Source organism: Dyadobacter jejuensis (assembly GCF_003149085.1).
Lineage (GTDB): Bacteria > Bacteroidota > Bacteroidia > Cytophagales > Spirosomataceae > Dyadobacter > Dyadobacter jejuensis.
The window spans coordinates 1-115,343 of sequence record NZ_QGDT01000002.1; the positions used below are offsets into that span (position 1 = coordinate 1).

A 115,343-nucleotide genomic window follows, 5' to 3' on the forward strand; every position below is an offset into this window, starting at 1 on the left:
TGAACTGAATTTTCTCCTTTTTGCTCTCATAGTTCCACTAATTTAAGATTAAAAATTAAATTTTAACAGTGGCCCTAATTCTGGGGAGTATTATATATTACGGCAGCTAACGGGAAAGAAAACATAGCTTTAGTAGAGATTAACCATGGTCCTTATTTGGTAAAACCCATTAATGAGGCATTTGATGATGGTCAAAGGCCAATTAACATCCATGCTTCTAATGTAGTTTGGTTAGACTACAAAAATACAAGTTGGGTTAGTTCGAAAAGTAAAGCTGAAATAAGTTTTCTGCTAAATGATCACGAATACAAAAGTCTCTTCGTTAAACTTCCTAAGGGATATATCGGAACATTCGAAACCAATGGTTCTATTTTGCATTCGGTTGTAATACAAGGCCAACTGAGTTATGATATGCCACAGGGCCAGGAAACCAAAGTTCTAGATGCTGGAAGTTATTTTGGCTCGACAGAAAATGCTACTCATAAGGTCAAAAACATTTCTAATGGAGCAACTATGCTATATATCAGAACGAACGGTGCCGTATATGTAAAATAAAGGGGGCTGCGATCTACCCGCACCATCATTGAGAGTCGGTTTTCCATCCGAGCAACAGTAGGAATTTACCTAAATTGCTAGTTCTCTCAGGCCCACCCGCACCCCATTTCCAGCATATAGAAAAGCCACCCATTCCGGTGGCTTTTCTATAATTAATATCCAATGAAAATCACTACTCGTCCCCAGCCTCCTGGTTCACGTAGGTTTCGGCGAGTTCGGTGAGCAGGTGGTCGGTCTCGCCTTCTTCGTCGAGGGTGAGCTGCAACTGCTTGGCGGCATCCTCATAGCCCAGTGTACGGGCTATATTCCGTAAGGTACCGTAAGAGGCCATTTCGTAATGCTCCACTTTTTGAGCCGCCATGATAAGCCCACAATCGCGCACCATGCTACCATCTTCAGTGTCCGAAATTATCTCGTTGGCCTCTTCAATAAGGCCTTCCATGGCCGGGCATTTTTTGGTCTTGGCCTTCTCTCCTACCATCTGAAATACCGACTCCAACCGGTCGATATGGCCTTCCGTTTGTTTTTGATGTGTTTCGAAAGCCTCCTTCAATTCATCGGATGTGGTGTTTTTGGTCATTTTGGTCAGGGCTTTCGAGAGGTTTTTCTCTGCCCAATAGATATCCTGAAGGCCATCTACAAATAAGGACTTCAACTTTTCGCTGTCTGTAGCGGTGATCTGATTCTTGGCTTTTTTCTTTGAAGTTTTCATAATAAAGTGTGATATTTTGATTTATAATAATCAACTGATTTGATTATAATCTATAAAATACTATGCCAGGTATTCGTAATCAATATTAAATTAAAATAATAATTTGGTATAGTTCGTCTTTAGGCCACCACCAAATAGGCTTGTCTGATTTGCAAATCGAAGGACCTCAACTCTTTCTTGATGCTGGCATCTAACTTTAATAACTGAACATAATGATCCTGGCATATCCTATGAGAGTCCTCATTAAGTATATTTTCTTCAATGTATTCGTTATAATACCTCAGCAACTCCTGCTGGGTACCATAAATCTGTTGAAGGCCATACTTAATGTCTGAATACTTTAATGCATTGGTTTCCTGCACATAAATACTCCTCAAATCGCCATCGTCGAAACAATTTCTTGCAGAGTCATAAAGAAACTCGATCTCTTTTTGGCATAGAACCGAACTTATATGCCCACATGCGCACAACTTACGTAAGGCGGGCGCTACCTCCAGGCGCATCATGGCCAGGAAACGGAGCTCCTGCTTCTTATGCATCCTCCAAATCTTTGCGACTTCTAATACAAATTTTTCTTGCTGCCCCATGCCTTTTCAAATTACAGAACTAAAGATGCTGTCCTATTTAAAAAAGCATACCCAAAATGAGTCTCCCATCAAAAAGGGCCATACCAATCCAAATTCCATGAATTAGGGAAGTCGAGGCGAGACTTCCCCATAGCATGTTACCCCCGGTTATACAATTTTGTCCACACCCTCAGTCTATTTTCCTCTACAACACCTAGCTGGCCTGGCAACAGTCTCCAAGTCCAATTGTCCTGAGTAGAACCTGGGCGATTCATCATGGCTTCGGCACCCAAGGCAAGTACATCCTGAAGGGGGAGAATGGCCGTCTGAGCGACGGAAGCATATACCAGCCGAACGAAGAGGTCTACAATATTTTCGGAGGTTACGTCCTGTCCTATATAGGCACCGATACGTTTCCGAGTCGCCTCATCGATATCCTCTTCAAACCAGCCTTTGGTGGTATTATTGTCGTGGGTGCCCGAATAAGCGATAAAATTGTTGGAATACTGATGCGGGATATGTGGATTTTGGGCAAAATTAGCATCAAAAGCAAATTGCAGCACTTTCATCCCCGGCAAGCCAAAAAGGTCCCTAACCCGGTCTACCTCCGGATTGCTCGCACCCAAATCTTCCGCCACGAAAGGCAGATCGTTGAGGTCGGCCTTCACCCTTTCGAAAAATGCGGCCCCAGGTCCTTGGCTCCAGGTGCCTGCCTGGGCGGTCGAACTTCCCCCGGGCACCTCCCAAAAATCGATAAAGGCTCTAAAATGATCGATGCGCAGGGTGTCGAAATATTCCTTATTCTTTCTCAATCGTTGTATCCACCACTCGTATTGATTCTCCTGCATTTTTTCCCAATCAAAAACAGGCATCCCCCAGAGTTGTCCCTGATTCGAAAAGGCATCTGGCGGCACCCCAGCTATGCTGGCTATTTGTCCATCGGCATCTAGCTTAAACAAAGAGGTATGTGCCCATACATCCACCGAGTTATAGCTCACATAAAACGGGATATCCCCTAAGAGCTGCACTTGCTTGCCATGAGCATACCGTTGAAGGGCTTTCCATTGTCTGTCGAAGATATATTGCACCCATTTTTGATATTGCAATGCGTCTTCCTGCTCTATATGTATGTCCTTCCACCCACCTAGGTTATAGTTTTTATATTTATCGCTCCATTCGTACCACGGCCGTTCCGACTCCAACTGGCGAATCACCATAAACACGGCGTAGTCATTGAGCCAACCCTCATTTTTGGAGCAGAAGTCCTTAAAATCCTGCCAACGGGAAGCCGATGCTTTCTTCAGAAAAGAGGCATAGGCCTGCCTTAACAATTCCCCTTTCACGGCTTCTACCGCGGCAAAATCGACCTTTCCCAATTGAGGCAGATAAAATTCCTTAAGATTCACATATTCCAGCAAGCCCTCTCTATACAACAGGGCTGGACTTATCAATAAGGGGTTACCTGCCTGGCTAGAGAGGGTACTATAAGGGGAATGATGCTCCAAAGCCGCTGTGGGGTTTAGGGGTAACATCTGCCAAACAGCCTGGTTACCTTTTGACAAAAAATCGATAAAGCCGTAGGCCTCTGGTCCCATATCCCCTATTCCGAAAGGCGCAGCTAGGGAGGTTAGGTGCAGCAATATGCCTGCATTCCGTCTCTTTTCCTGTTTTTCACCCTTTAAAATGGCCAAAGGAAACCCTTGAAATATATCTCGAACATAAAACCCTGCATCCAGCTGACATTCGGAACCCTGTAGTAAGTGCTGCCATTGTACCATGGCCGTGTCGGGCCAGCGGACGTAGGTGTCCTTCCAGTCGAAACCTGCCGGCAAGCAAGCTAAGGAATCGGGCTGTTGCGCCAGGTGAAGCGGTACCACCACTACGATATATCTGTTTTTGAACTCCCGGGCATAGGCCAAAATATGCTGTGCATACGGACCTTCTACCGCTAAGGGTACATAGGTACCTTCCTCAAAGATCCGGTGATAGTCCTTGCGAACTTGCAGCAACTGTTGCATCAACCAGAGTTTTATCTCTCCGGAGTGTCGACGGTTCCAGAGCGACTCGATTCGGATATTGGACTGTGAATGAGCTTCTAGCATCTGATTCCTCAATTCGTAGTCCACAGGACGACGATTGTCTGGGTCTACTAGTGACAGATCCCATAACTCCGTTCCCTGATAAATATCCGGTACGCCAGGACAGGTAAATTTCAGGGTAAGCTGTACCAATGAATTTAATATTCCAAAGTCCTCAATCTTCTCTTTAAAAGGTATTAAAAGTTTATAGTAGGGTCCCTCCTTATCGAGCAATAGCGACACGAAGTCGTCCACTCCCTGCTCGTATTCAGCATTGGGCTTCTCCCAATGTGTGAAGCGCTTAGCCTCCCTAAATGCCTTCTTAAAGTAGGCTTTTAGCCGCTCCGGATAGTCGTCTGCCTCTTCCCTACCCATTGGATAGGAGCCGACAAGGGTTTGGTAAATAAAGTATTCGTCATTGGCATCGGGACCTATGCCGGGCTCACGGCCTTCGACGATGCTGCGATGAAGGCGCTCTACGAGGCCAAACCACTCGGCAGGAACGTCGCTGAGAACGTTAAGCCTAGCCCGCACGTCCTCCCCTCTTTTGGTGTCGTGGGTGGCTGTGGCCGACATACTTCCGGGATAATATGCTTGCCGATCCATCATTTTCTGGTGAAAGGCATCGATACTAAGTCCAAAATTGCATACGGAATCGCCAACTTCATTATGAGCGATATAGCGGTTGTAGGTGTACATCAAGGTATCCTCCACTCCCTTGGCCATAAGAGGCCCTGCCAGTTGCATACAGCGCGAATAGAAGTCGGCCACGCGACGCCTATAGGCAGCATCGGCATCTAAGGGACTCACTAACAGGACCATTTCAAGGACTTGTACCGCCTCAGTAAGTGCAGGGTTACTCCCCCTTACGGCATCGAGGAGTTCATGAACCTTACACGACTCCTGCTGAGATAGGGGAAATTGTCGGCCATAGTACCGATAAACCGGGCAACGCACCAAAAACTCGGCTAAAGCCTCCTTCACAGACTCGGCCATTCCTTTGTGGGTAGTTAGGTCGGTTAGATCGGCCAGCCTATTGAACAAATTCTGCCACTCCCCACCCATATGTTCCTTAAGAATCAACCTTTTCTTTTGTAAAAGCAATACTTCTGGCTTTTCGCCACTCCCTACGAATCGTTCATAAAATGAAGTAAAGCTATCGGCCTGCTGAGGATCCGTTAAAAGATTGTTAACCGTCGCCAGAAAATCATATCCCGTTGTTCCCTGTACGGGCCAATTCTCAGGCAGTCCTTCATCCGATTCCAATATTTTTTCGACCACCAGATATTTCTCCTCGCCCATAAGCTCCCTGAGCCTATGGAGGTAGGCGGTAGGGTCTAGCAATCCATCTATATGGTCGATCCTCAAGCCTATTACCTGCTCCTCTTGGAGAAGCTCTGCAATTTTTTGATGGTATTTTGTAAACACCTCAGGGTCCTGCATATTGAGGCAGATAAGGTCATTTACTGTAAAAAAACGACGGTAATTGATCTGGCTGTTCGTTTTCCACCAAGGCACAAGGGTATAAGCTTGCACCTCCATCAATTGCGGTTCAAAGCCCCCCTCTTTCATCGCCTTTAGCCTATCGGCGATGAGTTGTTGCTCCCATTCCTGCTGGCTAAGCGCATAGATTTGCATCCTTATTTCATCCCATTGCAAAGCATATCGCTTAAGATCTTCTACCCTTTCGAGGTCATCTAATTGTTGAGATATTGACCTAAAGGCCTGGTTGCTGGCGAATATGGGATCCTTAAAAAACAATTGGTAGCCAGAAGGCCCCAGGGGAAATAAATTTCCCGAATAATCGAAAAACAAGCGTTGGTGTTCATACAGCACCTGAACTTCGTTTTGCTGATAAATTTCCTCCAACGGACGGTCCAAGATGGGCCATAGGAGTTTACCACCACAGTGGGGATGTTCCCAATCAATATCAAAAACGGGAGCATATTCCGATCGCCGACCTTTTTCCAGAACATCCAATAGCCATGGATTTTGAATACTAAATGCTTGATGATTGGGTACGATATCCTGCAACCATTTCAGATTATGCGCTTTCAACCGTTCTAGCAAGGATGCTAGCTGATCCGGCGTACCAACCTCGGGATCCAGCTCATCGGGGTTGACCCCGTCATAGCCATGGGCACTGCCTTCCCGGGACTTCAAGATGGGAGAGGCATAAATGGTACAAATACCCAAATCGGTTAGATATGGAATGATCTCGTTCAGTTGAGTAAAATCAAACTCCTTTCTTAACTGAATTCTATAGGTGATCTTAGGACTGTTCATAATAGTTGGTGTAAAGTGAGAAAGATTCTGCTGGAACCGTCCATTCCAGACGATTGCTTAGGACTTCAGGACCTTCGTCCGTCCCCCCCCAAGCGTTGTCGCAGGAGGCGATCAGCTTGTGCCAATTCCCCGAATGATGCGGAAGTGAAATGGGAACCAATTGGTTCGAGAAATTTAAGATCCCTATAACCACCTGGTTTTGATACCGCCTTATCACCACCAATACTGGAGCATGCAGCTCCACGCTGCAGGACGGCCCGTCGAGGTGTCGTAAGGCCTCGTGGTGCTTCCTAAGCCTTATCAATTGCTGATAATAAGCCAACATCTTTTTGTGTTTGGGCCTAGATAGCAGCTCCCATTCCAATTTGGAATTCATAAAGGTTTCTACGGCAAAAGGGTCCGGTGGTCGTTCTCCATAAAAATCTTTGAATTCCCTAGCCCTTCCTTCCCGCACTGCCTTTACCAGCTCCACATCCCCATGGTCGATAAAATACTGAAAAGGATTAGGCTCGGCATACTCTTCCCCCATAAACAACAAGGGGATAAATGGCGCCAACAGGACCGCTCCTGCCAGGACCCTTTGCATTCCTGGGCTCAACAGTTTGCTGGTTCGCTCCCCCAGCATTCGATTGCCTACCTGATCATGATTTTGTGAAAATACGACGAATCGCTCTCCTTTGGCTGTAGAGACCTTCCGTCCAAAATTCTTTTTCCGGTGTTCCGAATACGCTCCATCGTATACGTAAGCGTCTCGGTAAGCTTTTGCTAGGTGTTCCAATCCATTAAAGTCGGAATAATACCCCATTTTCTCCTGGCCACTTGCCACGCGCAATGCATGATGAAACTCATCGACCCATTGGGTGTCCAACCCATAGCCTCCATCTGCCAGCGTATCGGTATAGCGGGGATCATTGAGGTCCAGCTCGGCAATCAGATAATGACACCGACCCGTTGCTTCCATGAGTGCATCGGTTTGTTGCAGCAGCTCCCTCATGATATGGTTAGGGCTAAAGTCGACGATAGCATGTACGGCATCGAGGCGCAAAGCGTCGAAATGAAAATGCTCGAACCACATACGTGCATTCTCAAGGAAATATCGACGAACCCCATCGCAATAGGCATCGTCATAGTTGACCGCCTTCCCCCATGGGGTTCGATATTTATCTGTAAAATAAGGAGCATATTGAGGAAGATAATTACCCTCAGGCCCCAAGTGGTTATAGACCACATCGAGGATTACGGCCAGGCCTTTGCAATGGCAGGCGTTCACCAGAGCTTGCAAACGCTGGGCGCCACCATAGGAGTTTTGAACTGCAAAGGGAAACACGCCGTCGTAGCCCCAATTGCGCCTACCGGGAAACTGCGCTACGGGCATCAGCTCAATGGCTGTAATACCCAGCGCCTTGAGGTAGTCTAAGCGCTCCAATAGGCCATCGAAGTTACCCTGGGAAGAGAAAGCACCTACATGTACCTCGTAAATAATGTACTCAGAAAGTGGCTTATTGGTCCATTTCATGTCGGTCCACGGGAAATCATCAAGGCGCAGGGCCTGGCTAGGACCATGTACCCCATCGGGCTGGCTCCTGGAGGCGGGGTCGGGCAACAAGGGTGCTCCATCCAAGCGGAACCAATATCGATCTCCCGGCTTCAATGTTGGCGTTTTCAAATACCAGTACTCCCTATCTACTTGGACTAGGGCCAGAGGGGCCTCATGGCCTTGTATCGTTAATTCCACAGAAAGAGCCAGCGGAGCCCATAATAGGATTTGGGCATTACCCTGTTGGTCAAAAGTTACCCCAAGACTACCTGTATTTTCATTTATTTTCATAGCCTGTATGTTCAACTACATCCGATTAACACTAGCGAAACTATTTTAAAGGGTCCCGTTAATAATATTGTACCAAGGAGATGGCACTCAGTCGAAAAAGGGAAATTTTATAGAGAGAAATGGATTTACAAGCAAGATAAAAGTAGAAATATACTTAAAATTTCAACAAATATTTACAAATTGCACATCCATCCTTTTCATTTGCCCTCATGAAACAGCATCCTTATTCAGGTGATGAAAGCCTATGGCTCGACTTCCAGTCGGGCAGTGAGCTGGCCTTGACCCAATTAATGGATCAATATATTGAACCCATGACCTATTATGGAAGGAAGCTTTCGCGCAACGACGATTTGATTCAGGATTGTATCCAGGAAACGTTTATTGAGATTTGGCAGTACCGCCAAAGCCTAAAGGCCCTTCAAGAAATAAGACCATACCTGCTTACCTGCCTGAGAAGGAAGATAGGCAAGGCGATAAAAAAGGATAACCACATATCCCTGGAAGAGAATCCTCCCACGTTGACCTTTGAGTTGGACTTCTCCATAGAGGATCGTCTCGTCAAAAACGAGGAAGAAACGCAACGCTTACAAGAACTCAACCGTCATATCAATAGCTTATCGAAGCGGCGAAAAGAAATAATCTACCTTAAGTTCTATCAAAATCTAAGCAACGAGGAAATTGCCCAGATCATGGGAGTTCGCTACCAAACCGCCACTAATTTACTTCATGAGGCCATCAGCTCCCTTCGCGAACTAATCCCCTCCAAATCAATCCTTTCGCTCCTATACACCTGGGGCTATTTATTCGCACATTAATATTTTCTAAAAAAATATTATAAAAAACAGTATAAAGTCAACATAGCGTTCCTACTGGGTATGAATAGCTCAATTGACTTTGATGAAAAATTATATCGATTACCAACTAGAGGACTTTCTGGAAGACCAAAGCTTCAGGGAATGGGTCAGGGCTGGGGGAAAAGACCAGCCAGCTACCCAGTGGCACCTATGGCTTTCGCAGCATGCAGAACAGGCCGCAATAGCGGCCACTGCGCAGGAGATCCTGTTGGCTACCGGGGTAAAGGAGCAAGCCCTCCCCGCTCAATATAAGGAACGTATTATAGAGAATACCCTTCAAAGCGTACAGGAATTGGCGCCGCATCGTAATGTATTTGGCCGTAACTGGCATTTCCCCCTTTCTATTGCGGCATCCATCGTATTGCTTATTATGGCGCTGTGGCAGTTTAATATTGGCCCATTTGGGAAGCAAGATCCTACACCATGGACCATCATAGCCAACAAAGGGGAGGGTGCCACTATAAAACCCATAGCACTGTCGGACGGGAGCACGGTATTGCTTTATCCTGGAAGTAGCCTTCACTTACCCCCCACCTTTGCCAGCAAGCAACGGGTGGTACATTTGGAGGGTAAGGCCTTTTTTGAAATTCAGAAAGACGCCAGCCGCCCATTTTACGTGCACAGCCAGGAAATGGTGACCAAGGTACTAGGTACTAGCTTTCTTATAGAAGCCTTCGAAACCGACCCTCGCTTCGAGGTCGTGGTAAAAAGTGGTAAAGTGACCGTGAGCACGGTAGAAAAGGACAGCAAAAAACAACAGGAAATAGAATTGTCGCCCAATCACCAACTGGTACTAGAGCGGGATAGACATACGATGGTAAAGAAGGTCATTACCACCGAGGAGGTACAGCGAGTAAGCCCTAATAATATTCAGAAGTTGATCTTCGAAGACAGCTCAGTGGCCTCGATTCTTCAAGTCTTAGAAAAGCGTTATGATGTAAAAATCGTTCTAAAAGGCGCTTCACTAGCGGACTGCGCATTAACGACCACTTTCAACGACGAACCTCTTTTTGAAAAACTAAAAATCATTTGTCAGGCCATCGGACCGTCGACAGATTTCAAAGTACTCGAAAATCAAATTTTAATTACCACTAAAGGATGTAATAACTAAACCCCCAGTGCCTATGCCCTAAACACCATAGAAAAAGTCAGCCATGTTCGCACCATGACTGACCCAATGATCCCCTACTGAAAACCAACAGGATGCATCCTTACAGATGCATAGGGGGACGTTTTTGCCTTATTAATTTCAAAAACATTTAAAAGTATGAAAAAAAAACTATTCAACGCTCATACCTGGAGCCAGATCATGAAAATTTCCAGCATACAGATACTGATGGCTCTCGTGCTGACCTCCGCCACCTGGGCGAATACATCGGCTCAGGAGATGCTAAAGGTTCGGGTTAATATTAGCCATAAGGAATCGAGCCTGCGTACCATCCTCAGTGAACTAAGCCAAATGACTGGGGTAAGAATCACCTATAACTCCAAGGTGGTGACACGTACGGCAAAAGCCTCTATACAGGCTACCAACAAGCCTCTTTCAGCCGTCTTAGAACAATTACTGACACCCAAAAGTATCACCTATCTAGTTTTTGACGACCAAATTGTTCTCAGAAATATGGAAAAAGCTCCGTCACCACCTAAGACGGAACAACCTATTCCTCAGGTCAAACAAATCATTTCGGGCTCGGTAACCGATGAGTCTGGAACGGCCTTGCCGGGTGTAAGCATACTGGTAAAAGGCACCCAACAGGGTACTACCAGCGATGTTGACGGGAAGTATGAGCTAAGCTTGGACAAAACGCCCGTTACGTTAGTCTTTTCCTTCGTAGGATATCTAAAAGAGGAGCTCGTGATCAACAACCAGACCCAGCAAAATGTAATCCTCCGCCCGGACACCAAGGCTTTGGACGAAATAATAGTAGTGGGTTACGGTACCCAACGTAAAATTGAAACGACCGGATCCATAGCATCTGTAAAGGCCGAGGATCTTAATCAGCTCCCCGTCACCAATGTTGCTCAGGGGCTACAAGCCAGAGTATCGGGGGTACAGATCAACCAAAACTCAGGAGCGCCAGGTGGTAACATTAGTGTCCGCATCCGTGGAACGAATTCTATTAATGGAAACTCCGAGCCACTTTATATCATCGATGGAATTCAGATATCTAATAGTGGGGGAATCAACGATGTGAGCCCATTATCTTCTATTAATCCCAACGACATAGAGTCGGTAGAGGTACTAAAAGACGCTTCCGCTTCGGCTATTTATGGTTCCAGAGCGGCCAACGGAGTAGTCCTAATCACCACGAAAAGAGGGAAAGCAGGGGCTACTAAAGTATCCTTTGAGAGCTATTATGGCGTGCAAGAAGTATCCAAAAAAATGGATGTATTAAATGCCTCCCAATTTGCACAACTAGAGAATGAGGTCTTCAAAAACAATTATTATACCGACCCTGCTTCGTTGGGTGAGGGTGTTAACTGGCAGGATCTTATCTTTAGAAAAGCTGCCATACAGAACCATCAGCTAACTATTTCTGGAGGAAGCCCTAAGACACAAATGTCCCTGTCTTTAAACTATTTCAATCAAGATGGAATCATCATCAATTCCGGTTTCAAAAGATTCTCTTACCGATTAAACCTCGACCATCAGGTCAACGATAAGCTAAAGGTGGGTACGAGCCTGATGGGTAGTTTTTCGGACAATAACGGTATCAACGCGGGAAGCACCAATATAGGGGATGCCTCCGTGGTGACTAGCAGTGTGTTGGGCGCGGCCATAGGAGCCCCTCCAACCTTACAACCCTATCGGGAAGATGGCAGTATTTTCCCCTTTGCCGAGCAGGGTAATGGACAATACCGAGAGGTAATTAACCCTTTGAATTATACCTCTATCCTTCAAAACAGAAATAGCAAAAGAGCGCTGATTAATGTTTATGGAGACTATGCCATAGCTCCTGGCCTCAACTATAGGGCTTCTTTTAATGCAGATGTTACCACTGGCCTCAATGATAGCTACTCCCCTATTTCGATCATTGCCGTCAACGACCGTAATGATAATTCGGGCTCGGCCTCTAAGTACAATTCCAATTCTTTGAATTTATTACACGAGAGTATCTTAACCTATGCCAAAACTTTCGCAGGGCAGCATAGTCTGAAATTTACGGGTCTTTATGCTTTCCAATCCCAAAAATTCAATTCAAACACCCTGAATGCCAGCGGTTTCCCCAATGATGCCACCCAAAACGAAGCCATGGAACTGGCCTTGAACCGAACCGTAAGCAGTTACCGTAGCTTAGAAAGGCTCGACTCTTATATGGGACGGGTCAACTATGGCTTCAAGGAACGTTATTTCCTGGATCTTACTGCCAGAATGGATGGATCCAGCAAATTCGGCGCCAATCATAAATATGGTTTCTTTCCGGCCATTTCGGCTGCATGGCGAATCATCGAGGAGCCATTTTTACAGGACGTCAGCTGGCTGACCGACCTTAAGCTCCGTGCTAGCTATGGTATTACTGGAAATGCAGGAGGTATCTCTCCTTATAACTCTCTGGCTACTGTATCATCGGGAGGTGGTTATAATTTCAATAACGCCTATCAAACGGCCATACGCCCTTCAGGGATCGCCAATCCAGATTTAAGATGGGAGAAGTCGGCACAAAGTAACTTTGGGTTGGATATTAGCTTACTAAAAAACAGGGTCTCTGTAATCATAGACCTTTATCATAAGCGGACCAACGACCTGTTATATATCAAAACCCTACCATTATCGTCGGGCTACGCCAGTATCACGGGCAATTACGGATCCCTAGAAAATAAAGGATTCGAATTTGCCACCAATGCGGTCTTGATCGATGGGCCCCTAAAATGGACCGTCAATGGTAACTTTACCGTTAACCGAAACAAAGTTTTGGACCTGGACGGTGGAACTACCGACGAACGCTTTATTACCAACTACACCATCCTAAAAGTGGGTCAGCCGTTGGGTATGTTCAAAACCTATGTATTTGATGGAATCAATCAAACTGGAGAAGCGATCCTCCCTGGCTATGACGGTCGCCTAGGTGGCCACAAGGTCAAGGACCTCAATGACGATGGGGTGATTAATTCTAGCGATCAAACCATTACCGGTAATCCTAACCCCAAATTTATCTACGGATTTTCGACCAACTTAGCCTACAAGAACTTCGACTTTGCCGCATTCTTCGCTGGGAGCTATGGAAACGACATCTTAAATGCCAGCAGGCTTTCCTTCGAAAACCCATTGGGACAACGGAATTTATATGCGGGCGTCGTGGATCGGTGGACTCCCGACAACCCCAGCAACCAATACGTAAGCCCACTCGTTGCCGGCCGACTGCCGATCTCCAACTACCCTGTTGAAGATGGATCTTATCTGCGTTGTAAGAACCTAATGTTGGGATATACCATCCCTAACCTAAAGAGCATCAGTAGGCTGCGCGTATACGTAAGTGCCAACAATCTCTTTACGTTCACCAAGTATACTGGCTTCGACCCGGGTGTCAATACCCATGCGGGATCTAACACCACTATTGGGATCGACAACTTGGTATACCCTCAGGCCAAATCGATATTGGGTGGTCTTCAGCTTACTTTTTAGCAGTCAAAACTTGAAATATCATGAAAAAATCATATAAAAAAATCTATACGGCTCTTGCCTCCTGCTGCATCGTACTAGGAATGGGAGCTTGCCAATTAGAAGAGGAGGTATACTCTTCCATATTTACGGAAACGTTCTATAAAACATCCTCCGACGCCGAAAAGGGGCTTATTGCCGTTTACGATTCCTTTGGACAGCTATATGCAGCCCCGGCAGCTATTATGGTGCCCGAGTACAGTGGGGACCAAATCTACCCACGCGGGGTGGTAGGTAGAAACTCCCTCACTTTGTTTTCAGTGGAACCTACTTACACCGTCCAAAAGAGTGCAGGAAGGACATTTGAATCCCCTCAGCATCTATGGTCGAGCTCCTATAGCGGAATCGAAAAAGCCAACTGGATTATCGCCAAAGTGCCCGATGCCACCATGGACGAAACCCGTAAAAAACAAATCATCGGGGAAGCGTACTTTTTGAGAGCCTTTTTTCACTGGACCTTAACCAAGAACTTCGGAGAAGTGGTGATTAAAACTGCTCCAAGTTATTCGGAAGAGGAGGCGTTTGTAGAAAAAAGCACAATCCCGGAGGTTTATAAGCAAATTTATAGCGATCTGGATCAAGCCGCTCAATCGGGCCTACCCTCCTACCCTGCGGTAGAAAAAGGAAGGCCCTCCAATGAAGCAGTGTCGGCCCTTTATGCCAAGGTGGCCCTTTATAATAAAGACTGGGCTACGGCCTTGTCTAAGGCAAAGGCGGTGATCGCTTCGGGCAAGTATCAACTGATGGCCAGCGTACCAGACCTTTACAGCTACCTCAAAGAGGATGATGCCCGAAAGGAAAACATATGGGCCTATGAGGCCGACCCGATTAGCCCTGGTAACTCGCACCAGCTGATTGGCCTATGTGGACCATCGGGTAGTGCAGGAGTGGAATATGCCAGAACCTCCTATGGCTCCATGTTTGCCTATATGTCCTTTTATAATTCCTTTGACCCTGCCGATAAGCGCCGACAGATGCTCGACACCACTTACCTAAACAAATCGGGGCAATGGGTGGCTCAAAAGGACATCACACCAATTACGACGGATGGGGTATTGATCAAAAAATACCAAGACCCTGTCTCTACTACGGGCACCATTCCCAATATCCCTGTTCTGCGTTTGGCAGATATGTATTTGATAGCTGCCGAAGCGGAAGCGGAATTGAACGGTGCTAGTTCGGAAGCATATTCACTGATACAGGTGATTCGGGATAGGGCCGGACTCGACGCTCTACCTACGGGCATGACCAAGGACCAGTTTATCAAGGCGGTCATTCAGGAAAGGGCTTGGGAATTCTTCGGCGAAGGCGATCGCTGGTACGACCTCTCCCGCACCGACCAGTACCAAGAGGTGGTTTCTAAGGCGGTTAACTCGGTTTATCCCGAACGCCCCATTCAGAAAAAAAACAAGTACTTCCCCATCCCACAGGATGAAATCAATGCCAATCCCAAATTGACTCAAAATACCGACTGGCTTTAATCCACGATGTATAAACTCCCTCCCATGGGCCCTCTCCAAGCAGAGGGTTCAGCTGGGAAGGAGTCCAACTTAAATCCAAATCAGGCTATGAAAAGATATTGGGGCTTTCCATCTGGGCTGTTCGTTTTTATGATGATGTTATGGGGCCAACCGGCGTATTCCTCCACGCCGTCGGGTCCCCTTGACAAAGGCATACCGACTATTCGCGAATTCCAAATCACAGAAAACGACACCCTGAGCTATACCCTCAAACTGGCTTTTGATGAGTCGGGGAGGCCACAATATTTCTACCGGAATATTTTCACACCGGTTTGCTATACCAACGAATGCAAGCCGGTGTATATCAACTTCTATTGGGACCTGTTGGGAAACTACCAACGCTTTGACCTACCAAAAGGAAAAATCCTTACCAAGGTTGACCATGATCCCTTTATGGAGGAAGATTACCAGAAGCTGCAGGAAATTCTTAGCAAGGAGAACTCCATATTTATCGATCTTGAAATGAATGATTTGATCGTGGAAGGCACCGACGATCTCAGCGATTCGGTAGACACCAAGTCGGGAGCTACACTTAAAACCATTAAGAATGAGATTATCGATGGGGCAGTTTACACTTGCTTTACTTTATGGAAAATTGCCCATGGCAAGATAGCAGAGGTGATTCCAGGCCTCATTCACGAATATGAGGATGATATGCTGATTCACGAATTTTTAAGGAGTTCGAATCATCATTACCAAAACTGGGCCTTAGACCGCCTCTTCGATTCCCAGGGAAAAGTCAGAGATACCTTTTCAGAGGACCTCATGGGGGTGATGTCGGGAAAAAATATATTCACCGCCAAACAGGCATGGACGCGCGTGAACCCCTCCTTTTTTGAAAATCCTAACCGCCAGCAATGGCTAGTAAGATCATTTGACAGCGTTCCCTATTCTACCCAGTTGGTAATCCTCGACAAGCTGCCAAAGATTAGGTTTCAAGATGGGGTGCTAGCCCGCTGGATCGACCGGCTGCCAAGCTCGAACCGAGAACAAAGAGAAGGCCTGGTAGAAATGCTTAAAGCACAGGATCTATCTAGTCGCTCACAACAACAGTTACTGGCCTTTTTGGACCGTAACGATGCCGCCTTGACACAGAGCTGCCTGGCCGTTCTGGAACAAGTGGAGCACCCCGACCCAAGAATAATACAAAAGCTAAAAGAATACTAACCTATTCCTAAACCCTAGCTTTTTTTAGCTAAATAATTCCTTTACATCAAAACATTTATCGTTATGTTCAAATTCTTAGGTTACCTCTTCCTAATGGGGTACATTCTGATACCGGCTTCTATGGCCCAAAATCATGTTTTTGTAGAAGCCGAATCCTTCGACAACAAAGGGGGTTGGGTAATCGACCAGCAATCTTTCGCCGTTATGCAATCCTCCTACCTGATGGCCCATGGCATGGGCGAGCCTGTGAGCGATGCCAGTACCACCGTACAATTCCCCAAGGCGGGCACCTACCAAATGTGGGTACGGACCAAAGACTGGGCCCCCTATCCAAAAGGCCCCGGACAATTCCAGATGTCGATCGATGGCAAGCCCCTCCCCACCGTGTATGGTGCCAGTGGTAATGACGAATGGAAATGGTACAAAGGGGAACGTATTACTGTAAAGCAATTGCAGGTAAAGCTCGCCATCCAAGACCTTACGGGTTTTAATGGACGTTGTGACGCCATCCTGTTTACCGAATCTACAGACTTTACCCCGCCCAACACCCTGGACGAACTCACCGCATTTCGTAAAAAGCAGCTAAAGCTTTCCGATCAGCCTATGGAAGCCGGTCATTTCGACCTCGTAGTGGTGGGTGGCGGAATAGCGGGTACTACGGCGGCCATCTCTGGCTCCCGGCTAGGCCTCAAAGTGGCCCTCATACAGAACCGTCCCGTATTAGGCGGCAATAATAGCTCGGAAGTACGCGTCCATTTAATGGGTGATATTGATAAAAATCATTATCCCAAATTGGGGAGAATCGTCAGAGAGCTCGATAATGGTGACCCTGGCAATGGTAACCCGAATGCCAAAGAATATGGAGATGCACGGAAAATCGCCATCGTTAAGGCCGAGAAAAACATCAGTTTATTCCTAAACACCCACGTATACCGTCTTGAAAAACAACAAGATATCATCACCGCTGTGATAGGAAGGGACATAGCCACCAACCAGGAGATACGTTTTACGGGTTCATTTTTCTCTGACTGTACCGGCGATGGTACCCTGGGTTATTTGGCCGGTGCCGATTTCAGGATGGGGCGGGAAAGCCAAGCCGAAACCGGCGAATCGCTAGCCAGTACCAAGGCCGACGATTTCACTTTAGGAACCTCAAACCTTTGGGCGTCCACCCCCCGCGACTCTGTATCCACCTTCCCCCGTTTGCCTTGGGCGCTTCAATTTTCGGACGAATACCATATCGACGAGCCCCAGTCCGACTGGCAGTGGGAAACAGGATTTGGGAATTATAATACCATTACCCAAGCCGAACAAATCCGGGATCATAACTTACGCGCCATTTACGGAAACTGGTCGTACCTCAAAAACAACAAGGCAGAGAAGTATGCCAAACATAAACTGGCCTGGGTAGCCTATATCGGTGGAAAACGAGAATCGCGCCGAATTTTAGGAGATCATATTCTTAACCAAATGGACGTTCAAGAAGGAAAATTCTATAAGGATGGCACCGTAACCGCCACTTGGACCATTGACCTGCACTTCCCGGACAAGAAAAACAGCCAGTATTTCGAAGGTCAAGAGTTTTTTGCTGGCACCAAGCATATTAGGGTAGCTCCTTATACCATTCCTTACCGTTGCCTCTACTCTCGGAATATCCAGAATCTTTTTATGGCCGGTAGAAATATCAGTACCACCCACGTCGCCTTTGGAAGTACCCGCGTTATGCGAACCTGCGGTATGATGGGCGAAGTGGTAGGAATGGCCGCTTACGTAGCCAAAAAACATAATACCACTCCCAGGGGTGTATATCAGGATTATTTAAGCGACCTGCTGGTGCTCGTAAAAGACGAACCCACTCCACAACCCTAATCCAAAAATTATAGATGCTAAGACCCAATGCTATGGATTCGGTTGGTATATTCGAACTATGAATATCGTCCATACTATTTTCATTAAATGCCTTATCTTGCCATTCATGCTGCTTTCCCCTATGCTGGGGAGGGCAGCAGCTGGCGATATACCCTTGGTTACCCTAGAAGGGGAAACCCAAGGGACGACTTACCATCTTAAATATTACGACCAAGAAGCCCGAAACTATAAAGGCGCTATCGACTCCATCCTGTTGGCATTTGACCGCTGCCTATCCCTCTATCGGCCCGATTCGGAAATTTCGCGCTTCAACCGCTCCGACCAGCATACTTTCGAATCCCCCTTTTTTTACCCGATACTGCTCAAATCGCGTGAGGTATACGAGCAAACCCAAGGGGCTTTTGACCCTACCATTTTCCCCTTAGTAGAAGCTTATGGTTTCGGGCCCAATCGAAAACACCAGGTATCGGAAGTGATCCTTCAGGAAATACTTCCCCTAGTGAATTTCGATCGCATACACTTCGATTCCATTTCGGTACGAAAAGAACACCCAGGTATTCGCCTAGATTTCAATGGAATAGCCCAAGGCTACTCCGTGGACCTTTTGGCGATGTTCCTAGAGAAACAAGGTATTCATCGTTATATGGTCGAAATAGGCGGGGAGATACGTTGCCAGGGGAAAAAAGAGAATGGCAAGCCATGGATGGCCGGGATAGAGGACCCCACCCGCCCCAGCAGGCTCATCGCCACCCTTCCCCTCTTAGACCGCTCCTTGACCACCTCAGGAAACTACCGCAACCATTTCGTGCACAACGGGCGTCTCTATAACCATATCATTAACCCTAAGACGGGAGATATGGAGTCCAGCAATATATTGAGTGTAACGGTACTCGCCAATGATGCCATTACGGCCGATGGGTACGACACACCGCTATTCCTAATGGGGGTAGCGCAAAGTATAAGGTTTATTCGCGAAAGGAAGGATCTAGAAGTTTATCTCGTTTATACCGACGACCAAGGGCAGCTGCAGACCTATGTGAGCCCTGGCCTAAAGGAGATCATCCAAGAAAAAAGGTAATCTCATCTTCATTTTTCTTGGATAAATAGGCGGGTCTGTAAAAAAACATATAACCAATTCATACGTAACTCCTGCAAGGATTGGCTCTAAAGACCTATCACACTCCAAAATAGCGCGAAGAATAACCATATTCCGATCAAGGGTAGATGGACAAGCAACAAATTTCCGCCAGCAGATTCCTTTGAATAATAATAATTACCCTTTATCTTTGCCGCAAGCCTAATACCTAGCAAATGAACAGTTTGCTATTTTTATTAAGCTATTACTCTATAAGATTACTATACTAAATAGACTTGAAGGCAGCAACCGATCTATCCCCAACCGAAGACAAGGGTGAACTTCACGAATTTGAAACGATACCCGTAGTAGTTATTGCTACAGGAAATATCGAGGAAGACCGTCGCCTAGCCGCTATAGCCAGGGGCAACGGCCAAAAGGTGCTTCTTACCAACCTGCCTCAGGAATCGGACCTAATCGTCAACAGTCCGCGACCGACCCCCGAAAGCCGACAAACTACTAGCCCCCTCAGTGGTAAGCCATTCAGTTGGGACTTGGTACAGAAAAAAATATGGGCAGCGACCTTCCGGCCCCGCACTGGGACCGAAACAGCCATGAATATCTTTGCGGCCATAGCCCTGATGATCATCGGCCACGTGCTATTTACCTATGTTACTTTCGACCGGCTCACGTTGGTATGGAACGAACTGTCGGTAAGTGAAGAGTTCTTCTATTTTTTAATGGCGGGCTTTATCGCCCAAATGATCGACGGGGCTTTGGGAATGGCCTATGGGGTTACGGCCTCCACCTTTTTGCTGACCATTGGCGTCCCGCCTGCGGCGGTCAGTGCAAGTGTACATACTTCCGAAATTTTCACCAGTGGGGTTTCGGGTTATATGCACCTAAAATTTGGAAACGTTAACAGCAAACTATTTAAGAAAATCCTTATCCCCGGTGTAATTGGGGCTATTACGGGGGCTTACCTAGTGTCGTCCTTGGAACAATATATTTATATCATCAAGCCTTTGGTCGCGCTTTATACCCTTATATTGGGAATTCTTATCATACAGAAAGCGTTAAAAAAACGGGTTGAAAAGCGACCCATAAAGAAAATAGGATGGCTGGCATGGGCTGGCGGAACACTCGACTCCATCGGCGGAGGCGGCTGGGGGCCTATCGTCACCTCGACGCTTATTGCCAGAGGCCGTCACCCAAAGTATACCATTGGCTCGGTGAACCTAGCCGAATTTTTCGTTTCCTTGGCCAGTTCCGTTACCTTTATTACTTTAATTGGGTTTTCGCATTGGCAGGTGGTATTAGGACTTATATTGGGTGGGATGACCGCCGCTCCTATCGCAGTCAGCCTGTCGCGACGACTACCCATCAAAACCATGATGATCCTGGTAGGTACTATCGTGATCATAGTTAGTTTGAGAATTATTTACATGGTCTGGTTTGGGCATTAACAGCACCAAAACAAACCGATTACAACAATACCTTTGCCATACGCCTTAGGCCCCATTGAATGAAAAAGCAAACCAAAGCGGTGAGGACGCAAACCACCAAGACACAGTACCGGGAGCACTCTACTCCCCTATTCCTTACCAGCAGCTTCACTTTCGAAACTGCCGAACAGGGGAAAGCCTTATTCGACGAAACCGAACAAGGAAACCTTTACTCCAGATTTTCGAACCCCTCAGTTCAGGAATTTGTAGATAAGGTGTGTATGATGGAAGAGTGTGAGGAGGGCGTAGCCACGGCTACCGGCATGGCGGCCGTATTTGCGAGCATGGCCGCATTACTGCAAAGTGGAGACCATATTTTAGCAAGTCGTGCCCTTTTCGGTTCGGCTCACCAGATCATAACTCAAATCCTGAGCAAATGGAATATTAGCTATACCTACCTGGAATCGACGGCTACAGAACAAGAATGGGAAGCGGCCATATTGCCCAATACCAAAATGGTATACCTAGAAACTCCCTCTAACCCTGGCCTCGACCTAGTGGACCTAGAGATGATCGGTAAGCTCTGTAAAAAGCATGGACTTATTTTTAACGTCGACAATTGTTTCGCTACCCCATGTCTGCAAATCCCAGCACAATATGGTGCCGACCTGGTCGTACATTCGGCTACCAAGTTTATGGACGGACAGGGGCGAGTACTTGGGGGAATCGTAGTTGGTAAAAAAGAATACATCAAGGACATTCGTTTTTTCTGTCGCCAAACGGGTCCCTCCATGTCTCCTTTCAATGCATGGGTGTTAAGCAAAAGTTTGGAGACCTTAGAGCTACGCATGGAAAAACACTGTGCTAATGCACTTGAACTGGCCCAGGCTTTGGATGCTCATGAGTCGGTAAAAAGGGTCAATTATCCCTTCCTTCCCTCCCATCCGCAACATACCCTGGCCCAACAACAGATGACAGCAGGCGGTGCGGTCATCACCATAGAACTGGAGGGTGGCTTTAGCAGGATTTCGGCCTTTATGAAGGCACTGAAAATCGCAACGCTGTCGTCGAACCTAGGAGATACCCGTACCATCGTGACCAACCCTTATACCACCACCCACGCCAAGCTTAAAGAGGAAGACAAACTATCCTTGGGCATTACTCCAGGGTTGTTACGTATTTCGGTTGGACTAGAACATATAGAAGACCTGATTGAAGACTTTACCCAAGCAGCAGCAATATCGGCCCAATAAGCCATTTTGGAAAGATTACATATGATGAATACAACAATAGAAGACTTACAAGCGGCACTGGCAGGAAAAAATGAAACCGAATCTTTGGCCCTGCTGGCCGACCTATTTCCTGGCCAAATCGTATTTTCCTCTAGCCTAGGCTATGAGGACCAGGTGATTACCGATTTTATATTAAAGAATAAAATCGATATCGAAATTTTCAGCCTCGATACAGGACGGCTATTTAATGAAACTTATATGACCTTGCAAAAGACCAACAACCGGTACGATGCCAAGATCAAAATATATTACCCACAGACCGCCGCAGCAGAAAATTTGGTGAGCACCAAAGGCCCATTGAGTTTTTATGAATCGGTAGAAAACCGTAAGGAATGTTGCTTTATCCGTAAAGTGGAACCCTTGAATCGCGCCTTGAAAGGTGCCAAAATATGGGTGACTGGTATTCGGGCTGAGCAGTCGGGCAACCGCCACGACATGCCCCAGCTAGAATGGGATGAGGCCCACCAACTTTTTAAGTTCCACCCTATACTGCATTGGAGCTTCGAGGAGGTAAAAGAGTACGTCAAGTCCAATGGGATCCCTTACAACCCCTTGCACGACAAAGGCTTCGTAAGCATAGGTTGCGCGCCATGTACCCGGGCCATACAGGAAGGTGAAGACTTCCGTGCAGGCCGATGGTGGTGGGAAGATGAATCTAAAAAAGAATGTGGCTTACACGCTAAATAATTGCGGGTCACCCAAAGGATCCATCCCTTGTGGAGGTCCGAATAATTAATGAAAGTGTAAATAACAAATTGAGATTATGAATTTTGATTATCTGGATCAGTTAGAGGCGGAGGCCATCTATATCATGCGTGAAGTCGCAGGCCAGTTCGAACGCCCGGCATTGCTATTTTCGGGTGGGAAGGACTCCATTACCCTGGTACGTCTGGCTCAAAAGGCCTTTGCTCCTGGCAAAATACCCTTCCCCCTGGTACACGTAGACACGGGGCATAACTTTGTGGAGGCCACAGATTATCGCGACATGTTAGCGGAAAAAACGGGCTCCAAATTGATCGTAAGATATGTAGAGGACACCATCAAAGCCAAGGGCTTGGAAGAACCTACCGGTAAAAATGCCAGCCGTAACTGGCTGCAAACATTTACCTTGTTGGACACCATCGAGGAATTTGAATTTGACGCCTGTATTGGTGGTGCCCGCCGCGACGAGGAAAAGGCCCGTGCCAAAGAACGTATCTTCTCGTTTAGAGACGAGTTTGGTCAGTGGGATCCAAAACGCCAACGCCCGGAGCTATGGAACCTTTTCAATGGAAGGATTCATAAAGGGGAGAACGTACGGGTATTCCCTATTTCGAACTGGACAGAACTTGACGTTTGGGCTTATTTAAAAAGAGAGGGAATAGAACTACCCTCTATCTATTTTGCACACCAAAGAGAGCTCATCCTTCGCGACGGACGGTTGTTGAACAACACCCCCGTCATAGAAAGTGACCCCGAAGATCAAATTGTGACACGCCAAGTGAGGTTCCGTACCGTAGGCGATATGACCTGTACCGCTGCAGTGGAGTCGTCGGCCGCAACCATCGAAGAGGTGATCGCCGAGATTACCGTTTCCCGTATCAGCGAACGTGGGGAAACGCGAATTGACGATCAACAAACAGAAGCCGCCATGGAAGACCGCAAAAAAGGTGGATACTTCTGATACAATTCGAAAAGGCCCTCTCTGAGCCATAGTTGCAAACATTAAAATTACTTCAAAGTGGATTTACTAAGATTTATAACGGCAGGTTCCGTCGATGACGGTAAAAGTACCCTCATCGGACGTCTGCTTTTCGATACCAAAAATATATTGGCCGACCAAATGGAGGCCATTGAAAAAGCCAGTAAAACGCGTAATGCAGGTGAAATTGACCTGGCCTTATTGACCGACGGCTTGCGTTCGGAACGCGAACAGGGCATTACCATCGATGTGGCCTACAAGTATTTTCAAACTCCCAATCGGAAGTTTATCAGTATAGATGCTCCAGGTCATATCCAATATACCCGTAACATGGTGACGGGTGCCTCTAACGCCGACCTAGCCATTATCCTGATCGATGCCCGTCATGGAGTGTCCGAACAGACCCGCCGTCACTCCCTTATCGCCTCAATGTTGGGAATCCCGCATGTGGCAGTAGCCATCAACAAAATGGACCTAGTAGGGAATTCCGAAGACGTTTTCCTTAAAATAGCCTCTGATTATAAGGAACTGGCTAAGAAACTAAACATCAAGGACCTTACCATCATTCCAGTTAGTGCCCTTATAGGAGATAATATCGTGGAGCGGTCGACCAATATGCCCTGGTACACCGGTGAAACCCTGCTCTCGGTGCTCGAAAACGTAAATGTCCTAAAAGACTATAACAGCGAAGACGGTCGTTTTTCGGTACAATATGTGGTGCGTCCTCAAACCGAAGCCCTTCACGATTACCGCGGCTACGCAGGAAGAGTGCAGAGCGGAACCTTTAAAAAGGGCGATTCTATCAAAGTGCTCCCTTCTGAATTCGAAAGTAAAATTGCAAAAATTGAGTTTGGAGGAAACGAAGTAGACCAAGCTACTGTTTTAGAGTCTGTGACCATATTACTTGAAGACGATATTGACATCAGCCGTGGAGACACCATCGTGTCGGCCAACAGCGCACCCATCGTAAGTCAAGATATCGACGCCTTGATCTGCTGGATGGACGACAAAAAACAGCTGAAACCCGGCAATAAATATGTGCTTCAGCATGGCACCGCCAGAACACGCTGCTCAGTACGCGGAATCGACTACCAAATTGATATCAGCACTTATGAGCAGCAAGACGAGGTGGACAGCCTAAAACTTAACGATGTAGCCAAAGTGGTTCTGCGTACGGCACAACCTATTGCCTACGACCCTTATCAAAGCAACCGGGCTACAGGCGCAGCCATATTGATCGACGAGACTTCCAATATTACCGTGGGAGCTTGCATGATCGAGTAACCCTCACCCCGACGACAATCGGTTCATACCGGTTGTTGTCAGGGGAATATAATTATAACCGTATATTTATACTATACTAATCCGATAGACAAAAGGAAAATTACTATGAGCGAATTAATCATTTCTGATAAAGTTTCCCCCGCTGCTAAAAGGGATATCCTTGACCTTAATAATAGAATACAGGGCTTTTATAGCGGAGAAACTCCTGAGGAGGCTTTCCGTAAGTTTCGCCTTACCCGTGGAGTATACGGCCAACGCCAACCCGGGGTGCAGATGATCCGTATCAAATTGCCTTTTGGCCGTATCACGGCAGAGCAGCTGGTAAAAATTGCCGATACATCCGATAAATATGCTACTGGAAATTTGCATGCCACTACGCGGCAAGACATTCAGCTTCACTTCGTAAAACTCGCCGACTCACCACAGCTGTGGGCCGACCTGGAAGAGGCGGGCATCACTTTGAAAGAGGCCTGTGGGAACACCATCAGAAATGTAACGGGTTCGGCAGAGGCTGGAATCGACCCCAATGAGCCTTTCGACGTGTCGCCGATGGCTTATAATATTTTCTCTTATTTTCTACGGAACCCTATCTGCCAAGATATGGGGCGTAAGTTTAAGATATCCCTTTCCTCTTCTGCCAAAGATTCGGCGTTCTCTTTCATCCACGATGTGGGACTAATCGCCCAAAATGGCACCAACGACCAGGGAGAAACGGTAAGAGGGTATACGGTATATGTAGGTGGCGGCTTAGGAGCCCAGCCATTCTCGGCTCAGAAAGCCTTCGATTTCCTTCCCGAAGAGGATGTGATTCCATTTATTGAGTCAGTGCTAAGGGTGTTTGACCGCTATGGCGAACGAGTACGTCGCCACAAGGCCCGTATGAAATTCCTGCTCAACGATATAGGCCTAGAGTCCCTATTAGAAAGGGCTCGTGAGGAACATAAAGCCCTTAAAAACAAGAAATTTCAGATCTCCCAAACGATACCTTTCGATATCAGCGAAGCGTACACCGACAGGGCTTCCCTTACAGAAACAGAAATACTGACCCTGGCTCAGCAGCAGGTGCAAGCTGACGAGCTTGTTGACTTCGAAAAATGGTTAAAAACCAACGTATTCGAACAGAAGCAAAAAGGGTGGTATGGCGTGAATCTTCGGGTGCTACTCGGCGATATGAACTCCGATACCGCTCGTTCTTTGGCGGCCATCGTGAAAGACCTAGCCGGCAACGACATTCGGGTAACGGTAAACCAGGGCTATTTGCTTCGTTTCGTAAAAGGCGAAGATCTACCCACTCTTTATCTTAAATTAAAGGCCTTAGGCCTAGCCAATCCTGGCTTCGACAGCACGGCCGACATCACCACTTGCCCAGGAACCGACACTTGTAACCTGGCTATTTCGAGCAGCTATGGTATTACCCGTGCCTTGGAAGATGTGATGCATAAGGAGTTTCCGGAGATGATCTATAACCAAGATATCAAAATAAAGATCAGTGGATGTATGAACGGTTGTGGGCAGCATAACGCCTCCAATATCGGCTTCCATGGTAGCTCTATAAAAAAAGGCAAACTAGTTTTACCCGCCTTGCAGGTACTACTAGGAGGTGGATTTACGGGTGACGGCATAGGGCTTATTGGCGACAAGGTCATTAAGGTACCTACCAAACGTGGCCCCGAAGCCCTACGTGTCCTCTTTAACGATTTCGAAGCCAACGCTTTTGAAGGTGAATATTTCAACCAGTACTACCAGCGCCAAACCAAAAACTATTTCTATCAACTGCTGAAGCCCTTGGCCGACTTGACGGAAGTTCAGGACGACGAATTCCGGGACTGGGATCACGATGAGCTATTTAAGACCGAAGTAGGTGTTGGGGAGTGTGCGAGTGTATTGGTGGATTTGGTAGGAACTACCCTGATAGAAGCTAAGGAAAAACTGTCGCTGGCCGAAGAAAACTTTGAATCCAAGGTATGGGCCGATGCGATTTACCATGCCTATAACGTACTCATTACAGGCGCCAAAGCCTTGTTGATGACCACCGACGTGTCGACCAACACGCAATATGGGATTGTCAACGACTTTGAGACCCATTTTGGAAAGGCCTTCCAATATGAAGTCCCAGCAGCCTTCGCCTTGCCCGAAGCCACGGAGACTCCTTTCAAATCGCTGGTGTTCAGCCTCAACAAGTTTGAACCTACGGAGGCTTTTGCTAGCTATTATATCGCTACTGCCAGTAAATTCCTTACGTTTGTAAACGACACCCGTGAGGCTCAGCTTCAAGAAACCGGAGAACCCACATTGAAAGAGCTGACTTTCGGCCAGGATAGCTAATAATGGCTATAGGCCAGTCATGGGCCTTTCTAATATTATCGCCAAAATAAATGAATGGACAACGGGAAGTTTTCCCGTTGTCCCACTTGCTAAGATGAAACTTACCTTGATAGGCGCCGGTCCCGGCGACCCCGAACTCATCACCCTAAAAGGGGTGAAGGCCTTGCAAAAAGCCAAAGTAGTCCTTTATGACTCCCTGGCTCACCCCGACTTGCTGGAGTATTGCCCTCAGGATTGCGTAAAAATATTGGTGGGAAAGCGTTTTGGTAAGACCAGTTGTGGACAAGACGAGATAAATGCCCTTATTGCCGAATATGCCCAGTTATATGGAGAGGTTGTCCGACTTAAAGGCGGAGATTCATTTGTATTTGGACGGGGTTATGAGGAGCTCGCCTTTGCCGCCCAACAAGGTATTAGTACGGTGATTATCCCTGGAATATCTAGCAGCTATGCCGCACCGGCTCTGGCAGGCATACCAGTCACCAGCCGTGGGCTCAGCGAAAGCTTCTGGGTGGTGACGGGCACTACCAAAAACCACTCTTTGTCCAAAGATGTCCATTTGGCGGCACAGTCTACCGCTACCGTGGTGATCCTGATGGGGCTCCATAAACTGGAAGAGATCGTGGAGATTTATGCCTCTTTAGGTAAATTGGACGAAGCTATATCCATCATTCAAAATGGTACCTTGCCACACCAAAAAGTGGTTACCGGAAAAATAAGCAATATCGTGGCCTTGTCCAATATCGCCGAAATGGCCTCTCCTGCCATCATCGTCATTGGCAAAGTAGCAGCCCTCCCCGACCAGTCGGCCGACCAAATAGCGGCTATGATAATAGCCTCAGAAACGAAGCATTAATGCACCCTTCTGAACCTGCCTACACCATCCTATTGGCATAACTTTTGAAGTACAGACTGTATTCATTAAAACTTACAGCCATGACCAAATACTCAAAAAAAGCCAGTGAAAAGGTAGCTGAAAACCTTCATGAACTTAAGGAAGGAAAGCTAAAATCGGGAAGCGGCAAAAAAGTCACCTCCCGCAAACAAGCCATAGCCATTGGGCTTTCAGAAGCCCGTAAAGAAGGCGCTAAAGTTCCAAAGAAAAAGGAGGATTAGCGGTGGTACTTAGTCCCATTTTAACCAAAATGAGCTAAAAATATTGACCCGGTTGGAAACCCGGTTGGAAACCCGGTTGGAATTATTAAAAGGTAAAGCCCGACTTTTGTCGTGGACCAACTCCTTAAAAAACAAAAAAGGCTACTGATCGTAAAATCGGAAGCCTTTTTTGCTTAAAATAGTTTTAAGGCTTTTAATTCCTTATTAAATTATTCGGATTATGATGACTTTGATGTCAGAAGTGGAACTTATGATAATAGAAAGTTAGTCATATTTACAATAATAAAAATACTTTACAATTCCTTTTAAGAAAAGGCTCAAGCTGCTATTTTACTCGAAACACTTTAAGCCAATATATTATTAGCTGGCCTCCATAATATGCTAATCAATTATGTAATCCATTGGCTGGAAAAAGCATTTTTTATACCAAAAGTTACTTCTAGAAGCGGTAATTCCCTTGGGAAGGAAATGAATTGAAGGAAACTCAAGAATCGGGTTAGAGGAATGACCAAGGTGTCGATTATAAATATAACGGTTTACTGCGGAACAGCATTGGCCCAAATCCTGGTTTGAAAAGATTTGGGCCAATAAATTCAAGATAAAGAATCAGTAAGTATACTTATCGACCAAAGACTGGATCTTGGCTCGATCCAACCCCAATTCCCTTTCTAGCATGGCTGCAACTGAACCATATTTTTCCTTAATTGCATGAAGGCTAGCTTGGATATATTGGGGTTTAACTCCCGCCAATGCTTCGGCTATCTCCGGTTTTATTCCTTTCATCATCGGATTTTTCATAAAGGCATCCACAGTATACCGATTGGAAAGGGTATATTCATCGATAATCGTCTGCTCAGGAACATTCAGGGCCGACAGGATCAAGGCCGAAGCAAGCCCGGTTCGGTCCTTGCCGGCGGTGCAATGAAATAAAAGGGCTTCCCCGTAACCATTTTCGAGTAACTCGTCGAATAGAGGTTGGTAGTCCTTAGCACCTAAAGCCATCGCCTCGTAAAAACCCGCAAAAATATTTTCTACCGATGATGCTGTGGCCGAAGGATCCATAACTACTTGCATAAATTTGGCCATGTCCTTTCCGTCGGACGTGCCAATTGGAGTATGTATACGATTCATGGCGTATTCCTTCGGATAGCGATCGGGACTCTTTTCAATTTCGGAGTCATTTCTAAAATCTACCACGTCTTTGATGTTTAATCTTCCTATAATTTGAAGATCTTGGCCTGAAAGCTGCCCCATGTCACCGCATCGGAACAGAGTATTCCAACGAACCGTCCTTCCATCCATTGTTCTCAATCCACCGAGATCCCTAAAGTTGGGTGTACCAGCCATAGGAATTCTTCTTTCCGAAAAGACAATGGTGTCTTTTTGGTGCACAGCTGCATAAAAAATCCGATTCTGTGGATCAGCTGATTGCACAATGGGTTCCCCTTTCCAGGTAGCTATTTTACTTTTCCAATTAATGGAATTGATGGAGGTCCCACTAAATAGTTTCCATTCTACCGACTCCGTTGAGTTTATGGTATAGTTACCAAGGCTGTCACGCACTGCCCAAATTCTCTCGGAAGGCAAGTTGCTCTGTTGCGCAAAGGCAAAAACTGGGGTAACAAGAAAAACACTCAAAATGAACTTTAACATAATATAATAAGGTTTGAAAAACTTAATATGGATGATTGGGTTGGATTGTATACGAGCGCGTAGTCCATGCGCACCGACCTTAAAATAAATTCCATCGAAGGCCTGCCTGTCCTCTAATCGAGTACCATTCCTTGGAAGTTAACCTCCGTGAGTCATTGCCAAGGTACATTACCAAGGGTTGATTGGTAAGGTTGTTAATTTCAACAAAAAATCGGAGTTTGGGCGTTATGGCATAGGCGCCAGAAAAATCTACTGTGAAATTTTTACCCGAATGCGTATAAAAATCAGGACCCAGTTGCTGGTTAATGGCTTCTACTGAAGTACCTCTAAAATTACCAGCCACACGCATCATGAGCCCATTACGTTCATAGAACAATATGGCGTTGAACATATCCTTCGACTGGTTGGGCAATCTGGTCTTATCCATAGTCGTTGTCGATTCATCCACACTGCGAGGCACTTCGACCTGTGAATCGATACGGGTATAATTAAACTCAACTCCTAAGCCACTTAGTATCCCAGGCAAATTCCTAAAACGTCTGGTAATCCCCGCCTCAAAGCCCACCAGTCGGGCTTTCCGAAGATTTTTGGGTTGTGTTACTATAAAATTATTGCCATTGATCGATTCATTTGAAACATCGCTAAAGATCACATCGCTGATATCTTTGTAAAACACCCCTCCCGAAATCAGACCAATGGTACTAAAGAAGTATTCACCCATCAGATCGAAATTATTAGAGAAAGTAGGCTTTAGATTCGCATTTCCTCTGGTAATGACCCCTGGTGTTTTTGTAACGTCGACCGACTCTCCCGGATTAAGATCTGGGAAATTGGGCCTAATAAAAGTCCTAGTGTATGCCGCCCTAATATTGGATTTATCATTTATGGCATATTTAAAATGAAGCATAGGCAACAAGGCATTATAGTTATTCTCGGCCTTGAGAGCTACAATTTTTTTCTCCTGTGCCAGGTACTGTGAGCCATTCATCGTTAGCTTGGTAAATTCATTTCTTAGACCTCCTATGACCTTTAGCTTATCCGTAAGGTCGTAAATACCCATAATATATCCTGCCAGAACATTCTCTGAACCATCATAAATAGTTGTAGGGTTAGAGGCAGAAGAAAAATTATGGAATCCATTTTCATCAAGAAATTCAGGCGAAAAGGTATCGAACAACTGATTTTTCGTGATTGGGTTCACAATCAAATTATTAAAAGGAGCGCCTATTTCGTTGAAGAAGTTACCAGATACAGGAAAATCCGTCGTCTGCATACTACTCATGGGGACCAAGGATGGTGAATTTGGAATTCCAACGGCAGCCCCAGGAAGCCATACCTGTACCGTCTGGTTGTGACTCTCTCTAATTTTTGAACGGTATTTCCCTCCGACTTTAAGGATTAATCGGGAGTTGGCATTCCAGGTCAAATTCATTTGCCCCGTTTTATCATGCTCCTTGGTATCGAGTTGTATCACCACGAGTTGCTGCAGGGAGAGTTTCGACGGGTCCAAAAGATCTTCTGGATTCGTAAGATAGGGTTTTATCGACTCGGCCTCATCGCCGACTCCATCGGGTGCATCGAAGTGCAAGTATTTTCTTCCGTCTGAAGAAAGTTTACCGAATCCTCCCGCTAGTTTTTGCCGAAAAGTGGCAATCGGCAGACCTCTTAGGCTTTTATCTAATGTAGGAGGAGTATCGATAAAGAATTTAGAAACATAATTAGATGCCAACCAATCCACCTTAAGTTTATCCGAAAGTTGATGCTCCCCACCCAATTCTATACCATTTAAAGGGGACTGGTATTCGGAAAAACGGTAATTGACCTGATACCGGCTATTATTAAAATCGTAATACGATTCGTAAACCGGACGTACGTCGTCGAATTTATCGATTAATAGCCTGGTATAAAGACGGTGAGCCGCATTGAACCTATATTCCAGCCCAGCATTAATCCCATAGGTCTTTCTTTTCCCCATATAACGCTTAGCCAACATGGTATTCACCGAATATTTTTGAACTGGGTCCGGCAGGGAGGTATTATAGGTTAATGCCAGTTCGTCTGTAGCCCAATTCCTGTCCCATATGGAAGCGGCCACCATAACACCCAGTTTGTCCTTAAAGAACCTATCCCCGTATACGATAGAGGCATTATAGGTTCCGTCCTTCGACCTCTGGTTATAACCACCAGCCGCACTAATGTTGAGCACACGATGTTCTGGTGCTGTCCGCATCACAAAGTTGATTGACCCGCCTATGGCGTCACCTTCCATATCGGGTGTGATGGCCTTAGCCAACTGTACATATTGAATCATTTCGGATGGAACTGCATCCAATATTGAATTCCTACTTCCGTAGACATTGGCACTAGGCATTCGCGTACCATTAAAAAGGGTGGATGTCCAGGCAAAGGGCGTCCCCCTCACTGTAGCCTGGTCTGCCTCCCCATGGTAACGGGCTACCGCCACACCTTGCATGCGCTGAACAGCCTCTGCTGCGTTTCGATCAGGCAACTTTCCAATGGCATCGGCCGCCATAACTTCCATAATGGCGTAAGAATTTTTTTTGATACTCATGGCCTTAATTTGCGACGGGGCCATTGTACTTTTCACGACCACTTCCCGTAAATTATTATTAATATCAGTCAAGGAAATCACCCCAAGATCGTTGATCCCTTCTTTCACTTCCCAATCCACTACACGATCTTCGTACCCCATAAAAGTAATCACAACCTTTTGTTTGCCTGCAGGTACCCCGCCTAACTGGAAGCCCCCATTCAGGTCAGTGGCTGTGCCTTGGTTACTACCCATCAACACAACATTAGCTCCCGGCAAATAGCCTGTCGGATCGGATATATACCCAGTCAGCATACCCGTTTTTTGAGCCGTACTCCAATATGCCGATAGCATACATAGTACGATTAGTAAAGACTTTTTCATTTTAGGTTTTGTAAGTTTTAAATACAGTCACAAAACTGAATATTAAACCCTTCACCATGCGACCGTGTCAATTAAGACGTACGCCACCTGAAGAAAACAAAACCTTAAACGCTGTATATCAATTTATTACAAATATTAAGGAATAGTTAACAAATGAATACCATTTTAGTTAAGTGGTATCTTTGACGTCCTTTCATGATACTCGGAGGGACTTAATCCAGTCAATTCTTTGAAATACTTATTAAAGGTCGACTTAGATTTGAACCCACTAGCAAATCCTATTTGAATCAGGCTTTCGCTCCCACTCATGTTTTCAATTAACGTTCTACACTCATCTACCCGATACTGATTAATAAATTTATAAAAGTTCACATGAAGGGAGGAATTCAATGCTTCGGTAACATGATGCTTCGGTATCGATAAGGCGTCCGCAAAATACTCTAGAGAAAGGTCAGCATCCAAGTAGGGTTTTTTATCCTTCATGATTCTGAGAAGTTGGTGGGTAATTTCTTCGAGCCTAGAGTTGGAAAGCGAGGAGCTATGATACTTACGTCCATCAGTGCTTTTCTTTTCTTGATGGTCTTTTACAATGTTCGATATTTTGAATCGATAATTCAGAACTATAGCGAGCATAAGTACTATTGCACTGTACCATCCGAAACGATTCAGGTATTCGGGGATGCCAAAAAACATCCAAAATATAAAAATGACAGAAGGTAAAAATAAAATCCCTAATATGGTTTGAACAATTTTTAGCTGATAACCAAATATAATATCGTCAGTTGTCCTGAAGGTCAGTCTTTCACGTAAAATATAAAGTGAATAACCCAAAGACGAAGCTAGAACAATATAGAGGGTAATTCTATGAAACAACTCAATATGCGTCCTATTACCTAAAATAAAAACATCGAAGAGGATAAAAATATTAAGAAAAAACGTGGCTACAAAAGGCAGAAAATGAACTGGAAGGGAATGTCGACTCAGGGGTTTGCCTATCACTTTACGCCAATAAAAAAGTAGGTAAGGTCCATATAATAATGAAAAGCAGCCATGTATCTTATCAAATACAGAATAGTCGTCAGATAAAACTAATAAAGTGTACTTAAATGCCGTATGAGCCAGAAATAATCCCATAATCACCACCAAATAGAAATCCTCACTATTTCTTCTTCGGTTCGACCATAGGAGGAATACATTGATTCCAGCTTGTATCAGTATCGTATTGATTAATGATAACATTTTTTGGTTTCAATCTAATACTAATAAGCTACTCATACACCTTTTAGGATGTTATCATTTAGTTATATTTCATTTGGCACGCCGACAGCGGAGAGCGAGCAACATGAATCGAATCATGCTAAAAGCAAGGCTTTAGGCTAAGGACAAATTAATTAGCTTTCCGAAATTAGCTGGGAAGGATATTCTACAAGAAAGGTCAATTCAACCTTCTAAGCGTGCTTCTAAGGCGCTAAAGAGCGATGGCACAGGATTGGTAGGTAACTAAGGCAAACGAAATGTAGAACTTAAAACTTTGTCAATTATGTTAAGATGGACCATCATATTTTTAGTCGTAGCGATTATAGCGGGAATTTTAGGCTTCGGAGGCATTGCTGCTGGAGCGGCTGGTATCGCCAAAATACTCTTCTTCGTATTTTTAGTACTTTTCGTACTCAGCCTAATCAGCAAAGGCTTCGGACGATCCTAAAGCCCATTCATATATCCCATAAAAAAAGAAGACGGCGAAACCGTCTTCTTTTTTTATGCTTCTTATTCCCATTCGATGGTAGCCGGTGGCTTAGACGAAATATCGTACACCACTCTATTGACTCCCTTTACTCGATTGATAATATCGTTGGAGACCTCGGCCAGGAAGTCGTAGGGTAAATGGGCCCAGTCGGCCGTCATACCGTCTACGGAGGTAACTGCGCGTAAGGCTACTACATTTTCATAAGTCCTTTCATCGCCCATCACCCCTACACTTTGTACCGGTAGGAGCATTACACCTGCCTGCCAAACCTCTTTGTATAAATCCCACTTTTTCAATCCATTGATAAAAATGGCATCTACCTGCTGTAGGATATGAACCTTTTCGGCGGTGACATCACCCAATATACGGATGGCCAAGCCTGGTCCTGGGAAGGGGTGTCTTCCCAAAATATTCTCAGAAATACCCAAAGTGCGGCCCACAGCCCTCACCTCGTCTTTGAAAAGGGTTTTCAAAGGTTCAACAACCTTCAACTTCATAAAGTCGGGGAGCCCCCCTACATTATGGTGCGACTTGATGGTAGCCGATGGCCCCTTCACCGACACCGACTCTATGACATCGGGGTAGATGGTACCCTGTCCGAGCCATTTCACATCTTCTATCAGATGCGCCTCTTGGTCAAATATATCAATAAAGGCCTTACCAATCGCCTTTCTCTTGGCTTCTGGGTCGGTCAGGCCGGCTAATTCACTATAAAATAAATCTTTAGCATCCACCCCTTTAATGTTCAGCCCCATGTCCTCATAGGAATGAAGCACCTGCTCGTATTCATCTTTACGTAGCAAGCCATTATCTACAAAAATACAGAAGAGGTTCTTGCCTATGGCGTGGTGCACCAAGGTAGCCGCTACGGAGGAGTCCACCCCACCCGACAAGGCCATCACCACCCTATCGTTTCCGAGCTCTACTTTAAGTTCGGCGATGGTCTGTTCTGCGAAGGACTCTGAGGTCCAATCCTGCTTGCACTCACAGATCCCCACTACGAAGTTATGCATCAACTGCTTACCCTCGGTAGAATGGGTAACTTCTGGGTGAAACTGGATACCATACGTAAGCTCATCGGCAAGCTTGTAAGCCGCCACTCGTACCGATTCGGTAGAGGCAATCACGTGAAAGGAATCGGGAATACTTACGATGGTATCGCCGTGCGACATCCATACATGAGAGCTGGATGAAAGACCAGCCAACAAGGAAGAATCATGATCGGCAATATTTAATTTAGCCCTTCCGTATTCGCGAGTTTGAGAGGCCTGCACCTCTCCACCCAACATTTGGGCCATCACCTGCGCTCCATAGCAAATGCCTAATATAGGTACTTGGCCTCTGATCTGTGATAAATCGACTCTTGGGGAGCCTTCATCCCTTACCGAGCAAGGGCTTCCCGACAGGATCACCCCTTTTATATTGGGGGTAAGTTCAGGAAAATTATTATATGGATGAATCTCACAATAAACATCTAGTTCGCGTACCCTACGCGCTATCAACTGAGTGTACTGCGATCCAAAATCGAGGATTAAAATCTGTTCTGTCATGTATATGCTATCTAAAACGCAAAGGTAGCCAGATTGGACCAAAGGAAAAAATACTTTCCAGCCAATCAGCCCACATTATTGACCACCGCAGGTCAGCCGCTCAGAGAAAGCTGTACTAGAAAAATAAAAATTCTTTGCAATTAGTTACAATTACTCGTATATTTGGTCAAATTTATAATTTAAAAGTTAATATGAATCAAGGAACAGTAAAATTCTTCAATGACTCTAAGGGATACGGGTTCATTAAAGACACAGAATCAGGTCAAGATTATTTCGTACACATCTCAGGCTTGGTTGACGAGGTTCGCGAAAACGACGAGGTTACTTTTGACCTTCAGGAAGGCCGTAAAGGCATGAACGCCGTGAATGTTAAGCTTGCATAATCGTAACTTAATATAAATGTATTACATAAAAGGCCTCACTGAGTGAGGCCTTTTATTTTTGCCGATGCTACCACTCAGGGCATCTCACTCAGTTTCATACTGAAGTCGCACGGTAATATTCGCCGTTTTGCGCTTGGAAGCCGTATTGAAGGAGCCACCCCAAGAAAACTCTTCTGAAGAGTTTTGGGCTACAATCTGAAACACGCCCATATCCGCTTTTTTAAGATCCCCTATTTTACTTTCTGAATTCTCCGCTATTTTCTTAGCACGCATATTGGCATCCTTGGTCGCTTCTGCGATCATCTCAATTTTGAGTTCCTTCAATTTGGTATAATAATACTCGGGGCTATTGGAATAGAACTCTACTCCTTTATTAATTAATTCGCTCACACGCCTAGAGATACCCTCTACCTTGTCTACCTCTTTCGATTCTATCTGTACGTTCTGGCTTAAACTGTAGCCTGTAAAAGTAGAGCGAATCTTCATCCCATTATCACCATACACATTATCAAATTCTTTTGAAATGTTAACGGCCGAGAAAATTATTTGGTCATCTTGAATACCCTTCGAGATGAGGTACTGACGAATACTCTCCCTGTCTTTATCCAAATTGGCATAAGCACTCTTCAGATCCAGATCCTTTTTACTAAAGGATCCGCTCCAAACGATCAGGTCCGACACAAAATCCTTCGTACCAAGACCTGTGACGCTGATGGTGTTCTGGGCCTTGTTCCGATTTTGAAAGGCGTTGGACAATATTAGGGACGTGACAATAATAGACAAGGCCAGGATCAGGGCATTAAAGGGAGTCGTCTTCATTTCTTAGCTATTTTTTACAATGCAACGACAAACCACCACTTCTATTGCCAAGTAGCGTGGCCAAAATTATTGAAGCAATTCTTCATTATCGGAACCGGGTACTAAAACAAATGCCTATAGACCCCTCCCCTTCCGAGGCTGACCTATAGGCATTGTATTCATGCAATTTTGGTATCTTTTAGATGGCCTCCAAAATACGTTCCATAGCTACTTCATAGCCAATTTTGGCCTTCAGATCGGCTATAGCCACACGCTCCTGTTCCATGGTATCCCGATGACGAATGGTCACGGTTTCATCTTCCATGGTCTGGTAATCCACCACGATACAGTAGGGCGTTCCGATAAGGTCCTGCCGGGTATAGCGTTTCCCTATGGCCGCTCCATCGTCGTAGGTAGTCCTAAAGGTAGACTTCAACGAGGCAGCTACCTCTTGGGCCTTTTCGGCCAATCCATCCTTTTTGACGAGTGGAAGTACCGCAGCCTTGAAAGGAGCCAATGCGGGGTGCAGCTTAAGATAAGTCCTCTGCTTCGCACTATCTCCCTCACCCACCGACTCTACGGTATAGGCATTGCAGAATACCGCTAGGAACATACGATCGGCCCCAACGGAAGTCTCTACTACGTAGGGGATATAATTCCCATAAGGCTTTCCATCTTCGTTTAGCTCGGCATCGAAATATTGCTGCTTCTTTTTGGAGAGGTCCTGGTGGTTGCGCAGGTCGAAATCGGTACGGGAATGGATCCCTTCCATCTCGCGGAAACCAAAAGGAAACTTATATTCGATATCCACGGCGGCATTGGCATAATGTGCCAACTTATCGTGATCATGAAACTGAAGGCTGTCGGCAGGGAGGCCCAAGGCCACATGGAATTTCATACGTGCCTCTTTCCAGGCATTGTACCAGGTCATTTCGGTGCCAGGCCGTACGAAAAATTGCATCTCCATCTGTTCAAACTCCCTCATACGGAAGGTAAACTGGCGGGCTACGATTTCGTTCCGAAAGGCTTTCCCTATCTGAGCGATACCGAATGGCACTTTCATGCGCCCGCTTTTCTGTACATTAAGGAAATTAACAAAAATTCCTTGCGCAGTTTCTGGACGTAAATAAATGGTAGACGAGTCTTCGGCAACGGAACCTACCTGTGTACTAAACATCAGGTTAAACTGTCGCACTTCCGTCCAATTGGTAGTCCCCGACACGGCACATTTGATATCCTGAGCGATTATCAGCTCCCTTACTCCCGTCAGATCTTCAGCAGAGAGCAAGCGTCCCATCTCGGCCAACAGGGCCTGGGCCTTTTCGGGTTCTCCGGCTGCAGCGAGCTCTTCCGCCTTGGCTTCCAGGAGCTGATCGGCACGGTAGCGTTTTTTCGAATCCTTATTATCGATCATTGGATCGCTGAACCCATCGATATGCCCAGAGGCCTTCCAAGTGAGGGGGTGCATAAAGATGGCCGCATCGATGCCCACGATATTGTCATGAAGTTGTGTCATGGCCTTCCACCATGCCGTTTTCAAGTTATTTTTAAGCTCTACACCGTTCTGACCGTAGTCATACACGGCTTGCAAGCCATCATAAATTTCCGATGAAGGAAAAACAAAACCATATTCTTTTGCATGTCCTACAATATCTTGCAGGGATGTAGCCGGTGCTTGATCCATTATAATCGTTTATGTCAATTTAAAAAACTAGGTCATTTCTAAGCCTACCATCGGCAGGTAGCGGGCAAAATTAGGAAATTTGATCGCAATGATGGAGTATGTCAGGGAATTTTGTAAATTAATATTGGCATTCCTCTGTCGACCTAGTAGTTCTCCCTCCTTCGTTTAAAAATGTTTCTCATTTTTAACGTTTCCATTCACATGCTCAGACGGATATACCATCGACTCCAGGATTTCTTCGGAATAACCCCTAAACAGGCTAGAGCCACCCTGGCACTCATATTCTTGATGATCGTACTGTCGGGTTTCCCTTATATTTTTAATCGGTATCTACTACCCTACTTGCCTATTGCCGACGACCCCGTAGATACCCGACGATTGGACAGCATTGCGCAAATACTAGAGGCCGACGCCAAGGCAGCAGAAAAATACCCCTCCCAGGAATCTAGGCACGCCTCATCAGCTTCCATAAAAGGGCCCATCCAGCATAGTCCATTTAATCCCAATACGATCGGTGTTCCGGAGATGGAATCACAAGGAATCCCACTCTTTTTGGCACGAAGAATCGCCAACTATAGGGCTAAAGGCGGGCAGTTTAAGAAAAAAGAGGACCTTTTGCGTATATACGATTTCCCGTCGGACTTGTTCCACCAGCTGGCTCCCTATATCAGAATACCAGAGTCGACAGCCCCCTTACCAACGACTTTTCGTGAATCCAAGGACTCGTCTAGCTCCAGGTTCCGATCGGCCCGCTCTCCCGCCGACAGACCCTTCGTTCCCAAAAAAACGCTGGCCCCATTCGATATCAATCGGGCGGATACGACCGAACTAAAAAGCCTTAAAGGCATAGGCAGCAAACTAGCCCTTCGAATCGTCAAATATCGGGATTTACTAGGAGGCTTTCACTCCAAAAGTCAATATGCGGAAGTGTATGGATTGGACTCTTTGGTGCTACTGGAACTGGACCAATACGCCCAGCCCAATAGTCCGGTCCATCTCCTTGCCATTAATAAGCTTTCGGCCCAAGAACTTAGTACCCATCCCTATTTGCGCAATAAAAAACTGGCGCAAGTGATTGTCAATTATCGACTGCAACACGGAAACTATACCAATGCCGACGACCTAAAGAAGATTAGTATCATGGATGAAGCTACTCTAGCCCGACTAAGTCCATACCTCTCCTTCGAGTGAACCGGGAAGTATTAAGCCAAGGAACGGAGTAGCTTTCGGGCTTCCTCCAATTGTTTTTTACTACCCATCAGAAGCATTCTTTCGGCCTGGGCGGTGTAGTAGTCGGGACTGGGATTACGTAGGTACTGGCCATTCAACTGTTTAATCCCCAAGATAGTACATCCCGTCTCTAACCATAAATTCAGACTCCCTAAATGCGCTTTTCCATGCACCTCTAGTTCGGCGATCTGAAAATGATCGTTATGTTGCGTACTCATGAGGGTAACAAATTCTTGGACGTCCGGGGTAAGTACCAGGGAGGCCATATAGGCTCCGCTTATTTTGTCGGGCATAATTACATTATTGGCACCCGCAATTTTGAGCTTGCCCACACTCTGGTCGTAAGAGGCCCGACTGATGATGAGAATATCAGGACTCAGCTGCCTGGCCGTAAGGACCACGAAAAGGTTGGCAGCATCCTCTGGTAAGGCTATAATAATGGCCTTGGCCTTTAAAATCCCCGCTTCCAGCAGCACTTCATCCCTGGTAGCATCGGCATGTAGCACAATATCGCCAGGATGTGCTTCTATTTTTGAGGCCTTTTCTATCACTACAAAAGGGACTTGATTGTCACGCAGTATGGCGCAGGCCTCTCCTCCGTTACGGCCATAACCACATACAATGACATGATTCTCCATTTTTTTCAAATTTTTATATTGCTTAAACCGCTTGTATTCTTTCGACCATTCTCCATCGGCTATTAGCCGGGTAACAAAAGTGAGGTAATAGGCCACAAAACCGATGCTGGTAATGATAAGCACAATGGTAAAGATACGACCTTGGTACGTGAGCTGGTTGACCTCCCCATACCCTACCGTACTCACCGTAATGACCGTCATATACAAGGAATCGACCCATGAGAACCCATCGATGATCCTATACCCTACCGTCCCAAAAAGTGTAAGGACTCCAAGATATAGCAAAGGGACAATAAATTTCTTGATCAAAAACCAGCGATTCATATGACAATATAGGCGAATTTCCTCAAAAAAAGGAAGGCCTGAGGCCGGGATAGTAGCAGTAGACCGTCGTAGGGAGCTGTTGATGCCACAACCCTACTCCCCTACCAAACACAAGAAGCTGCCATTATGCAAATCCTCTTTGTTGTAAAGGAAATCCTCACCTTGTGGCCCAGTAAGCGTACCGCCACTATATTTCAAAATGGCATGCCCGGCAGCCGTGTCCCATTCCATGGTAGGGCCATGACGATAATACACCTGAGCCAAGCCTTCGGCTAGCAGGCCAAATTTCAATGAGCTACCGATGGCAATGCTTTTGGCTATCGGGAATTTCGATAATTTCTTCAGCTCGTATTCTGAAGCATGCGACCTACTGCCCACCGACACCCAGGAGTCTGCTTTAGGACGTACCTTTAGGGAGTTTTGAAGGCCTTGAGGGTCCACCTTAAAGGCCCCATCACGGGCACTACCAGCATACACGACCCCGGTAACTGGAACATAAATCACCCCTAAAACGGGCTTATTCTCCTCTATTAAGGCAATATTCACTGTAAATTCCCCATTCCTATTTATAAATTCGCGGGTACCATCCAATGGATCCACACACCAATACCGTTGCCACGTTTTTCTTTGCGAATAGGGCGCCAGATTACCTTCTTCCGAAAGCAAGGGAATAGCCGGATACTGGGCCAATAGCGCCCGTTGAATGACCCCATGCGCAGCCTGATCGGCCAGGGTAAGCGGGGAGTGATCGGCTTTCCACGCTACTTGTCCTTTCAATTGATCGTCTTCATAAATAGCCATTATAGCCTCTCCCGCCTCCTTGGCGATGGCTATAATGGCCGCAATGTCTATTTGATGCATAAATGAATGACTGCTAAAAGTTGGGGCACGTTGCTCTTCTTAAAAATTGGGCTTAAGTAGATACTTCGAATAAAAATCATCGATTACCTTCACTACCTCATCGGCGCTGTCTACGACGTTGATAAGCTTTAGATCCTCGGGACTGATGTTTTTCTCGGTGAGCATCACATTTTTAATCCAGTCCAATAGGCCCGACCAAAAAGAGCTACCCACTAAAACGATAGGAAAACGCCCTATTTTCTTAGTCTGGATCAGTGTCATCGCCTCAAATAGCTCATCCAAAGTACCGAAGCCCCCGGGCATCACAATAAAGCCCTGAGAGTACTTAACAAACATAACCTTTCGAACGAAGAAGAAGTCGAAGTTAATATTCTTGTCGACGTCGATATAGATATTACTTTGTTGCTCAAATGGCAATTTTATATTAAGACCTACTGACTTCCCCCCTTGCTCGAAGGCCCCCTTATTACCGGCCTCCATAATACCGGGTCCTCCCCCAGTAATGACTCCATAGCCATGGCGTACCAGCTTGGCCGCTATTTCTTCGGCCAATTGATAATGAGGATTATCGGGCAAGGTTCTGGCCGATCCAAATATAGAGACACAGGGACCTATCTTAGCCAGATGGTCAAACCCGGTAACGAATTCGGACATCACTTTAAAAATAACCCATGAATCAGAACTCTTGATTTCACTCCAGTTTCTATCTTCAAAAGCCTCCTTAATGCGTATTTCGTCCTCTTTAACCGCAGGATTCATCAATGATAAATCCGTAGCATTTTCTTCTATATGGTTTAATTCTTTACTCATAAGCTTTGTTTTTCAGTTTGTTTCCGATTTGATAGTACCTTTGTACTATCGTCAATCCTTTCAAATTACTCACCAGACCGCCAGTGTAAAACGGCAAGGTGGATACAATTAACAAAAAAGAAATGAGAAAAATTGCAATTGGGTCGGACCACGCAGGATTTCCCTACAAGGAGCCAATCGTCACCTGGCTTACTACTAATGGCTATGAAGTGAAGGATTTCGGCACCTATAGTGCCGATTCGGCCGACTATGCCGACTTCGCCCATCCGGTGGCCAGCGCCGTAGAATCGGAAGGTTTTGAAAAAGGCATTCTACTTTGCGGAAGCGGCCAGGGGGTGTGTATCACAGCCAATAAGCACCAGGGAATTCGGGCATCCTTAGCTTGGGAAAAAGAAATTGCCGCGCTATCACGTCAGCATAACGACGCCAATATCATCTGCTTTCCGGTACGCTTTATTGGCCTAAAGGAGGCTCTAGAATCGCTAGAGGCTTTTTTGAATACCGAATTTGAAGGAGGCCGGCACCAGCGAAGGGTCGAAAAAATCTCTTGCTAAGCCTGCCATTTATTCTGGTGAGGCCTGTCGCTTATAAATCCCCTTACTGGCACTCAAAACAAACTGCTTTTTGAGTGCCGGAACCCTTTCCAGCAGTTTTGGCATGATATCAGACTTATCAATTACGTAGTCGGGAGGGTCTTTTTGGAAGTTGTCGTAAACCTGCACCACGTTTTCGAAGTTATCCAAATCCTTCAGATAGGGACTAGCCAGATCCCAGTTCAGATATGGAGTCGCCGAATAATTGCGCAAATATTCCCCCTGATGATATCCTAAAACCAATATTTTTCTATTTACAATTTCGGCAGGTAAGGCAGAGGCCTTTGCCTGTAGATTCTCTAACCTACCTACCGATAGCCCAGGAATGATACCTCGCATTCCTTGATACTGAAGAGTGAGAATCGCCCCAGTCATAGCCAAAAACTGTAGTTCGTCTAAATAATTCTTTTTCTTAAAGCTCTGGAAATAATAACTCGCAAAAAAGGCCAATGGGGGGATAAAAATCACAAACTGCATCGGAGCCAAAAACTGCATGAGTGGAATGGTAGCTATGGCAGCCAGGAACCACAAGGCCAGTACCTGTTGCACCCGGGTCTGAAAATTGACGAAACGAATCGAAGTGGATATTCTAAGGAAACCCAACACACCTATAAAAAGGGGCAGAAAAATTGAAATCAGTAAAGAAAAGAAATCGTTCAAATCGTATTGTTTCACCTGAAATACCGAAGTGAGCAAATTACGGTTGAGCGCCTCCAGGCTGCCGCTCATATAGAAGATCAATACCACCATCAATAAGGGGAAAGCGGCACCAAAAAACCCCAGTAGATGATGACGAAACGTGGCGCCCGTATAGAATAGTAAGGCAAAAAAGCCCCATAACATAAACAAACACGCCGGCAAATAGAATAAGGTGGCGATGCCAATATACAGTCCTATCTCGAATACCTGTACCGACACTTCGCGCCGTAGCAGCACCTGCACCATCGTACCAAAAGCAAATAGCAGGAAGGTAGTGGCCATCAGCATCGGCGATAAGGTACCCAAATCGAAGGATATACTTAAAAAAATGGCATAAACAGCCCCTGGTATGAAGGAACGAACGGAAAGTAGATCCTTGGACCTAACGAGGTAATTGAAGTACAAAATCTGTACGATAGAAATAGCCATGGCGGCAAACTGGTAGGCCCATTGCGCCCGCCCAAAGAGGGTGTCCATCAACCAATAGACCAGGCCTGACAAGGGGCTTATATTGTCCCAGATATCCTTATATAACATAAAACCATGGCCTAGCTGCTCGCCTACCAGCATCCAGCTGAGCTCTGGCACCAATAAAGGTGCTCCTCCAAATAGGAAAGGAAGCCTCAGTAGCAGGAAGAATACAACCAAACTTACGGTTTGATATCGAGCGTTTACCCTAAAAAAACTTAACAAAAGGTGTGTTGGTTATAGGTATCAAAAGAATAAGTTTCACGAAATTACAATGGCAAGCCCTACAAAAACAAAATAAGTACGGATATTTGCAGTTATTTTAAATATAACATCCTGGAAGGATCTTCTAAGGAAAAGTTATCATAATGATAAAGTTCAGATGGAATCGAAGAGACAACAGAAAGTAGGCCGACAAATACAGAAAGACCTTGGTGAGATATTTCAAAAGGATGCCCCTCATTTGGCGAATGGATCCTTTATAACCATTACGGCGGTGAGGGTAACACCCGATTTGGGTATTGCGAGAGCCTACTTAAGTTTTTTGCCGGATAAAAATAAGGAGGAAATCTTAAAGGGCATTCAGCAAAACACCAAATTTATCAGACAGAAGCTGGGCGATCGGGTGCGACATCAGTTAAGAATAGTGCCCCATCTACAATTTTACCTAGACGACACAGCCGAATACGCGTCCAAAATGGACCAATTGTTTTCGGATTTGGTCATCCCCCCTGCCGACCCAGAGGACGAGCAAGACGACACCCAGCCATAAAAGGTACCTGAAATGAATCTTCCCTTTCGAATCGCGTCAAGGTACTTCGTCTCCCGCAACAAAAGAAGCTTCATTAGCCTCATTGCCCGCATCGCTATGGTCGGTGTGGCTGTAGGCACTATGGCCTTGGTGGTGGTGTTATCGGTTTTCAATGGGATGGAAGAACTCAACAGAAGCATTTTCAAAACCTTCGATGCCGATGTTACGATTACACCTACTCAAGGCAAGCGTTTTAAAATCGCCGACGATTTGCTGCAGAATATTCAATCGATAGACGGCGTCAAGAGCGTCACCCAAGTGATTGAGGACAACGCCCTGGCCCGCTATGGAGACCAACAGAGCATAGTCAGACTAAAAGGGGTAGATAGTACCTTCAGCCAGCGCAACCAGTTGGAGAAAGCCGTGGTGGAAGGGCAGCTTCGCCTGTATGGAGAGAATGGGACCCCTTTCGCTATAATAGCCGAAGGAGTGCGTAGTGCTTTGGCGATATCCCTGCAGGACATCATCATCCCCCTGGAGCTTTGGTATCCCAAAACGGGCACTAGGGTGCTCAACCCTACGGCCACCGATGCCTTCAGCCAGATTCCTGTGAGGCCTGGAGCCGTTTTCTTTATAGAAACTCGCTATGACGACTATGTGATAGTACCCCTCAAAATTGCCGAGGAGCTGCTTCAATATAATCATGAACGTACCTCCCTAGAAGTCCAGCTTAAGGAAGGGTACGAGCCCAAGCAAGTAGTCTCCAAAATAGAAACCGCTATGGGGGATACATTCGTCGTAAAAGACCGCGATGCCATGAATGCCGATCTCTTAAGGGCTATAGGAATTGAAAAACTATTCGTGACTATTACCCTTTCATTTATAATTTTGGTAGCGGGTATCAACATATTCTTTTCCTTAAGCATGTTAGCCATCGAAAAGAAAAAAGACATAGCCATGTTAATGGCTCTTGGTGCTACTCCTCGAATGATCCGCCAAATATTCCTGATGGAAGGCGCCATAGTCGCCTTCACGGGCGCCGCTTTCGGGATCGTCAGTGGAGTGCTGCTTTGTTTGGCCCAGCAGCAGTATGGTCTGGTGTCTATGGGAATGGTGTCCTCTCTTGTAGACGCCTATCCCGTCAAATTAATTGCCGGTGATATCCTGTTGTCGGGAAGTATTATCGTGGTGATCACCTTGACCGTATCGTATATCCCAGCCAAAAGGGCTGCCTTGTCGAGCACCATCGCCCGCCAAGCCTAATCATATCTGAATTAATTTTGAATCAACTCATACAAACAACCTATCGAGTGGAGAAAATGAACGCTAACAGGACTACATTCAACAACTTTATCATTATTGGTACTGCCCTTGTTTTGTCATTAATTTCCAACTTTTCGGTTTCTGCCAATAGTACCCTGGACACGACCTACCGAAAAAACCCTGGGATGCAAAGCCCTAATGGCCCGTATCGGCCACAAAAACCGATGCCGATGCAGTTGATCTATACCCGCCTCGACCTTCAGTTCGACTGGCAACGACAACGCGTACCAGCCACGGCTATACTTCAATTCAAACCTCATTTCTATCCCCAGAATAGTATCTCCATCGATGCCAAAGGATTCGAAATAAAATCGGTATACCTACTAAAGGATCAGTCCGACCTTGGAGAGGCTTCTTCGAAGGACATAGACCGTAAAAAAGCCAACAAATTAAAGTATCAATACGACAGTCGGAAATTGACGGTCGACCTTGGTAAAACCTATACCAGAAAGGACACCATCGCTATTTGGATCGACTATATTGCCAAGCCCAACGAGCTTCCCCGTAACCAGCCCAACGACCACCCTACCGATAAGGGCTTGTACTTCATTAATGCCGATGGAATGGAAGAAGGAAAACCACGGCAAATATGGACGCAAGGAGAAACTGAGGCCAGCTCCTGTTGGTTCCCTACCTTAGACGCCCCCAACCAAAAATTCACCCACGATATATATTTGACCGTCGACAGCACCTATAAGACCCTGTCGAATGGAATTCTGGTCGAATCGGAACCTGCCAAAGACGGCCAGCGTACCGACCATTGGCGGCAGTCTATTCCACATGCCCCCTACTTGGCCATGGTGGCTGTCGGCGACTTCGCCGTGGCCAAGGACCTTATGCCCAATGGCATGGAGCTGAGCTATTATGTGGAGCCACAATATGCTGCCGATGCACACGCCATTTTCGGGCGAACTCCCGCCATGATTGCCTTCTTTACCAATATTTTCGGTATGCCTTTCCCTTGGGAGAAATATGCACAAATCGCCGTAAGGGACTTTGTAGCTGGAGCCATGGAAAACACCACCGCCACCGTTCATGAAGAAGGGGTGCAGAACGACACCCGATCCTTGGTGGACGGCAATTCGGACGGCGTCATAGCCCACGAACTCGCACACCACTGGTTTGGCGACTATGTAACCGCCGAAGAATGGGGACAATTACCCCTAAACGAATCCTTTGCCAACTACTCCGAGTACTTATGGGCCGAGTACCGGGAAGGACGCGACCAAGCCGACTGGATCAACCTGCAGGAAACGAACCAGTACATGGCGGAGGCTGAGACCAAAAAAGTGCCTATGATACGTTATTTTTATAAGAACCCCGACGACCTCTTCGATAGCCATTCCTATGCCAAAGGCGGGCGTATCTTGCATATGCTAAGAAGTTATGTGGGCGACGACGCCTTCTTTGAATCTTTAAAATTATACCTACAAAACAATGCCCTAGGTACGGCCGAAATAGGTAACCTAAGAATGGCCTTCGAAAAGGTTACTGGTGAAGACTTGAATTGGTTCTTTGACCAATGGTTCTTCCGCCCTGGACATCCTAACCTGGCTGTGTCTCAAGAATACATCCCAGCCAGCAAGACCCTTCAACTGACGGTCCAACAACTACAAGATACCCTCGCCAGCACGGTATACCGTATTCCTGTAGCGATCGACGTTTGGGTTGCAGGGAAAAAACAACGCCATGAGGTGTTACTTGAACGCGCCAACCAGACCTTTAGCTTTACCGCTGCCGAAAAACCGAACCTGGTGCTATTCGATCCTGAAGCTACCCTGTTGGCTTCCATCGACCATCGTAAGGATAGGCAGGAGATGATTTTCCAATATCAACACGCCGATCGCTTCCTACCCAAATACCAGGCCATTGCCCAGCTAGAAGGGCAACTTGCCGACACCACCGTGAGAAACGTCTTGGTAAAAGCAATGACCGATCCATTTTGGAAAATCAGACAAATGGCGATAGCCAATTTTGCCGAGTACGACCGGGCCGACTTTGCCGCTATAGAAAAGATCGTACAAAGCCGTGCACGCATCGATGCCCACCCGCAGGTGCGTTCCGAGGCGATTATTACCCTCTCTACCTATGGTGATAATAACAGCGATCAAATATTCAGAGAAGCGCTCACCGATAGCTCTTACCAGGTCGTATCCATTGCCCTAGACAAATATCTGCTCAACCGCCCCGACGATGCAGACGAGATAGCCCTACAGTTTGAGAACTCCCCCAACGACGCCATAGTGACCTCAGTGGGCAACTATTACGCCGGCCTGGCGCAGCCAGAAAGGTACGAATGGTTTTTAGAAAAAATGAAGCGAATGAAACCTACCGAAAAATATAACTTCCTGCAAGTATTCGGTAAATACTTACTCAAGTCCAAGCCGGATATTCAAAGACAAAGTATTCCCGTACTGGAAGGCTTAGCGCGGAATAACCCTGCTTACTTCGTGCGTTTTGGAGCCTATCAGGCTTTAGGCCTGCTCACCGATATTCCAGGAGTGACCGCCATTCGGAAAGATATCAGGGCAAAAGAATCGGAACCCAAGCTTAAGGAAATGTATGAGCAGTTCAGTGCTTTTTAGGTTTTAGGTTTTAGGGGTTAGGGGTTAGGTTTGCGATACTTTTAACTTTTAACCTTTAACCTTTAACCTTTAACTTTTAAACTGCTAGACATTCCGTTTAAGAAAGAGGGTCTAAGTAGTAATCAAGATTCTCTTTGGTTATAATATCGAGGGGTAAAAATAAGATGGGTTGAATTTTTTTATTGAAAATGAGATGATTGGCCAATTGTTGAATCCCCCAATAACCTTGTCCATGAGGATTTTGATTGATCAAAAAGTCAATATAGCCTAGTTTTAAGAACTTCTGATTCTCTTCCAGCAAATCATACCCCACAAGCTTGATCTTACGGTGTTTGTTGGCGAATAAATAGCTGGCAATTTCATAGGCCTTGGAGTTGGTAACATAGATGGCCGCCAATTCCGGATGTGTGAGTAGGAGCTCATCCATATGCTTACTCAACTCTAGTGCGGTCGAAGTATTTATTTCGGTGCGGATCACCTGATGCTTGGTTTCCGAAGCAGTCTCGAAAAAGGCATTAAAACCTAGTTCCTTATCCTGGAGGTGTACTGAGTTGGGGATATCTTCGTTGATATGGGCGATAAGGACGGTTTGGGGCTCATTGGACAGGCCATAGCTGATCAGCTTGGCCGCCAGATAACCGCTACGATACGAATCCTGACCTATATAACTCAGGGGACTAACTTGCTCTATTTGGGTGTTAATTAATACAAATGGGATTCCGTCTTTTTTCCATTTTTCAAAAAATGGCAGTCCTTCCTTATGGAATATAGGAGCTATGATAATACCTTCCGGCTTTTCGGCCGTCACTTCACCAGCCTTTTTAATGAAGGAGGCCACATCATGCGGATTAAACTTATAGTCGTTAACTTGAACCCCAAATTGCCGTAATTCCTTATTGGCCTTATGAACCCCCTCACTGGGCGATGCCCAATACGGATCGAAAGATTCGCTAGGAATTAATGCAGCAAAATTATAACTTTTCTGAGATTTCAGGGTTCGTGCAATCAGATTAGGCTCATACTCCAGCTCCTTAATAATCTTTAAGACGCGCTCTTTTACATCTTCCGCTACCCGCCCCCTATTATGCAATACCCTGTCAACCGTTCCCTTAGAAGTTCCAGCTTTTTCGGCAATATCCTTAATTCTCGTGATTTTCTTTTTACTCATTTCCCGCATTTAATAGGCCAATTCCTATCAATCCCAATTTAGTGTTCTCAATAATTCCAATGCCCTGCTCCACAAAAAAACGATCCTAAAGAGAGCCCACTCTCTCGATAAAATAGAATTCGTATTAAAGGATAGGGTCCAGTAAACACCGCAAGTTAGCTAAAGAAGCAGCTTAATGCTTTTTTTATGCTTAAAATATTGACAAACTGAGTTTCCGGATCTTCCACCTATAAGGGTTGAAGGCCGTCTTTTTACTATATACGCCCCAACCGGATCCCAAAAAGCCTTAACGGTAACGTCTTTTCCAGATTTTATACCAATCCTTATTGGCCGGGTAATTCCTATGAGCGGCTCTATTATTGATCAAAATAGCCACTAGCAACAGGATCGTGACACCGGTAAGCACCGGGCTTAACACATACATATACCCTAGGCTGGTGATTTGCGGCGAACCAATATTAGCGATCAGCGCCGTAGCTCCGCCAGGAGGATGCAGGGTTTTAGTCATTTGCATGGCCACAATAGAGAGGGAAACGGCAAAAGCCGAAGCCACCCATATTTGATCGGGAAGCACCATATGTACCGTAACGCCCACAATTGCGCTGATCACATGACCACCAATCAGGTTGCGAGGCTGAGCCAAGGGGCTGTTTACCAACCCGTATACCAGAACGGCAGAAGCCCCAAAAGAACCAATTAAAAATACCTGGTCGATCCTACTAAAATAATCGGTATGAAAAAAGCCAATAAGGGCGATCCCCCCGAAGGAGCCAACGAAGGTCCAGAAATGCTCCTTAAAATCTATTAACGTCTCCTTATAAAATATATAGCGCGCAGTACGAACTTGTTTCTGTATATGTTTCTTCAAAACTTAAGACTTAAAAGCACAAAATCAATCCATTCAACTCCTTTTCACCTGCTTTGGTTCTACGAGGCCAAATTTTAATTCGAGCCACAAGGTACATTTCTCTAGATAATATTTACTAAAATAAAGGAAACACTCCGATTTCCTAAAAAATAAAAAGTTAGGCTTTCAAAAATAAATCGACATGCTGGCCCATTTTTTTCAACAACACGATTTAATCACTAATGGGGCACCCCAAACGGAATAGCAGGATCGATTTAATAGGAGGATTAAGTATAGGCGCTATAATTGAGCCAAAAAAGGAAAATTATTAAATGAATCAGAAAAAAATCCGCCTTATGAATCACTCTACCTATGAGTATCAAAGGGTTAATTTTGAAATAGTGTCATTGAACGGAATGAGAAAAGGAACGGCCGCGTTTATTACAATTCCATTAATAAAAGGCAGAAAATATTAAAAATACATTAACATCCTTCCAAAGAAACGGCAAATTCATCAACCAAGCCATTTTGAAAATATCGCAATAAAACCCAAATATTTGATATAATATTTTCCATTTTCGCCTATGGAAACATAGTTTATTTGGAAATTTTTCAAAGAACAAATTGTAATGGTCAAAACAATAGTTAATTTTGCAATATTATGTTATCATAACAAACCTAACATTTTAACTAAAGTATGAGGAAGACTCTATTATCATTATTGGGGTGCTTGTTGCTTGTAGGAGCGCAGGTATTCGCCCAAGACCGTTCAGTAACCGGAAAGGTTACTGCTGAAGATGGCTCCATCTTGCCAGGAGTAAATATTACAGTAAAAGGTACCACTAGAGGTACTACTACGAATGTACAAGGAGAGTATACCGTGATGGCCTCACAGGGATCTGCCCTAATTTTTAGCTTTATCGGGTTCGAATCTAAAGAAGTGAAGATTGGTTCAGAATCCGTACTCAATGTTTCTTTAAAGAGTGACGTAAGCCAACTACAAGAAGTAGTGGTAACGGCCTTGGGACAAGAAAAGAAAAGAAATGAGCTGGTTTATGCCGCTCAGCAAGTTACGGCCGAACAAATGACCCAAGCCCGTGGAGGTAACGTAATGAATGCCCTTTCAGGAAAAGTGGCTGGACTTGACATTAAAGCCAGCAACACCATGGGTGGTTCTACGAGTACGATTATCCGTGGATATAAGTCTATTACTGGTAACAACCAGGCCTTGTACGTAATTGACGGGGTGCCTATTTCCAATGCCAATAACAATACGTCTGACCAGCAAAGAGGCCGGGCCGGAACCGATTACGGTAACGCCGCTTCGGATATCAACCCTGACAACATCGCTTCGGTAAACGTTTTGAAAGGTGCTGCTGCAACGGCGCTTTATGGATCTAGAGCCGCCAACGGGGTGATCATGATCACTACCAAACAAGGTAGAAAAAACAGTTTTGATGTAACGGTCAACACTGGTGTAACTTGGGGTACCATTAACAAAAACACTTTTGTAAAATACCAAGATCAGTACGGAGCAGGTTATGATGGTGCAATCACCTCTACTGGTGCTGCCCAACCTAAGGCCTTTTACACGGGAGATCTAGGCTCGGGAACTGGCGATATCGCTCTATTCGATGCTGATGCTTCTTTCGGTGCCAAGTTTGACCCTAGCCGCATGGTATACCAATGGGATGCGATTGATCCATTCTCTCCTAATTTCGGAAAAATGACCCCTTGGACTGCTGCTCAAAACGGTCCAGACAAGTTTTACGAAACTGGTGTTAACTCCAACCAAAGTGTGACCATCACTGGTGGAGCCGAGAATTCGACCTTTAAACTAGGTTATACTCGTAACGATGAAAAAGGAGTGTTGCCTAACAGTAAATTGGGTAAAAACCTTTTGAGTTTCTCCGCTTCTTACGATCTTACGAAGAAGCTAAAGGTTTCGGCCAATGTTAACTACTCTCAAATCACAGGGTTGGGACGGTACGGAACGGGTTACCAAGGTAAAAACCCTAACCAACAGTTCAGACAATGGTTCCAAACTAACGTAGATATTCTTGAACAAAAAGAAGCCTATTTCCGTAACGAACAAAATGTAACTTGGAACTGGGCTAGCCCCACCGATGCATTCGCCGATAATGGACCTATCTACTCTGAAAACCCGTACTATTCACGTTATAAGAACTACTCGAACGATTCTAGAGATAACGTCTTTGGTTATACTCAGTTGAACTACAAATTAGCTTCATGGGTAGATTTCACGGGTCGTTTCGCCTATAACGGCACCAACGACATGCAAGAAGAGCGTATCGCCGCCAACAGTGCCGATCCTTCAGAATACTCTCGTTATAACCGTTCTTTTAACGAAACCAACTTAGACCTTTATTTGAATTTCCACAAGAGCTTCGCTAGCAACTTTAACTTAAGCGGTCTTTTGGGTACCAACATGCGTCGTTCAAAGGAAGTGTCTATCAGGGCGAGCACCAATGGTGGTCTTGTAGTACCTAACCTTTTTTCATTGTCTAACTCAGCAAGTCCTGTTGAGCCTCCAACAGAATTCTACAAGAGAATCGCTGTAGACGGTATTTATGGACAAGCATCTTTGGGATATAAAGGCTTGGCTAACGTAGAATTTACCGCTCGCCAAGACAAATCTACTACCTTGCCAACTTCTAGCAATACGTATTTCTACCCATCTATTGGTGGTAACTTCGTTTTCTCTGAATTAGCGCAATTACGTAACAACTGGCTTACCCTTGGTAAATTCAGCATTAACTATGCTGAAGTAGGAAACGATGCTCCTTGGGGTAGTGTATACGACGTGTATGACAAACCTACTGCCATTGGATCCATCCCATACTTCTCATTGCCTAATACCAAAAATAACAGCAATCTGAAGTCTGAGCGTACCAAAAACTTAGAATTCAGTCTTGAAACTGCTTTCCTAGAAGATCGTCTAGGTCTTAACTTTACCTATTACAAATCGAGAACGTTGGATCAGATCCTACCCGTTTCTGTTTCCACTGCTACTGGTTATGGGTTTAAATACGTAAACTCTGGTGAAGTAGAAAACAAAGGGATTGAGATTGCAGCGTATGTAACACCAATTAAGACGGAAGATTTCTCTTGGACCATGAATGTTAACTTCTCACGTAACCGCAACAAGGTAATTAGCCTATATGGTGAAGGTGAGAACAGAGTTAAAAACGTAGTAATTGCTTCTCTACAAGCTTCGGTAAGTTTAAATGCGGCTGAAGGCGAGCCCTTCGGTGTATTGAAAGGTACCAACTTTGTATACCATGAAGGTACTGGTGAAAAAATCGTGAAATCGAACGGTATTTACCAAGCCAGCGCATCTGCAAACGAGATCATCGGTAACCCTAATCCAGATTGGATCGGCGGTATTTCAAATAACTTGAAATACAAAAACTTAGCTCTAAGCTTCTTGATCGACATCCGTCAAGGCGGTGACCTCTTCTCTTTGGATCAGTGGTATGGAGAAGGAACTGGATTATATCCTGAAACTGCCGGCCTTAACGAACTAGGAAATGACAAGCGTAGCCTAGTAGCCGATGGTGGTGGTGTATTATGGCCAGGGGTACAAGCCGATGGAACTCCTAATACAGTGAGAGCCGAAAACTACGATGGTAATACCCATTCAGCTTTTGGATATTCTTCTGGAGCACCTAGAGCCCTTTACGTTTATGATGGAAGCTATGTAAAACTAAGAGAACTAGCCCTTACTTATGCGCTTCCACAAGCCGTAGTTAACAAGCTTCAGGCATTCAAATCCATCGATGTTTCTTTGATTGGACGTAACTTGTTTATCTTCCACAAGAACATGAAGTACTCCGATCCTGAGGATGGCCTTGGTTCTGGTCTTTCTAATGGTGCTGGTGGATACCAAAGTGGTGCCTACCCTGCCGTAAGAAGCTATGGTTTCAATGTTAAATTCCGTTTCTAAAATATACCATGAAAAAATTACTTGTATTTATATTGCCCGCCATGCTGATGACAGCCTGTGTGGACAGCCTTGACGATTATAATATCGACGAAAAAAAGGCCAGTAGCGTGCCTGCGGTAACCCTTTTCTCTAGTGCTCAAAAGGAGTTTACCGATGCCATCGTTACCCCCAACGTAAACGAAAACAACTTCCGGCTGTATATGCAGCAGTGGACCACCACGACGTATCTGGACGAGCCTCGTTATAATATGACGGCCCGCCTGATTCCGCTAAACCTGTGGTCATCGATTTACAAAGATGTGCTGTCGGACTTGAACGAAGCGAAAAAAATCATCAGTGAGGATGCTATTTTGACGCCTGCAGTAAAAACAAATCAGCTTGCGCAAGTTGAAATTATGGAAGTAATGGCTTGGTCGGTATTGGTCAATACCTTTGGTAATGTACCTTACTCAGAGGCTTTGGATGCAGATAACTCTTTGCCTAAATACGACGACGCCAAAACCATCTATGACGATCTATTGACCCGTCTGTCTGGCGCATTGAGCAATATTGACGCCTCAGCGGGTGGCTTTGGTGACGGAGATTTGTTTTACAGTGGAAACGTAGCGCAATGGAAAAAGCTAGGGAATTCTTTGATGCTTAAACTCGCCCTTGTCATTGCCGACAGCGACGAAGCCAAAGCTAAATCCCTTGTAGCTGCCGCCGCTCCCAATGTGTTTACATCTAATGCGGATAACGCTGCATTCCCGTATATTTCGTCCCCCCCAAATTACAACCCGGTATCGGCTAATCTTAACTCGCTTTTTACTTCACGTCAAGATTTTATCCCTACTTCGGTTTTAATCGATTATATGAACGAGCTTTCGGATCCTAGAAGAGCCGAATTCTTCACTACTGTTAATGGCGAGTATAAAGGTGGCGAGTATGGATTTACCAACACCTATTCGGCTTTCTCTCATATCAGCGACAAGATCATCGACCCAACTTTAGAAGGTATCGTTATGGACTATGCTGAAGTTGAGTTTATGTTAGCCGAAGCCGTAGAAAGAGGCTTTATTACCGGAGATGCCGCCATGCATTATGAAAAAGGGGTAACGGCTTCTATTACCTATTGGGGTGGTAGCGCCGAAGATGCCAGTGCCTATTTGGCTCAGCCCGGCGTAGCCTACGAAACTGCAGGTGCCAACTACAAGGAGAAAATTGGAATGCAGATTTGGTTAGCTTACTTTAACAGAGGCTGGGACTCTTGGCTAACTTGGAGAAGGCTAGACTACCCACAGATTAAAGCTCCGGTGGTAACTGGACTGGACCTTAAACTCCCAGTTCGATTGATCTACCCCCATAATGAGCCCAACCTCAACGGCGATAACTATGCCGTTGCAGCTCAGGCCATGGGCGGAGACTTAGCCACTAATAAGCTATGGTGGGATAAATTCTAAACATCCCCCAAAATAACAAAAAAAGGCTGCCAGAATTGGCAGCCTTTTTTTGTTTCATCGTCACCCACCCTTCCTTAACCTCAGAACAACTTAACTAACCATTCATTTTCAGATTATAATCATCAAATAATTAAGTAAATATTACCAATTTTTTTCTAGTAAAAGGTATGAATAACTCGACTACATTAAAAATATATTAGATTTCACTCTTAGTCATTCCCATAGGCCATTTAGCTTCATTGCCCGGTACCCTACACCCAGGTCCTAACCCCACCCCTAACCGAAGCCCTACAAAATAAATAAGTAACTGACAAATAATACTATTTATCTTTTTGTTATCCAGTAGTTTTTTGGTAACTTAACCGTACACTCATCTTAATAACTTGTTCTTATGAAGAATACTCTATTTTCAGTCATGGCCTGTTTTCTTCTGGCCTGTAGTTACGGATATAGTCAAAATCGGACCATCACGGGTACCGTGACCGATGAAGACGGAAGCGCCTTACCTGGGGTAAGCATCGCCATCAGGAACACGAACCAGGGAACCATCACCGAAGCCGATGGCTCCTACCGCTTAGAAGCGGATCCAAACGCAACATTGGTTTTCAGTTTTATTGGTTTTCTGAACCAAGAAATAAAAATTGGAAATCAGTCAGTCATTAATGTATCCTTAAAAAACGATATCAACCAGCTTCAAGAAGTCTTGGTAACTGCGCTCGGGATTAAACGAGAGGCGCGGGCCGTGGGCTACTCTGTGGCTCAGGTAGACGGCAGTGAGCTCGTACGCAAAAGCGAGGTGGACCCCTTAAAATCCCTGCAAGGAAAAGTAGCTGGAGTGGATATACGTACCTCTCAGGGTACTCCCGGAGCGGCCACCAAGATTAGTATACGGGGGAACACCTCCTTTTTTGGCTCAAACGAACCATTAATCATCGTCGACGGCATCCCCTATAACAACCGACAGGTTACCACCTCAAGCCAAACCTCTGGTGGGGGCGCCTACTCCAACGGGCTGTCGAGTTTAGACCCCAACGACATTGCGTCGATGAATATATTGAAAGGGGCTGCCGCAGCGGCTTTATATGGATCGAGAGCCTCCAATGGGGCTATCATCATTACCACCAAGTCGGGGAGTTCGAGCCCTGGTCGAAAAGGGATGGAAGTCACCTACTCGGGGTCCTTTGCTACGGAGACCATCGCCAACCTACCCGACTACCAGAATACCTATGGCCCAGGGTCCTCCTTCACCTATGCCAATGCCAATGGATCGTGGGGGCCCAGTTTTGCATCTAGAGATAGCATTCCGGTATGGCCCGATTACCTGTCGGCCTTCCCAGGATCCTTTCCCGCTAGTGGAAATATTGCTTACGAAGCCGTTCCTAATAATGTAAAAGACCTATTTAGGACTGGAAAAGTATGGGATAATTCGGTAAACGTTACGGGAGGTAACGAGAAATCCTCGGTAAGCGCTACCATGTCTTTTCTAAAACACAGCGGGTATGTTCCCAATTCCAGCTTCGATAGAGGAAGCATAGGCTTAGGGGGAAACACCAAGCTGGACAATGGCCTTACCATAGGCGGGAACTTCAGCTATTCGCATACGAACCAGGCGGGAAGTACTTTTGGTGAAAACCAGGTAGAAGGAGCATCCTCCTCCTTTGCCAGAAACCTCTTCCTGGGCAGAAACTGGAATATTGCCGGCCTACCCTTCGAAGATGCCAATGGCTACCCTGTATCGACCAGCAACGCCCAATACGACAATCCGCTTTGGGCCTGGAAGCATAATGTGGTAACTACTAAAAACGACAGAGCTACCGGAAACATTAACCTTTCCTATGATATCACCTCCTGGCTGAACGCCAGCTACCGAATCGGTATTAATAATTACAGCCTTTTTAGAAGGGAAGTAGTTGATTTGGGCTCTAGAGGCTCCGGAGGATTAGGTACGATCAAGGAACAAAACTTCAACAATAAAGAAATAGAGTCTATTTTCCTTTTGAACTTCAATCCTGCTCCCATCGGAAAGTTCGATGTCAAAGCTTTTCTAGGACATAACGTCAACAGCCGCGATTGGAGGGATCAACTCACGACTGGTAACCAGATCGTAGCTCCGGGGATTTATACCCTTACAAACACCAAAACTCAGGTAGCCGATGCCTCTGATTATTTTCAGCGCCGGCTTTGGGGGATATTTGGGGAAGTCAGTGTCGGATATGACGACCTAGCTTATCTGACCCTGACGGGCCGTAACGATTGGTCATCGACCTTGCCGAAATCGAACAGAAGCTATTTTTACCCCAGCGCCTCTTTGGCAGTGAATGTTACCAAGATGCTCAATATCCCAGAGCAAAACTTTTATGGTAAGCTAAAGGCAAGTTGGTCTAAGGTAGGGCGGGATGCGGACCCTTACTATCTTCAAAATACCTATGTTATTAACACCCCATTCCTGGGAGAAAGTAGTGCTTCCATTAATCCATCAGCCGCTAATCCCAATTTAAAGCCCGAATTCACCACCGACCAAGAAATAGGTGCTGAAATGTGGATCTTAAAGCGGAGAATTGGCCTAGATTTGGCCCTGTATAAGCGAATTTCGAAGAACCAAATCGCCCCGATTACCCTTCCCCGTTCTACGGGTTTCGACGAAACTTATGAAAATTTCGGAGTTATCTCCAACAAAGGAGTCGAGGTGGACCTGAAGGCGATCCCCGTTCAGACCGACGACTTTGAATGGAATGTGCACTTTATTTACACCAAAAACAAAAGTATAATCGAGGAGCTACAGGACGGGGTAACCCTCATTGAGCTAGCAGGCGTACTTACCGATATTAGGCCCGTGGCGATACGCGACCCAGAAAAAGGAATCGTTAACCAGCCATATGGCGCACTGTACGGAACACGCAGTGCCCGGGATGAAGAGGGTAATTTGCTGATTAACCCTACCACAGGAGAGTTAATTCCCGCCTTGGAACCGGGGGTAGTAGGCAATCCGAACCCCGACTATAAAATGGGCTTTTCAACGGGAATCAGCTACAAAGGTTTTTCACTCAACGCCCTACTCGACTACACCCATGGCGGAGACATGTACTCGGTGACCGTCACCTCCATGCTTGGCCGTGGCGTGACCAAGGACACTGAAGACCGGGAAACTAGCTGGGTAATACCAGGGTACTACGGCGACGCTAACACCGGAACCCCATTATTGGTCGATGGTCAAAAGGTACCAAACACGACGGCCATCAGTACCAACGGATTGTATTTTGGAGAGACCTTCGCCATCAATTCGGCCACCGAATGGAACGTTTTCGATGCCACATTATGGACCTTACGCGAAGTTTCACTGGGCTACGAAATACCGAAAAAGTTCCTTACTAAAACCCCTTTCGGTAGTGCTAATTTATCCGTGAGTGGTAGAAACCTCTGGTATTTGGCTCCCAACATGCCTAAACACACCAATTTCAACCCCGAATCGGCTAGCTATGGCTCTACCAATATTTCTGGAATCGAGCTCTCAGCAGCACCCACCACCCGCCGTTTCGGAGTCAATCTTCGTGTATCGTTTTAATTTCATTTCAAGCTAGAAAAAATATGAAAAATCCAATCATATATATCGTATTCATCTTGTCCGTCTTATCGGGTTGCACCAAGGACTTCTTAGATGTAAATACCGACCCAAATAGTCCCACCGATATATCGGTTCACCAATTATTGCCTAGTGCCGAAAGAGGCTTAGCGGCCGTATTGGGCTATACCAACGACGCCCGTGGGGCGCGTGGAATCAGTACGGTATTATCCGTATACATGCACCAGATCGTGGTTCGGGAGACCCCCGACCAGTATGGCGCCACTGGTTCGGAGTTCAATATCAATGGTTCCTGGAAAGGGATGTACAGTCCCCAAATATCCCAGGGCTCCCCCGACTATGTGGGCTGTCTGCAGAATACCGAAATCCTGATTCAGAAATCCGAAGCCGCAGGCAACTTAAGATATGCCGGAATTGGAAAGATTATCAAGGCCTACGCACTTAGTCTGATGGTCGATATTTATGGAGATATACCCTTTACGGAGGCAAACAAATTTGCCGAAGAAGGCATAAAATACCCTAAATTCGACAAGGGAGAGGATATATATCCTGCCTTATTGGCCATGCTGGACGAGGCTATAGCCGACCTGAACAACACTTCGGCGGCCAATACCCTGGTCCCCTCTAGCAACGACCTGTTCTACGCTGGCAGCACTGCGAAATGGGAAAAAGCCGCCAATACCATCAAGCTTAAGCTTTATAACCAAATTAGGCTCACCACCGATGTTTCGTCAGAAGTTCAAGCCCTGCTAAGTTCCGGAAAATTAATGGCCACCACTACCGATGGCCTCATGTTCAACTATGGAACCAGCATCTCTCCTGAAGACCGTAACCCGGCTTATTCGGATTATCCAGCTGGCCAAAAGTCCAATTACATCAGCCCCTGGTTTTACAGTACCTTAAAGGGCTATAATGCTATTTTCTCAGGAATAGAAGATCCACGAATTCCATTCTATTTCTACCAACAACTAGAACCTACCGAAGCCTCACAAAATACCGCAGAATTCAGAGATGGGGGCTTTTTGTCTATTTATTTCGGGTCTGTTGGCAGGAATCGCGACTGGTCCCAGGACCAGAGTATGACCCTGGTGGGCGTATATCCGGCAGGAGGAAAATATGATGATGGAGGAGCCGAGAAAATAGGAGCCACCTCGGGAACTGGGGCAGCTCCCCTCAGACTGCTCACTTATGCCGACCGACTTTATATAGAGGCAGAACTCATCAATGCCGGGCTAGCCAACGGAGATGTTGAAGCCGTTTTCAATAATGCTGTGGCAGAATCCTTTAAGTTGGTCGACTATGTATCGAGCAAAGCCGCAACTACGGCTCCTAAACTAGTGGGAACCGCCCCAGCGACCAGCTATCAAGAAGCCATTGAAATGGCATTTGGTGAGGCTACTCCTACCAAACAGTTGGAAATGATTATGACCCAGAAGTGGATTTCCAGCTTCGGCTTCAGTGTGGACCAATACACCGACTACCGGAGAACAGGCTACCCCATTTTATTCGATCCGAACGATCCAACTATGGCACCTGGTGGTTTTGTTCAGCCTCCTATCAACGGAAATTTCGAAACGCCCGGTGCGCAACCACTCGTGCCCGTACAGCGCTCTAGGGACTATCCCTTGTCGCTTCCATGGCCCACCGACGAGCTATTGGTCAATCCCTCTGCACCCGCGCAGAAAACCCCATCGACCTACAACGTATTTTGGGACAATTAATATTCATTCATCCATTCGAAATCTGTCCATATGAAAACGATAAAAAGTATATATTCGCTATTGCTTATTTTAGCCCTATTAGCTACCTCCTGTAGCGACGATGGAGGCGGTAACCTCCCCGACTTATCCCGTGTGCCCATCCCTTTGCTCACACAGGTAGAAAATTCGGATATCCTGATTCAAGATCCGGCAATATTTCAAGGAAAATTCTCTGTAGATCTTTTATTTCCCGAGGACGTAGCCCCCAAATTTATCGATGTAGTCATTACCATGAATGGGGACTACAAGACGATAAAAGTATTGGAGTCCAATTTAACTAGCTTCCCAACCGTCATCGACTTGGATGCAGCAAAGATTGCCAGTGCCTTCGGAATCAATGTAAGCGACATCGTCCCGGGCGATTATTTTGAAGTCGGAGCCAATATCAACACGGTAGATGGAAAGCTAATTCCGGCTTTTGCCGAAGTAGGCAACCAGTTTTCGGCCGATATCGCCAACTTCCCCGGATCGAACCTCAAAATAAAATATCCGGTGGTTTGCCCCTTGGATCTGGACGAATTTGTTGGTGAATTCACCATCGACGACCCCAACTTCTGGGAAGCGTCCTACCCAGTTACCATTGAGCGCGAAGGTGAAAATGTTTTGGTAATCACTGGATTTGTAGAGGACCCCGATGCCGTCATCAAGGTGACCATCGACCCTCAGACCACCAAAGCATCCGTCAGTAAGCAGGTATTTGCGCCCGTATTCTTTAGCTATACCAATGGAGCCGTAGAAGGAAGCGGCGAAATCAACGCTTGTGAAAACAGCATCACATTAAACCTCACTTACACGGTAGACCAAGGAAGTTTCGGCAGCTACGGTTTAACCATTAAGAAGTAAGTATCATTGTCATGAACAAAGCCTTCTCAGTCTGCTGAGAAGGCTTTGTTCATGCTATGTCACTAAATTTTTATCAACGATTGTATTAATTAAAAGTGGATATCCCTAGTCCTAGCTATCACTTAGGCTAATTATTATTAACTTTGTTACTTGCATCAAGCCATTAGTACCATGAATTTCCAAAAAAGCCAACGCCTCAATAATTTACGTTATGAAATTAGAGGGGCAACCTACGAAAAAGCCCTCGAGCTAGAAAACCAGGGATTTAAAATCCACAACCTGAACATAGGGAACCCTGCACCTTTTGGCTTCGATGCACCCGATGAGATCGTTCACGACATCATTATGAACCTGCGCAACGCTCAGGGATATTCCGACTCGAGAGGCCTTTTTGCAGCAAGAAAAGCCATCATGCACTATACCCAAACGATAGGGATTCCGGACGTAGAAATTTCGGATATTTTCGTGGGCAACGGAGTAAGTGAGCTTATTTTGCTATCCATGCAAGCTTTATTGAACCCTGGTGACGAGATACTGGTCCCCTCTCCAGACTACCCCTTATGGACGGCCAGCATCTCCCTCAGTGGAGGCAAACCTGTCCACTATGTATGTGATGAGCAGGCCGACTGGAATCCCGACATCGCCGACATGGAAAGTAAGATTACCCCGCGCACCAAGGGTATTGTCCTCATTAATCCCAATAACCCCACTGGGGCTGTTTACGAAAAAGATATTCTGCTACAAATCGCTAAACTCGCCGAAGAACATGGGCTCATCATATTTTCGGATGAGATCTATGATAAAATACTTTTCGACGGAGCGGTACACTACCCCATGGGCACCCTCGTACACGAGACGCTCTGTGTTTCCTTTGGTGGGCTTTCCAAAAACTATCGCTCCGCAGGTTTCCGTGGAGGATGGATGATCATGAGCGGAGCCAAGCACAAGGCGAAGTCGTATATGGAAGGAATATTGCTACTGGCTAGTATGCGCCTTTGCGCCAACGTACCTACCCAATATGGGATACAAACGGCCCTGGGAGGGTTTCAAAGCATCAGCAACTTGGTAGCACCTACCGGGCGACTTTATAAGCAAATGAACCTCATTTATGACCGACTTACCTCTATTCCGGGTATCAGTTGTGTGAAGCCAAAGGGGGCATTGTATGTATTTCCGAAGATAGATTTGAAAAAGTTTGGCCTTGAAAACGATGAAAAATTCGTTTACGACCTACTCAGCGAACAAAAAGTATTGGTAGTAGCAGGCACGGGCTTCAACTATATATCCAACGACCACTTCAGAATTGTAACCCTACCCACCATCGATGAGCTCAACCAAGCCATGGATAAGTTACAGTATTTTCTGGAGAGCAGAAGGGTATTGTCTACTAAAATGATTGAAGAAGTAATAGCATAAAAAGTAAGCAGTGATCGGTAGCCCTCCCCTACAGCCCGCAGGGCGAAGTCTTAACGAAAGAAAGCGTCAAAGGCTATTTTTAGTACTTTGTGGCATTTTCTTGACCAACGCCCTTATTGCTGAAATAGTAGGTGGCAAGATATTCTCCGTAGAAAGCTTGCTGGGCCTGCCGCCCGCTCAGATCCCAATTGGGGGTCAGTTTATGGATTTTAATATGACGGCGGGGGTGGTCAATTGGCCCGTGGTATTCCTTACTTCCGATATCATCAATGAGTATTTTGGAAAAAAGGGAGTAAAACGTATTTCCTACCTCACCGCCGCCTTCATTGTTTACACCTTCATTACCATATTTATAGCTACTATGCTTCCCCCTGCGCAGTTCTGGCTCGATCTCAACGGAACCGACGGCCAGGGGAATCCTTTTAATATCAACGATGCTTTTGCCAAAATCTTCAACCAAGGGTTAGGTATCATGGCTGGCTCTATTACCGCCTTTTTACTCGGCCAGTTTTTAGATGTATATGTCTTTGCTTGGTTAAGAAAACGAACCGGAAGCCGCTTTATCTGGCTTCGGGCCACAGGCTCCACCCTATTCTCTCAGCTAGTCGATAGTTTCGTGGTAATTGGAATTGCCTTTTACGTGTTTGGAAACTGGGACTTGGGATTGGTGTTCTCCGTAGGCAGCATCAACTATCTATATAAGGGCCTGGTAGCCATCCTGATGACCCCACTACTGTATGTAGCTCATTATTTTATAGACGCCTACTTAGGCAAAGAATATGCCGAACAACTGATGGAGGAAGCAGCCTCAGATGGGGCGGCCTAATCCCGCTTTGTCCTGAATAAATGGCGAACGGAATTAAGGCCTGAAAGGCCAATAAAATGGAGCATTATACTTCCCAGATTGGATTCTGAGTACCTACAAAGTCCTATAGACGCTGTCCTCGTCGCAAATTATCGATTATAATGGCGGTAGCTATACCGACATTAAGAGACTCGGCTCCACCCATTCGTGGGATGGTTATCTGGTGGGTGATATGCTTGGACACCATTTCTCCGATACCATTGGACTCATTGCCCATCACTACGAAGCCACCGGCTTTAGGAAACTCAAATTCATACAAGGAACTTCCCCCCAGGAACGCTCCCCCTATAAACTCCCCAGAACCGTACTCGCCAAAATACTGGTATAAATCGGTATAATATGGAAGAACTCTGGTAAAAGACCCCTTACTTGCCGCCACCACCTTGGGGTTGTACCAATCTGTAGTATCCTTGGAGCATATTATTTTATGAATCCCATACCAATCGGCTACCCTAATGATAGCCCCCAGGTTACCAGGGTCACGAATATCGTCTAAGGCCAAGATATATTCTCCCGGACTTTTGAGAAGTAAATCATTATTTTTCACCTTAGCAACGGCTAAGCAAGAGTCGTTGGTCTGGAAAGAACCTATCCCTTCGAGGTCTTTAGGACCTACCGTTTCGAGGGGAGGAGTATGCTCTGATAAAATTGTTGTGTATTTTTGCCGAAACTCGTCGGTGGCCAATATGAATTCTATAGTAAAATCAGACTGAATGAGTTCTATAACACTTTTGGCTCCTTCGACGATAAAGGCCCCATAGGCCTGTCTGAATTTCTTATTCTTAAGCGCGTTTATATATTTAATACGATTTTTAGACAGCATTGAACACACGGAATTATTTTAATTACTACTTATTTTTTCTCCTGATTGGCCTGGGGTTAAGTTCTTGCGCCCGAAAGTCTAGTCAGAAATCGGACCCTTATTTTTTGGGCAATTCCATTTTCCAGGGAAACCAAATCATAAAAAAAGGCGAGCTGGAATCCTTAATCCCTCAAAAACCCAACCGACGATTCTTAGGCCTTCCATTTTTCCCTTATGTAGGACTGTACCAATTTGGCCAGTTATTCTATAATTCGGAAGATCAAGACCGACGCCTGTTAGAAATCACCCAAAAGTACCAGAAAGTATCTCAAAAACAGCAGGACAATGCGCGACAGCTAGAAAAAACCGCGCGTAAATACGAAAAAAAAATGGCACGGGCTAAGTTAAAACTCGAGGAAGGAAACTTTTGGATGCGGGTGGTTGGAGAGAAACCCGTTTATTTTTCGAAAGAAGAGGCCATTGCCAATGCCGAAAAAATGCAAAGGTACTTATACAATAATGGCTTCTTCGCTGCTGCCGTGCATATAGAGCCCGATACTTTGTTTACTAGGGTTAGGCCCGTTTACAAGGTTGAGGAAAACCGCCCCACCCTACTCCACGACATTCATTACGACGTCAATAGCGAAAAAATAGATAGCCTATTGGGGCGTCATCATAATGCCTCGGCGCTCAAGCCAGGAAAAAGATACGACGGTGACGCCTTTGAGCAGGAACGGATACGCCTCGAAAGTTTATTGAGAAATAATGGATACTTTGGCTTTTCACGTCAATATATTTCCTTCCTGGTCAACGATACCTTAAGTTACCCTCAGACCGATAGCCTTTTTAAACAAGTCGATGTAACGGTAAAAGTGGAACTTCCCAGCCAAGAAGCTCCTATACAACCCTATACCATTAAATCGGTACATTTCGAAGTACTTCCGCCTTCGGGCCTCCCCGACTCCTTGTTTCGAAAGGTCACCGTGACTTTAAATGGCATAGAGTACATATTTACGGACAAGTTTTTCTCTCCCAAAATCCTGAACAATAAAATACTCGTAAGGCCCAACACCCTTTACAGCCAACAAAATGAACGGGAAAGCCAACAACAACTCTCCTTAACCGACCAGTTCCGATTTGTCAACTATAGCTATCATTTCGACTCTACTGGGCATGGTTTGCATAGTTATTTCAAAGCAATCCCCCTCGAAAAGTATCAGATATCGACCGACTTGGGCCTTAACGTGATACAACTCCAAGGCGCTCCGGGCCCTTTTGCCAACTTATCGTATAAGGTGAGGAACGTGTTCAATGGCTTAGAAGATTTCGAAACCAGTATTAGAGGGGGCATTGAGCTCGTACCGGGTTTTCTGGGCAGCAAGCAGATATACCGAAGTGAGGAGATAGGCGTCAACACCTCTCTCAATTTCCCGAGAATCTTGTTCCCAGCTCAGGGAATCCAAAATAAACTGAGCCTATTCACACCCAGAACACAAATAGGCATCGGGTATAACTATGTCAATAGGCCTGAATATACCCGTTCAATTGTGAAGTCCTCGATGACCTACTCGTGGAAACCCTCTCAAACCACCTTGTTCAACGTCACCTTGCTCGATCTGAACATCCTGAACACCCAACGCTTGCGGTCGGATTTTGAGGAGCTATTAACGGAACTACAGCTAGAAGGGAACAATCTGATCAATAGCTTCCAAAAGTCTTTTGTATCCGATCTCAATTTTAACTTTATCTACAATACCAACAACTTAAATGGTCCTCCTAAAAAGGCCCGATATCTCCGCCTAGCCTTTGAGTCGGGTGGGACTTCCCTCAACTTATTCCCCAAACAGCAAGATTGGATACAAGGGGTGTTTGGCGATTTACAATTTTACAAATACCTCCGAACGAGCCTCGATTATAGGCGTTACTGGCCTACAGGAGGGAAATCCTTATTCGTTACCAGAATAAACACCGGCGGTATCTACAGCTACGGCAGCGGAAAGGTCCCTCCCTACGAAAAGTATTTTTTTGCCGGTGGCTCCAACAGCCTCCGGGCCTGGCTGCCCAGAAGGCTCGGCCCTGGCTCCGCCCCGGCCCGTCTTACCACCTCCAACATTTCTATAGAGGCTCCAGGCGAGTTTTTGCTAGAAGGTAACCTGGAATACCGGGGATTCTTGACCAACTTCTTCGGCGACATCAATTATGCCTTGTTTGTTGACGCAGGAAATGTGTGGAGTCTCAATCAGAACGCCGATGCCGATCAGCGACTCCACCCATCCACATTTCTTAAGCAGATAGCCGTTGGTACTGGATTTGGGATACGTTACGACCTATCTTATTTCGTTTTACGCTTCGACTTCGGTATCAAAGTTTACGATCCTTCCGTACAACGATTCGTGTTAGACGAGCTCAACTGGGGGAAACTTTTCAATAGAACCCAACAGAATTTTTTGAATGTCAACTTGGGCGTAGGCTACCCCTTTTAAGCCTCCTGCCGAGCCCACGTCCGACTCGCTTTTATGGGTTTAAGGTCCTGCCAGATTGTCAGTTTCTAAGCTTTTATTCGTAGTTTTGCACTGCTTGCTAGCACCGACAGGTGGCTGACGCCAGCGAACAGACAAAAGCATTAAGACTAAGACCAACAATAATGACCCAAATCGTCACGGATACATTAAAAATACTGAGCGAATCGGATAAGGAGGCCTGTGAAACGGCCCGAATTACTGCCAATGAGCCTATATCAAATAAAAAAAGATTGTTTATTGAGAGTTATGGATGCCAGATGAACTTCTCTGATAGTGAGATCGTCGCCTCTGTAATGAAAGAGGCGGGGTTCGCCACCACTTCCGACGTCAATGATGCCGACTTGATATTCCTGAATACCTGTGCCATTCGCGACAATGCAGAACAAAAAGTTCGTATTCGTTTACAACACCTCAATGCCATCAAAAGACGGAAACCAGGCCTGCTCATTGGGGTGCTGGGCTGCATGGCCGAGCGACTCAAAACCAAGCTATTGGAAGAAGAAAAAATGGTCGATATTGTTACCGGACCAGACGCTTACCGCGATCTCCCCCGACTAGTGGAAGAGGCGGAGACAGGCCAAAAGGCGGTTAACGTGTTTTTATCGAGAGAAGAAACCTATGCCGACATCTCCCCGATCCGTCTGAATTCCAACGGAATAACGGCCATGATATCGATCATGCGTGGGTGTGACAATATGTGTAGCTTCTGTGTCGTACCCTATACCAGAGGAAGAGAACGCAGCAGAGACCCTGAAAGTATCGTCGCCGAAGCCCGTCAATTATTTGACCAAGGCTACCGGGAAGTCACCCTATTAGGCCAAAACGTCGACAGCTATAAATGGACTGCAGAGAACGGTTCAGAAAAAGACAACTCGGTCAATTTTGCCCAGTTGCTGGAGCGCGTAGCCCTGGTGCACCCCGACCTTCGGGTACGGTTTAGCACCTCTCATCCGAAAGATATCACCGACCAGGTGCTGTATACCATCAAACGATACGACAATATTTGCAACTACATCCATCTTCCTGCCCAAAGTGGCAATAGTAGGGTATTGGAGCTGATGAACCGCACCTATGACAGGGCCTGGTACCTGGAGCGAATTGACCGTATCAGGGCCATACTTGGAGAGGACTGTGGTATCTCTCATGACATGATCGCTGGCTTCTGCTCCGAAACCGAAGCCGAGCACCAAGATTCGCTGAGTCTTATGGAATATGTGAAATTTGACTTCGGCTATATGTTCGTGTATTCGGAAAGGCCAGGAACTCCGGCCGCAAAAAAATATAAAGACGATATAGATCCAGAAACAAAACAGCGCCGGCTCACCGAAATAATAAGTGTTCAGCGACGTTTGTCATTGGAAAGAAACCAGAGAGCCATCGGAAAAGTACATCGGGTGCTTATTGAAGGCACTTCCAAAAAATCGGCAGAGCAGTTTTCGGGAAGAAACGATCAGAATAAAGTAATTGTGTTTCCCAAAGAGAACTATCAAGTCGGCACTTATGTAAATGTTTTGGTAACGGAATGTACCTCAGCGACTCTGAAAGGACACGCCGTATAAGCATCGGTCGCACTTACTTTTCTTTTATCGGAGAGGCTATGCCTCCTCTACAAATTAAAATGCAACAGAATATATGAATCCTTCGGAAATACAGGCTATTAAAAACCGTTTTGGAATTATCGGAGGGTCCTCAGTCCTAAACCATGCCATTAATGTAGCCGTACAGGTGTCAGGTACCGACCTAACGGTGCTCATTACTGGCGAAAGCGGGAGTGGTAAGGAGTCTTTTTCTAAAATAATACATAACCTTAGCGCACGAAAACATGGTGCTTTCATCGCTATCAATTGCGGGGCTATACCCGAAGGCACCATCGACTCCGAGCTATTTGGTCACGAAAAAGGAGCCTTTACAGGCGCATTAGACTCCCGGAAAGGTTATTTTGAAACGACTAATGGGGGAACTATCTTCTTAGACGAAGTAGGTGAAATGCCCCTAGGTACTCAAGCAAGGCTACTAAGAGTCCTAGAAAACGGCGAATATATTAAAGTAGGGTCCTCTAAGGTCCTCAAAACCAACGTAAGAGTTGTGGCAGCTACCAATGTCAATCTGCTAGAGGCTGTCAACAAAGGCAAGTTTAGAGAGGATCTTTACTACCGTCTTAATACCGTGCCCATCTACGTCCCGGCCCTTCGCGACCGAGGCGACGACGTGCTACTCCTGTTCCGTAAATTCACCAACGATTTTTCGGAGCGCTACCGGAGTAAGCCAGTTCGGCTAGGACCCGACGCCTCCGACCTGCTAATGGAATACCCTTTTCCTGGTAATATTAGACAGCTAAAAAATATCGCGGAACAAATTACCATACTAGAGACTGACAAAGAGCACCCTATTTCGGCGGCTACCCTTAATACTTACCTCAATCCCGTTCAGCCTTCGGGGAGGCGGTCTTTGGTACCATTGAAAACGGAAGACGACGCAGGTACCTCCTTTTCCGAGCGAGAGCTCCTCTACAAGGTACTTTTCGACATGAGAAAGGATGTCACGGAATTGAAAAAATTGGTTCGTGGTGTTCTGGAAAATGAAAAATATGGCCGGGAAATTCTCGACGATCATGAGGAACTGTTCCAATCGATTAACCATGTGGAACCCGTAAAAGCCCCCACTGTGGAGCCTACCCGCCTACTCAACCCACCGCCCCCCTCCAGGCCTATTGCCTTCGATCACTACGAACGATACAATGCAGACCGGGAGGACATAGAAGATGTAGTGCATGTGTCGGCCGAAGAAGAATCGCTATCGTTAGAAGACAAGGAAAAAGAGATGATCATCAAAGCCTTGAGGAAGAACAATAATAAGCGCAAATATGCCGCTCAGGCTTTAGGGATTTCTGAAAGGACCCTTTACAGGAAAATAAAGCAATACGATATAGAAGAGTGACCTACGGCAGCTCCCTAAGCGATATAATCAGTGTCCATTTACCCAGTAAGTAGTTATTTATGCGAGTCGACCATACTAAAATAAAAGCCTTTCTTTACAAGCTCACCCTGTTGACCGGAATCATATGCCTTGCTTGGATGCAACAGGGCTGTGGAATTTATTCTTTTACCGGAACGAGCCTTTCTCCGGACATTAAGACCTTTACCGTGGTAAATTTCACAATGGGAACGGCTGGAGGGCCATCGGACCTTCCTAGGACCCTCACTGAGGACTTAAAGGAATACTTTCAGAAAAACACCAGCCTTACTCAGATACCCACAGGGGGCGATCTGATCATAGAAGGGAGTATCACCGGGTACGATGTAACGGCCGCCGCCCCAACCGCCAATGACCAAGCCGGCCTTAACAGGCTTAACATCACAGCCCAGGTCCGCTTTTCCAATGCTTTGGACGAAACCAAAAACTTCGACCAATCCTTTACCTATTATGCCGATTTCCCTCAAGACCAAACCCTTAACCAAAATGAGGCCAGACTTCTCCCAACAATATTAGAGAATTTGGTACAACAAATTTTTAATAAATCGGCCGCCGATTGGTAAGGACTACCACCAATTACTTATCTTCGTAAGACACCAATATTTAAACGAACCTGGGACATGTCCATAGTAGAAAAAGAAATGTTTGGAGATCTGGTGAGCAATCCATCCAAACTAGATCAACATATCATACCACATCTGGAGGATACCGTAGACCGTTTTCCTTTCTGCCAAATCGGGTACTCCCTGTTGGCCAAGGCTACTGCCTCCACCCAGAGTGAATCCTTTAGCAAATATAAACCCCGTGCTGCGGCCTATGCTTTGAGCCGGGTAGCCCTACAACAATTAGTAGAAAATTCGGAAGAAAGACTCGCCGATCCCATTCAAGAACGCGCTATAGAACACGCATTACTCTTAGACACAGAGGTAGTGGTGCCGGAGCCGTTCGCACTGGAGGAAGAGTCTTTAGAAAAACCGATAACGGACGAGCAAAAAAAACAAAAACAAATTATTGAGGGATTTATGAGAAAAAATCCTCGTATCGCTCGTCAAGAAAACGATCTGGAACCAGTTTCCTTGGACCTAAATGGCCGATTGGCGCACCGTGGAGGTAGCAGTATTGACACTGAAGCATTTGCCAAAATACTGATCAATCAAGGGAAAATAGACAAGGCAAAAGACGTTTATCAGAAATTGATCTTGAAAAATCCGGAAAAAAGAAATTACTTTGCGAAAAAATTAGGTGAATTAAACCGTCTAGCTTAATAAAAATTCCATCATAAATATTTAAAACATGTATTTGGGTCTGATTATTCTTGTTGCCATTATTGCAGTATTGCTGATTCTGGTGGTTTTAGTACAAAATTCTAAGGGAGGAGGGCTATCCAGTGAATTCAGTGGTTCAGGATCTGCACAAATGTTTGGCGTAAAAAAGACGACCGACTTACTCGAACAAATCACTTGGGGACTGGCTGGCGCCATCATTGTGATATCATTGGTATCTTATATCATGGTAGGCAATAGCAGTGACGGTGGGGCCATTAACAGTGTAAATATTGAAAAAGCTCAAAATACTGCAGTACCGGGAGGTACAGTAGCACCAGCACCTGCAACAGAAGTACCTGCCGCAGCCGACAGTGCTAACTAAAAAGATACGCTCTTAGCAAAAGCAGTCTGCACCGCAAGGGGCAGACTGCTTTTGGTTTTAGGCCAGATTAAGGTAGCGAAGCAAGAGCCTTTGCGCCACCGGAAGCATGGTTTCTTGCAGGGGATAATCTATTTTGGATTCTATGATATAGGTAGCAGGATTGGGCAATTCCTTGTATTTTTTGGTCAGGGAGACCTTTACTTGGGCTACATTGCTTCCTAGACCTACTTTTACCTGATCCACATAATGAAGCTTTACATAGCGCTCTTTCCGACTATTGTACAAGGCTAGCTGATACTGATAAACAAAAATCCGCCTCAGGCTATTTCTTTGGAAAAACAGATACCCTTCCTCCGTTCGGATAGGCACGATGCCAACTGGGCTAATTTGCAATTGATCGCCTACTTCTTCCAATACACTGGCCCCACGTTCTAGCGACTTGCTGATCTGTGGAATGGCATAGTCTATCAAAAAACCAATATCGGCTAGCTTGGGATTGTCTTCCACCTCTTGCTCGTATACGAGCTCCAAGGCTTGCCAATTGATCCCTGTGATAGTTCGTGGAAAAGCGGCCTTCATGGAGTCCTTTTGCGCTTTTACATGCTCACAAACTGACAAATGACGTTTCAATTCAGTAAGATGAGGATAGAGGCGAGCCTGATTAAACTGCCCTTCTACATGTTGTAAATAGGCCAGCAGCACGTATTTCTTATACTCAAAATCGAGCAGCCCCTCGGTAATCCAGCTTTCTGTTAGGCGTTTCATATCAATATGAGATTGATGTAGACAAAATTTACGTAATCCGCGGCATAAATGCAATTTTGACAAGCACCTGACAGCCTCTACAGCCTTAAATTACAATAGCTTCCTCCTTGAATGATATTTTGTCATAATGGCAATGAAAAAATGGCAGCCCCGACCCCTTGGCACGAATTGTTTAATGGACAAACCAGTCATCTTAAATAACTGACAATTCAAAAAATAAACGTTTAATATCTTATGTCAACTTTAGCAGAAATACAAGTGAGCGTACAACCTTTGGCTGATCGGGTTCTTGTAGAGCCAGCCCAAGCAGAAGAAAAAACAGCATTTGGTATCATTATTCCTGATACTGCAAAGGAGAAACCACAACGCGGTACCGTATTGGCAGTTGGTCCTGGTAAGAAGGACGAGCCCCTAACTGTAAAAGTAGGCGATACTGTATTGTATGGCAAATACTCTGGAACTGAACTCACACACGACGGTAAAGACGTGTTGATCATGAGAGAGTCGGACATTTATGCCGTTTTGGGTTAATTCCGACCATATTCATTACCACATTTTCTAATAAAATACCATTAATTAAAAACTGATATGTCTAAGAAAATATTTTTTGACACAGATGCCCGCGACAGAATTAAGCGTGGTGTAGATACCCTTGCCGACGCCGTTAAAGTAACTTTAGGACCACGTGGTCGTAACGTTGTTATCGACAAAAAATTCGGTTCACCTAGCATCACCAAAGATGGTGTAACTGTAGCCAAAGAAATAGATCTTAAAGATCCCATCGAAAACATGGGCGCACAATTGGTAAAAGAAGTTGCTTCAAAAACTGCTGATTCGGCTGGTGATGGAACGACTACCGCAACCGTTTTGGCACAGGCGATCTACTCGATCGGTGTGAAAAACGTAGCGGCTGGTGCCAACCCAATGGACCTAAAACGCGGAATTGAAAAGGCGGTTACGGCTATCGTAAACAACTTGGAAACTCAGAAAAAAGTAATTTCTACCTCTAAAGAAATTGCGCAAGTAGCGACTATCTCCGCTAACCATGACGACGAGATCGGTAATATGATCGCTGAAGCCATGGAAAAAGTGGGTAAAGAAGGTGTGATCACTGTAGAAGAAGCGCGTGGTACTGAAACGGAAGTAAAAACCGTTGAAGGGATGCAATTCGACCGCGGCTATCTTTCTCCTTACTTCGCTACTAATACCGAGAAAATGGAAGTAGAAATGGAGCGTCCTTATATCTTGATTTCCGAGAAAAAGGTATCTTCAATGAAAGAACTTCTACCTGTTTTGGAAGCAGTAGCTCAAACTGGCCGTCCTTTGCTTATCCTTGCCGAAGACGTAGACGGTGAAGCACTTGCTACCTTGGTAGTAAACAAAATCCGTGGCGCCTTGAAAGTAGCTGCCGTTAAAGCTCCTGGATTCGGTGATCGTCGTAAAGCAATGCTTGAAGATATCGCTATCATCACTGGTGGTACCGTTATTAGCGAAGAGCGTGGCTTCAAACTTGAAAACGCTACCTTGGATTACCTTGGATCATGCGAAAAAGCCATCATCGACAAAGACAATACTACTTTGGTGAACGGTGACGGTAAGTCTGAAGACATCGAAGGACGTGTGAACCAGATCAAGGCGCAAATCGAAAATACTACTTCCGATTACGATCGCGAAAAACTTCAAGAGCGTCTTGCAAAACTTTCTGGTGGTGTGGCTATCCTATATATCGGTGCCGCTACAGAAGTAGAAATGAAAGAAAAGAAAGATCGCGTTGACGATGCACTTCACGCTACTCGCGCAGCCGTAGAAGAGGGTATCGTAGCTGGTGGAGGTGTAGCCTTTATCCGTGCATCTTCTGTTCTTGACGACCTTAAAGGAAGCAATGATGACGAGACTACCGGTATCAACATCATACGGGTTGCCCTAGAAGCTCCTCTAAGAACGATCGTTTCTAACTCAGGTCAAGAGCCTTCGGTTGTGATCCAAAAAGTAAAAGAAGGTGTTGGAGCCTACGGTTACAATGCGAAGGACAATGTGTATACCGACCTTCTTGAGGCGGGTATCATCGATCCTAAGAAAGTATCTCGTTTGGCTTTGGAAAATGCAGCATCTATCGCCGGTCTTCTTTTGACTACCGAATGTGTAATTGCTGACGAACCAGAAGAAAACGCAGCTCCTGCTGGAGGCCATGGCCACCCAGGCGGAATGGGCGGAATGATGTAATTCCACATCCCATATCTTATATAGATTAAGTAAAAATGCTGCCTGTTGAGGCAGCATTTTTGCTTTTTGGAGCCAAACCCTGCCTCGCTGGGCCTATAAAGCGCAAGGGTAAACCAAAAAAAAATAGCCGTCCGAAAAACTTCAGACGGCTATTCACTTTACTCAACGTTATGAAAAACTTCCCCCTTGATACGACATCAGGAATATATGGTCACAAGTTTTCTAAAAAAAAATAAATAAATTGGATCCCCCCTCTAGGAAGGTCCAGTTTTAGGACATCAATCCATCCTGCATCACCAACCGTCGGTCTGCCATTTCGGCCAATTCTTCGTTATGGGTTACGATCACAAAACTATGGCCAAACTCATCGCGTAATTGAAAGAACAAACGATGCAGGTCTAGGGCATTTTGACTATCGAGATTACCGCTGGGTTCGTCAGCAAATATAATGGCCGGACTATTGAGCAATGCCCGAGCCACAGCCACCCTTTGCTGCTCCCCTCCCGATAGCTGTGAAGGCAGGTTACCCATCCGTTCGGACAACCCCAGCAAGCCTAATAGCTCGGTGGCACGGGCTACTATTTCCTTTTCGGGCTTACTACCCTGTATATAGCCGGGCATACACACATTCTCTAGGGCCGTAAACTCTGCCAATAAATTATGAAACTGGAAAATAAACCCTACTTTTTCGTTCCGAAACTTAGCCAATTCCTGGTCTTTAAGATTAAAAACCGAGAGGTCTTCTATCCATACCTCCCCTCCGTCGGGCTTGTCCAAGGTTCCTAATATCTGAAGCAGGGTACTTTTGCCTGCTCCCGAGGGACCTACTATCGCAACGATCTCACCGGCACCTATTTCCAAATCGATCCCTTTTAGTACTTCCAAGGCCCCATAGTTCCTCTTTATCCCCTTAGCATGTAGTAATTTCATAAATCGAAAAGATAATTGGGCTAAAACCTACCCCCGTTTTGATTAATTCCTTAATTTGCCGTGAAAATACCAATTTACTTTTATACTCATGAATATTCACGAATATCAAGGCAAAAGCGTTCTTAAGAAATATGGTGTGCGTATACAGGAAGGGCTCGTAGCCGATACCCCCGACAAAGCTGTAGAAGTAGCACGCGAACTAAGCCAACAAACTGGTACCAAATGGTATGTAGTAAAATCTCAGATTCATGCCGGTGGCCGTGGAAAAGGGAAAATTGTAGGTACTGAACAACGCGGAGTAGCCCTTGCCAAATCGGTAGAGGATGTACGCAGTATCTCCAAAAACATTCTTGGCAAAGTGCTTGTTACACATCAAACTGGCGAGGCCGGTAAACTTGTTAACAAGGTGCTTATCGCCGAAGATGTCTACTACCCAGGTCCGACAGAGCCTAAAGAATTTTACATCTCCATTCTGCTCGACCGTGCCACCAATCAAAACGTGATCATGGCCAGTACGGAAGGTGGTATGGACATTGAGGAGGTTGCCGAGCACACCCCCGAAAAGATCATGAAGGAGTGGATCGACACCAGAGTCGGTTTGCAGGCCTTCCAGGCACGTAAAATCGCCTTTGCACTAGGACTTGAAGGAGATGCCTTTAAGGAAATGGTCAAATTCATTGGCGCTCTTTACAAGGCGTATGTAGAAAGTGACTCTTCGATGTTTGAAATCAACCCGGTTTTAAAAACATCTGATAATAAAATTTTGGCTGTCGATGCCAAGGTAGACTTAGACGACAACGCGCTATACCGCCATGCAGAACTGGCCGAGATGCGTGATACCAACGAAGAAGATCCTCTAGAAGTAGAAGCAGGTGCCAACAACCTTAACTACGTAAAACTAGACGGTAACGTAGGTTGTATGGTAAATGGAGCCGGCCTAGCCATGGCGACTATGGACCTTATCAAGCTATCGGGTGGCGATCCTGCCAACTTCCTCGATGTTGGAGGTGGTGCCAATGCCAGAACCGTTGAAGCTGGTTTCAGGATTATCCTAAAAGACCCCAACGTAAAAGCTATTCTGATCAATATCTTCGGTGGTATTGTACGTTGCGACCGGGTTGCGGCAGGTGTCGTGGAGGCCTATAAAGCCATCGGCGAGATTCCCGTACCCATTATCGTACGCCTACAAGGTACCAATGCCGAAGAGGGTGCACGCATCATCAATGAGTCGGGATTAAAAGTATCATCGGCCATTGAGTTTAAAGAGGCTGCTGCCAAAGTTTCTGAAGTTTTGGCCGAACTCGGCGTATAACCGGAAGTCATTATACCTGTTAAGAGGAGCCTGTTCGTTGAACAGGCTCCTCTTGGGTATACACCCCAGCCAATTAGAGGTCTAGCACCCCCACCAATACAAAATAGAGAAACAAGGTGACCACCAGGCTGACCAGCCCCTGTAATCCGGTAAGCAGGGTATGGGTTCGATAGGTCGATGAAGGCGTGATGCCCGTAAATTGGGACACTACCCAGAACCAGGCGTCGTTGCTGTGGGAGACCGTCATGGATCCACTGCCTACGGCCATTACCATCAGGCCAATTTGTAAGGGGGTAACAAACCCCATCGATAGCAATAAAGGGGCCAAAATACTCGTCGTTAATACCATGGAAGTGGTAGTGGAGCCTTGAGCCGTTTTAAAAAATGCTGCGATGACAAAGGCTATCAACAACATAGCCAAGCCCGACATTTCGTTATGTGCCAGCCAATCACTCACCAAGTATTTCAATTCGGTTTCCTTAAGTACCGCGCCAAAGGCTCCGCCAGCTCCAACCAATACCAAGGTAGTACCGCAATGGCTGATACCATCCTTAAAGCAGGCGATCATCGCGCCCGAGCGATCCTTTGAAAACAGCGAATAGCTAAAGAATATGGCGATCAGAAAAGATACCAAAGGAGAGCCCAGAAAGCCTAACCATTGGGATACAACCGGAGGAAACTCGAGCAAATGCCCAATGGAGGCCAAGGTGATCAAGAAAATGGGTAAAACAATAGGCATAAAGGCCTTCCAGGCAGGTGGTAAAGTAGGATGCTCACCCGAATGCGCCCCCAGGTCTTGATCCGCCCCCTCCACCACCCTTGACCCGTACTTTTCGGCAAACCAAGCCGAAACAAAAAGATTAGGAATGGACACCAATAGTCCTAGTAAGATGATAATCCCCATCGAGTGAGGAATGCCCAGGTTGCCAGCCGCAGAAATAGGCCCAGGCGTAGGTGGCACCAGGGTATGCGTTGCAAATAAGCCTCCCGAAAGGGCCATAGCTATCGTACCCAGCGACTTTCCTGTACGCTCGGCTACTATCCGATTGAGCTTGTGAAGGATAATAAATCCCGAATCACAGAAAACAGGGATGCCCACTACGGCCCCGATGACGGCCATGGCAAAAGCGGGCCTACGGGCTCCGAAAAGTTTTAATATTACATCGGCCACTTTAACTGCCGCACCCGATCGGTCCAAGATCGATCCTATCACACAGCCCAAAATCACCATCATCCCAATTTTTGACATCAGATCGCCAAAGCCCTTCCCGATGGTCTCAGCGAGCTTATCGACCGGAAGTCCGGCGGCAATTCCCACTCCCAAAGCGGCTAATATAAGCCCAACCAAGGGGTGCATCCTTAAAACCGTGGAGCTTAACACGATAAAGGCAATGGCAATAAAAACGATAATAATGATCATTTCAAGACGATTAGGCAAAGTATAAAGATAAGACTTACAGCACTCCCATCACGGCAGCATCGCCCTGAAGGGCATGGGCAGGTAGGCGGTGCTGGTTATCGAAGACTGAAAGTGCTTCGGGACTCAATACCCTTATACTACTTTCATCCATCTCTCCTTGACTATTTTGGACTGCCTGCAAATTCAACCCTAATGTTTTGGCCATAAAAACATACATGGCCTTCCTCTTGCTAGGTCCATAGTCGTGCTTCTCATGAGGAAGATGAACATTTTCGAGCAGCCGTGCCTGCCCATATAAGGAATAGATACTTAGAATATAAGGAAACTCTACTTCAGCGGTATTTTTGGTCCAGTCCCCACCGTCCGATATCAATAGCATCGGCCGTGGAGCCGCCAAAGCGGCTATCTGAACATTATTGGTCTGGAAGCCTGCAGCCTTATGAATGGGCATGCCACTCTCACAAACGCAGCCTCCAAAAAAATAAGCCGAAACCATTACACAAGGAACCGACACTTTGATCCGATCGTCCAAGGCTGCCAAAAGAAAAGTCTGGGTGCCCCCACCCGATTCTCCCGTCATTCCGATGCGCTGTTTATCGATCCCAGGAAGGGACTCTAGAAAATCGAGGGCACGCAAGCTATTAATCGTCTGTAACTTGGCCGCCTTCGGAATTTTATGTTGACATTGCTGAGAATCTCCATGCCCTATCATATCCCAGGCCAATACCACAGCCCCCATTTTGGCCAAAGCGGCACATCTTTTCTGGGTCTGCTCCATATAGCGCCCCGTAGGGTTTTGGCCATGGCCGTGAGGAGCCAGTATCCCTGCATAAGACTCCAATTGTTTTAAGGGCCTGTATAGGTTTCCCGTCAGATAAAAACCCGGCAAAGTTTCTAATATCACCTTTTCGACAGAATAACCATCCAGGATCATTTTACCATGAATGATAGCCTTCGAGCTAGGACGGGGAGGTAGCGTCGAAAGCTCCAAGCCCTTTAGGATCCGATCCCTTATTTGCTGAGACTTATGTTCCCAGGTGGCCAGGTCTTGGTAGGTTTCGGCTTCCAAAAATTCGGCCCCTTGTTTTTCAGTAAAATACGCCCCTTGGCATAACTCCCCCGACTGGGCCAATAAGCCACCATTTAGCCCACAAAATAGTATTACACCTAATATAATTCGATTCATCGTTAGCTCCATTCATATCCATTACAACACTTGGTGATATAAGCTACCAACAGAGCCTACTTACTTATATTAGTCTTGCGTATTTTAGGGATGGGGAGCGGGCACGGCTACATGCACATATTTTTCTATAATTTCTATCCTTAGCTCCTTCACCTCTCCTTTGTACTCACCATCTATCTGAAAATGTACCCCATGGTCGGGACAGACCAGGTGAGCACTTTTGGTAGATACAATTTGCAGTATATCGGGGTCAAAATCGGTACTTCCAGTTAAAATTTTAGCGGATTCTATAAAATTTAGTCTGCGCGCTATTACCAGTTCGAAAAAGCCATCGGAAATACTCCCCTTGGGATTGATATTGACACCGGTGCCATATTTCGCACCATTCGCAATGATGACGATCAGCGCTTCCGTCTCGAGTCGTCCTTCCGGATAATCGATCTGAACCCGAAAATTATTATGCTCGCTGAGTGTTTTGAGCATTTCCTTGGCATAGCCAATTTTTCCACGACTGTCGTTCATTTCATAATTTTTGACCAAGAGCGCATTGAGCCCAATGTCGCCGAGGTGTAGACAAATATCCCCGTTAATATCCACAGCATCCATCGCGATCACATGGCTCCCTAAAGCGATATCGAATGCTTCCTCGAAGGAGGTAGGCAAGGCAAAGTCGACCGATAGGCCATTGGCCGAACCCGCCGGAATAATCCCCATAATCGCCTCTGTCTGGGCCAAAGTACGTGCTACCATACCGATCGTACCGTCGCCACCAGCTACAATTACACGTTCAGGCTGCTGAGTGGACACCAGATGACCTATCGCCTCCAAATCCTCTACCCCAGTAGTTTGGTAAATCAACAGCTCAAAAGGCTCGATTTTAGAACGTGCTATAGCAATATTAAATATCTCATCTTTAGCAGTCCCCCCGGAAACGGGATTAACTACCAACAAAATTTTCCGTTCTGGATGCATATTTTATAAATTGGATCGATAAAGCGTAAGTAATCGAGAAATATGACCAACATAGATATAAAACTATACCGAGGGTATGGCAATCAGAATAACCTGGTTGTTTTTGGGCATGTAGTCGAAAAATACCCCCACGGTGAAAATCAGTATACACACAAGGGTTTCAAATATGCCCGAACAATAATAAAACTTTTTTCAGTCAAAACGATTGCGAATATAACCGTTTGCCTCAAAGTTGGGAATTCCAAATTCTACACCCAAACCGAAAATGATGGCTATTTTAGATTTTCGGTCACACTTCCCCATAGTATACCTCCCGGATGGAGTCAATATCAGGTTGAAGTCCAGGGGAAGTTTGGTAAAGAAGACTTTCTAATTGCTCGCCAAGAAGAATTTTTCATTCCATACACCAGCTCCTTTGGTATCATTTCGGATATTGACGATACTTTTCTGATCTCCCACAGCCGAAAGTCCTTCAAAAAACTCTTCCTATTACTCTCAAAAAATGTTCAATCGCGTAAACCATTTCAGGATGTCGTACAGCATTATCAATTACTATCCTTCGCTAGCCACGACCGACCTCAAACCGACCATAATATTTTCTTTTATGTCTCTAGCAGCGAATGGAATTTGTACGACATGATCGTCAATTTCGCCAAACTAAATGGTCTCCCAAAAGCGATCCTAAAGCTAAAAAAAATAAAATCAGGACTGGACGATTTTATATCTACTGGGTCGGGAAGTCATGACCATAAACTTAAAAAGATATTTAATATCATTCAGTTCTACCCTGACCTACAATTCATACTTCTGGGTGATGACTCCCAGAAAGACCCCGATATTTATCAAAGAGTATGTACGAATTTTCCACAAAACATAAAGGCCGTTTATATTCGCAGGACTCGGAAATACCGTAAAAAGTCGGTTATTCAACTCATGGAAAATATCCGCCAGAATGGTGTAGAAACCTGTTACTTCGATCATAGCAGTAAGGCCATTCAACACTCTCTGGCATTGGGGATTGTCTTTAGTTCTCCCGCTCAATCTACCGATTCTTGAGGCCTATAACCAATTAGCGTAAGGGGCCATTACATATATCAACTTTTCAATTATTTCCACAACAAATAGCTTATTTATAGTATACTAATTCTTACATAAATCACCATACTACTAAGACTGATAAGAACATATATTTATGGTAAAATATAGGAATATTATTTATTATTCCTTATACTAGACAACAATATACCTGAAATAAACTCAAAATTTATTTGACAAATTCAGATTATACGTTCTATTTTTGTTGTAAATTTAGTTTTTTTAGGTCTGTATGAGGGGATAGGACTTGAGAGAAGTGCCTTAAATATTTTCAATCCCAGCTACCCGTAGATCAAGGCATACCATGTGCTTTAGGGAGGAGGGTATTCGGGCTTATTGTATAGAATAGCTATTACTAATTTCACATCCAGGTAGGTATGATGACCCAAGAAGCTTCCAAATCCGATATATACGGCAAGATCCTGGAGACCATTGGGTTTGCTATAATATTGATCGGTGCCGGCCATCTTCTGGCAGGTTGGGTGGCACCTACCTCCCCCTCAACCTGGGGTGAAGGTGTATCATCGGGATACTTTCAAGGTTATGGCTTGGCCTTGCTATGGCTTGGGTTATGCCTTTATTTTCGGCCTGGCAAAGCCACCTATAACCCGAAAACCTATCGGCTACTCTTATTTATTTCCTCGCTTCAGTCTGTATTAGGACTGGGATACGCCCTTTATATATCCCTAAGCCCTACCCCAGCTGGTATAACTCCCCTGGCAGCGGCCTGGCTTATAATGCCTGCCACCGAATCATTTCTATTTCTAATTTTGGCAATGGCTTTTCTCCTCGGATCGGCACGAAATTACCGGGCAGCGGCATTAGGTTTCAATTTCGCAACCCTGCTTTGTTTTATTGTCATTGTCAACTTCTTATTGGGGGCAGGAGGCAGCACCTACACCCCCCTGCTTTACACCCATCATTTACCAGTAGTACTTTTACAGATTGCCGTGTCGCTCTGTGGGGCCCTTTTATACCCTCAACACGGTCTAACTCAGCTTTTTACAGGATCGGGACTGGGCAATATGACGATCCGTCGTATATTTCCCATTTCGGTTTTACTCATTACTTTTCAGGGAGTAACCCGGCTATATTTCTTTAAAAATGGGACTTTCACATTGGAAATGGGACTTGCCGTTGCCATTGTATTATTTTTAACCTGCACCTTGCTAATCCTGGCCCAAACGGCGAGGATCCTCAACAGAATTGAAGAACAACAAGTTGAAGCCGATAAATCACTAAAAAGACTAAACAAGGAACTGGAAAGGAAGGTAGCAGCGAGCACCCAGAAACTTAAAATCAGCGAAGAGAAATTCCATAAGGCCTTCAAGCTATGTCCGGCTGGAATGGTCCTTTCAGAACTATCTACTGGGAAGTTCTTGGAAGTTAATGATCAGATACCTATCCATACAGGATTTTCTCTGGAGGAAACCATCGGCCAAACTGCCTTAGAGATAGGGCTGTTGAGTAAAAGAAGCATTGCTCAAACGGCCCTGGCACTCCGTAATGAGGGCCGGATAAGCCATTTTGAAACCACCTATCACTGTAAGACAGGAGAAGTAAAAACAGGCCTTGTATCCTCCGAAATCATAGAATTAGAAGATTCCAATTGTGTGATCACGGTGATCTATGATATTACCGAAAGAATTGAATACGAAAAGAAGACCAAGGAAATTGCAGAAGCCAAAGAGCAATTTATGGCCAATATGAGCCATGAAATCCGGACACCCATGAATGCTATCATCGGATTCACTAACTTGCTCGAAGGCACCCCTCAGAACCAAGAGGCCCGGCAATATGTGGATTATATAAAAACGAGTGGGGAGAATCTGTTGGTGCTCATCAATGACATCCTAGACTATTCTAAAATACAAGCCGGGATGATGGTCCTGGAGACTACTAACTTCAAAGTAAAAGACCTCGTTCAATCCATTCAGACCATGTTTCAGGCTAGGGCCCATCATAAGGGGCTGAAGCTGACATTGGCCATGGACCCGGCCATACCCGACTTTTTACTTGGCGACCCCACCCGACTCACACAAATCTTAACCAATTTAATCGGTAATGCCATCAAATTTACCGAAAATGGAGAGGTCCATCTGAGCGTATTACGGGAGCCTAGAGAGGAGGAACGCGTTTACCTCCGTTTTTCGGTACAAGACTCGGGTATTGGCATTCCAAAAGATAAGCAAAAGGAAATATTCGATCGTTTCGTTCAGGCGAGCCCCGAAACGACCCGCGATTTTGGAGGTTCCGGACTAGGGCTCACCATCGTAAAAAACCTGGTCGAACTGCTCGATGGCACCCTTACACTGGAAAGCAAACCGGGAATGGGCTCATGCTTTCAGATTAGCCTTCCATTTATTGTTCAGGCCGAACCAGTTCAGGCCGAACCAGTTCAGGCCGAGCCAATTCAGGCCGAGCCAGTTCAGGCCGAGTCAGTTCAGGCCGAGCCAATTCAGGCCGAGCCAATTCAGGCGGAGCCAGTTCAGGCGGAGCCAGTTCAAGCGGAGCCAGTTCAGGCCGAGCCAGTTCAGGCCGAGCCAGTTCAGGCCGAGCCAGTTCAGGCGGAGCATCCTCCCATTCAGGTATCCAGGCAGTTCCCCTTTGAGCACCCCGTTGATATACTCCTTGTAGAGGATAATAAGTTAAACCAAATCTTAGCCGAAAGCTTTTTAACCAAATTTGGCTGCCAGGTGACCCTTGCACCAAATGGGCTGGTGGCTAGCGAATTGGTACAAGAAAGGCATTTCGATATGGTGCTTATGGATATTCAAATGCCCATCATGGATGGTTACACGGCCTCGAAGCTCATTCGTAAAAAAATAGGAAAACGATTGCCCATTATCGCCATGACCGCCCATGCCATGGCTGGAGAAAAAGAAAAATGCCTGAGCTACGGTATGAACGACTATATTTCGAAACCCTTTGACAAAGAAGATTTATATAGGCTGATAGAGAAGCACGCCATAGAAAAACCCCCTCATGCCGACCACAAACCCCAGCCTGAGGTAGAAGCATAACGTGGGTAGTTTATGCCTAAAAATACCTGGCCAACACAACAAGCCCAAAGTAGAAAATAATATATCAGCAACTAGCCTGAGATTTGTCTGATATCCTATGGACTATATCATCGAGCTCCTGAGCACTGGTCATCAGATGGTCCATTAACTGTCGCTGTTCCTCCACCGACGTATCGTAATTTTTGAATAGATTGATAATCCCCATCATACGCGACAACGGCGCTCTGACCACATGGGACTGAAAGAAAGAAATCCCTCGGAGACGAGCATTCTGTTCCTCAATAGCTGCTATATATTCCATACGTTCAGTCACATCGCGTAAGACCCCTACAACACGGATAGCCTTACCGAGAGCGTCCCTTAGGATATAACCCTTTTCTTGAATATGAGCAACGGTTCCATCCAACCTATAGAAGCGATAATCACCACACCAGCTATTTTGAGAAGAATCAGAAAGTGTATTATGGAGGTCCTCCATGACCCTTTCCTGATCCTGACTATGAATAAGACTGGCCCAAAGGCTCAGGGGAAAAGAGTGTACATCTACCTCATATCCGAACAGTCTACTGAAACCTTCTCCCCATTGAATATGATCGCGGACAATATCCCGGTCGTAAATGGCGTCGTTGGTGGCTTTATTAACAAACTCATATCTTTCGTTACTGATTCTCAGCGAATCTTCAGCGGCCTTGTGTGCCGTAATGTCTAAACCAATGCATTGAATCTCCATGGGTTCTCCTTCCGCACCCGACAAACATTTAAAATGCCAAAATGTAGCTCTTGGAATCGAATTTTTCGACACTTTTTTTAATTCCACCTGGAGTACCTTGTCTGGAGTTTCAATGCAACTTTTTACTGTATCCAAAATCAGCGGTTGGTACTCTGGAAGAACAGTTATTAAAGGATCTTGCCCTATCATATCGTCATCATCGCCAAAAATCCATCCAAAATCTTCCAGATACTTTTTATTACAATAGCTATAAAGACCGTCCAAATCTATTCTAATAACATAATTGGTTTGTGCATCCACTAGGTTTCTTAACCTTGTTTCACTCTCTTCCAAGCGTTTGTGGGTAGCTTTTGTCTCCGTAATATCCAGACATGCCCCAAAAAGTCGATCCGCCTGCCCTTGCTCATTCAGCTGAACCCTACACCACGATCTAAGAAACCGTATACTCCCATCGGGCCTGACGATTCGTTCTTCGTACATTCCGTCGCGCTTCCAGTGCATCACATAGGTGATCTGCTCCATAACCCGTTCTCTATCCTCTGGGTGCAGTAATTTTTTATAGGATTCCAAATTTGCCTCAAAACTGGACTTTTCGATCCCATAAATCCTATACAGCTCGTCGGACCATATGATCACATCCTCGGAAACATCCCACTGCCAACTACCAAAATGTGCCATCTCCTGTACCTGAGTCATCAAGAAGTCCGACTCTTCTAATAGCTTAGTCTTGGTGCGATTTTCAGTTATTATTTTAAATATCTCGCTACAACGGTCTATCACCTCTAACTCCCCTTCGCCAGGGCCTTTCCGTTCCTTGTAATAAATACCAAATACCGCCTTTACCTCTCCAACCGTATTCAGTATGGGATTGGACCAACAAGCCATTAAACCATACCTAAGCGCATACTCCTTATAGTCACTCCAAAGTGGATCGGAGGCAATATCTTCGACGACCACCTTTCTTTTTAGATAAGCCGCCGTGCCACAGGACCCTACGCATGGGCCGATGGTCAGGTTTTGGATTAGATTTAAATATTCCTCAGGGAGTGATATGGCGATACCGTCCGTGAGGCGATTGTTCTGAATAAAATGAAAGGAGCAATGCATAGAGGGATAAATACACTCCAAACCTTTCATATAACTCGTAATCATTTCGGCTAAGGACTTATTCCCAGTGACATTTTCGCCTAGAACCTCCTTCTCTAGTTCATTTAGCTCTTCCAACCTTTTAGAATCACTCACGTCGATCATTACCCCTCTTAGAGCGACCATCCGTCCCCCTGCCTTTACCACCGTTACGATATCCTTAATCCATACCAAGGTTCCATCGGCCGCAATCACTCTATAGTCGAGTGTAAAGTTAGGTTCTTGGCTTATCCGATGTTTTATGGATTGTAGGATTTTATCTCTATCCTGCGGATGCATGACAGAAAGCCAAAACGAAGGATCCGACGTATAGTCAGTTGTGTGATAGCCTAATAAGTCGAAAACATGCTCACTCATAAAATAAGTTTGCAGGGTCGCAGGATCGGCTTCCCATACGATTCCCTTTATAGAATTTAGCATGGATTGCAGGGAATTCTTAGACTCCCATATTACCTGATCGGACGTTACCGTGCTGGTTACATCATGAACCTCAGCACAAATCTGAACCACCACTCCGGCCCTATATATCATTCTTCCCCGCACCCGTACCCAGCGAATATTACTGTTAACCGTTCGGATAGGAATATTCAGTTCAAACTCTTCCTCAACGTTCGCTATGGTCCTAGATACGACTTGAAGCACCTTGAAACGCTCCCTATCTCCAGCACAGAAACTCAAGAAATAATCCAGTTCGACTCGATAATCCGCAGTTACCCCACATATCGCCCTTACTCCTTCCGACCATCGTACTGAGCGGTCTTCCATATCGATTTCACAGTACCCATGTTCACACCTAGCAGGGTGCTTCAGTAGCTGGAGAGTGGCCCCTAGGCCGGTCTCTATCGGTTTCGGATCACCTTCCGGAGGTCGATGTACCCGCTGAAAGCTGCACAAATAATAGGACACTAGGCCTTCTTCACCCATTACGGGCGTTAGAGTCCCTAAGTATTGGTGATGTTCACCTTTAAAATTCTCCAAAACTACTTCCTCCTTTAGCTCTGTTCGGGCCCCTTCTCCTTCCCATTTTAAGGCCCTCCAATGTTGCCAAGCGCCAGCATAGGAATTAAAGAAATCGCTCCCCGTTAATCCCGGTTGGTCTATCAAAGAATAAGGAAGGAAGGCTTGGCTATAAGCCAACACTTTATAAGTGGGGCCAGTCGAAAATGCAATAACAGGCATAGGCAAGGCCTGTAAGGCTGCAAACTCCGCTCCCGCTACTATGTACTTATCCTGCAACATATTCGACTGGTATATTCAATAAAAAATGAGGAATGGTAATGGCCGGTTGAATTGGCTATTTTATCTTGGTCTACTCCTATAAAATGCATTTTGAGTAACGATACAACTCGAAATATAATGGAATACATTCTAATAAACACCACAATAACTGTAATTTATGATAAGGTTTTCTCGGAGCGTTGAATCAATTTTATTCTACACTACCTAGTTTAGACACGAATATAAACCGCCCAATGGGTCTTGGTCGTAGAGCCACTATGCAGCTATTAAACCTAACGGCAAAAATTGTTATACGTGACCTTATAAACTATACCTCCGATCCTCGTTGGGGGGGGGGGGCTAAAACTAAAAGCGGCTGCCAAATTTCTCTGACAACCGCTTTTAGTTTTATTATAATTACTTACTCTCCACCATACATATTAAAGGCAGTAAGGTGTTTCTGGAAAATAGCCTCATATTTTTTAGCGGCCTCTTCTTGCTTCGCCTGGCGATTTTCCTGAACTATGGTTTGAAGGATATACAAATAGACATTGGTATCTCTACGTTTGGTAGTGCCATTATCTCTGGCCCAGGTGAGTACTTCGTCGGCACGTGTAGCCATGGTTTCCGAAATCTCCAAGGCCTTCTTAGTTTCTCCCAGTTCAAATAGCGGAGCAATAAAGCTGGCCGATATCTGATCATAAGGAATGCTCTTATCAGGCATTACTGCCAAGGCTTTATCAATAGCCTTTTTGGCCTCTTCCTTTTTCCCTTCGTTAATGAGCTGTCCAGCGAGCCTTAAGAAGGCAATGCGAGCGGTAAAGACGGGGGAACCTAGGTACGTATTGTCATAATACACCTTTTCGTCGTCCAGTCCTCTCCAGAACATCTTGTTCATGAGGTTATCATACATCACCTTCGAATTCACATAACCCTCTGAGGCACCAGGAACTTTCACCGGCAACAACCGGTAGGCGTAGCCTTCTAGCTGCATGTACTCTTTCAGGTTCAGGTAACTCGACCCACCCAAGGTAGAGGAGAAATAGATCGGGCGTTTCCAGTCGTTGGTAGCGATGATATCCAGCATAATAAGGTCTGATTTATACAAATCACCCTTTCCTATCGTCCAGCTTAGGCTGTCGGCAAGCATCGGTAACAAATCGGGCTGAATGATATTCATCTTTTTAACGGCCTCCACATTCACCGGTAGAAATAACACCGACGATGGTAGGATTGAGGTCATATCCCCAGACGTCAAAGGAACCTGAATCGCTTTATTCTCTTGCTTTACCAGTCCCATATACTCCTTGAGGTCTATCCCATCTTTTACACTAGGGACTTCATAAAAAGGAACGATATCATTCTTTCCGAAGGCATAATTTTCCTTTTCCAGCGATATAGGTAAGGCTTCAGAAAGATAGGTTTGGCGTTTCATCTGATCGATGTACCAGTCTGTTCCCAAGAGACTTAGGTTACATACCCGCACATCGGTACGGAAGCCTTCTACCTCCTGAACGTACCAAAGCGGGAAGGTATCATTATCCCCTCCAGTAAACAGGATGGCATTAGGTGCACATGAATTAAGCAGGTTTTTGGCAAAATCCACGGAATGGTAGCGGTTATCACGGTTGTGATTATCCCAGCCCTTTACTCCCATCATAAGCGGCACTACCAATCCAATGGAAGTGGCTACGATGGCTCGAGAGGAGGCAATTTTCACCAATTTACTAAGGGCATCGGCAATAGCTACTACGCCCATACCGATCCAAATACAGAAAATATAGAAGGATCCCACATAAATGTAGTCCCTTTCACGAGGCTCGGTTGGTGGGGAGTTCAGGTATATCACCAAGGCTACACCAGTGAGCAGGAAGAGCAAACCGAGTACAATCAGGTCCTTCTTCCGCTTATAATACATCACTACCAGGCCCAACAAGCCCAATATAAAGGGGAGCATAAAGTAGTTGTCATGGGCTTTATTCTGGGCAATAGAGCTAGGATATTCCTTAAAAGCATCCCAAGGAAGCATATTCCCGGCTCCTTCTTCATCACTTTCCCTCCCTACAAAGTTCCATAAGAAGTAGCGCCAATACATATGGCCTATTTGGTAAGAGAACATATAGGACAAGTTGTGGCCCATGGTGGGTTTTTGTCCTTCTACCAAGCCTGTCATCTGCCTATAAAGCTGCGGGTGCCCTCCTTGCGTGCTGTACATACGTGGAAGCAACATACTGCTACCTGGCTCGTATTCATATTCGGGACGGTAGTCGTATATCACATATTTCCCGTTTTGCTTGCGATACATAGGCGCTCCTCGCTTTTGGCTGATGGGCCTCGACACGAAGCTAGGACCAAATAAAAGCGGACGGCTACCATACTGCTCTCTTTTCAGGTAGGAAACAAAACTTAGGACATCGTCGGGATTGTTTTCGTTGATCGGGGGATTGTACTCGGCACGAACCAACACCATCAAATAACTTGCATAGCCGATCAGAACGAAGGCCAGGGAAAGCAAGCCCGTATTAAGCAACACTTTTTCCTTCTTTTGGGCATAGCGTATTCCCCACACCAATGCGCCGATAAAGAGTACAATGAAGACAATCACTCCAGACTTATAGGGCATGCCTAGGGAGTTGACGAAGAAAATCTCAAACTTACCTGCCATGGTGGGCAAGCCAGGAATAATACCCGAATTAATAATACCTAATATAATCAACCCTCCTACAAAGGCCGCTACCCCACCCCAGAAGCTATGTTGCTTGTACTTTTTGAAATAGTACACCAAGGCCAGAGCTGGGATAGTCACCAGGTTGAGCAAGTGAACGCCAATAGATAGGCCTACCAGATAGGCTATAAAAATAAGCCAACGGTTTGCTGCTGCATCGTCTTCAATCCTCTCCCATTTAAAAACCGCCCAAATGACAATAGCGGTAAAAAATGAAGACATCCCATAAACCTCGGCTTCGACGGCCGAAAACCAAAAGGAATCGGACCAGGTGTAGGCCAAGGCCCCTACCGCTCCCGACCCAATGAGAGTCACGATATCGGCTGTGCTAAGCTCCTCATCTTTCTTACCTATAAATTTGCGTACTAACAGCGTAATAGTCCAAAAAAGGAATAAAATGGTAAAGGCACTACTCAGTACCGACACCATATTGATCCAATAGGCCACATTGGTGAGGTCGCCAAAGGCAAGTAAGGAGAACATTCGACCAATGAGCAGGAAGAATGGGGCTCCAGGAGGGTGCGGCACCTGCAGTTTGAAAGCACAAGCTATAAACTCACCACAGTCCCAGAAGCTTGCGGTTCGCTCCACGGTTAGGGCGTAGGTGACAAAGGAAATGGCGAAAACTATCCAACCCGCAAGGTTGTTGGAGCGGTTAAAACGGGTCATTTTAAGAGGTATAAGTTGTAAATTCGGTTGCAAATCGTTCCAAGAATAGCATCACCTAAATGTTACTTTTTCTTGGGTCGGCTCAAAATTAGCAAAATATGAGTAACACTAGGGTTATTACCGTCTTAAAAAGTGTTAATCCTTGAAGGTATGCTAGGAATCAACAACCGATGGCCTCCATTAAACGGCCTGCAGACTCCCTTTTTATTCCTCTTGCTCACACCACCAAATAACTACTACTTATAGAATACCCATTTGACCAATTCCTTATAGCTTACCTTTTTTCCGTACATGAGTATCCCCACCCGATAGATCCGTGAGGCTACCCAAATAGTCCCGACGAAGCCTAAAATGAGCAAGCCCATAGACAGTAAAATTTGCCATGTAGGGACACCAAAAGGAATCCGGACCATCATTACGATAGGCGAGGTAAAGGGAATCATGGAGGTCCAAAAGGCCAAAGCCCCATCAGGATCGCGGATGACAAATTGAGCGAAAATAAAAGAAAAAATAATGGGCATTGTAATGGGCATCATAAACTGCTGGGTGTCGGCATCGTTGTCGACAGCGGCTCCCACCGCACCGAACATGGCACTATACAGCAAATAGCCACCAATAAAGAAAAACAGAAAACAGCCAATAATTAAGGGTATGTTCAGGCTATTGACGGCATCGAGCACTTCCATAAGTGGATGTTGACTGGCTGCTGGAGCCTGGCTGGCCGCCCCAGCCTGGCCGTCCAACGTTTGAGTCAGCCCATCGAACCTGCTGGCCATCACGCCCGAAGTGGCGCTGGTGATACCCATCGTCAGCAATATCCAGAGGGTAAACTGGGTAAGCCCTACCAAGGCAACCCCTATTATTTTGCCCATCATCAAATGATACGGCTTTACCGACGAGATAATCACCTCCACAATCCGATTGGTTTTCTCCTCGGTGATTCCCCGCATCACCTGAGTACCATAGATGAGTACCGAAAGGTATATCAGAAATCCGCAGATCATGCCTATGGCCGTGGCGGCTCCAGAACTACTCGTTTTTTCCCCTTCGTCGCTCAGGCTAATGGTTTCGGATTGGACATTGACGCGAGAGTCCTCCAATATTTTATGGGTAATCCCCGCTTGTGACAACTTAATATCTTCGATCTGCTTTTCTATCGTCTTTTCTATGCTGGACTTAAGCTCCATGCTCACATTTTTGGCCGCATAAATGCGCACCCCTTTGGGGTCTTTTATCACATCTTTCGGGATATATACCAATGCATTGGCCTTACTTTCCCGAAACTGCATTTTGGCCTCATCAATACCGGAGTCCAGATGGTCAAAAACGAGGGTCTCCGTATTTTTGAATTCATTGGTAAACAAATGGCTCTCATCTACCACTTGTATGGTTTTGCTGTCCACCGACCCTACGGCCATCCAGATTACCAAAGCATAAAATCCGGCAAATAACAAGGGACCAAGTATGGTCATAATCAAAAAGGATTTCTTTTTGACCCGAACCAAGTATTCTCTTTTTATTACAAGAAATATATTGCGCATAAAGACTTAGATTGTGATGAAAAGTAAAGTTAAAGCCATGGCATTAGGCTTCGGGAACTTCATTGACGGCCCGCATAAATATTTCGCTCATGCTGGGGATATTCTCTCCGAATGAACGAATCTCCACCTGACTGATCAATTCGCGTAGAAGGTCATTCGACGACCGTCCAGCTGGTACATGAATGCTGGTCCGCGTGTAGCCATCCTCCAAAGGTATAGTCTGTCTTATATCCTCCTGGGGTATCATTCCGTTCAATTGTCCCTTGTACTCCACCGAAAAAGTATTGGTTTTAAATTGCTCCTTAAGCTTGGACTTAGGCCCATCCAGTACTTTTTTGGACTTGTGAATCAGTGCGATATTATCACAAAGCTCCTCTACGGTTTCCATCCTATGGGTAGAAAAAATAATGGTGCTACCCTTTTGGCGCAACTCCAGGATTTCGTCTCTAATCAAATTCGCATTGATAGGGTCGAACCCCGAAAAGGGCTCATCGAGTATAATCAGGTCGGGCTCGTGGAGGACTGTCGAAACGAACTGCACCTTTTGCTGCATTCCTTTCGACAGGTCGGCAATGGTTTTATCCCACCAACTCTTTATTTCAAATTTGACAAACCATCCCTTTAGCCTATCCATGGCCTGCTGTTTGGAAAGCCCCTTGAGCTGAGCCAAGTAAAGGAGCTGGTCGCCCACTTTCATCTTTCTATAGAGACCTCGCTCCTCTGGCAAATAACCAATCCGCGCTATATGCCCCTCATTGAGCAACTTACCGTCGAAGAATATTTGACCCTTATCGGGCCCGGTAATCTGATTAACAATGCGAATAAGCGAAGTCTTGCCCGCTCCATTAGGCCCTAATAAACCAAAAATACTACCTTTAGGAATTTCAATACTTACATCGTCCAAGGCTTTATGACTGGCATACTCCTTAGTAACATGCTGAATGTCAACTATATTCATATTTTCGATCTGGTTGTAGCCAAAAAATATACGGTTTTTCTATTGGCAGGCAATGTTTGTTAATTACTTCAAAGTTGCGAACTAACTCCTGAAATCCCAATGCTCGTAGGGACGATTGGTGAAATAAGCCTGACCAGCGGCCAAGAAAGCATAAAAAAGACGTCTGAGCCAATCCCAGACGTCCTACTTCCGATCGGTAGGGAAGTACTAAGCGTATTTTTCTCTGATTTGGAATAAAACCCAAAAACCTAGAGCTCCTCCAACAATAAAACTAAAGATATTAACCTGAAGCAAGCTACCTAGAAGACTCAGTAACATGGCGTAGTATAGGAGGTTCCAGCCTGCACGTTTGCGATTCCGGAGAGGATTGAAGGCCATCAGATAGAGGAGCATGGTGATGATACCGGTAATGATTCCTACATAAAAATGATACCCAATACCATAAGACATGCCTGCCATGCCAATAGCCGCTCCGCCTATCCCAAGGGCTCCCAGAAGACCAAATAGCCCTATTACTGTAAAAAACAACATGACATAAGGGCCATACTTCACCAGACCCTCTTTAACGTTCTCGGGAAAGGCGGGAAACTTTCCTAAAAAGATCTTTTCCAACTCATTTTCAAAGGGTAACTTAGATTCCATATGCTGTTCGGGGTTAGGTGATAAGTCAAAGCAATGTATTAAATAACCCTGTCATTATCAACCCTTCATGAGTAAGCATACCTTTTCCCTTATTCAGCGGTGTTCTTTACTGATTAACGACTTAGAGCGGGTTAATCTTCAGGATACGGTACAAATACAAAACCTGAGAACTCTCCAATCAGAGCAAACAGGCAGCAATACTCATCGGCATCCTTATAGTTTTCCTTAAAAAGCAATATGGACTCTTCTCCAATCAATTTGCGGTCCACAAATTCTTGCATGTAAGAGGCTTTAAAGGCATATCGGTTTTGCATTTCGCCCTTATCGACTAGCAACACACCCAAATCGGCCTCATTGGCGGTTAGGACGAAAACGGGGTTTTCAGAAAATCCACGTTTCCGAATCTGATACGACGCTTCCTTCAAGGTGTCCGAAACCTTAACAAAATCCTCGGATATAAGCCCCATGATTTGTTTGTTCAATTCCGGAGAATTTGCGTCATCCATCAGGGCATTTTCATTACTATTATTAATCATATTTCATCAATGGACAATGCTTAGATTGCCTCTTTATACTTTTTAAAAAAATAGACTCACTAAGGCCTTCACTACATACGAGCCGCCATCAGCAAGGTTAGGTCCTTATAGCGCATATTGAATCCTCTGGCAATATTGGAGTTGGTAAGCGTGCCTTTATGGCAATAGACTCCTTTCATAAACCATCTGTTGGCATATATCATCTCTTCAATCCCTCCGATAGTCCCCGTCCGGAGCAAAAATGGCAAAAACACATTGCTTAAGGCCGTGCTGGCGGTATAGGCTACTCGGGAGGGTATATTAGGGACACAATAATGAATAATATCGCTATATTTAAAGACGGGGTTATCGTGGGTGGTCATCCTTGAAGTTTCAAAAGACCCGCCTTGATCGATACTCACATCGATAACGACCGACCCTGGGCGCATCTGCTCGATCATTTCCTTGGTCACTACCATAGGACTCAGGCTATTTTCTGCCCGCATGGTACCAATCACCACATCGGCCTTGCTGATGGCCTCCGATAGGGTGTTGGTATCGATAATAGAGGTATATACATTTTGCCCTACGGCGTACTTAAGTCGCTGCAAGCGATATATTTGCTTATCGAACACTTTTACGTCTGCGCCTACACCTAGGGCGGCTCTAGTAGCAAACTCTGCGACGGTCCCTGCTCCCAGGATCACAATACTGGTAGGAGGCACACCGGTTATTCCTCCTAATATTACGCCTCGCCCTCCGTTAGAGTTGGATAAATACTCCGCTGCCACCAACAAAACGGCGCTGCCGGCTATCTCCCCCATCGCTCTAATAATAGGCTTCCCTCCTACCTTATCCTCTATAAGCTCATAGCCAATCCCGGTAATCTTGGACTGATTGAGCCGCTCAAAATATTGTTTCCCTAAAGAAGGCAAGTTCAAAGCGGATATCAAGGTGGACCCTGGCTTTATAAAAGCAAACTCCTCCTCTACCAACGGTTCCACCTTTAGGATAACGTTGGCTTGGTATACCTCTTTAGGGCTGTGAACGATCCGTGCACCCGCTTCGCTATACTCGTGGTCCGAAAGGTTAGCTCCTTTTCCGGCTCCACTTTCTACCCATACCTCATGCCCATCTCTAACCAACAAGCCTACGGCGTCCGGAGTAAGGGCAATACGGTTTTCCTGTAGGGATACCTCGCAAGGCAAGCCGATATGCAGGGAATGATGATTCCTCTTCACTTCCATCAGCGACTCCTTTGGATAAAGGGCCGACTGTTTCGCTAATTGTTCGAAACCAGAAATTTGCGGTTGTGCCATGTAGTTTGTTGAATATATTTAATTTCGTTTTAAGGAAAACAATTCGATCTCTAAACAGCGATCACCTTTACGCTCAAGACTCTATGACGATCTTGATCAAGATCCAGTTCCAACATCAAATACTTTTGGGGCCATAATGATTCTATCTTCGAGGGCCATTCAACGAAGCAATACCCGCCAGAATCGAAATATTCCTCCACCCCAATATCGAGTGCCTCCATTTCGTCCTCTAGTCTGTAAAAATCGAAATGATAAATCGTTTCTAAGCCCTTGTACTCATTGACCAAGGCAAAAGTTGGACTGGTGACCGTCTCGCTGACCCCTAACTTACGGCAAAGTGCTTGGATCAGGGTAGTTTTGCCCACTCCCATAGGCCCCTCAAACAGCCATATGGGAGTCCTTTTACCCCATTCTAGCAGTTGTTCAGCAACACCGTCCAACTCGCCTAAATCTTTAAATCGAAATATTGTCGAAGATTCGTTCATGACACAAAATTACCACATTTTAGGTACTCTTGGCATATTTGGTATTCCGATTTACAATCTTTATGGATAATTAAACCTTCGCAAAAGAGGGCTTGGTGGAAATCGTAAAGGTAAAAACACTCAGTGGTTCGTGTTGCAGCAGTAAGTCAGACGTTATAAGAAAACCGTGTTAGCTCCTAGAATTCTAGAAACTAACACGGCACTTGCTTTTCATTAGGAACTTTAAAGAAGTTAAGGACTATTAAGAATTTAGGATATCCCATTCAGGATCCATCTTACGACCCAATAACCTTGTCGCTTCCGGATCTTTTGCAATTATTTCTTGAAGAGGGTCCCAACGCAACGAACGTTTGAGCTTATAGGCAATATTACCTAGGTTACATATTGTAGCCGTACGATGTCCAGTCTCCACGTCGCAAATAGGCGGTTTACGGGTTTCGATGGCTTTTAGGAAATCCAAATAGTGATTTTGACTATCGTAGACGCCAAATGCACCACTTTCAAATTCTTTATTTTGCATGGTTTCCGGGGTAACCTTCAGCTTACCTCTACTAACCCATACCGTACCGTCGGACCCTATAAATTGACAGAAATTAGAACCACTCATAGGCTGATGGACCATTTCTACCCCGTTGGCATATTTATATACCAGTCCCTGGTCAGGCTCCGAATACACTACTTCTACGGGTCCACTGCTATCCATATCCAACCCCCATTGGGCAATATCGAACATATGTGCTCCCCAATCGGTCATACCCCCACCTCCAAATTCGTCATAATCCCTCCATTTGGGCCAAAAATCAGCGTCTAAAGGGGGAGCCACCACATGGTTGAAAGGCCTTTTATTTACATTGGGCCCCACCCACGCATTCCAATCTAAGCCATCTACAAGAGGCTCAGAAGTCAAGTCCCAAGCCTTTGGAGGCCCACCTACGTTGACAACCACCTTCTGTACCTTCCCAATAACGCCACTTCGCACCAACTGTACGGCCTGTCTGAATTCCTGAGCTGAGCGCTGCATGCTGCCAGTCTGAAATACCCGGTTATTTTTTCGAGTGGCATCCACCATGGCCCTTCCTTCTTTCACGGTCAGAGAAAGGGGTTTCTCGCAATAAATATCCTTTCCTGCATTGGCAGCTAACACGGCCATACTGCCATGCCAGTGGTCAGGAGAAGCGATCACTACGGCGTCAATATCTTTTCTAGCCAATAGCTCCCTAAAGTCAGAATAGCCTGTCACCGATTTGTACGACCCTTTATTATTTTTTTCGGCATACCACTGATCGGTAGCTTCGAGAAAATGTTTTTGTTTGGACGCATAGGCATCTGAAGCCGCTACGATTTGTACTTTTCCTGTGTTGAGAAAGGGCGTACGTAGTCCATTCCCTTTTCTTCCACAACCAATAAAACCTAAGGTATGCCTATCACTCGGAGCAGTATACCCCTTGCCCAACACATGGCGTGGAACAATACTAAAGGCTGCCAGTACGGCTCCCGCCTTCAAAAACTCTCTTCGTTTCAAATGATCTAATTCCTTCGTCATGAGTAAATTGCTATTTTAATTAAAAAAGATATTCCTCCTGCTTTCTACTACTATCCTACCTGATTACAACAAGGACAATAATCAGTATTTTATGGACATCTTTTGCTTTATTTATTTATAATGGCCTGTAGTACCCCATCGAAAACCCCATTTATAGATCTTTAATTCAAAGCATTATGCCCCAAACACCGTCAAGAAGGACATTTATTAAAAACATGGCTTTAGCGGGCACCGTAGTGCCATTTTTAACCCCTGAAGCCTTCGCCACCCAAAAACCATTGGCGATGCCCCCGGTACATATTTTTTCGAAACACTTGCAGTTTCTTAATTACCAAGATATGGCCGAAGCCGCCAAGGAAATCGGTTTTGATGGCATTGACCTCACCATCCGTCCGAAGGGTCATGTGGAACCCGAACGAGTGGAGGACGACCTGCCCAAAGCCGTAGAAGCCATGAAAAAGGTTGGTTTTCAGCCTTCACTTTTCTGTACGGCCGTAGAGAATGCCAACGATCCCATCGATAGCAAGTTATTGAAAACCGCCTCTGAACAAGGATTTAAATTCTATCGAATGAACTGGTTTCGGTATCAGGGACAGAAGACAATCCCTGAGTTTCTGGACGAATATCGCGACAAAATAGCAGGTCTTAGCCAGCTCAACAAGGAGCTTAAGCTGGTGGGTTGCTACCAAAACCATGCAGGGCGCTGGTGTGGCGCCACTATGTTTGAGATCTGGGAAATCCTAAAAAAGGCTAATTTACAACATATGGGAGCCCAATACGACCTACGACATGCTACTGTAGAGGGCGGGCTTTCCTGGCAAACCGGCTTGGAGCTCATTAAGCCTCATATTAAAACCATAGTGGTTAAAGATACGATTTGGGAGCAAAAAGAAGGAAAAATGGTGGCCAATAATGTCCCTTTAGGCCAAGGAATGGCCGATTTCGACACTTATTTCAAGATACTTAAAAAAAGCAATATTCAGGTACCCATCAGCCTGCACTTAGAGTACCCGCTCGGCGGAGCCAATCATGGCGCTACAAAGATAACTGTCGACAAAAAAGTAGTTTTCGATGCCATGCGCCGCGACCTTCAGAAAACGAAGGAACTTTGGGAGAAGGCTTAGGATATTTCGGTGGCGGAAGCTGTACACACTTCCGCCACCAAAGCTAGTAGGCTAGTCGGAATGCCTAGCGATAGCCGAGCGTCGGTATCAATATTGGTGAAAACCTTCGGACACAAAGGCCAACACATGTGGCAAAGCTCGGCGCCAATAGGACCATGAATGTCCCCCGTCATGTATCCGAAACTCATGAGGAATTTCCTTTTTACGCATCGCGATATGAACGAGGCTATTGCCTTCGTAAAGGAAATCGTCGTCCCCGCAGTCGATATACCAACGCACCGCTTTCTTCTGGTCGTCGGGCATGTTTTCTACAAGGGGTAAGGCACTATGGGTTTTATAATAAGCAGCCACCTGCTCATCCGAAATGGTGGTATTGGGCCCTTGCAGTCTTTTTTTGGCATCTTCTACGGTAATAGGACCAATATAGGCGCTCAATGGGCAAGCAGAAGAGAATAGGTCAGGCCGGTGTAAGGCATACATAAAGCTACCACCCCCTCCCATGGACAGGCCTGCCACGGCACGATACCTTTTTTCAGATTTTACCCTATACTTTTTCTCTACGTAGGGCATAAGCTCCGTAAAGAAAAAATCTTCATAGGGAAAGTCCCCCTTAACATCATTAAAATAACCCCTTCGCTCGGTATTGGCATCGGGCATGACGATGATCATTGGGGTAGCACTCCCGTCCCTAATGGCCTCGTCGGCAAGGCGAAGGACTTCCCCAAACTGGATCCAACCCGTTTGGTCGTCACCAGCTCCATGCAGCAAATAAAGGATTGGATAGCTACGCTCCGAAGTTTCATAATCTGGAGGGAGATAAATGGCATATTTCCTTTCTGCTTTCAAGAGTTTGCTAGGGAGCGTAAGACTATCATAAACCTTGCCCGACTGAGCCACTGCAGGAAAACCTAGCAGGACAGCCACCATAGCGAATAAAAAGTTTTTCATTTTCATACGGATTAGGATTAAAAACCGAACCTACGGCAGGATCCTCCCATGCCGCTGTCCACCGTTTTATAAGTCGCAAAGATACCTATTATACCCCTTGTTGGTAGGGACAAATATAAAAAAGCAGTCGATCGTCCACCAATTGTCTATCGACTGCCTCAGCGACTTATTACCTAACGGGGAAGGACTAGTCCATTTGCAGTTCTTCTCCTAGCTTTAGTAGCTCACCAGCATTCAAATATCCCGAATGCCGCTTCACCACATTGCCGTCTCCATCCACAAACAATACGGTAGGATATGAGTTGACTCCATAAAAATTAGCGGCGACAGCACCCTCATTCACTTCGGCATTCAGCGCCACATTTACAAAGTGTTTATTGAAATAGTTGCCCACATCCGAATCGGAAAAAGTATACTTTTTTAGCTTTTTACATGGGCCACACCAAGTGGCATAAACATCTAAAAACACCAATTTGTTTTCCTGTTTGGCTTTCGCTAGGGCATTCACCCATTTATCGTTTTGAAATTGGATCCCCTCTTCGGAGTTCTGCTGAAAATCTACTTGAGGATTATTGTAGTAATAAACTCCGGCTATGACGCCCCCCCACAGGAGATAAGACCAAACTTTTTTCATTATTTTTTCCTGTTAAGCTCCATATTAATATCGATGGTAACCTCATCTCCTACGACGGCCGTAGCGGCCCAGCTACCTACTCCTACGCCATAGTCGGTTCTATTTAGTTTAGTATCCATCGCAACGCCCATAATAATGGTATTTTTCATCATGGGATGTTCCATTTCTCCCAGCAGTTTGAATGGTAGCGACACATTTTTAGTCACGTCTCTGATCGTTAGCTGGCCTTTCACTACATATTCGGAAGCACTTATCTTTTCGAATCCAGTAGATTTGAAACTAATGTTTGGATATTTTTTTACGTTAAAAAAGTCGTCGGATTGTAAATGCTTATCACGCTTGGCATCGTCGGTATTTACGCTAGCCACCGGTATGGTAAAAGAGGCGCTACTCGCCTGGAGGTTGTTAGGGTCAAAATTAATGGAACCTTCGAAGCTGGTAAACTTGCCCGTAACGGCCGAAAAGAAATGGTTGACCGAAAAGTTTACAGAAGTATGCGCTTTGTCGACTTTCCAGGCCGTAGCCGACTGGGCGAGTGTCATGGAAGTAGTAAAGGCTACAAAGCCAATCATCAATGCGATTTTTTTGAATGTTGAATTCATCTTCAATTAAGTTTAAGTTTGAACTTGATATCACTTAATACCAAAACATCAAAAAAATCACCCAAGCACGAAAAATTTATTTTTTTTCATCCTCTTCCTTAACCCGAATGATCTGCTTCATGCACTTGTGTTTTTGGTTTTGGGCGTTATGCTTCGAGCTATACCCATAGTCAGATTGAATTTGCTCGATGGATTTGTTTTTAAAGAACATATCTTGCATTAACCTGCTACAATGATCGGTAATCTTGGTAAGATAATACTGTAAACGCTCCGTATACGATCTTTCATTTTCGATGGACCGATCGATTCCAGCAGCAAAGAGGCTATAATTGGCTTCGTCCAGCTCCCCCATTTCTGGCACATCACGAAGTTTTTTTAACCATAAGTGTTTCGCTATGGCCATCACATAAGTTTTGATAGAGGCCGTCAGGTTGAAATGCTCCTGACGTAGCTTTTCGACCAACACCAGCATAGTGTCTTGAAATAAATCCTCTGCATCTGCCGATGTTCCGTTATTATGTATAACAAATCGCTCGACCGTCCCGAAATAATCCCGATATAAATCGCCAAATGCATGATTCATCTCCCCTTTCAGATCCTTGAGTACTGTACTACTTGCCGACATGGAATGATATGGTATTTGATAATACGATGATACAAAAATAATAACTAAACCTATTAAGCTTGTCAATAATGATGATCAACCTACTCTGGATCAAACTAAAATTAAAGGTGCTTGTCATGGAGAAAAGTCAAAAAATCAGTCTTGATGGTGGGCACCACAAGGATCTACTTTGAGATTGCTGGCGAAAACTCTTTTCATTATTTATCTTTACTGAACATTAAAAATTGATCTTTCCATACCATTATGACCAATAAAGTTTTAAACGTAGGGCTTGTAGCCTTTGGGCTTTCGGGCCGGTATTTCCATGCCCCCTTCCTCAGCACCAACCCCAATTTCAAGTTAAAAACGGTAGTTGAAAGGAGCAAAAATGAAGCTCAGGAGTTTGACTCTAGCATCGAAAATGCCCGTTCTATAGATGAGCTTCTGGCCGATGATTCCATTGACCTGGTATTTATCTGTACCCCCAACGACACCCATTTTCAATATGCCATGGACTGCCTAGAAAATGGCAAGCATGTGGTTATAGAGAAGCCCTTCGCCGCCACCGAAGCCGAAGCCCGCCAACTTATTGCCAAAGCCGAGGAGAAAGGACTCATCCTTACCGCCTATCAGAATAGACGCTGGGATTCGGATTTCCTTACGATCAAAAAGCTGATCGACGAAGATCGAATCGGCCAGGTGATCGAGTTTGAATGCCGCTACGACCGCTTTAGGACGGTAGTACCCACCGAGTCGTGGAAAGAGAAGAAAGTACCCGTTGGCGGAAATCTATATAACCTTGGCCCCCACCTGATCGATCAGGCCTTGGTATTATTTGGAGAACCTATCACCGTTTCGGCCGAAATCCGTAATGTGCGCCCTAACAGTGAGATCGATGACTATTTCGATATCAGACTGGGATATGCCGACAAACTCGTAATCGTAAAGTCGAGCCTAATGGTTTACGATAACTTCTTGCGCTACAGTATTCATGGCACCAAGGGGTCGTTTGTAAAGGGCGGCTTAGACCCTCAGGAAGAGACCCTTCGCCAGAATATTCTGCCTACCGCCCGGCCATGGGGGGTAGAACCTGAAGACCGCTGGGGTAAGCTTTCTAGCGACGAATATACCGGAATCATCGAAAGCGAAGCGGGTGACTACGCTCAGTTTTACCAGAACGTGTACGACGCCATAGCCAACCAGGCCGAGCTGCTCGTAAAACCATCGGAAATACTTCGCACCACCCGGGTTATCGACTTAGCCATGCAAAGCAGCGAGACCAACCAAACTTTAAAATATTAATAAAAGCAGGACGTATAACCGAAAAAAGAGCAATCCCCTTATTTTGGGAATTGCTCTTTTTTTTTGTTCTCCTTTCCAGGTCTAAGGCCACGAATAGGACATTTTAAAAACTGACGAATGTCATAAATGGTGATAGGTATAGTCATCTTTTAAGACCCTGCAATGCAACACCTTTGTAACCAACGGAGGGCCCAAAGGGGCGCTCCTTCCAGTATCAAAGTGAGGCGATATGCAAACCCAAGAACCCATCATCATTGAGCAAGATCAGGAAATAGGCACCTGCTACCACTGTGGAGAAGGCCTTACCGACGATATTATTAACTTTGATCATCATTCCTTTTGCTGCCAAGGTTGCTCTACAGTCTACGAAATATTAAAAGAAAACGACCTTTGCCGTTATTATAGTCTAGATGGCCCGCAGGGAATATCACCAGACCAGAACGACTACAAGGAAAAATTCGATTATCTGGACCTCCCTGAGGTATCTGAAAAAGTCCTAGAATTCACCGACGGACAGAGAGGAATTGTAAACTGGTACATTCCAAAGATGCATTGTAGTTCCTGCATCTGGCTACTAGAACAGCTTCACAGGCTACACCCAGGCATCCGTAGTTCGGTGGTCGATTTCCCTGAGAAAAAAGCGCGCATCACTTTCGACCAACAACAGCTAAAGCTCAGCGAGCTGGCGAGGCTCATATCGAGCATCGGCTACGAGCCTTATTTGAGTTTGGAAGACCTAGAAGGTACCAAGCCTTCTAAATGGAACCGTACGCGCCTCTACAAAATAGGTATTTCGGGCTTCGCATTTGGAAATATCATGATGATGAGCTTCCCCGAATACTTTCATATGGGAGCCCAAGGAGCCGATCAGGAACTGATGAACTTGTTCAGTATCATCAATGTAATACTTAGTATTCCGGTGTTTTTCTATTGTGCTTCAGACTTCTTCACCTCGGCCTATGGGGCGCTTAAGGCACGGCACCTGAATATAGACGCCCCAATAGCCTTGGCCTTGGCCAGTGTATATGCCAATAGTCTCTATCAAGTGGCCACAAGCACCGGCTCAGGATATTTCGACTCATTGGCAGGAGCCGTGTTCTTTATGCTTTTGGGACGCTACTTCCAGGACAAAACTTATGCAGGAATATCCTTTGACCGCGATTATAAATCTTATTTCCCTATAGCCATCACCGTGGTAGAGGGCACCCAAGAGAGGAAAATACCGGTAGGCGACCTTAAAACCGGCCATGTGATGCGTATTCGGAACGAGGAGTTAATACCCGCCGACTCTATTTTAAAAAGTGCTGCTGCACGTATCAATTACAGCTTCGTGTCAGGAGAGGCCGAGCCTGTAGGCCGACTCAAAAATGACACGGTATATGCCGGAGGAAAACAAATGGGGCCCGCCATAGAGCTGGAAGTGCTGCGACCGGTATCGCAAGGGTATCTCACCCAACTTTGGAACAACGACAGCTTTACTCGGAAGAAAGAGGATCAACAACAAACTTTATCTGCACGGATCAACCGTTATTTTTCAGCCGCCGTGCTAACCTTGGCAGTAGGCACCTTTGCCATATGGGCGCTGGTATTAAAAGACACCACGACGGCTTTTAACGCCTTCACGACCCTTCTGCTCGTGGCCTGTCCCTGTGCCTTGCTGCTGTCATCCACTTTTACCAATGGTAACCTATTGGCCATTTTTGGTAAAAATAAGTTTTATCCCAAAAACGCTCATGCCCTCGAGCGCCTGGCCAGTATCGACAGCATTGTATTTGATAAGACGGGCACCATTACCCTTGCCAACGAATCGGAAGTACGGTACCAAGGCCGAGACCTTAACCAACAAGAGTGGGTCGCTATTAAGACCCTGGCGCGGCAGTCGTCGCACCCCTTGAGCCGAATGCTCGTCAAAAGCTTGAAGGACATCATTATTAGCAAAAGGGAACTTCTGGACTATCAGGAGGTCAGCGGAGCCGGTATTAGCGCCAAGTATGGCAGCCAATTGGTAAAGCTCGGTTCGGCGAGCTGGGTGGGTACTGCCGAAAGCAGCCAAGCCGCAAACCGATCGGTAGTATATGTCAGCATTGATGGCCAAACGGTGGGGCATTTTATATTCCAAAGCAAATACCGCCCTGAGCTAGAACTTGCCCTACAAAACCTACAAGCTGACGGTTTTGGCACTTACTTACTTTCCGGCGACAAACCCACCGACCGCCCATATTTAAGCGGACTTTTCGGAAAGGGTTCCCCCTTATATTTCGAACAAAAGCCGATCGACAAATTACGGTTTATAGCCGATCTACAAGCGGATGGTCACCGGGTGTTAATGCTTGGAGACGGGCTCAACGATGCAGGAGCATTAAGCCAAAGTGAGGTTGGAATAGCCGTGTCCGACGACATCAACAACTTCTCTCCTTCCTGCGACGCCATCCTTGAGGGCCCTCAGCTCACCAAGCTCCCAGGGTATATTAGGTTGGCCAAGGCCGGACAGCAGATCATCAAGGCCAGCTTCGTGATATCGCTCTTATACAACGCTATAGGAATAGCCTTTGCCATGATGGGCCAGCTGAGCCCGGTCATTGCGGCGATTCTGATGCCTATTAGCTCCATTACCGTGGTGGGCTTCACTACCATGGCCAGTAATATAGCGGCTCGTCGTTGTCTCAAAAACTGACCAAGGTCAGGTTTTACCAACAGTACAATCATATTTGTTCAGCGCTGGCTGAAGTAGTTTTGAACCATAGAAAATAAACAATATCGTTATGAGCGCTTTATACATACTTATCCTTGTCAGCCTGGTAGTTGCCTTAGGTTTCCTGGGTGCCTTTATTTGGTCGGTCCGGAAGGGTCATTTCGATGACGACTATACCCCGGCCATTCGAATACTGCTCGATGAGGATGAAAAGTAACGACACTTCGCAACAAACGATACACTTCACAACAAACTAATTTTTATTCATCCAGGGTCCGGAGTCCGGTAACCTCTGCCTAAAAACTCAAAATTTATTCACCATTTTTATTTACTTTTTTTATGTCTAACGTCCCTAACCCCAAACTAGCATCGATTGAGATGGACGAGTTTCAGTACGACAACCGGCTCGTACGCGACTTTGCCATTGCCACGATTCTTTTTGGACTCATTGGCATGTTGGTAGGACTCTTGGCTGCTTTTCAGCTGGTCTTTCCAAACCTCAACATGGACCTTCCTTACACCACCTTTAGTAGAATACGGCCCTTGCACACCAATGCGGTTATTTTTGCTTTTGTAGGTAATGGATTCTTTACTGGCCTTTACTATTCTGTGCCAAGGGTATTACGAACCCCGCTTTGGAGCCCTACCCTTGGAAAGTTTCATTTCTGGGGGTGGCAACTCATCATTCTTGGGGCAGCCATCAGCCTACCGATGGGCTTTACCTCTTCCAAAGAATATGCAGAGCTGGAATGGCCCTTCGACATTGCCATAGCGGTAGTGTGGGTATCTGCCCTTGTCAATATCATCATGACGACCCTCAACAGAAGAGTGGAGCATATCTATGCGGCCGTGTGGTTTTATATCGCCTCTTTCGTTACGGTGGCTATGCTTCACGTAGTCAATAACATTGAAATTCCGATCTCCTTTATGAAGAGTTACCCGGTATATGCCGGTGTACAGGACGCCTTGGTGCAATGGTGGTATGGACATAATGCGGTAGCATTCTTCCTGACGACCCCCTATCTGGGCCTCATGTATTATTTTCTTCCTAAGGCAGCCAATCGCCCCATATACTCCTACCGCCTATCTATTGTCCATTTCTGGGCATTGATATTCTTATACATTTGGGCGGGACCTCACCATTTGTTGTACACTGCCTTACCCGAGTGGGCTCAAACCCTTGGAACCGTTTTCTCGATCATGCTCCTGGCTCCATCGTGGGGTGGTATGATGAACGGACTGATGACCCTACGCGGTGCATGGGACAAAGTACGTGAAGATGTAGTGTTAAAATTTATGGTTGTGGCCATTACGGCATACGGTATGGCCACTTTCGAAGGGCCTATGCTCTCTCTTAAAAACGTTAATGCCATAGCACACTATACCGACTGGATCGTCGCCCACGTACACGTAGGTGCTCTAGGATGGAATGGTTTCCTTACTTTTGGTATTCTCTACTGGTTGTTTCCAAAACTTTACAACCGCCCATTATACTCTGCTAAAGCCGCCAATTTCCATTTCTGGATCGGTACTCTAGGGATTCTTTTCTATACCATACCCATGTACTGGGCAGGATGGGTACAAAGTAGTATGTGGCAGGAGTTCACCCAAGAAGGCCTACTGAAGTATCCTAACTTTTTGGAGACCGTAACGCAGCTAGCTCCCTTGTACTTTATGCGCAGCGTGGGCGGTACCTTATACCTGGTAGGCTTTGTAGTGATGATCTATAACCTCTGGATGACTGCCGCTAAGGGTAGCTTCATTGCGACAGAAAAAGCCAAAGCCATGCCGTTGAGAGCCATCTGGCATGCCAATAAAAACGAGTACTGGCACCGTCGTCTTTTGGAACGCAAGCCACTAGCCCTTACCATATTCTCTTTAATAGCCGTGGCTATCGGCGGGATGATCGAGATGATACCCACTTTCTTGGTAGAATCTAATATCCCTACCATCACTAGCGTAAAGCCGTATACTCCTTTGGAACTTCAAGGACGTGACATTTATGTAAGAGAAGGTTGCTACGTTTGCCATACGCAGATGATCCGCCCCTTCAGGGCCGAAATAGAGCGATACGGGGAGTATTCTAAATCAGGAGAGTTTGTTTATGACTTCCCGCACCAGTGGGGCTCTAAACGTACCGGTCCCGATATTCAGCGCTTGGGAGGTAAATATTCCGATGCATGGCATTATAACCATATGGAAGACCCTACCAGTATGTCGCCGGGCTCCATTATGCCCCGCTATGGCTGGCTCCTAGAAGATGATTTGGATACTACCACCACTGGCATCAAGATCCGTACCATGCAAAAACTGGGAGTACCATACGAAAAAGACTATGATAAATTAGCCAACGACGACTTGCACAAGCAGGCCTTAGCTATCCAGGAAAGTCTAAAACAAAATGGTATTAAAACCAGCGAAAACAAGGAGATTATCGCCTTGATCGCTTATCTGCAACGACTAGGAACGGATATCAAAACAGACAAGAAATAATATAGGGCGGGCTATTGACCCATCTTAACGGAGACCGTCAATAGCCCTTCCATAAAGCTCAGTGCTATTCAAATCATTAATACTGCTTAACATGAAATTCCGAAACTATCTCGAAACAATAGCAGGCATAGAAGTCTACCCCCTCATATCTCTGGTGATCTTCTTCGTTTTCTTCTTAGGTCTGCTTTATTACGTTTTTACGATGGACAAAAAGAGCCTCGATAAAATGAAAAATATCCCCTTCGATCACCCAGCTGCCAAATCAATACTTTCCTTCTTTATGGTGTTTATAGGGACCACTGCCGCTATGGCCCAAGAGACCGAAGACCTTAAAAGAGCGATGTCGGGTACCGATTTCTTACTCTATGTCGTACTAGGTATACTCTTTTTCATCACGATAATGGTGATGATCGTCCTGTACAACGCACTCACCGTTCTAAGTCAGATCAGAAATAAAGGTATGGCGGAGGGAGCATCTAAATCCCTATTTAGCACTTCCTGGTGGAACAACTTTACCGGAATTGGCGTGGCACTTTCCGACGAGGACAAAATTTTGATCAAAGATCATGACTATGACGGTATTCACGAATTAGACAACCGCATGCCACCTTGGTTACAATCCCTTTTTATATTGACCATCATATTTGCCATTATCTACTCCGCCTATTATTTTGGAGGATTTGGTGACATGCAGATTGCAGAACTAGAAAAAGAAGTAGCTCAGGCAGAAATAGAGAAAAAAGCGTATATCGAAAAAGTAGGTGCGAGTATGGACGAAAATTCCGTGACGCTACTTTCTGCCGATGACCCTGGCCTCGAAGGAGGGAAAACCATTTTTACCGAAAAATGTGCGGCATGTCATGCGGTAGATGGGGGCGGTGGTGTAGGCCCTAACCTTACCGACGCCTACTGGCTGCACGGAGCAGGAATCAAGAATATTTTTACTGTCATAAAGTACGGTGTTCCCGAAAAAGGTATGATCTCATGGGAAAAACAACTCAGCCCTACCGACATACAAAAAGTAGCTAGTTACATCGTAACGATTGCCGGCACCAAGCCTGCCAACCCCAAAGAACCTCAAGGCGAACTCCTAGAAGAAAATGGTGCGACACTAGCCGATAGCACCGTCGCCCAGAATTAATAAAGCCATGAAAGAGAAGCATATCATTGAGAATCCCGACGCCTTCAGAGACCAGTTTAATGCGGTGGCTGAAGATGGAAAAAGAAACTGGTTCTACCCTCAAAAGCCAAGTGGAAAGTGGCATAACCGCAGGGCCTGGTTCACGGTACTCATACTGACGGTGCTGTTTGTACTCCCTTTTATTAAGCTCAATGATCAGCCGTTGGTATTGCTCAATGTAATAGAACGTAAGTTTATCATTTTTGGCTTGTTTATTGGGCCTCAGGACTACTGGCTTTTTGGCCTCACCATGCTCTCTTTCATGCTTTTCATTGTCCTTTTTACGACCATATTCGGCCGGCTGTGGTGTGGATGGGCCTGCCCACAAACGGTATTTATGGAAATGGTGTTCCGCAAAATCGAATATGCTATTGAAGGGGATGCCGGAAAACAGAAATTATTAAATAAGGCCCCTTGGACAGCATCCAAAATAGGAAAGAAAGGCCTGAAGTATTCTATATTTCTCGCCATTTCGTTTATGATCGCTAATCTACTCCTGTCGTATGTACTTGGCGTAGACGAACTATCGCGCATCATTCATGAACCCATAGCCGACCATATTTCCCTGTTTGCTGGGATCGTCATTTTTACCCTTATCTTCTATTTCAATTTTGCTTGGCTACGCGACCAGGCCTGCACGGTGGTATGCCCATATGGCCGTTTACAGGGAGTATTGATGGATCGGAATTCCATAATCGTAGCCTATGATTATAAGCGAGGAGAACCCAGGAAAAAGCTACATAAAGGGCAGGATCGCACGGCTGGCGATTGTATTTCTTGCCATCAGTGTGTGAGTGTATGCCCTACTGGCATCGACATCCGCAACGGCACTCAAATGGAGTGCGTAAACTGCACGGCTTGTATCGATGCCTGCGACAATATTATGGACAAGGTGGGTTTTGACCGCGGGCTCATTCGCTATACCTCCGAAAATGCGATTACTCAGAAAAACAAGAAGCTCATTACACCTCGGGTAATCGGCTATATGGTGGTGCTCGTCTTGTTATGGTCGGTATTAGGCTATACACTCGCCTCTCGGGCCGACACCCAGACTACCTTATTCAGGGCACCTGGCACGCAGTATATTGAAAACAACGATGCGACCATCAGCAACTTGTACACTTTTAAGATCTTTAACAAAACGAACCATGCCATCACTCCAACCATCAAAATCGATGTGCCAGGAGCCCGGCTGCAGTTTGCGGGAAATCCTGATTTGAGCTTACCCCCTACCGGAATGGCAGAAGGAACCGTATTTATTATTGTCCCAAAGGAGGCCCTTCAAGCACGAAAGTCGAAGCTCGCACTCTCTGTTTACGAAGGAAAGCGAAAGCTGGAATCATTTGAAACCACCTTTATGGCTCCTCAGGAGTAACGTTTATAAAATTTTAAAAACATGAAAACTATCAAAATAAACTGGGGTGCTGGCATAGCCGGACTGTACTTAGGCTTCGTAGCCATGATTGTACTACTGGTGGTGATGAGTACACGACAGAAAATCGACCTGGTTACCGACCAATATTACAGTCAGGAGCTCAAGTTCCAGTCTAAGCTCGACAAAATAAAGGCTGCCTCCGCTTTGGCTAATCCCGTCAGTTGGGAGATTACCCCCAATGATATCGCCATTCATTACCCTACCGATTTGGACGAATCGAGGCTTTCTGGCACCATCCATTTTTATTGTCCTTCCGACGACACCAAAGATCGTCGCTTCGATATAAAACCGAGCAATCACCAACAGACCATCCCTATCGCAATGGTTCCACAGGGGCGCTATAAAATAGAAATTGATTGGAAACACGGAAAATCGGCCTATTGGAACGAAGGCGCCTTGGTAATAGCCAAACGCTGATTCCCGGTCCGATATCTCCACTTCATTTGCTCTAAATATGAATAGCCCACTACCATTCTTGGCCATTTCTATGGGCTTGCTCAGTAGCTTTCATTGCCTGGGCATGTGTGGTCCTATTGCCCTGGCCCTCCCCATACATGGCCAGTCTCAGCGTCGCCAATTGCTGGGACTCTTCAGCTATAACTTCGGAAGGGCACTCCTATATGCCTGCCTGGGTGCCCTTACCGGCACCTTGGCATCCGCGCTTTCCTGGATCGGTATCTTCAGATATTTATCTATTACTGCGGGTATCCTAATGGTCGCCTATGTGCTTTGGTCTACCCGGTTCCAGGCCTCATTGCCCACTCCAGCTCCTATACAAAAATTACTCTCGATCCTAAAAAAGGCGATGGGCAGTATGCTACAGCGCAAAAACCCTATGGCATGGTTCCTACTCGGTAGCCTCAACGGCCTCGTGCCTTGCGGGCTCGTTTACCTCGCCCTAATGTCCTCGATGGCCACCGGAGGGCCATTGGAAGGGGCCACATTTATGTTACTATTCGGTATTGGCACTATGCCGATGATGTTGGCCGTTGGCTTTTTTAAAGGCCTCATTGGGCCCAGTCTGCGTACTCGAATGCGGAGGCTCGTACCCGTTATGCTGACCATCGCAGGCATATGGCTGATTGCCCGTGGAGTATTGATACAATACCCTGCCTCAAAGAACGTTACCCTCCCTATTTGCCATAGCCCGGCTACTACCCTCGAAGAAAAGTAAGGATTAAAACTGATCGACATCATGTTTTTACGCTCCAGAGCTTCCTAGTTTTGAATTCATATTCAATCACCAATCCGAAGCAACTATGGACAAGGATCTGCTCTTCAAATATAACATCCCCGGACCCCGTTATACCAGCTATCCAACGGTCCCATACTGGCAGAAAGACGCCCCTACCCAAAGTCGGTGGGAGGAAACGGTATGGGACGCCTATAAAATATCAAACCAAAAGGAAGGCATAAGCCTATACATTCACCTTCCTTACTGCGAAAGTCTGTGCACGTATTGTGGCTGTAACACCCGTATCACGATCAATCATGCCGTGGAGGAACAGTACATCAGGACGCTACTCAAAGAGTGGAGCCTTTATAAGCGTATTTTCGAAGACGAACGTCCTATTATCAAGGAAATCCATTTGGGAGGAGGTACCCCTACCTTCTTTAGCCCCAAAAACCTGACCCTGCTTATCACCAGCTTACTGGCCGACTGCGACGTACATCCACAGGCACAGTTTAGCTTTGAGGCACATCCTGGCAACACCACCGACGAGCACCTTACAGCACTTTATCAGGTGGGCTTTCGACGGATTAGCATCGGGGTTCAAGATTTTAACCCTGCCGTGCTAGCGGTAATTAACCGCCACCAGACTTTTGAACAAGTAAAACACCTGACTGAAAAGTCTCGAGAAATTGGCTATACTTCAGTGAATTATGACGTAATATACGGACTACCCTTGCAAAAAAGCTGCTACATCATGGAAACCATGATGAAAGTGGTACAGCTGAAGCCTGACCGAATCGCTTATTATAGCTATGCGCATGTGCCGTGGATAAAACCCGGACAGCGCCGCTATACCGAAGCCGACTTACCAGATCCAGATAAAAAAATGGCACTCTACGAGACCGGAAAAAATGCTTTAGAACTAGCAGGTTACAAGGATATTGGTATGGACCATTTTGCTTTAGAGAAGGACTCGCTCTACCAAGCGAGTATAAACGGTAATTTACACCGCAATTTTATGGGATATACCGATGCCCATACCCAGCTCTTGATTGGCCTGGGAGCCTCCTCTATCAGTGATACCTGGTGGGGATTTGCCCAGAATGAGAAAAAGATTGAAGACTATACCCAAAGAGTCAATAATGGGAAACTCCCAATTTTTAAAGGACACCTACTTACAAAGGAGGATTTGATCCTAAGGAAGCATATTCTGAACCTGATGACCCGTTTCGAAACTACCTGGCAGGATCCTAAGGATACTTGCGACGAACTCTACGAAGGTTTGCAACGACTCGAAGAAATGCAGGACGATGGCCTGGTGGAGATCACACCCTATAAATTGCAGATTACCGAAGCTGGTAGATCTTTCATTAGAAACGCTTGCATGGCCCTCGATGCCAGGCTACGGGCCGATAGCCGCAAATCGGAGCTATTTAGCAAAACGATTTAAGGAAAGAAAGCGAGCTAAGTAAGGATGCTTTCGTCACTGACTATGAAGTGATCCAGTAAAGGGCAACTTCTCCTACCCGGGCCTCTTGATATTTAATATTTGTTCCCTTCAACT

86 protein-coding genes are annotated in these 115,343 nt (G+C 45.6%); 51 read left to right on the plus strand and 35 right to left on the minus strand.

Going from position 1 to position 115,343, the window contains the following annotated elements; translation table 11 throughout:
* Positions 1-96 precede the first annotated feature (96 nt).
* Positions 97-555, plus strand: a complete 459-nt coding sequence (locus tag CLV98_RS04240) for a DUF4437 domain-containing protein (protein WP_262512132.1) — start codon at positions 97-99, stop codon at positions 553-555.
* A 172-nt stretch (positions 556-727) separates the two neighbouring features.
* Here CLV98_RS04240 and CLV98_RS04245 read toward each other — a convergent pair whose 3' ends face one another.
* The 4 genes from CLV98_RS04245 to treZ form a co-directional block, all read right to left on the minus strand.
* On the minus strand, positions 728-1,267 hold the full coding sequence (locus CLV98_RS04245) for a YciE/YciF ferroxidase family protein (RefSeq protein ID WP_109673085.1): 540 nt from the start codon (positions 1,265-1,267) through the stop codon (positions 728-730).
* 119 nt (positions 1,268-1,386) lie between these two features.
* Entirely contained in the window at positions 1,387-1,806 is a 420-nt protein-coding gene (locus tag CLV98_RS04250; RefSeq protein WP_146202228.1) for a hypothetical protein, read from the minus strand.
* A 185-nt stretch (positions 1,807-1,991) separates the two neighbouring features.
* On the minus strand, positions 1,992-6,197 hold the full coding sequence (treY, locus tag CLV98_RS23720) for a malto-oligosyltrehalose synthase (protein WP_109673087.1): 4,206 nt from the start codon (positions 6,195-6,197) through the stop codon (positions 1,992-1,994).
* On the minus strand, positions 6,184-8,025 hold the full coding sequence (treZ, locus tag CLV98_RS04260) for a malto-oligosyltrehalose trehalohydrolase (RefSeq protein WP_109673537.1): 1,842 nt from the start codon (positions 8,023-8,025) through the stop codon (positions 6,184-6,186). The genes treY and treZ overlap by 14 nt, the downstream gene beginning before the upstream one ends.
* 209 nt (positions 8,026-8,234) lie before the next feature.
* On the opposite strand from treZ, the gene CLV98_RS04265 reads away from it, so the two are divergent.
* The 15 genes from CLV98_RS04265 to CLV98_RS04335 all read left to right on the plus strand — a co-directional run bounded on the left by CLV98_RS04265 (position 8,235) and on the right by CLV98_RS04335 (position 28,313).
* Entirely contained in the window at positions 8,235-8,840 is a 606-nt protein-coding gene (locus tag CLV98_RS04265) for an RNA polymerase sigma factor (RefSeq protein WP_109673088.1), read from the plus strand.
* A gap of 82 nt (positions 8,841-8,922) precedes the next feature.
* A complete protein-coding gene (locus CLV98_RS04270) occupies positions 8,923-9,990 on the plus strand; it encodes a FecR family protein (protein ID WP_109673089.1) in 1,068 nt (355 codons plus the stop codon).
* Between the two features lie 156 nt (positions 9,991-10,146).
* On the plus strand, positions 10,147-13,503 hold the full coding sequence (locus tag CLV98_RS04275) for a SusC/RagA family TonB-linked outer membrane protein (protein WP_229203206.1): 3,357 nt from the start codon (positions 10,147-10,149) through the stop codon (positions 13,501-13,503).
* A gap of 20 nt (positions 13,504-13,523) precedes the next feature.
* Complete coding sequence (locus CLV98_RS04280) at positions 13,524-15,020, plus strand: RagB/SusD family nutrient uptake outer membrane protein (protein WP_109673090.1); 1,497 nt, start codon at positions 13,524-13,526, stop codon at positions 15,018-15,020.
* Between the two features lie 87 nt (positions 15,021-15,107).
* Entirely contained in the window at positions 15,108-16,226 is a 1,119-nt protein-coding gene (locus CLV98_RS04285; RefSeq protein WP_211319975.1) for a hypothetical protein, read from the plus strand.
* Positions 16,227-16,289: 63 nt separating this feature from the next.
* Entirely contained in the window at positions 16,290-18,095 is a 1,806-nt protein-coding gene (locus tag CLV98_RS04290) for an FAD-dependent oxidoreductase (protein ID WP_109673091.1), read from the plus strand.
* A 106-nt stretch (positions 18,096-18,201) separates the two neighbouring features.
* Positions 18,202-19,173: an FAD:protein FMN transferase gene (locus tag CLV98_RS04295; RefSeq protein WP_229203207.1), complete on the plus strand. Its 972-nt coding sequence runs from the start codon at positions 18,202-18,204 to the stop codon at positions 19,171-19,173.
* Between the two features lie 293 nt (positions 19,174-19,466).
* Complete coding sequence (locus CLV98_RS04300; protein ID WP_109673092.1) at positions 19,467-20,636, plus strand: sulfite exporter TauE/SafE family protein; 1,170 nt, start codon at positions 19,467-19,469, stop codon at positions 20,634-20,636.
* 59 nt (positions 20,637-20,695) lie between these two features.
* Positions 20,696-21,868 (plus strand): trans-sulfuration enzyme family protein, encoded by a 1,173-nt coding sequence (locus CLV98_RS04305; RefSeq protein WP_109673093.1) that lies wholly within the window; start codon positions 20,696-20,698, stop codon positions 21,866-21,868.
* A 24-nt stretch (positions 21,869-21,892) separates the two neighbouring features.
* Positions 21,893-22,594 carry a phosphoadenylyl-sulfate reductase gene (locus CLV98_RS04310; protein WP_109673540.1) on the plus strand — a complete coding sequence of 234 codons (702 nt, stop codon included), beginning with the start codon at positions 21,893-21,895 and terminating at the stop codon, positions 22,592-22,594.
* Between the two features lie 76 nt (positions 22,595-22,670).
* Positions 22,671-23,570, plus strand: a complete 900-nt coding sequence (gene cysD, locus CLV98_RS04315; RefSeq protein ID WP_109673094.1) for a sulfate adenylyltransferase subunit CysD — start codon at positions 22,671-22,673, stop codon at positions 23,568-23,570.
* Positions 23,571-23,627: 57 nt separating this feature from the next.
* Entirely contained in the window at positions 23,628-24,872 is a 1,245-nt protein-coding gene (locus CLV98_RS04320) for a sulfate adenylyltransferase subunit 1 (protein WP_109673095.1), read from the plus strand.
* A gap of 105 nt (positions 24,873-24,977) precedes the next feature.
* Positions 24,978-27,197 (plus strand): ferredoxin-like domain-containing protein, encoded by a 2,220-nt coding sequence (locus CLV98_RS04325; RefSeq protein ID WP_109673096.1) that lies wholly within the window; start codon positions 24,978-24,980, stop codon positions 27,195-27,197.
* A gap of 94 nt (positions 27,198-27,291) precedes the next feature.
* On the plus strand, positions 27,292-28,053 hold the full coding sequence (cobA, locus tag CLV98_RS04330; protein ID WP_109673541.1) for a uroporphyrinogen-III C-methyltransferase: 762 nt from the start codon (positions 27,292-27,294) through the stop codon (positions 28,051-28,053).
* An 80-nt stretch (positions 28,054-28,133) separates the two neighbouring features.
* The gene (locus CLV98_RS04335) at positions 28,134-28,313 is read left to right on the plus strand and encodes a DUF6496 domain-containing protein (RefSeq protein WP_109673097.1); all 180 of its coding nucleotides are present in this window, start codon (positions 28,134-28,136) and stop codon (positions 28,311-28,313) included.
* A 606-nt stretch (positions 28,314-28,919) separates the two neighbouring features.
* Here CLV98_RS04335 and CLV98_RS04340 read toward each other — a convergent pair.
* From CLV98_RS04340 to CLV98_RS04350, 3 genes are all read right to left on the minus strand, one after another.
* Positions 28,920-29,966: a tyrosine-protein phosphatase gene (locus CLV98_RS04340; protein WP_109673098.1), complete on the minus strand. Its 1,047-nt coding sequence runs from the start codon at positions 29,964-29,966 to the stop codon at positions 28,920-28,922.
* Between the two features lie 79 nt (positions 29,967-30,045).
* Entirely contained in the window at positions 30,046-32,901 is a 2,856-nt protein-coding gene (locus CLV98_RS04345) for a TonB-dependent receptor (protein ID WP_109673099.1), read from the minus strand.
* Between the two features lie 165 nt (positions 32,902-33,066).
* The gene (locus CLV98_RS04350) at positions 33,067-34,140 is read right to left on the minus strand and encodes a helix-turn-helix domain-containing protein (RefSeq protein ID WP_109673100.1); all 1,074 of its coding nucleotides are present in this window, start codon (positions 34,138-34,140) and stop codon (positions 33,067-33,069) included.
* Between the two features lie 301 nt (positions 34,141-34,441).
* Between CLV98_RS04350 and CLV98_RS04355 the strand changes: the two genes are divergently transcribed.
* The gene (locus CLV98_RS04355) at positions 34,442-34,606 is read left to right on the plus strand and encodes a DUF1328 family protein (RefSeq protein ID WP_109673101.1); all 165 of its coding nucleotides are present in this window, start codon (positions 34,442-34,444) and stop codon (positions 34,604-34,606) included.
* Between the two features lie 62 nt (positions 34,607-34,668).
* Here CLV98_RS04355 and guaA read toward each other — a convergent pair whose 3' ends face one another.
* On the minus strand, positions 34,669-36,198 hold the full coding sequence (gene guaA / locus CLV98_RS04360) for a glutamine-hydrolyzing GMP synthase (RefSeq protein ID WP_109673102.1): 1,530 nt from the start codon (positions 36,196-36,198) through the stop codon (positions 34,669-34,671).
* A gap of 191 nt (positions 36,199-36,389) precedes the next feature.
* On the opposite strand from guaA, the gene CLV98_RS04365 reads away from it, so the two are divergent.
* The gene (locus CLV98_RS04365) at positions 36,390-36,581 is read left to right on the plus strand and encodes a cold-shock protein (RefSeq protein WP_025763851.1); all 192 of its coding nucleotides are present in this window, start codon (positions 36,390-36,392) and stop codon (positions 36,579-36,581) included.
* Between the two features lie 84 nt (positions 36,582-36,665).
* On the opposite strand, the gene CLV98_RS04370 is transcribed toward CLV98_RS04365, so the two are convergent.
* Entirely contained in the window at positions 36,666-37,400 is a 735-nt protein-coding gene (locus tag CLV98_RS04370; protein WP_109673103.1) for an SIMPL domain-containing protein, read from the minus strand.
* Positions 37,401-37,578: 178 nt separating this feature from the next.
* Complete coding sequence (locus tag CLV98_RS04375; protein WP_109673104.1) at positions 37,579-39,063, minus strand: glycine--tRNA ligase; 1,485 nt, start codon at positions 39,061-39,063, stop codon at positions 37,579-37,581.
* Positions 39,064-39,264: 201 nt separating this feature from the next.
* Between CLV98_RS04375 and CLV98_RS04380 the strand changes: the two genes are divergently transcribed.
* Entirely contained in the window at positions 39,265-40,254 is a 990-nt protein-coding gene (locus CLV98_RS04380; protein ID WP_158281198.1) for a ComEA family DNA-binding protein, read from the plus strand.
* 11 nt (positions 40,255-40,265) lie between these two features.
* Here the strand turns inward: CLV98_RS04380 and CLV98_RS04385 are convergent, their stop codons facing one another.
* The 3 genes from CLV98_RS04385 to CLV98_RS04395 form a co-directional block, all read right to left on the minus strand.
* Positions 40,266-41,255: a potassium channel family protein gene (locus CLV98_RS04385; protein WP_109673106.1), complete on the minus strand. Its 990-nt coding sequence runs from the start codon at positions 41,253-41,255 to the stop codon at positions 40,266-40,268.
* A 93-nt stretch (positions 41,256-41,348) separates the two neighbouring features.
* Positions 41,349-42,116: a 3'(2'),5'-bisphosphate nucleotidase CysQ gene (gene cysQ / locus CLV98_RS04390; protein WP_109673107.1), complete on the minus strand. Its 768-nt coding sequence runs from the start codon at positions 42,114-42,116 to the stop codon at positions 41,349-41,351.
* 39 nt (positions 42,117-42,155) lie between these two features.
* Positions 42,156-42,875, minus strand: a complete 720-nt coding sequence (locus CLV98_RS04395; protein WP_229203249.1) for an LOG family protein — start codon at positions 42,873-42,875, stop codon at positions 42,156-42,158.
* A 173-nt stretch (positions 42,876-43,048) separates the two neighbouring features.
* Between CLV98_RS04395 and rpiB the strand changes: the two genes are divergently transcribed.
* Entirely contained in the window at positions 43,049-43,480 is a 432-nt protein-coding gene (rpiB, locus tag CLV98_RS04400) for a ribose 5-phosphate isomerase B (RefSeq protein WP_109673109.1), read from the plus strand.
* A 9-nt stretch (positions 43,481-43,489) separates the two neighbouring features.
* Here rpiB and CLV98_RS04405 read toward each other — a convergent pair whose 3' ends face one another.
* Positions 43,490-44,866 carry a hypothetical protein gene (locus CLV98_RS04405; protein ID WP_310588698.1) on the minus strand — a complete coding sequence of 459 codons (1,377 nt, stop codon included), beginning with the start codon at positions 44,864-44,866 and terminating at the stop codon, positions 43,490-43,492.
* Between the two features lie 202 nt (positions 44,867-45,068).
* Between CLV98_RS04405 and rbfA the strand changes: the two genes are divergently transcribed.
* Genes rbfA through CLV98_RS04420 form a run of 3 tightly spaced genes read left to right on the plus strand, consistent with a single transcriptional unit; the run spans position 45,069 to position 49,345 of the window.
* The gene (rbfA, locus tag CLV98_RS04410) at positions 45,069-45,458 is read left to right on the plus strand and encodes a 30S ribosome-binding factor RbfA (RefSeq protein WP_109673111.1); all 390 of its coding nucleotides are present in this window, start codon (positions 45,069-45,071) and stop codon (positions 45,456-45,458) included.
* Positions 45,459-45,470: 12 nt separating this feature from the next.
* Positions 45,471-46,700 carry an FtsX-like permease family protein gene (locus CLV98_RS04415; protein WP_109673112.1) on the plus strand — a complete coding sequence of 410 codons (1,230 nt, stop codon included), beginning with the start codon at positions 45,471-45,473 and terminating at the stop codon, positions 46,698-46,700.
* A 17-nt stretch (positions 46,701-46,717) separates the two neighbouring features.
* Positions 46,718-49,345 carry a M1 family metallopeptidase gene (locus tag CLV98_RS04420; RefSeq protein WP_229203208.1) on the plus strand — a complete coding sequence of 876 codons (2,628 nt, stop codon included), beginning with the start codon at positions 46,718-46,720 and terminating at the stop codon, positions 49,343-49,345.
* 97 nt (positions 49,346-49,442) lie between these two features.
* Here CLV98_RS04420 and CLV98_RS04425 read toward each other — a convergent pair whose 3' ends face one another.
* Both CLV98_RS04425 and CLV98_RS04430 read right to left on the minus strand, forming a co-directional pair.
* Positions 49,443-50,513: a LacI family DNA-binding transcriptional regulator gene (locus CLV98_RS04425; RefSeq protein ID WP_109673542.1), complete on the minus strand. Its 1,071-nt coding sequence runs from the start codon at positions 50,511-50,513 to the stop codon at positions 49,443-49,445.
* 286 nt (positions 50,514-50,799) lie between these two features.
* A complete protein-coding gene (locus tag CLV98_RS04430; protein WP_109673114.1) occupies positions 50,800-51,381 on the minus strand; it encodes an HPP family protein in 582 nt (193 codons plus the stop codon).
* 676 nt (positions 51,382-52,057) lie between these two features.
* Here CLV98_RS04430 and CLV98_RS04435 point away from each other — a divergent pair.
* The 7 genes from CLV98_RS04435 to CLV98_RS04465 all read left to right on the plus strand — a co-directional run bounded on the left by CLV98_RS04435 (position 52,058) and on the right by CLV98_RS04465 (position 65,191).
* On the plus strand, positions 52,058-55,327 hold the full coding sequence (locus CLV98_RS04435) for a SusC/RagA family TonB-linked outer membrane protein (RefSeq protein WP_109673115.1): 3,270 nt from the start codon (positions 52,058-52,060) through the stop codon (positions 55,325-55,327).
* Between the two features lie 8 nt (positions 55,328-55,335).
* Positions 55,336-56,766 carry a SusD/RagB family nutrient-binding outer membrane lipoprotein gene (locus tag CLV98_RS04440; protein ID WP_109673116.1) on the plus strand — a complete coding sequence of 477 codons (1,431 nt, stop codon included), beginning with the start codon at positions 55,336-55,338 and terminating at the stop codon, positions 56,764-56,766.
* Between the two features lie 391 nt (positions 56,767-57,157).
* Positions 57,158-60,328, plus strand: a complete 3,171-nt coding sequence (locus CLV98_RS04445; protein ID WP_109673117.1) for a SusC/RagA family TonB-linked outer membrane protein — start codon at positions 57,158-57,160, stop codon at positions 60,326-60,328.
* A 23-nt stretch (positions 60,329-60,351) separates the two neighbouring features.
* Positions 60,352-62,067, plus strand: a complete 1,716-nt coding sequence (locus tag CLV98_RS04450; protein WP_109673118.1) for a SusD/RagB family nutrient-binding outer membrane lipoprotein — start codon at positions 60,352-60,354, stop codon at positions 62,065-62,067.
* A 30-nt stretch (positions 62,068-62,097) separates the two neighbouring features.
* Entirely contained in the window at positions 62,098-62,949 is an 852-nt protein-coding gene (locus CLV98_RS04455) for a hypothetical protein (RefSeq protein ID WP_109673119.1), read from the plus strand.
* A 171-nt stretch (positions 62,950-63,120) separates the two neighbouring features.
* The gene (locus CLV98_RS04460) at positions 63,121-64,365 is read left to right on the plus strand and encodes a pyridoxal phosphate-dependent aminotransferase (protein ID WP_109673120.1); all 1,245 of its coding nucleotides are present in this window, start codon (positions 63,121-63,123) and stop codon (positions 64,363-64,365) included.
* Between the two features lie 13 nt (positions 64,366-64,378).
* On the plus strand, positions 64,379-65,191 hold the full coding sequence (locus tag CLV98_RS04465; RefSeq protein WP_109673543.1) for a queuosine precursor transporter: 813 nt from the start codon (positions 64,379-64,381) through the stop codon (positions 65,189-65,191).
* Between the two features lie 103 nt (positions 65,192-65,294).
* Here CLV98_RS04465 and CLV98_RS04470 read toward each other — a convergent pair whose 3' ends face one another.
* The gene (locus tag CLV98_RS04470; protein WP_109673121.1) at positions 65,295-66,053 is read right to left on the minus strand and encodes a TrmH family RNA methyltransferase; all 759 of its coding nucleotides are present in this window, start codon (positions 66,051-66,053) and stop codon (positions 65,295-65,297) included.
* Here CLV98_RS04470 and tamL point away from each other — a divergent pair.
* From tamL to secG, 6 genes are all read left to right on the plus strand, one after another.
* Positions 66,053-68,515 (plus strand): translocation and assembly module lipoprotein TamL, encoded by a 2,463-nt coding sequence (tamL, locus tag CLV98_RS04475; RefSeq protein WP_109673122.1) that lies wholly within the window; start codon positions 66,053-66,055, stop codon positions 68,513-68,515. The genes CLV98_RS04470 and tamL overlap by 1 nt on opposite strands.
* 161 nt (positions 68,516-68,676) lie before the next feature.
* Complete coding sequence (miaB, locus tag CLV98_RS04480; protein WP_109673123.1) at positions 68,677-70,113, plus strand: tRNA (N6-isopentenyl adenosine(37)-C2)-methylthiotransferase MiaB; 1,437 nt, start codon at positions 68,677-68,679, stop codon at positions 70,111-70,113.
* A 73-nt stretch (positions 70,114-70,186) separates the two neighbouring features.
* Positions 70,187-71,491 carry a sigma-54 interaction domain-containing protein gene (locus CLV98_RS04485; RefSeq protein WP_109673124.1) on the plus strand — a complete coding sequence of 435 codons (1,305 nt, stop codon included), beginning with the start codon at positions 70,187-70,189 and terminating at the stop codon, positions 71,489-71,491.
* 59 nt (positions 71,492-71,550) lie between these two features.
* Positions 71,551-72,090, plus strand: coding sequence for an LPS assembly lipoprotein LptE (lptE, locus tag CLV98_RS04490; protein ID WP_109673125.1), 540 nt, complete (start codon positions 71,551-71,553; stop codon positions 72,088-72,090).
* A gap of 57 nt (positions 72,091-72,147) precedes the next feature.
* On the plus strand, positions 72,148-72,792 hold the full coding sequence (locus tag CLV98_RS04495; RefSeq protein WP_109673126.1) for a DUF8458 domain-containing protein: 645 nt from the start codon (positions 72,148-72,150) through the stop codon (positions 72,790-72,792).
* A 28-nt stretch (positions 72,793-72,820) separates the two neighbouring features.
* Positions 72,821-73,174 (plus strand): preprotein translocase subunit SecG, encoded by a 354-nt coding sequence (gene secG / locus CLV98_RS04500; protein WP_109673127.1) that lies wholly within the window; start codon positions 72,821-72,823, stop codon positions 73,172-73,174.
* Positions 73,175-73,231: 57 nt separating this feature from the next.
* Here secG and CLV98_RS04505 read toward each other — a convergent pair whose 3' ends face one another.
* Positions 73,232-73,939 (minus strand): hypothetical protein, encoded by a 708-nt coding sequence (locus CLV98_RS04505; protein WP_109673128.1) that lies wholly within the window; start codon positions 73,937-73,939, stop codon positions 73,232-73,234.
* 234 nt (positions 73,940-74,173) lie between these two features.
* On the opposite strand from CLV98_RS04505, the gene CLV98_RS04510 reads away from it, so the two are divergent.
* Entirely contained in the window at positions 74,174-74,470 is a 297-nt protein-coding gene (locus tag CLV98_RS04510) for a co-chaperone GroES (RefSeq protein ID WP_109673129.1), read from the plus strand.
* A 57-nt stretch (positions 74,471-74,527) separates the two neighbouring features.
* The gene (gene groL / locus CLV98_RS04515) at positions 74,528-76,162 is read left to right on the plus strand and encodes a chaperonin GroEL (protein ID WP_109673130.1); all 1,635 of its coding nucleotides are present in this window, start codon (positions 74,528-74,530) and stop codon (positions 76,160-76,162) included.
* 270 nt (positions 76,163-76,432) lie between these two features.
* Here the strand turns inward: groL and CLV98_RS04525 are convergent, their stop codons facing one another.
* A complete protein-coding gene (locus tag CLV98_RS04525; protein ID WP_109673132.1) occupies positions 76,433-77,092 on the minus strand; it encodes an ABC transporter ATP-binding protein in 660 nt (219 codons plus the stop codon).
* An 88-nt stretch (positions 77,093-77,180) separates the two neighbouring features.
* On the opposite strand from CLV98_RS04525, the gene sucC reads away from it, so the two are divergent.
* The gene (gene sucC / locus CLV98_RS04530) at positions 77,181-78,404 is read left to right on the plus strand and encodes an ADP-forming succinate--CoA ligase subunit beta (protein WP_109673133.1); all 1,224 of its coding nucleotides are present in this window, start codon (positions 77,181-77,183) and stop codon (positions 78,402-78,404) included.
* Positions 78,405-78,477: 73 nt separating this feature from the next.
* Here the strand turns inward: sucC and CLV98_RS04535 are convergent, their stop codons facing one another.
* The 3 genes from CLV98_RS04535 to CLV98_RS04545 form a co-directional block, all read right to left on the minus strand.
* Positions 78,478-79,824 (minus strand): GntP family permease, encoded by a 1,347-nt coding sequence (locus CLV98_RS04535; RefSeq protein ID WP_109673134.1) that lies wholly within the window; start codon positions 79,822-79,824, stop codon positions 78,478-78,480.
* Between the two features lie 34 nt (positions 79,825-79,858).
* Positions 79,859-81,010, minus strand: coding sequence for an alpha/beta hydrolase family protein (locus CLV98_RS04540; protein ID WP_170120665.1), 1,152 nt, complete (start codon positions 81,008-81,010; stop codon positions 79,859-79,861).
* Positions 81,011-81,094: 84 nt separating this feature from the next.
* Positions 81,095-81,982, minus strand: a complete 888-nt coding sequence (locus tag CLV98_RS04545) for a diacylglycerol/lipid kinase family protein (RefSeq protein WP_109673136.1) — start codon at positions 81,980-81,982, stop codon at positions 81,095-81,097.
* A gap of 42 nt (positions 81,983-82,024) precedes the next feature.
* Between CLV98_RS04545 and CLV98_RS04550 the strand changes: the two genes are divergently transcribed.
* Together CLV98_RS04550 and CLV98_RS24275 are read left to right on the plus strand one after the other, a co-directional pair.
* The gene (locus CLV98_RS04550) at positions 82,025-83,038 is read left to right on the plus strand and encodes an App1 family protein phosphatidate phosphatase (RefSeq protein ID WP_109673137.1); all 1,014 of its coding nucleotides are present in this window, start codon (positions 82,025-82,027) and stop codon (positions 83,036-83,038) included.
* 416 nt (positions 83,039-83,454) lie between these two features.
* Complete coding sequence (locus CLV98_RS24275; RefSeq protein WP_109673138.1) at positions 83,455-86,100, plus strand: ATP-binding protein; 2,646 nt, start codon at positions 83,455-83,457, stop codon at positions 86,098-86,100.
* Positions 86,101-86,164: 64 nt separating this feature from the next.
* On the opposite strand, the gene CLV98_RS04560 is transcribed toward CLV98_RS24275, so the two are convergent.
* The 9 genes from CLV98_RS04560 to CLV98_RS04600 form a co-directional block, all read right to left on the minus strand.
* Positions 86,165-89,215, minus strand: a complete 3,051-nt coding sequence (locus CLV98_RS04560; protein WP_109673139.1) for a PAS domain-containing protein — start codon at positions 89,213-89,215, stop codon at positions 86,165-86,167.
* A gap of 400 nt (positions 89,216-89,615) precedes the next feature.
* The gene (locus CLV98_RS04565) at positions 89,616-92,588 is read right to left on the minus strand and encodes a glycosyltransferase family 117 protein (RefSeq protein WP_109673140.1); all 2,973 of its coding nucleotides are present in this window, start codon (positions 92,586-92,588) and stop codon (positions 89,616-89,618) included.
* A 236-nt stretch (positions 92,589-92,824) separates the two neighbouring features.
* Positions 92,825-94,129, minus strand: a complete 1,305-nt coding sequence (locus CLV98_RS04570) for an ABC transporter permease (RefSeq protein ID WP_109673141.1) — start codon at positions 94,127-94,129, stop codon at positions 92,825-92,827.
* A gap of 43 nt (positions 94,130-94,172) precedes the next feature.
* A complete protein-coding gene (locus CLV98_RS04575; RefSeq protein ID WP_109673142.1) occupies positions 94,173-95,087 on the minus strand; it encodes an ABC transporter ATP-binding protein in 915 nt (304 codons plus the stop codon).
* Positions 95,088-95,294: 207 nt separating this feature from the next.
* Complete coding sequence (locus tag CLV98_RS04580; protein ID WP_109673143.1) at positions 95,295-95,729, minus strand: hypothetical protein; 435 nt, start codon at positions 95,727-95,729, stop codon at positions 95,295-95,297.
* A gap of 131 nt (positions 95,730-95,860) precedes the next feature.
* On the minus strand, positions 95,861-96,265 hold the full coding sequence (locus CLV98_RS04585; protein ID WP_109673144.1) for a hypothetical protein: 405 nt from the start codon (positions 96,263-96,265) through the stop codon (positions 95,861-95,863).
* 71 nt (positions 96,266-96,336) lie between these two features.
* Positions 96,337-97,563 (minus strand): alanine dehydrogenase, encoded by a 1,227-nt coding sequence (locus tag CLV98_RS04590; protein ID WP_109673145.1) that lies wholly within the window; start codon positions 97,561-97,563, stop codon positions 96,337-96,339.
* A gap of 50 nt (positions 97,564-97,613) precedes the next feature.
* Positions 97,614-98,048, minus strand: coding sequence for a tRNA (adenosine(37)-N6)-threonylcarbamoyltransferase complex ATPase subunit type 1 TsaE (tsaE, locus tag CLV98_RS04595; RefSeq protein ID WP_109673146.1), 435 nt, complete (start codon positions 98,046-98,048; stop codon positions 97,614-97,616).
* 241 nt (positions 98,049-98,289) lie between these two features.
* A complete protein-coding gene (locus tag CLV98_RS04600; protein ID WP_109673147.1) occupies positions 98,290-99,591 on the minus strand; it encodes a Gfo/Idh/MocA family protein in 1,302 nt (433 codons plus the stop codon).
* Between the two features lie 215 nt (positions 99,592-99,806).
* On the opposite strand from CLV98_RS04600, the gene CLV98_RS04605 reads away from it, so the two are divergent.
* A complete protein-coding gene (locus tag CLV98_RS04605) occupies positions 99,807-100,715 on the plus strand; it encodes a sugar phosphate isomerase/epimerase family protein (protein ID WP_229203211.1) in 909 nt (302 codons plus the stop codon).
* An 87-nt stretch (positions 100,716-100,802) separates the two neighbouring features.
* On the opposite strand, the gene CLV98_RS04610 is transcribed toward CLV98_RS04605, so the two are convergent.
* The 4 genes from CLV98_RS04610 to CLV98_RS04625 all read right to left on the minus strand — a co-directional run bounded on the left by CLV98_RS04610 (position 100,803) and on the right by CLV98_RS04625 (position 103,524).
* Positions 100,803-101,663 carry an alpha/beta hydrolase gene (locus CLV98_RS04610; RefSeq protein WP_374755171.1) on the minus strand — a complete coding sequence of 287 codons (861 nt, stop codon included), beginning with the start codon at positions 101,661-101,663 and terminating at the stop codon, positions 100,803-100,805.
* Between the two features lie 187 nt (positions 101,664-101,850).
* Positions 101,851-102,297, minus strand: a complete 447-nt coding sequence (locus CLV98_RS04615; protein ID WP_109673150.1) for a thioredoxin family protein — start codon at positions 102,295-102,297, stop codon at positions 101,851-101,853.
* Positions 102,297-102,899 carry a YceI family protein gene (locus tag CLV98_RS04620; RefSeq protein ID WP_229203212.1) on the minus strand — a complete coding sequence of 201 codons (603 nt, stop codon included), beginning with the start codon at positions 102,897-102,899 and terminating at the stop codon, positions 102,297-102,299. The genes CLV98_RS04615 and CLV98_RS04620 overlap by 1 nt, the downstream gene beginning before the upstream one ends.
* A gap of 76 nt (positions 102,900-102,975) precedes the next feature.
* A complete protein-coding gene (locus tag CLV98_RS04625) occupies positions 102,976-103,524 on the minus strand; it encodes an RNA polymerase sigma factor (protein ID WP_109673151.1) in 549 nt (182 codons plus the stop codon).
* A 243-nt stretch (positions 103,525-103,767) separates the two neighbouring features.
* Here CLV98_RS04625 and CLV98_RS04630 point away from each other — a divergent pair, with 243 nt between their 5' ends.
* From CLV98_RS04630 to hemN, 9 genes are all read left to right on the plus strand, one after another.
* A complete protein-coding gene (locus tag CLV98_RS04630) occupies positions 103,768-104,805 on the plus strand; it encodes a Gfo/Idh/MocA family oxidoreductase (RefSeq protein WP_109673152.1) in 1,038 nt (345 codons plus the stop codon).
* 229 nt (positions 104,806-105,034) lie between these two features.
* A complete protein-coding gene (locus CLV98_RS04635) occupies positions 105,035-107,479 on the plus strand; it encodes a heavy metal translocating P-type ATPase (protein ID WP_109673153.1) in 2,445 nt (814 codons plus the stop codon).
* An 88-nt stretch (positions 107,480-107,567) separates the two neighbouring features.
* The gene (ccoS, locus tag CLV98_RS04640; protein WP_109673154.1) at positions 107,568-107,714 is read left to right on the plus strand and encodes a cbb3-type cytochrome oxidase assembly protein CcoS; all 147 of its coding nucleotides are present in this window, start codon (positions 107,568-107,570) and stop codon (positions 107,712-107,714) included.
* A gap of 122 nt (positions 107,715-107,836) precedes the next feature.
* Positions 107,837-109,990, plus strand: coding sequence for a cytochrome-c oxidase, cbb3-type subunit I (ccoN, locus tag CLV98_RS04645; protein ID WP_109673155.1), 2,154 nt, complete (start codon positions 107,837-107,839; stop codon positions 109,988-109,990).
* A gap of 91 nt (positions 109,991-110,081) precedes the next feature.
* Positions 110,082-111,131, plus strand: coding sequence for a cbb3-type cytochrome c oxidase N-terminal domain-containing protein (locus tag CLV98_RS04650; protein WP_109673156.1), 1,050 nt, complete (start codon positions 110,082-110,084; stop codon positions 111,129-111,131).
* Between the two features lie 7 nt (positions 111,132-111,138).
* Positions 111,139-112,545 carry a cytochrome c oxidase accessory protein CcoG gene (gene ccoG, locus CLV98_RS04655; protein WP_109673157.1) on the plus strand — a complete coding sequence of 469 codons (1,407 nt, stop codon included), beginning with the start codon at positions 111,139-111,141 and terminating at the stop codon, positions 112,543-112,545.
* 21 nt (positions 112,546-112,566) lie between these two features.
* A complete protein-coding gene (locus CLV98_RS04660; RefSeq protein WP_229203213.1) occupies positions 112,567-113,022 on the plus strand; it encodes a FixH family protein in 456 nt (151 codons plus the stop codon).
* Positions 113,023-113,059: 37 nt separating this feature from the next.
* Positions 113,060-113,779 carry a sulfite exporter TauE/SafE family protein gene (locus CLV98_RS04665; RefSeq protein ID WP_229203214.1) on the plus strand — a complete coding sequence of 240 codons (720 nt, stop codon included), beginning with the start codon at positions 113,060-113,062 and terminating at the stop codon, positions 113,777-113,779.
* Between the two features lie 85 nt (positions 113,780-113,864).
* Entirely contained in the window at positions 113,865-115,229 is a 1,365-nt protein-coding gene (hemN, locus tag CLV98_RS04670; protein ID WP_109673159.1) for an oxygen-independent coproporphyrinogen III oxidase, read from the plus strand.
* Positions 115,230-115,343: the final 114 nt, after the last annotated feature.

Coding starts and splice junctions, on each gene's coding strand:
- rpiB (WP_109673109.1), top strand. CDS start 43,049: ATGAGAAAAATTGCAATTGGGTCGGACCACGCAGGATTTCCCTACAAG.
- CLV98_RS04550 (WP_109673137.1), top strand. CDS start 82,025: ATGACCAACATAGATATAAAACTATACCGAGGGTATGGCAATCAGAAT.
- miaB (WP_109673123.1), top strand. CDS start 68,677: ATGACCCAAATCGTCACGGATACATTAAAAATACTGAGCGAATCGGAT.
- CLV98_RS04585 (WP_109673144.1), bottom strand. CDS start 96,265: ATGATTAATAATAGTAATGAAAATGCCCTGATGGATGACGCAAATTCT.
- CLV98_RS04325 (WP_109673096.1), top strand. CDS start 24,978: ATGAGCGAATTAATCATTTCTGATAAAGTTTCCCCCGCTGCTAAAAGG.
- CLV98_RS04445 (WP_109673117.1), top strand. CDS start 57,158: ATGAAGAATACTCTATTTTCAGTCATGGCCTGTTTTCTTCTGGCCTGT.
- ccoS (WP_109673154.1), top strand. CDS start 107,568: ATGAGCGCTTTATACATACTTATCCTTGTCAGCCTGGTAGTTGCCTTA.
- CLV98_RS04380 (WP_158281198.1), top strand. CDS start 39,265: ATGCTCAGACGGATATACCATCGACTCCAGGATTTCTTCGGAATAACC.
- CLV98_RS04605 (WP_229203211.1), top strand. CDS start 99,807: ATGGCTTTAGCGGGCACCGTAGTGCCATTTTTAACCCCTGAAGCCTTC.
- CLV98_RS04660 (WP_229203213.1), top strand. CDS start 112,567: ATGAAAACTATCAAAATAAACTGGGGTGCTGGCATAGCCGGACTGTAC.
- ccoG (WP_109673157.1), top strand. CDS start 111,139: ATGAAAGAGAAGCATATCATTGAGAATCCCGACGCCTTCAGAGACCAG.
- CLV98_RS04355 (WP_109673101.1), top strand. CDS start 34,442: ATGTTAAGATGGACCATCATATTTTTAGTCGTAGCGATTATAGCGGGA.
- CLV98_RS04580 (WP_109673143.1), bottom strand. CDS start 95,729: ATGGAATCTAAGTTACCCTTTGAAAATGAGTTGGAAAAGATCTTTTTA.
- CLV98_RS04625 (WP_109673151.1), bottom strand. CDS start 103,524: ATGTCGGCAAGTAGTACAGTACTCAAGGATCTGAAAGGGGAGATGAAT.
- tsaE (WP_109673146.1), bottom strand. CDS start 98,048: ATGAACGAATCTTCGACAATATTTCGATTTAAAGATTTAGGCGAGTTG.
- CLV98_RS04365 (WP_025763851.1), top strand. CDS start 36,390: ATGAATCAAGGAACAGTAAAATTCTTCAATGACTCTAAGGGATACGGG.
- CLV98_RS04280 (WP_109673090.1), top strand. CDS start 13,524: ATGAAAAAATCATATAAAAAAATCTATACGGCTCTTGCCTCCTGCTGC.
- CLV98_RS04395 (WP_229203249.1), bottom strand. CDS start 42,875: ATGAATCCTGCGGTTAAAGAGGACGAAATACGCATTAAGGAGGCTTTT.
- CLV98_RS04440 (WP_109673116.1), top strand. CDS start 55,336: ATGAAAAAATTACTTGTATTTATATTGCCCGCCATGCTGATGACAGCC.
- CLV98_RS04425 (WP_109673542.1), bottom strand. CDS start 50,513: ATGAGTAAAAAGAAAATCACGAGAATTAAGGATATTGCCGAAAAAGCT.
- CLV98_RS04370 (WP_109673103.1), bottom strand. CDS start 37,400: ATGAAGACGACTCCCTTTAATGCCCTGATCCTGGCCTTGTCTATTATT.
- CLV98_RS04295 (WP_229203207.1), top strand. CDS start 18,202: ATGCTGCTTTCCCCTATGCTGGGGAGGGCAGCAGCTGGCGATATACCC.
- CLV98_RS04335 (WP_109673097.1), top strand. CDS start 28,134: ATGACCAAATACTCAAAAAAAGCCAGTGAAAAGGTAGCTGAAAACCTT.
- CLV98_RS04540 (WP_170120665.1), bottom strand. CDS start 81,010: ATGAATCGAATTATATTAGGTGTAATACTATTTTGTGGGCTAAATGGT.
- CLV98_RS04505 (WP_109673128.1), bottom strand. CDS start 73,939: ATGAAACGCCTAACAGAAAGCTGGATTACCGAGGGGCTGCTCGATTTT.
- CLV98_RS04665 (WP_229203214.1), top strand. CDS start 113,060: ATGAATAGCCCACTACCATTCTTGGCCATTTCTATGGGCTTGCTCAGT.
- CLV98_RS04285 (WP_211319975.1), top strand. CDS start 15,108: ATGAAAAGATATTGGGGCTTTCCATCTGGGCTGTTCGTTTTTATGATG.
- guaA (WP_109673102.1), bottom strand. CDS start 36,198: ATGACAGAACAGATTTTAATCCTCGATTTTGGATCGCAGTACACTCAG.
- treZ (WP_109673537.1), bottom strand. CDS start 8,025: ATGAAAATAAATGAAAATACAGGTAGTCTTGGGGTAACTTTTGACCAA.
- lptE (WP_109673125.1), top strand. CDS start 71,551: ATGCGAGTCGACCATACTAAAATAAAAGCCTTTCTTTACAAGCTCACC.
- CLV98_RS04350 (WP_109673100.1), bottom strand. CDS start 34,140: ATGTTATCATTAATCAATACGATACTGATACAAGCTGGAATCAATGTA.
- CLV98_RS04560 (WP_109673139.1), bottom strand. CDS start 89,215: ATGTTGCAGGATAAGTACATAGTAGCGGGAGCGGAGTTTGCAGCCTTA.
- secG (WP_109673127.1), top strand. CDS start 72,821: ATGTATTTGGGTCTGATTATTCTTGTTGCCATTATTGCAGTATTGCTG.
- CLV98_RS04310 (WP_109673540.1), top strand. CDS start 21,893: ATGAATACAACAATAGAAGACTTACAAGCGGCACTGGCAGGAAAAAAT.
- CLV98_RS04415 (WP_109673112.1), top strand. CDS start 45,471: ATGAATCTTCCCTTTCGAATCGCGTCAAGGTACTTCGTCTCCCGCAAC.
- CLV98_RS04275 (WP_229203206.1), top strand. CDS start 10,147: ATGAAAAAAAAACTATTCAACGCTCATACCTGGAGCCAGATCATGAAA.
- CLV98_RS04435 (WP_109673115.1), top strand. CDS start 52,058: ATGAGGAAGACTCTATTATCATTATTGGGGTGCTTGTTGCTTGTAGGA.
- sucC (WP_109673133.1), top strand. CDS start 77,181: ATGAATATTCACGAATATCAAGGCAAAAGCGTTCTTAAGAAATATGGT.
- CLV98_RS04635 (WP_109673153.1), top strand. CDS start 105,035: ATGCAAACCCAAGAACCCATCATCATTGAGCAAGATCAGGAAATAGGC.
- CLV98_RS04630 (WP_109673152.1), top strand. CDS start 103,768: ATGACCAATAAAGTTTTAAACGTAGGGCTTGTAGCCTTTGGGCTTTCG.
- CLV98_RS04575 (WP_109673142.1), bottom strand. CDS start 95,087: ATGAATATAGTTGACATTCAGCATGTTACTAAGGAGTATGCCAGTCAT.
- CLV98_RS04450 (WP_109673118.1), top strand. CDS start 60,352: ATGAAAAATCCAATCATATATATCGTATTCATCTTGTCCGTCTTATCG.
- cobA (WP_109673541.1), top strand. CDS start 27,292: ATGAAACTTACCTTGATAGGCGCCGGTCCCGGCGACCCCGAACTCATC.
- CLV98_RS04385 (WP_109673106.1), bottom strand. CDS start 41,255: ATGAATCGCTGGTTTTTGATCAAGAAATTTATTGTCCCTTTGCTATAT.
- CLV98_RS04510 (WP_109673129.1), top strand. CDS start 74,174: ATGTCAACTTTAGCAGAAATACAAGTGAGCGTACAACCTTTGGCTGAT.
- CLV98_RS04570 (WP_109673141.1), bottom strand. CDS start 94,129: ATGCGCAATATATTTCTTGTAATAAAAAGAGAATACTTGGTTCGGGTC.
- CLV98_RS04590 (WP_109673145.1), bottom strand. CDS start 97,563: ATGGCACAACCGCAAATTTCTGGTTTCGAACAATTAGCGAAACAGTCG.
- CLV98_RS04250 (WP_146202228.1), bottom strand. CDS start 1,806: ATGCATAAGAAGCAGGAGCTCCGTTTCCTGGCCATGATGCGCCTGGAG.
- CLV98_RS04290 (WP_109673091.1), top strand. CDS start 16,290: ATGTTCAAATTCTTAGGTTACCTCTTCCTAATGGGGTACATTCTGATA.
- CLV98_RS04615 (WP_109673150.1), bottom strand. CDS start 102,297: ATGAAAAAAGTTTGGTCTTATCTCCTGTGGGGGGGCGTCATAGCCGGA.
- CLV98_RS04495 (WP_109673126.1), top strand. CDS start 72,148: ATGTCCATAGTAGAAAAAGAAATGTTTGGAGATCTGGTGAGCAATCCA.
- CLV98_RS04245 (WP_109673085.1), bottom strand. CDS start 1,267: ATGAAAACTTCAAAGAAAAAAGCCAAGAATCAGATCACCGCTACAGAC.
- cysQ (WP_109673107.1), bottom strand. CDS start 42,116: ATGCATCAAATAGACATTGCGGCCATTATAGCCATCGCCAAGGAGGCG.
- cysD (WP_109673094.1), top strand. CDS start 22,671: ATGAATTTTGATTATCTGGATCAGTTAGAGGCGGAGGCCATCTATATC.
- CLV98_RS04375 (WP_109673104.1), bottom strand. CDS start 39,063: ATGGATCAAGCACCGGCTACATCCCTGCAAGATATTGTAGGACATGCA.
- CLV98_RS04305 (WP_109673093.1), top strand. CDS start 20,696: ATGAAAAAGCAAACCAAAGCGGTGAGGACGCAAACCACCAAGACACAG.
- CLV98_RS04270 (WP_109673089.1), top strand. CDS start 8,923: ATGAAAAATTATATCGATTACCAACTAGAGGACTTTCTGGAAGACCAA.
- groL (WP_109673130.1), top strand. CDS start 74,528: ATGTCTAAGAAAATATTTTTTGACACAGATGCCCGCGACAGAATTAAG.
- CLV98_RS04265 (WP_109673088.1), top strand. CDS start 8,235: ATGAAACAGCATCCTTATTCAGGTGATGAAAGCCTATGGCTCGACTTC.
- CLV98_RS04455 (WP_109673119.1), top strand. CDS start 62,098: ATGAAAACGATAAAAAGTATATATTCGCTATTGCTTATTTTAGCCCTA.
- hemN (WP_109673159.1), top strand. CDS start 113,865: ATGGACAAGGATCTGCTCTTCAAATATAACATCCCCGGACCCCGTTAT.
- CLV98_RS04340 (WP_109673098.1), bottom strand. CDS start 29,966: ATGTTAAAGTTCATTTTGAGTGTTTTTCTTGTTACCCCAGTTTTTGCC.
- CLV98_RS04650 (WP_109673156.1), top strand. CDS start 110,082: ATGAAATTCCGAAACTATCTCGAAACAATAGCAGGCATAGAAGTCTAC.
- CLV98_RS04345 (WP_109673099.1), bottom strand. CDS start 32,901: ATGAAAAAGTCTTTACTAATCGTACTATGTATGCTATCGGCATATTGG.
- treY (WP_109673087.1), bottom strand. CDS start 6,197: ATGAACAGTCCTAAGATCACCTATAGAATTCAGTTAAGAAAGGAGTTT.
- CLV98_RS04600 (WP_109673147.1), bottom strand. CDS start 99,591: ATGACGAAGGAATTAGATCATTTGAAACGAAGAGAGTTTTTGAAGGCG.
- CLV98_RS04610 (WP_374755171.1), bottom strand. CDS start 101,663: ATGAAAAACTTTTTATTCGCTATGGTGGCTGTCCTGCTAGGTTTTCCT.
- CLV98_RS04460 (WP_109673120.1), top strand. CDS start 63,121: ATGAATTTCCAAAAAAGCCAACGCCTCAATAATTTACGTTATGAAATT.
- CLV98_RS04525 (WP_109673132.1), bottom strand. CDS start 77,092: ATGAAATTACTACATGCTAAGGGGATAAAGAGGAACTATGGGGCCTTG.
- CLV98_RS24275 (WP_109673138.1), top strand. CDS start 83,455: ATGATGACCCAAGAAGCTTCCAAATCCGATATATACGGCAAGATCCTG.
- rbfA (WP_109673111.1), top strand. CDS start 45,069: ATGGAATCGAAGAGACAACAGAAAGTAGGCCGACAAATACAGAAAGAC.
- CLV98_RS04545 (WP_109673136.1), bottom strand. CDS start 81,982: ATGCATCCAGAACGGAAAATTTTGTTGGTAGTTAATCCCGTTTCCGGG.
- CLV98_RS04565 (WP_109673140.1), bottom strand. CDS start 92,588: ATGACCCGTTTTAACCGCTCCAACAACCTTGCGGGTTGGATAGTTTTC.
- CLV98_RS04535 (WP_109673134.1), bottom strand. CDS start 79,824: ATGATCATTATTATCGTTTTTATTGCCATTGCCTTTATCGTGTTAAGC.
- CLV98_RS04470 (WP_109673121.1), bottom strand. CDS start 66,053: ATGCTGTCTAAAAATCGTATTAAATATATAAACGCGCTTAAGAATAAG.
- ccoN (WP_109673155.1), top strand. CDS start 107,837: ATGTCTAACGTCCCTAACCCCAAACTAGCATCGATTGAGATGGACGAG.
- CLV98_RS04620 (WP_229203212.1), bottom strand. CDS start 102,899: ATGAATTCAACATTCAAAAAAATCGCATTGATGATTGGCTTTGTAGCC.
- CLV98_RS04485 (WP_109673124.1), top strand. CDS start 70,187: ATGAATCCTTCGGAAATACAGGCTATTAAAAACCGTTTTGGAATTATC.